Origin of the sequence: Aeromonas sp. R2-4 (assembly GCF_040908365.1) — a bacterium.
Taxonomy (GTDB): Bacteria; Pseudomonadota; Gammaproteobacteria; order Enterobacterales; family Aeromonadaceae; genus Aeromonas; species Aeromonas veronii.
Genome location: NZ_JBFODO010000018.1, coordinates 115,344 through 230,686, shown reverse-complemented (window position 1 = coordinate 230,686; position 115,343 = coordinate 115,344). Strand labels below are relative to the sequence as shown.

The following is a 115,343-nucleotide window of genomic DNA, read 5'->3' as shown; positions in this document are numbered from 1 at the left end:
TGAGCAGCAGAATCAGGTCAAAAGCGAAATCGCGGCCCTGCTGACCCAGAACTGGGTCGATGCCATTCACAGCTGCGAAAAGCTGCTGCACGAGACCGGCCAGACCCTGCGCGAGCTGCAGGATACCCTGGACGCTGCTGGCCACCGCTTGCAGGCGGGGCTGCTCAACATTCAGGAGGCGGCGCAGGGGCGCGACGATCTGTTCCACGTAGAGGAGCTCACCCACGCCTTGCAAGGGCGGCTCGACGTCATCACCAGCTGGGGTCAGCAGTGCATCGAGCTCTGGTCCCGCTACGACAGGCACGTCCACAAATTTATCCGCAACGCCATCGACATGGACAAGAACCGCGCCTTCAGCCAGCGGCTGCGCGAGTCTATCCGCAACTTCGAGCAGCACAACTGGCAGTTGCGGGTGGCCGAAGAGCCCCGTCTGCTGGAGCTGCGCGACGAAACCATCGCCATCCACGACGAGGAGGTGACCGGCGAGGTGCCCCTCGAGATGGAGTACGTCGAGATGGTGGACATCAACCAGGAGCTGGCCGAGCGCATCGAGCGCTATCTGGCCCGCTACCCCGAGCAGGGGCAGCAGCTGGACTTGGCCGATGTGCTGCGGGAATACCTGCTGGACTACCCGGCTCATGCCCACTTCGATGTGGCGCGTCTTCTGATCGACCAGGCCGTGCGCCTGGGCCATGCCAGCGGCGAGCGCGAACTGCATCGCCAACCCGCATGGAAACCCATTAACCAAGCTGGATCCAAGGTTCAGGCCTATGTCATTGATCAATACTGAGTTTCCCTTGCCGCTGCGGCTTGCAGAGGCGATTGCCAACCCCTTGTTTCCGCGCATCGACACCGCCTTGCGCTCCGGTCGCCACATCAGTGCCGACGAGTTCGAGCAGCATTCGGCGCTGGTCGAATATCACAGCGAGCTGGAGATCTTCTACGGCCGCTATCAGGTGGAGCTGATCAAGGCGCCGGAAGGCTTCTTTTACCTGCGCCCGCGTCCGAGCTCCGACATCGGCACCACAGTGCTCTCCGAGCTCGATATGCTGGTGGGCAAGGTGCTCTGCTACCTCTACCTGAGCCCGGATCGTCTGGCTTCCGAAGGGGTATTCGCCATGGCCGAGCTGCAGGAGGAGGTGCTGAGCCTCGCCGATGAGAAGCAACTGCTGCGGATGGTCAACAGCCGCTCTGGCGGTACCGATCTCGACAAGAAGAAGCTGCTCGAAAAGATCCGCACCTCCATGCGCCGTCTGCGCCGCCTTGGCATGATCACCGCCCTTGGCAACGGAGATAAATTCCGGGTCAACGAATCGGTGTTCCGTTTCGCCGCCGATGTGCGCTCCGATGAAGATCCGCGTGCCGTTCAACTGCGGATGATCCAGGAGGGTGAAGCCATCTTCCACGACGACGAAATGCCGAGCAGCGACTCGCTCTTTGATGACATCGAGGCGGATCTCGATGAAGAACAACTGGATCTGGAGGTATAACCGGTGCGAGGCAAGTTCAAATCCCTGACCATGGTCAACTGGAACGGCTTCTTTGCCCGGACCTTCGATCTTGACCAGCTGGTCACTACCCTTTCTGGCGGCAACGGCGCGGGCAAGTCCACCACCATGGCGGCCTTTATCGCAGCGCTCATCCCCGACCAGTCACTGCTCCATTTCCGCAACACCACGGAAGCAGGATCGAGCAGCGCCTCCCGTGACAAAGGGCTCTACGGCAAGCTGCAGCGCGGCCACTGCTATTCCCTGCTGGAAGTGATGAACAGCCGCGAACAGCGGATCTGGGTCGGCGTGCACCTCGAGCAGGTGGCCAACCGCGACAACAAGGTCAACATCACCCCGTTTGCGCTGGTGGATGTGCCGGATAATCTGGCACCGACCGATCTGCTGCTGGAGAAGCTCGATGGCGGCAAGGGGCGGGTGCGCGCCTTTACCGATCTGAAAGGGGCGGCCGCCGAGCTGGGGGCGCTGAAAGTCGCCAAATTCAATACGGTGACCGACTATCACAACTTCATGTTCGAGTTCGGCATCACCCCGAAGAAGCTGCGTGATCAAAAAGATCGCGGCAAGTTCTACCGCCTGATCGAGGCCTCCCTCTACGGCGGTATCTCCTCGTCCATCAGCCGTTCTCTGCGTGAATACCTGCTGCCGGAGAACTCCGGGGTGCGCAAGGCGTTTGCAGACATGGAGGCGGCCATCTATGAAAACCGCCGCACGCTGGAGGCCATCAAGGAGACCCAGGGTCAGCGGGATCTGTTCAAGAACCTGATCACCGAGACCACCCACTATGTGGCCGCTGACTATGTGCGCAATGCCGCCGAGAAGAGCCGCCTCTCCGAGCTGGCCCTCAAGGCGCGCCAGGAGCTGGCCGACAAGCGCCGTATTCTGGCCGAAGAGAAACAGCGCGCCATCTATCTGGCCGACGAGGTGGAGCAGCTCACCAACCGCGAAAAATTGCTGACCGACGAGCTGGAGTCTGCCTCCGAGCATCTGGCCAAGGTGATGGCCGCAGTCAGCTTGCAGAAGAAGATCGAGATGTACCGCGCCGATCTGGCGGATCTCTCTGACAAACTCGAGCAGCAGCAAGCGGTGGTGGAGGAGATCCACGGCCAGCTGCTGGAAGTGGAAGAGCGCAAGGAGTTGGCGCAGGCAGAAGTCGACAGCCTCAAGACCCAGCTGGCCGATTACCAGCAGGCGCTCGATATTCAGCAGACCCGCGCCATCCAGTACCGTCAGGCGGTGCAGGCCCTCGATGCTGCCCGCGAGCAGTGCGAGCTGCCGGGGCTGACCGCCGAGCAGGCGAGCGACACCCTGCACCAGTTCCGCGCAGCCGAGCAGAGTCTCACCAGCCGGGTGCTGGGGGCCGAGCAGCAATTGGCGCTGGCCAAGGCGGCGGTGGCCGAGCATGAAGCGGCGTTGGCGCTGCTGCTCAGCATCGCCCCCGAAACAGTGCGCGAGGCCGCCTGGCCCACCGCGCAGGCGCTGCTCAAGCGTCACATCGAAGACAAGGCGCGCATCGCGCAGGGGCAGGGGCTGCGTGCAGCGCTGGCTCGCCTCGAGAAAGAGAGCGAAAGCCAGAAGAGCCTCTTCAAGCTGCGTGACGAGCTGCAGCAGGCCTCTGGCCAGCTTATCGCCAGCAGCGATGAGCTGGAGATCTTCCTAGAAGCCCAGCGCACTCGTCAGGAGGAGCTCTCCGAGCAGCAGGCGGAGGTGAACCAGCGCCGCGCCAGCCTCGAGCATCAAGGCACCCAGCTGGGCCGTGATATTGCGGAGCTGACCAAGTTGGCGCCGCGCTGGCTGAAATCCTTTGAAAAACTCGAGCAGCTGCGCGAGCAGAGCGGTTTGCCGCTCGCCACCGCCGAAGAGCTTTCGGCCGGTATGCAGACTGTGCTCGACAAGGAGCGCGAGTTCGAGCAGGAGAGCAACCGCATTGCGGCGCAGAAACAGGCGCTGGAGCTGCAAATTCGCAACCTGCAACTGGGGGCAGGCGAGGCGGATCCCCGTCTTGCCCGTATCGCCGAGCAGGTGGGGGGCGTGCTGCTCTCCGATGTTTATGACGACATCTCCATCGACGATGCCCCTTACTACTCCGCGCTCTACGGCCCGGCTCGCAGCGCTCTGGTGGTGCTCGACCTTGAGGGCGCCATCGAGCGGCTGAAAAAGCTGGAAGATTGCCCGGAGGATATCTACCTGATTCAGGGCAACCCCGACTCCTTTGACGAGGATCTGGTGGAAGCGGACGAGCTGGGGGACGCCGTGCTGGTGCGCACCAGCAAGCGTCAGGTGCGTTTCTCCCGCTACCCCGAGCTGCCGCTGTTTGGTCGCGCCGCCCGGGAAAAACGGATCGAGCAGCTCGACCTTGAGCGCGAAGGTCTCATCGAGGGTTACGCCAAGGCCGCCTTCGAGCAGCAGAAGTACCACCGTCTCTACGGTCACTTCCGCGACTTTATCGGCCAGCATCTGGATATCGCCTTCCGCCCCGACCCCGAAGCCGAAGTGCAGGCCAAGCAGGCCGAACTGCGCGCGCTGCAAGGGGCCATCGGTGAGTGCGACAAGCAGCTGGCTGAAGCCAAAGCTGCGGCCGCCCAGTTGACCCGCCATATCCAGCTGGTGCAGGGGATGCTGCCGTTTGCCCACCTGTTTGCCGAAGCCGATTTGGCGGCTCGCCTCGAGGCGGCACACGCCGATGTGGAAGCGCTGAAGCAGGCCGAAGCCTTTATCGCCAAACACGGGAAATCGCTGGAAAAACTGGAAACCATGGTGCAGGTGCTGCGTCAGGATCCGCAGGATCTGGCCGCGCTGCAGGCTGCCTATGATGAGGTGAGCGACCTGCTGGCCGAGCAGAAGCGCCGTTGCTACGCTCTCGATCAGCTGGTGGCCCGCCTGCCGCACTTTGCCTATCAGGATGCGCAAGACCTGCTGGGCAAGGCGTCCGAGATGAGCGAGCGGCTCAAAGAAAAGCTCAAGGCGGCCGAGCTGGCTGCCCGCACTGCCGGCGAGCAGCACAAGCAGATTGCCCAGCGTCACACCGAGGCGTTGCAACTGCGTACCGCGCTCAACTCCAGCGTCGAGGCCAAGCGCCAGACCCTGACCGAGTTCGAGCAGGAGCTGGCGGCCATGGGGCTGACCCTCTCTGACGATATGGAAGAGAAGGCGCGCGCCCACAAGAAAGAGATTGAAGAGCTGCTGATCCGCACCCGTTCCCGTCGCACCAGCGCCGAGGCACAACTGCAGGTCACCAAGCGCGAGATCGAATCCCTCGGTGGTCGTCTCAAGCTGGAAGGCAAGGATTACTTCAGCGCCCGTAAATCCCTGGTGGGCCACAAGGCGAGCTGGTCGCGGGTGGTGCGCCTGGCGCGGGAGACCGACGTCGAGAAGCGCCTCAACAAGCGCGAGCTGGCGTATCTTGACAGCGACGAGCTGCGCTCCATGTCGGACAAGGCCCTCGGCGCCCTGCGGGTGGCGGTGGCGCACGACGAGGCCCTGCGCGATGCGCTGCGTCTCTCCGAGGGCAATCGCAGCACCGAGCAGAAAGTGGCCTTCTACGTGCAGGTCTACCGCTACCTCAAGGATCGCATCCGCAACGACATCATCCGCTCCGATGATCCGGTCGAGGCGATCGAGGAGATGGAGATCGAGCTGGCCCGTCTGGCTGACGAGCTCAAGCAGCGGGAAACCCATCTGTCGCTCTCCTCCCACGAGGTGGCGGCCAAGATCACCAACATCATCCGCCGCGAGCAGAATCGCATCCGGGTGCTCAACCAGGGTTTGCAGAACATCGCCTTCGGTCTGGTGCGCGGGGTGCGCCTCAACGTCAATATCCGCGAGGCTCACACCCGTCTGCTGACGGCGCTGGCCGACCAAACCGCCATGCACAACGATCTGTTCGCCGACAAGGAGCTCAGTTTCTCCGAGGCGATGGCCAAGCTGTTCCAGCGCCTGAACCCGCAGATCGAGCAGGGGGATCGCAGCTATCAGGTGATGGGCGATGTGCTGCTCGACTATCGCAACTATCTGGAGCTGGAGATCGAGGTTCAGCGCGGGGCCGACGGCTGGCTGCGGGCCGAGAGCGGTGCGCTCTCCACCGGTGAGGCGATCGGTACCGGTCAGGCCATCCTGCTGATGGTGCTGATCAGCTGGGAGGAGGAGTCCCGCCGTCTGCGCGGCAAGGATATCGCCCCGTGCCGTCTGTTGTTCCTCGACGAAGCGGCCCGTCTGGATGGCAAATCCATCGCCACCCTGTTCGAGCTGTGCGAGCGTCAGGATATGCAGCTGCTTATCGCGGCGCCCGAGAACATCAGCCCCGAGAAGGGCACCACCTACAAGCTCATCCGCAAGGTGCAGGGCAAGCACGAACACGTGCATGTGGTGGGCCTACGTGGCTTCGGCTTTAGCGATGATAAGCTGATTGCCTGAGAGGTCTCTGGCCCATCCCGATACGGGATGACCGGTAAATAGGTTAAAGGGAGGCATTTGCCTCCCTTTTTACATGGAAGATATGGCAAAGTAGCCGCACCGTCGCTGCGGCCTGACAATAAGGCGAGAAGTTGCTTGCGAACATGCCGCCAGTGCCACCGGCCGCATCGAAGATGCAAAAATAGCGCAGAGTGGAAAGAAGAAGAGAGGAGAGGGGAAAGGTGCAACATATCCAGAAAGGGCTGCTGTTATCTCTTTGCCTGCTGCTGGTGGCCTGTAGCAGCCGTTATGACGAGAGCCACGGCGGCAGCTGGCGCGGCTATAGCGAGACCGGTTACGCCAGCTATTATGCCGACCGTTATCACGGTAAAAAGACCGCCAGCGGCGAGCTCTATCGCAACAACCGCAATAGCGCCGCCCATATGGAATTGCCCTTTGGCTCCATGGTGCGGGTGACCAACCTCGCCAATGGCAAGAGTGTAGTGGTCAAGGTCAATGACCGCGGCGCCTTTAAAAGTGGGCGCATTATTGATCTCTCCAAATCGGCTTTTAGCACCATCGGCAATATTCGCGATGGGATTATCAAAGTAAAAATAGAGGTGCTCTAGCAGTCCACTTGTTCAGTGGCGTGAACAGAGAGTCCGTTCTGAATGGCTATATCCTGCAAGTCTGCCCTCTTACACTGCTCCGTATCCAAGAGGTACACCCAATCGAAATACTTGAATGATTGATCTTATAACGGAGCAGATGAAGATGAATGAAGAGAAACTGGTGTCCATCGCAGTGCTTAAAGCTAGAGCCGGTATGAGGGAGCAGCTGCGCCGGGAGTTGATCAAGCTTATTGAGCCTACTCGGCACGAACCGGGTAACTTGGACTATGTGCTGTTTGAATTGCGGGATGAGCCAGGCACCTTTTACATGCGTGAGGCATTCGTCAGCCAAGCCGCGTTGGATAACCATTGTCAGACTGACTATTTTCAGGCCTTTGCCGCTCAGGCTGAGTCTCTGCTTGCAGAGCCACTGCAGCTTATTTTCCTGGATGAGGTCAGCTACTCTTAATCCATTCGGGCCAGGGGGCCCGATTTTTTATTCATATCTCAAGTGCGAGATAAGATGCGTTTCAAGCAAGTTATCATGCCAGTCTTTTGCCAGCCTGCATCTACTAATCCGCTGATTTTTAATTACTCTCTCCTGTTTATATCCAAGATGTTTTCATCTTCCTGTTAACGGATAAGATATCCAAATGAGAATTTAATTTGGGCTCAAGTTCAGTGGTAGTGGTATAACCTGCTATCGCAGGAAGGCATACCAAACGATGGTGCTGACCATCAGCGCGTTGATATGAGGTGGGCAGGGAGGACGAGAATGGGTATTGAGCTTGTAGATGTACCGCAAAGTGAATTTGAGCTGGTCTTTACTGCCGTGAAACAGGGGACTTTTCCCTATGTTGAGTCGCTCTTTGGCTGGGATGACCAATTTCAACGTGAACGGCTAGCCAGCTCCTATCTGCCGCAATGGTTTTCGTGGATCTTGCATGGGGGAGAACGCATTGGTTTGTTATGTAGCAAGCCATATGAGGATGCCCAGCATGTCCATCTGCTGATCATTTTCCCTCAGTATCAGGGGCGGCAGCTTGGCGCTGCCGTGATGGAACGGCTTCATCAGGAGGCTGAGCGTGAGGGCAAATGCCGGGTCACCTTGTCCAGCTTCACAGAGAACCATAGGGCGATACGGTTTTATCAACGCCTTGGTTACAACGTGGTCGAAGAGGATCAGGCGTTTGTCTCCATGTCCCGGCCGTTGGGCTGTGACCTCGGATTGAAAAAAGTGGTTAATGGAGAGTTGTGATGGCAATTTTGAATATTTTGACGGCTCCCGACCCCAAATTGAGGCTCAAGGCCGAGCGAGTTGAGGATATTGCTGCCGTACAGGGGCTGATCGATGACATGCTGGAGACCCTGTATGCGACGGAAAACGGGATTGGTTTGGCCGCTACTCAAGTCGGGCGTAAAGAGGCCGTCGTTATTATCGACTTGTCCGAGAGCAGGGATCAGCCGCTGGTTTTGATTAATCCACAACTGATAAGCGGTACTGACAAGGTACTTGGACAAGAGGGATGTCTCTCCGTGCCGGATTATTACGCGGATGTCGAGCGTTACAGCTCGGTGGTGGTATCTGCACTGGATCGAAAAGGCAATCCGATCACCATCGAGAGCAGCGATTTTTTGGCCATTGTCATGCAGCATGAAATTGATCATCTGGATGGCAACCTGTTCATTGATTACCTGTCACCGCTCAAGCGGCAGATGGCACTCAAACGCGTTAAAAAATCTCTGAAGTCCGCCAGCTAATGTTTGCAGATAGTGGCTGGCCGTTTTAGTTATGTGGAGAGCAGGCAGAATGAAAGTGGCAAGATGGAATGTCAGGGCACTGTTTGGCCGCAATAGCAATGAGGTGCGGGGACGTTATGGGCTGAAGGCTCTGCTGTTGCTGGGAACATTGTGGGTAGCACTCCCCGTATCAGCCGACGAAGAGCAGTTGCCGGCCGAATATCGCCCCTTTGTGCAGCAGTTGGTCGATGCGGCGGAAGCCCGGGATCATCAGGCCCTTGCCAATCAAATGAAATACCCCTTCAAGCAGGAGTATCCCATTCCCGCCATTAAAAACGCGTCGGAGATGCTGACCCGTTTCGACGAGGTATTTGATGACGCCATATTAAAAAGCATCGCTACCTCCCGGGTCGGGCAGGATTGGCAGACCATGGGCTGGCGCGGCATCATGCTGGGCAGTGGCGAGGTCTGGATGGATTTTGATGGCAAGGTGATCGGTATCAATCATCAGACGGCGCTGGCAGCCAAATTGAAAGCCGAGCTTATCGCCAGGCAGAAGAGCGGTCTGCATCCCAGTGTGCGGGAGTACAAGAGCCCCGAGCTGATGTGGCAGACCGAGAAATTTACCATCCGCATCGACGAGCTGGACGATGGCCACTATCGCTACGCCTCCTGGGCCAAAGGCAAGACGCTCGCCGACAAGCCGGATCTGGTGCTGAAAAATGGCACCGTCAGGGTGGAGGGGACGGGGGGCAATCATACCTATCTCTTCACGAGCGGCCCCTATCGCTACGAGTGCGTTGTCACCGTATTGGGTGAGCGAGGCGTGCCACCAGGTGAGTTGGTGGTCTATAAAAACTACGCCGAGATAGTGCACCAACCTGTGATCAAGGTGCTGTGACAGCAAACCCACATAAAAAGAGAGCAAGGAGCGGCCAGGTGCCGCTCTTTTGCTTTCGCTAACTGACAGATGATTCGCTAGCTTTGCGGCACCCTGACCCCTTTATCGAGATAGAGGCTGCTGTAGTGGGCGCGGTGGGTGACAAACATCACCTGATGGCGGCTGCCGTCGGAGAGGATAATAAAATCGCCCGCCTGGGCAGGGCTTTGCAAGGAGACCTCCTGCTCGGGGGCGGTCAGGCGATCGACATCTTCCTTGAAGGTGAGGGTGTAAGAGTACATATGGCGCTCCACTGCTGGCTCATATCAAACACTCCGTTGAAGGTAGTTGCTGGCATGGGCGCGCGCGGCGCCCGATTGGCGCTGTTAGACCAAATATCAGCGATGAGAACGTGCGTGGCTTCAGTCGGGTTGTTCTGCTGAGGTGCGCTTGAGGCGTTTACATCAAGGCCATTGGTATCAAAACGATGGTAAAGGGGCGAAAGGGGGATGAAACAACCGCCTATTGGCGGTTTTTCTTATGCGATGGGCCCTACTTCAGGGCCTTCTTCAGCTTCTTGATCTTGCCTTCATGCTTGGCAATTTTCTCAAGACGAGCGGCGATCTTCTTCTTGATCTCTTTCTTGCTTGCTTTGGCCATCGGTGGCGCTCCTTTGCAGTGGGGACACATGAGGTGTCAGTGTGGGTCTTCCCTTTGACCTCCCAGAGTGCCACAGGGCTCCTTTGTGAACCAGCACTCTGTTGCTTTAATAGCCAGCTCGCTATAACTGCAAGGGGCTGAGCCAACGCAGCAGTTGCTGGCTTACCTGCGGGCTGCCGAGCAGGGCCATATGGCTGGTGCGATAGACAATCAGGGTATGGGCGGGCAGAAAGGCCAGCTGATGGCGCACCTCGCTGTGCTGGCCGAGGGCGCTGCGTAGCGGTACCAGTCCATCGCCAATCAGCCGGTCGGCCAGCAGGCTGCGCTTGGTAGCAGTGGTCGCGGCGATGGCATAGCAGTTGACGCCACAGGGCAAGGGGAGTGGCGCGCGTGGGTCCTGTGAGGGGACTGCGGGGTCGGGTGGGGCAACGGCATCGATCACCTTGCCGTGGCGTAAATCCTTGATGCCTGCACTGCGCAGCCGGGCCAGCCTGACGAAGGGTTCGCTGTATGCGGTGGCGGGCAGCAACTGCTCCAGCCAGTGTCCGGCGTGTTCGAGCGGCGCGCCGTGGTGTGGCGTGCCAATAAAGATCATATTGGCAAGGTGCACAGGCCAGGTGAGCCCGGCCTGGCTGGCATGGTGGCAGGCGCTGCGGGCAACCAGTCCGCCCATGCTGTAGCCAATTATCGTTATCTCTTTGAGCTCTCCCGGCCAGTGGGCGAACAGTTGCTCCAGCAACAGGGCAAGTTGCTGCCCGTTTTGTGCGATGGGCAGGCCCGAGTTGTAGCGCAGGTAAAGAGGCTGATAGCCAAGCGCGTTGGCAAGTTGCTCCCCGTGATTGACCGGCTTGCCTTGGTGCTCGGTCTGCCACTGCAGATCGTTCATGCAGAGGCCATGGATCATCAGCAGCACCCGTCCCTCGCGGGGTAGATCCTCCGGCATCGCCTGCCAATCGAGGGGCTTGCCCTGATAGCGCAGGGTCATGGGGGTGGCGAGAGCATTGTGGTGTTCGACCAGCTTGTCCCCCAACACGCCGTTGAGCGTGGCGATCAGGGCCGCACGTTTGGGCGTCTCGGGAATATGGTGGAGTGGCGGGGTCGGCGGCAGCCGGGTCAGCAACCCGTTTATGCCGCTGCCGAGGGTATTGGCCGCGCCGTGAACCCCCTTGTAGACCAGCCCGGTGATCCCGGCTGTTTTTCCCTCATCCCGTCCCTTGAACCCCATACCGCTCAGTACCGCCTGATGTACCGCTTCGGTGATCTCTACCGTGGCGGGCAGCGCCAGAGTCAGCAGGTGCGCCAGCTCGCGGATATCCGAAAGATACCAAGAAGAGGATGGCGATGGGTCTGTGGCGTCGGTCATGGCAAGCCCTTGTGAAAGCGGGTATCGCGTTGTCGTGCCGCGAAGAGAGCAGCGTATCTCTATATCAAACCAGCTTGCGCTCTTTGTGGCGGGTTTACCAGTAACGGGCCATGCATGGCGGGGTTGATAAGAACCGCTTGCGAAGCCGGTCACGGTAATGACAGGGAAAATCACCTCTACTTCGTCATATGAAGCTACATGGAGAGGTGAGGATGTCGCTGTTTGATGAGATGCGGGTACAGGATTTGTGTGCACGGTTGCTCGATAGCCAGAACGGAAAGGGCTGCTCCCTTGAGAGTCGGCATGGCCGCGAGTTGAAGGAGTTGCTGCAGGCGGTGGGCGGAGTCGAGTCAGTTGGGCGCAGTTCCCGTCATATATTGACCGACGCGGGGCGGACTTATCTGACCGGACAACTGGCACGGGCTGCGCCCCCCGAACCGGACAAGGGGGAGCTGCTGCAATGTCTGGGAGTGAGTTTGCCTGTGCGGCTCAATCAGGCCTGCTTTTATGCCCTCTGGCATGGGGACAGCAAGCATCCGCGATCAGCATCCCTTGCCGCGCCACAGCTTGCGGAATTGTCGCTCACGCAGGATGAGGTGATCCGCATCCGTACCCTCGAACCGCTCTCGCTGGTCGATCTGCAGGGTCAGCAGCACGCTATGACGGCAATGATGGCGTTGTTGGGAGAGTTGGCGTTGCCGGAGCGGACTCTGGGCGCGCTGGCGGCCATCGGCTGGCAGGGGGAGCGGGTCATTACGGTGGAGAACAAGGGGGCCTTTGTCGACTACCCGCTGCAACCCGGGCAACTGCTGCTCTTTGCCCCTGGTCGCAATACCTCCCTGGCCAAACAGCTGATCCCGCTGCTGCCTGCGGGCGTGCAGTGGGCACATTTTGGCGATCTCGATCAACGGGGTATCGATATTGCCATCGAGCTGGCGCGCGAGCTAAATCGACCGGCCATGCTCTGGCTTCCCTGTGAGCTGCAACCTTATCTGGATCACTATGCCCGTCCGGTACGCACCTTTGCGACGGACAGTGGCAAGGTGCCCTGGCGTGTGACGAAGCAGGCTGATCAGATCGATGATCGTGGCTCGTCGGCAGACGTTCCCTGGCTTGAGAAACTGATCACAGACGGGACTTGGCTGGAGCAGGAGGTATTGATTCTGGCCCCTCATTGGCGGAGCTGGTCATTGGACGCGATGGGCAATCAGGGGTGAAACGGGGAGCCCGCGCTCCCCGTCATTTCGTGGTCAGCTGTTTACTTGGCGTTGATGGGCCCCTTGGTGCCGGCATCATTATCGACCCAGCCATCTTCACCCTTGATGCGGCGATCCCCCTGAATGGTGTAGATGACCATGCCATCCTTGAACACCAGCGCGCCATCGGATTTCTTGGCATTGACCTTCTTGTCGTTGACCCACACCTGATCCTTGCCATCGATGCGGATATTGGCCACGGTGGCGCCGGTTTGGGGGAAGGTGGCGATCCAGTTGCCCGCATAGGGGCTGCCGCTGGTTGCCGCGGCCGGAGCATTGCCAACACTGGCAGCCGCGTTCTCAGCCTTGGTTTTGTTGATATCGCAGCCATTAAGCTCGCTCACCTGAGTGCAGCCCGAGCGCTCCAGCTTCTGCTCATAGCTCAGATTCAGACCGCCCTCCGCCGCAGGGGCGGCCGCGCCAAATCCCGCCTTGGCATTTTCCGCTTTGGTTTTGTGAATGTCACAGCCCTGCGCCTCGGTGACCTGGGTGCAGCCGGATCGCTCCAGCTGCTCGGCATATTTGGCACTGATGGCGTGGGCAGGGGTGATACCGAGCAGGGTCAGGGTGATGAGCAGAGCAGCATTCCTGGACATAGATAATCCCTCAAAGATGTAAGTCATGCAGGTTCATCCGCGCATTTGCGGCAGTGAACGTCGGCCTATCCTGAGCATCCGATACAGATGCGCAGCTGGCGTATTCACGTTAGCACCTTGGGCCAACCGCGCCCAGCGATGTGGCCGGAAGATAAGGTGAGAGGCGATACGGGCGGGGAGTGCAAGGGATGCGAGATGGCAGTGACATTTCTGCAGAAGAGGTCGTAACAAAAGAGCAAGGTGCTGCGGGCATTATCATAATGATAACGACAGCCCCGCTGATATCATTTCAGCCCTTGAAACGGACCTTTGATGATAATTCTCACCGATGCCGAGATATCGCCTCTGATTATTATCACTCGGCTATTTTATGGCCTGGCTGATCCGCTCACCTTTTTATTGAATAAACCGCTTAAATAGCCGCTGATTTTGTGGGTGGCATCACACACTCTCGCCATTTATTAATATCTGCCTGCATTTTATTGGTTTGGCACGGTTATTGATTGCCTCATATCGACGCTAACCGACGCGCTCACCCACAACCGGGATGCTGGTGACATCGTGAGTGAAAGGGGAGCTATCCATATCTCATCCAATGATTGGGGCGAACGATGAAAGCAGTTAACGAATTAATCAAAGAGATCAGAGCACTCAAATCCAACCTGCATGAAAAAGATTTTCTGCTGACCTGGGAGCAAACACCTCAGGAGCTGGAGCTGGTATTGAAACTGGCCGAATCCCTCAAGACCCTGCGCGCCGAAAATATCTGCACCAAATTGTTTAACAGCGGGCTCGGTATCTCGGTTTTCCGCGATAACTCCACCCGAACCCGCTTCTCTTACGCCTCTGCCCTGAATCTGCTCGGTCTGGCCCAGCAGGATCTGGACGAGGGCAAATCCCAGATCGCCCACGGTGAGACCGTCCGTGAAACCGCCAACATGATTTCCTTCTGCGCCGATGCCATCGGCATCCGTGACGACATGTTCCTCGGTGCCGGTAACGCCTATATGCGCGAAGTGGGCGCCGCACTGGATGAAGGGTTCGAGAAGGGAGTGCTGCCCCAGCGTCCGGCGCTGGTCAACCTGCAGTGCGACATTGATCACCCGACCCAGTCGATGGCTGATCTGGCCTGGTTGCAGGAGCACTTTGGCAGCCTGGAGAGCCTCAAGGGCAAAAAGATTGCCATGACCTGGGCCTACTCCCCGAGCTACGGCAAGCCGCTCTCCGTGCCCCAGGGCATCATCGGCCTGATGACCCGTTTCGGTATGGACGTGACCCTGGCCCATCCGGAAGGGTATGACCTGATCCCGGACGTGATCGAAGTGGCCAAAGAGAATGCCAAGGCCTCCGGCGGCAGCTTCCGTCAGGTCACCTCCATGGAAGAGGCGTTCAAGGATGCCGATATCGTCTATCCCAAGTCCTGGGCCCCCTACAAGGTGATGGAGCAGCGCACCGAGTTGCTGCGTGCCAATGACCACGCCGGCCTCAAGGAGCTGGAGAAACACTGCCTTGAGCAGAACGCCAAGCACAAGGATTGGCACTGCACCGAGGAGATGATGAAGCTCACCAAGGGGGGCGAGGCGCTCTATATGCACTGCCTGCCGGCTGATATTTCCGGCGTCTCCTGCAAAGAGGGCGAAGTAACCGAAGGGGTATTCGAGAAATACCGTATCGCCACTTACAAAGAGGCGAGCTGGAAGCCCTATATTATCGCCGCCATGATCATGGCCCGTAAATTCTCCGCCCCGGCAGAAACCCTGGAAAATCTGATTAAAGAGGCGCAAAAGCGGGTGAAATAAATAGCAGAAGGGCAGGGTGAATATTCATCCTGCCCACGCTGTCGAATCCATTATTTCGAGTTTTCTCCCCGTGGTATCTGAATAACGGATCTCCCGGCGAGGCAGCTCTTTGTCAGGTAACGCCTAGTGAGGTAAGCATGTCCCAATTTTCGCTGAAGATGGATATTGCCGATAACCGCTTTTTTACCGCCGAGCCATCTCCGCTGTTTTCTCGCGCCGAAGCACAAAAGGCTCGCGCTTTTCATAAAAAACTGGCCGGTTATGAGCCGACCCCATTGTGCGACCTGAAAGATCTGGCCGCCTATATCGGGGTGAAAAATATATTGGTCAAGGACGAGTCAAAGCGCTTTGGCCTCAATGCCTTCAAGATGCTGGGTGGCGTTTATGCCATCGCCAACCTGCTCTGTGAAAAGTACGGGGTGGCCATCGAGGATTTCTCCTTCGATCTCATCAAACGCACCATCAAGGAGCCGATGACCTTTGCCACCACCACAGATGGCAACCACGGTCGTGGAGTTGCCTGGGCCGCCAAGCAGGTGGGCCAGCATGCGGTGGTCTATATGCCCAAGGGCTCCGCCCAGGAGCGGGTTGACCACATCCTCAACCTCGGTGCCGAGTGCATCGTCACCGACATGAACTACGACGACACCGTGCGCCTGACCATGAAGATGGCCGAAGAGCGCGGTTGGCACATAGTGCAGGACACCGCCTGGGAGGGCTACACCAAGATCCCGACCTGGATCATGCAGGGTTACTCCACTCTGGCCGACGAAGCGGTCGAGCAGATGCAGGATATGGGCATCAAGCAGCCGACCCACGTGCTGCTGCAGGCCGGGGTCGGGGCGCTGGCGGGCGGGGTGCTCGGTTATCTGGTGGACTGCTTCGGGGCGAAAAACCTGCACAGTATCGTGGTCGAGCCGGATCAGGCCGACTGCATCTACCGCTCCGGCGTGGCGGGGGAGATGGTCAACGTGGGTGGCGATATGCGCACCATCATGGCCGGTCTCGCCTGCGGCGAACCCAACCCCCTTGGCTGGCCACTGCTCAGAAGCTGCACCACCCAGTTCATCTCCTGCCACGACAAGGTGTCGGCGCTGGGGATGAGAGTGCTCGGCAACCCTCTTGGCAATGATCCGCGCATCATCTCCGGCGAATCCGGCTCGGTCGGCACCGGCGTGTTGGCGGCGGTGCGTCACCACCCGGATCGCGAGGCGCTGATGGAACGTCTCGGGCTAAGTCGCGACTCCGTGGTGCTGATCATCAACACCGAAGGGGACACCGATGTGACCCACTACCGGGAAGTTGTGTGGGAAGGCAAACATCCTGCCTGCGATTAACCCCGGCTGTGAGTAATCCCTGCGAGAGCAGAGACACGAATTGGAGAACTGATCGCACCTCGCCAACGGGGTGCGGTAACGGGCACAGGGCGCTGCCGATGAACAGGCCGCGCACTCTCAGTTGTTATGGAGAATCACAATGAGCAAGCAAATTCCGTTTGAAATGGTGTTGGAGAAGGCCTACCAGTACAAGGCCGAGATGAGTCAGTTCCTGCGCGACATGATCGCCATCCCGAGCGAGAGCTGCGATGAAGAGCGCGTGGTGCTGCGTATCAAGCAGGAGATGGAGAAGGTTGGCTTTGACAAGGTCGAGATCGACCCCATGGGCAACGTGCTGGGCTATATCGGCCACGGCCCGCACCTGATCGCCATGGATGCCCACATCGATACCGTGGGCGTCGGCAACATGGCCAACTGGAAGTTCGACCCCTATGAGGGGATGGAAGATCACGAGATCATCGGTGGTCGTGGCGCATCTGACCAAGAAGGCGGCATGGCCTCCATGGTCTATGCGGGCAAGATCATCAAGGATCTCGGGCTGGAAGATCAGTACACCCTGCTGGTGACCGGTACCGTGCAGGAGGAGGATTGCGATGGCCTCTGCTGGCAGTACATCATCGAGCAGAGCAAGATCCGCCCCGAGTTCGTGGTCAGTACCGAGCCGACCGACTGCCAGATCTACCGTGGTCAGCGTGGCCGTATGGAGATCCGGGTGGAGGTGCAGGGGGTCAGCTGCCACGGCTCTGCGCCGGAGCGCGGTGACAACGCCATCTTCAAGATGGGCCCGATCCTCGGCGAATTGCAGGAGCTCAGCCACAACCTCGGTCATGACGACTTCCTCGGCAAGGGTACCCTGACCGTCTCCGAGATCTTCTTCACTTCGCCAAGCCGCTGCGCCGTGGCGGATAGCTGCGCCGTCTCAATCGACCGCCGCCTCACCTGGGGTGAAACCTGGCAAGGGGCGCTCGACGAGATCCGCGCCCTGCCTGCGGTGCAAGCTGCCGGTGCCGAGGTCTCCATGTACCAGTACGACCGTCCGGCCTACACCGGTCTGGTTTACCCGACCGAGTGCTACTTCCCGACCTGGAAGGTGGAGGAGGATCACATCACCGTCAAAACCCTCTCCAAGGCTTATCGCGAGCTGTTCAACAAGGAGCCGGTGGTAGACAAGTGGACCTTCTCTACCAACGGGGTCTCCATCATGGGTCGACACGGTATTCCGGTCATCGGTTTTGGCCCGGGTAAAGAGCCGGAGGCCCACGCCCCGAACGAGAAAACCTGGAAAGAGCATCTGGTCAAGTGCGCCGCTATGTACGCCGTGATCCCCATGCTCTATCTGGCCGAGCTGGACAAGTAAGGGGTCTGCCGGGTGGTGACTGCCATCGCCGCCCGGCTGTCGCAAGAGTGGCAAGTGCCCCGTCTGTGTTGAGGCGGGGTTTTGCTGTTTGAAGTGATGTTCGAGGTGGTGGGGATGAAACGGCTGATCAAAAACGGTGTGTTGGTCGATGCGCAGGGTGAATATCGTCAGGATCTGCTGATCGAAAACGGGGTGATCCGCGCCCGTGCCGCCGATATCCAGCCCGATGGCGAAACCGAGGTGATCGATGCCAGCGGCTGCTATGTGATGCCGGGTGGCATCGATGTCCACACCCACTTCAACATCGATGTCGGGATTGCCCGCAGTTGCGATGACTTTTTCAGCGGTACCCGTGCCGCCGCCTGTGGTGGCACCACCACCATCATCGACCACATGGGATTTGGCCCGGCGGGGTGCAATCTGCATCACCAGCTGGCCCGCTATCACGATTACGCCGCCGATCAGGCGGTGATCGACTACAGCTTTCACGGCGTGATCCAGCATGTGGATGACGCCATCCTTAATGAGATGGCCGCCATGGTGCAGGAGGAGGGGATCAGCAGCTTCAAGCTCTATCTCACCTACCAGTACAAGCTGGGGGACCATGACGTGCTGCGTGCCTTGGCCCGCCTCAAAGAGGTGGGGGCGCTTGCCACCGTCCATCCCGAGAATGATGCCGCCATCGCGGCGCGCCGGGCGGCCCTATTGGCCACCGGTCACCATGAGCCCTGGTATCACCCGCAAAGTCGCCCGCTGGAGTGCGAGGCGGAGGCCATCGCCCGGATGATCAACCTGGCGGGGCTCGCGGGCAATGCGCCGCTCTATATCGTCCACCTTTCAAACGGACTGGGGCTGGAGTATCTGAAACTGGCGCGCCGTCAGGGCCAACCGGTCTGGGTGGAGACCTGCCCGCAATATCTGCTTTTGGATGATTCCTGCTACTACCGGGAGAACGGAGTCGACTATCTGCTCAGCCCGCCGCTGCGCTCGCGCCGCGAGCAGGACAAGCTGTGGGTCGGCATCGCTGCGGGCGACATCGACACGGTGGCGACCGATCACTGCAACTTCTCCCATGCCCAGCGCATGACCCTGTCAGGCGGCGATTTCAGCCGCTGCCCCAACGGCTTGCCGGGCGTCGAGAACCGGATGCTGCTGCTGTTTGCCCACGGGGTGTTGGGCGGGCGCATCTCGCCATCGCGCTTCGTGGCCCTCACCAGCGCCAATTCGGCCAAGTTGTTCGGTCTCTGGCCGTGCAAGGGCAACTTGCAAGCGGGGTCTGATGCCGATCTGGTGCTGATGGATCCCTGTGGCGAGACCCAGATCCGTCACGCCGCGCTGCATGACAACGGTGACTACAGCGCCTACGAGGGGATGCATTGTCCCGGCCAGATCAGGATGACCCTCAGTCGCGGCGAGATAGTCGCTCGCGACGGCGAATTTACCGGACAACGGGGGCATGGCCGCTTTTTGGCCAGAGCGCCCTTTGATCCGGCGTTGGCGCCTGATCTGCACTCGCCTTGCCCCGCTGTTGCTGGCTGACAATCCGTTCGAAACAGACAGAGCAGCAAGGTTATGTGAACAACGAAAGGTGGGCCGGTATTGCGCCGGCTTGTCCCATCACTGGAGATAACAAGATGAAACAGAGAATCGTACTGGCCCTTGGTGGCAATGCGCTGGGCAACAACCTGCCCGAGCAGATGAAGGCGGTGCAGAGCACGGCGCACACTATCGCCGACCTGATCGCCCAGGGGCACGAGGTGGTGGTCACCCACGGCAATGGGCCGCAGGTGGGGATGATCCAGCAGGCGTTCGAAGTGGCGGCCCGCCACGAGCCAAAATCCCCCCATCTGCCGATGTCGGTCTGCGTGGCCCTGAGTCAGGGTTATATCGGCTATGACCTGCAAAATGCCCTGCGCGAAGCCCTGCTGGAACGCGGCATTCACAAGCCGGTCGCCACTCTGGTGACCCAGGTTGAGGTGGATAAAAACGATCCCGCCTTCCTTGACCCGAGCAAGCCCATCGGCGGCTTCTTCAGCAAGGAGGAGGCCGAGGCATTGATGGCCAAGGGCGAGCGGCTCAAAGAGGATGCCGGTCGCGGCTATCGCCGGGTAGTGGCCTCCCCCAAACCCGTCGACATCATCGAGAAAGAGACCGTCTCTGCCATGCTGGCCGCCGGTCAGGTGGTGATCACCGTCGGTGGCGGCGGCATTCCGGTGCTGCGGGAGGGCAATCACCTGCGCGGTGCCAGCGCGGTGATCGACAAGGATTGGGCCAGTGCCAAGCTGGCGGAACTGATCGACGCCGACATGCTGATCATCCTTACCGCAGTGGAGAAGGTGGCCATCAACTTCGGCAAGCCCGAGGTGCAGTGGCTCGATACCCTGAGCGTGGCCGATGCCAACGGCTTTATTGCACAGGGGCAGTTTGCCAAGGGATCCATGCTGCCCAAGGTGGAGGCGGCGCTCTCGTTCGCCACATCCTTGCCGGGGCGCAAATCACTCATCACCCTGCTGGAGAAGGCGGCCGAGGGGATCGCTGGCAAGACCGGGACCGTGATCAGCCTGTAATCATGCGAACTGATCCACAGGGGCATCCGGCCCCCTGATAGAGTGTGGAGCCTTGGCTCCACACTCTATTTTATTGGGATGGCGGTGACGGGTCATCACTGTCGATCATGCCTGTCGATCGTGCTCTGCAGGCCAGAGGAGCCGCGCTGTGCGAGTGGCAATGGGGCTAGTTGGAGTGGCGACCGGGTTTTGTGGCTGGCAGAAACCTGTAGAGGCCGATACCGGCGAGCAAACCAACCACCGCCAACAGCAGCCAGATGGCTGTGGCGGGGCGGCTGCCCGCATCCCCCAACATAAAACCGATGAGCAGGTTGCCAAAGAGCGCCATGCAGCCGCCAGCGCTGGCATAGAAGCCGTAGTAGCTGCCGAGCTGCTCGGGAGGGGCGTAGCGGGGAAGTTGGGCGGCAAAGAGCGGGAAGCAGAGGATGGAACCCAAGGAAAGCAGGGCCACCTGCGTCAACACGCATGCCGTCGGCCAAGGTGCCAGCAGCGGTAGAGCCAGGTAGCTCAAGCCCATCATCCCGATACCCAACCCCATGGCGAGCGGCACTCCCAGGCGCCTCTCTACCAGACGGGAGGCAGGTAGCTGGAGCAGGACGCCGATCACCGCCGAGAGGGTAAAGACGCCGCCGAGCAGGTGGGTGGCGTCCGGCAGGCTCTGGATATGGGCGGGCAGGGCGAGATAGAGTTGGTGGAACAGGATCTGGTAGCTGCCCGCCAGCAGGGTAAACACGATAAATGGGCGCTGGCGCACTATCTCTCTCCATTGGCGCAAAATGGCGCCACGCGGACTCTGGTGGCTCACCGGGCGTTTAGGCAGCACCCGGTATTGCAGCACGCCGAGCAGGGCGAACAGACTCGCCGCCAACAAGCCGGTCAGGGTATAGCTCTGCTGGGTCAGTGTCAGTCCGACCAGGGGCCCGAGCAGCATGCCCGCCTCGCTGGCGAGATTGTGCAGGGCAAAGGCGCGCTGACGCTGGCTCGGGTTGTGGCATTCGCTGGCAAGATACGCCTGGGCGCAAGGGGTGAACAGCGCCCCCGCAAAGCCGGTGAGGGCGGCGGCCAGCAGCAGGATGGGTAGGGACTCGGCCCAGCCGAGCAACACGAAGCCTAGGGAGCGCACCAGGCAGCCCCAGACGATGGCGGGGTGATAGCCGATGCGATCCCCAAGGGTGCCTCCCAAGAGAAAGAGCCCCTGCTGGCTGAAGACCCGTATCCCCATGACCAGGCCACAGGCCCAACCGGCGAGACCCAGCCCGCTACCCATGTGCTGGGCGAGGAAGGGCATCATCATGTAGAAGCCGAGGTTGAAGGCCAGCCCGTTGGTGATAAGCAGGCGGGCTGCCGGGCTCATGCCCTGCCAGTCCCGCCAGTAGGAGGCGCTGTTCATCTTCGCCACCCGCTAGCGTGTCGGGAGGGGGCCACCGGGGTTGTGCTGCGCTCTGTCATGACGCCTTTCGCACGGTTCTGAGGAAGGGGATGCCGCGCTGATCATGGCTTATCTCCACCGGCACATGGTAGAGGCGCTCGATGAGGGCCGCGTCGAGCACTCGGGCGGGGGGGCCGAAGGCCTGCAGATCGCCGCCTGCCAGCACGATCAGCTGATCGGCAAACTGGGCGGCGAGGTTGAGATCGTGCAGCACCACCAGGGTGATCCACTGCTGCTCGCGGGTCTGCTGACACAGGTGCTCCATCAGTTGCATCTGGTGGTGAAGATCCAGGGCGCTGACCGGCTCGTCCAGCATCATGATGCGGGGATCGCGCAGCAGCACCTGGGCAAACAGCACCATCTGCCGCTGGCCGCCGCTCAGGGAGTAGAGGGGGCGATCCGCCAGATGGGCGATGCCGAGCGCCTGCAGGGCGCGGCCCGCCGCCAGAATGTCCTCGTCCGCCAGACGCATGGAGAGGCTGTCGAGGCGACCGAGTATCACCACTTCGATGACGCTCAAGTCCAGCTCCAGCTGGATGTTCTGGGGCATGTAGCCAAACTGCTGGCGCCACTTGGCCTGCGTCATCTGGCGGGCACTCTGGCCCCCCAGCCGGATATCGCCGCCATCCGGGGTCAGTTCACCAAACAGGGCGCGCATCAATGAGGTTTTGCCGGTCCCGTTCGGACCGATGATCACGTGGACCTGACCCGGATGCAGGGTCAGGTTGAGCTCTCGCAGCAGGGTCTGCTGGCCGAGGGAGAGGGAGAGTCGGGATATTTCAAGCACGTTTACGCCCCCTGCCGAGGATCAACCAGATGAAGAAGGGCACGCCAATCAGAGCGGTGACAATGCCGATGGGAAAGAGGGCCCCCGGAATAATGGACTTGGAGAGCACTGAGGCCGCCGAGAGCATGCAGGCGCCGCACAGGGCCGAGAGCGGGATCAAAAAGCGCTGATCTTCCCCCACCAGCATGCGAGCGATATGGGGCGCCACCAGGCCAACGAAGCCGATGACACCGACGAAACTGGTGGCAGTGGCGGTGAGCAGGGCGACCAGTACCAGAGTCTTCATGCGCAGTCTGTCCACGTTGACCCCGAGGCTGCGGGCGCGGGCCTCCCCGAGGCGCAGGCTGGTGAGGGCCCAGGCATCCCGGTAGATGAGCAGGGTGCAGATCAGGGTGATGGCGGCGGTGATGATCAGGGAGTCCCAGGTGGTGCGCATCAGGCTGCCAAACAGCCAGAACAGGATCTGCTGGTTGAGCTCGGGGGAGGAGAGAAACTGCAGCAGGGAGAGCAGGGACTGGAACAGGAACAGCAGGGCGATGCCCGCCAGGATCAGGGTCTGGCTGCTGACATGGCGCATCATGGCCAGGCCAAATAAAAGGCTCGCGGCAAACATGCAGAGGATGAAGGCGCCAGCCGGAATGGCCACAAGGGGAGGTAGTCCGAGACCGCCGGTATAGAGCGCCAGTGCGGCACCGAGCCCCGCTGCCGCCGCGAGCCCCAGGGTGTAGGGGCTGGCCAGCGGATTGTCCAGCAGGGTCTGCATCTGAACGCCGCCAAGGCCGAGTGCCGCACCTACCACCAGCGCCATCAGGGCGATGGGCAGGCGCATGTCATGGACTATGGTGCGGGTCATGGGATCGGCCTGGGCGGGGGCGAGCAGGGCATCGACCACTTCGCCCAGTGGCAGCAGAGAGGGGCCGGTGGCGATGTCGAGCACCAGGGTAATGCACAGCACCAGGGTGAGCAGTAGGAGCCAGTGCCCGCGACGGCGCTCCCGTTGCCGCTGGCGGGCAAGGGTCTGCTGCAGGGCAGCCAAATCATTCATGATGACAATCCTGAAACGGGCGCCATGAGAGGCGCCCACAAGGGTGAAAGAGGGATGAAGAGGGCTCTGCCTAGACAGGTAAAGCCCGAACGACCGGATTCAGTTTGCGTCACCCTGCTTGATGCCCAGCATAAAGGTGCCCTGGGGGCGGATGGGCAGATAGCGCTGGTAGAAGCCCTGATAGGTGGCCAGGGGATCGAGATCCTGGAACAGATCCGGGTAGAGGGCCTTGGCCATGAACTCAATGAGCGCGGCATCCATGATGCTGCGGGTGGCGCCGTGATAGACCGCATAGAGGCGACCCTGCTGCACTGCGGGCAACTCGCTCCAGCCCGGGCGGGCGGCAAAGCCCTGCAGACGCTGGCGCACGGTCTCGGCCGACACATCCTGGCCGACCTGCATCGCCTCTGCGCTGCTCACGCTCTCGTAGCCCGCCATCAGGATGACCTCGGGTTTGCTCGCCAGCAGTTGCTCAGGATGGATGGGGCCCCAGCGCTCGACGAAGGGAGCCGCGACGTTGTCACCCCCGGCCAGCAGGGCCATCGCGCCCCACATGTCCTTGCCATAGGTGTAGCTGTATTCTGCAGGTCCCTTGTCCCCCAGCTCGATATAGACCCGGGGGAGCTGGCGCTTCGCGTTGGCAACGCGGGAAGTGATGATGTCAATCTTGGCCTTGTATTCGTCGGCCATCTGTTGGGCACGAGCTTCCTGGCCTGTCACCTTGCCCAGCAGCAAGGTGCTCGCCATGTGGCGCTCCAGGGTCTGGGCGTTGTAGTCGATGACCACCACCGGGATCCCGGCCTGTTCGAAGCGTGGCAGATCCGGGCCGAGAGCCTCATATTGCCACTGTGCCAGGATCAGCAGATCGGGCTTGACCGCCAGGGTCTTCTCGATGGAGAAGCTCTGATCCTGCACATTGCCAAGGTCAGGCACCTTGGCTAGTTGCGGCAGGCTGGCGACATAGAGCGACCAGATGGCGGGGCGGGACTTGACGAACCAGCCACGGGACATGCCCACCAGCCGATCGGCGCCGCCTTCACCGGCCACGGCCAGATAATCCTCGGGATAGAAACCGAGCACGATACGGCTGGCCGGCAGGCTGAGGGAGACCTTGCGGCCCATCACATCTTCTACTTCAACCGGGGGATTTGCCTGCGCCATCCAGCTCATCAGGGCGAGCTGACCGAGCAGCAGCAACTTTGCCAGGGGGTGACGAAACATCTTGTGAAAACCTTGAACGGATTTTGGGGTGAGAAGTATTAGCATTTGCGTTTAATGATGGCAATCGATTTTACCAGGGGTCACATAAGGGAGGTATATAGCGTGTTGGTCGTTCGAGGCCCACCTTGGCAAGGTTCTTCGCCAACGCCCCTCTTCAGGGGGCGTGCACGTTTGGGCTGTCGGCCCCCACAAGAGTAAGATGGTTTATTTCGGGGCTGGTTAGCCCGGCATGCAGGCGCACAGGCGCCAAAAAGGCAGAGTAATGAGCACAAAGATCAATATGGCGGCGTTGGGGGGACTGGTCCTGCTCACCGCTATCTGGAGTTACAGCTGGATCGTGATGAAGCAGGTGATGCTCTACGCGGGGGCCTTCGAGTTCACCGCTCTGCGCTGCTTGTGTGGTTCATTGGTGTTGTTGCTGGTGCTGGCCTTGCGTGGCCGCCGTTACCTCAAACCTACCCCGTTTCGTTATACCTTGGCCATCGCCCTGTTCCAGACCTGCGGCATGGTGGGGCTGGCCCAGTGGGCCCTTATCAGCGGCGGGGCGGGCAAGGTGGCCATTTTGAGTTACACCATGCCGTTCTGGGTGGTGATCTTCGCGGCGCTCTTTCTCGGCGAGCGGATGCGCAAGCTGCACTATCTGGCGGTCGGGGTGGCGGCCTGCGGGTTGCTGCTGGTGATCCAGCCCTGGTTGCTGCATCTTGAATCCCTCAAGAGTGCCCTCTTGGCAATCCTCTCCGGCATCTGTTGGGGGATCAGCGCCATCATCGCCAAGCGGATGTATGCCCGCCACCCTTCGGTGGATTTGATGTCCCTCACCACCTGGCAGATGATCTACGCCACCCTGGTGATGGCCGTGGTGGCGGCGCTGGTGCCGGAGCGCCCCATCGACTGGCAGCCCTATGTGATGGGGGCGCTGGCCTATAGTGCCATCTTCGCCACCGCCATCGCCTGGAGTCTCTGGCTCTTCGTGCTGAAAAAACTGCCAGCTGGGATTGCCAGCCTCAGCACTCTGGCGGTGCCGGTGACCGGCGTGCTGCTCTCCTGGTGGCTGCTCGGCGAAAATCCGGGGCCGGTGGAGGGGAGCGGCATCGCCCTTATCGTACTGGCGTTGTTGGTGATTAGCCGCAAGGGCAAGCGCTCCGTGGTATCGGTGGCGGGGGAGACCCGCATCAAGCACGGTTGAGGGGGGACTGGGCTGCCAGTGGCACAATAAACAGCACTCAAAAGAGCCTGCGACAGGGGACCAGCCCCTAGTTACAATGGCGTGGTCTGACTGTGCTTGGAGCACAGGTATCTGATTTATTGTGATTATTTCAACGAACCTAACGGCAAGGATGAGACCGTATGATGACGCTGGTGTGGTTGGCTGTAGGCCTGGTGTGTCTGGTGGTGGGGGCCGAATCTCTTGTGCGGGGCGCATCTCGCCTCGCCACCATGATGGGGATATCGCCACTGGTGGTGGGATTGACCATAGTGGCCTTTGGGACCAGTGCTCCCGAGCTGGCGGTGAGCATCCAGTCTGGCCTCGAGGGGCAGGCAGGGATAGCGGTGGGGAACGTGGTCGGCAGCAATATTTTCAACGTGCTGTTTATTTTAGGTATTTCGGCACTGATCGTACCGTTGACCGTCTCCCAGCAACTGGTACGTCTCGACGTTCCCTTGATGATAGTGGTCTCTTTTCTGGTGTTGTTGCTGGGCTACGATGGCCGTATTGCGCCACTGGAAGGGGCGCTGCTGTTTGCCGGCATCATCGCCTACACCGGGTTTCTCTTTGTCCAGAGTCGACGGGAAAACAAAGCGGTGCAGGCGGAGTACGAGCAGGAGTTTGGTACCCGTGAAGCGAGTACGGCGGGCAACTGGTTGCGCAATCTGCTCTTTATTGCCGCAGGTCTGGGTCTGCTGATCCTCGGCTCCCGCCTGCTGGTTGGCAGTGCAGTGGAGATTGCCCACTACTTCGGGGTGAGCGATCTGATCATCGGCTTGACCATAGTGGCGGCCGGTACCTCCTTGCCCGAAGTGGTGACCTCCATCGTCGCAGCCCTGCGCGGGGAGCGGGATATCGCGGTGGGGAACGTGGTGGGCAGCAATATCTTCAATATCCTCTGCGTGCTGGGGCTCACCTCCATCGTCACTCCCGGTGGGCTTGAAGTGTCGGCCACCGCCCTTCAGTTCGATATTCCGGTAATGATTGCGGTGGCGCTTGCCTGCCTGCCCATCTTCTTTACCGGTTACACCATCGCCCGCTGGGAAGGGGCGCTGTTTCTGGCCTACTACATCGGCTACACCTGCTGGCTGATCCTCCACGCTACATCCAGTCCGCTGCAAGGTCAGTTCAGCGCAGCACTAACCGGTTTTGTATTGCCGCTCACCGCCATCACTCTGGTTGTGCTGGCGGTGCGGGCCTGGCGATTGCAACGAACCCGGTCGTGATGCAGGTTCCCCTGATGTAAAGGAGCTGCATCAACCGACAGGCGGAAAAAAGCCCCACCATCATGGTGGGGCTTTTGCTTGGTGCTGAACTTGGTGCTGAAGAGGGACGCGAAGAGCCGTTATCGGCGCTGGGCTAGATGCATCATGGCTTCCAGCACGGCGCCGCCGATGGCGCGTGCCTTGTCTGATACCGTAGTGGCGTCGGCCCGCTCGCCTCTGGGGTCGATGTCACCGATCTTGAAGCCGACGGTGACCTCGATGCCATCGCTGAGCAGACCCCGCACCATGCCGGAGAGCGGCGCGATAATGGGGGCGTCCCCCACGTGGGCGATCACATCCCCCTCCTGCACCAGATCGCCGAGTTTGATCAGGCTTTTCATCACCCCGGCGACAGGGGCGCGCACCACCCGGCGGGCGGAGTGCCCCTCGATCACCCCGGGAATGCCGGTATTGGGCTGGGCGGGGCCCTGATAGATGACCCGGCCCAGATGATGACCGCGGTTGGTCTCGATCACCGCATCGCAGTCGCGCCCCGCCTCAAACCCCGGGCCAAGGGCCACCGTAATGGGTGCCATCTCCTTGTGGGTGCCGAGATTCTGCTTGGCGAGGATGGCATCCACCAGATAGCGGGGCTTGAGCTCGGCGAGGGTGGCGCAGTCGGGGTCGACCAGTAGCGGAATGACGCCCCGATCCAGCTGCTCGAACGCCTGTTCGACGCTCTCGACCCGCTTGGCACGCACTCCCTCGACCCTTGTTTCGCCGTCGAACATCCCCTGAGCGAAGGCGACGGTGCGGCGGATCACCGTGGGCTTGTCGAGATCCAGCATCACCACCTTGAAGCCGGCATTGTGCAGGCGCAGCGCCACCCCGGTGGCGATATCGCCGGAGCCGCGCATCACCACCAGCTGATCCCGCTTGAGGCGCACATCATCCTGCATTAGCCCACCCGATTTGCCGTTTTTCACCTGCAACAACTCGGCGAGAATGCTGATGGCGATCTCCTCGGGGGTCTCGGCGCCGATGTTGTAGCCGATGGGGGCGTGCAGCTGCTGCAGTTGCTCCTGGCTCACGCCTTGCTGGCGCAGCGCCTGGGTGAAGGTCTGCACCTTGCGCTTGCTGGCGAGCAGCCCCAGATAGGCGAGGGGACGGCTGATGAGCCGATCCAGCGCCTCCTTGTCCTGATGGTTGGTGGCGATGATGACGAAGTTGGCGGGCTCGATGGCCAGCGTCTCAATCACCGCGCTGATGGTATCGGCCTGTTTGAGGTGAGTGCCGGTTGGGAAGTGATCGGGGTTGAGGCTCCCCTCGAAGCAATCCCCTACATGGACATCAAAGCCGAGCGGCGCCGCGGCATGGGCCACAGCCCGGTTGACGTGACCGGCACCAATGAGCACCAGCCGAGGGCGCAGGCCATAGACATCGATATAGACCGACATGGCGCCACCACAGTCCGACCCGACCGCATGTTCGCCGTTGCGGGCCATCCGGCCGTGGAAGATGCGGGGCTTGCGCTCGGCAATGGCCGCCACGGCCTCTTCGATCACCAGCCGCTCGATCATGCCGCCGCCGATGGTACCGAGGATCTGGCCATCGGCCATCACCAGCATCTGGGCCTGATGGCGCGGGGTGGAGCCCCGGCTCTCGATGATCTGGGCCATGGCAAACGGAGTGTTCTCCTGTTCCAGTCGGGCTGCGTGTGCAAACAGATTCATAAGGTACCTCTTCTTATCCTTAAACCATCATGGGCGAGGCGGCGGTGCCTCATCCTGAGCGAAGTAACCGAGTGCGAGGCGAATGGGTTGTGGTTCGCGAACCGCCCCCTGCCAGATGGCGTGGAGCTCGGGGTGGCGGCTATGCAGCTTTATCAATTCAGCCAGCCACGACGCCTCATTTTGATAATCCCCATTGATAAACCAGATCCGGCGCGCCCTGGCCGGGGTGCCTTTGAACAGCCCCTCGGGGTGGGAGAGCAGCTGGTGAAACAGGGCCCAGTCGAGGGGGTCACCGGCCTCTATCCCGCACAGGGCCTGAAGCTCTGCCCAGCGGTGGATCTGCTGCGGGTCGGCCTTGGCCCCCACCATGACGCCGCCCGTCAGGGCGATCACCCAATCACTGTGCTGAGGAATGCAAGGTTCGTGCAAAGCGGGCACTTTCAATAACTTGTGATGGGCGCCATCCGCTTCGACCAGGATGAGATCGAAGCGCTGCTGTCCTTTAAGCAGGTCGATTTGGCGCAGATCCGGCCCTGCAACCTTGCCGGTGCGCTCGTCGAGATGGCTGAACAGGGCAACCAGGGTCGGGCCATCCGGCAGGGCCTGACAGCGGGTAAGTTGACGAACGGGATCCGTCTCGATAATCAATTCCCGATAGTGTGACGGGGCTGGCAGAAACATCCGGGTGGTGGTGGTAATTAGCACCCTTTTACCCTGCTTATAAAAATATTCCGCCAGCCAGAACAGGGTGCTGGTTTTTCCGCCGGCACCACAAAGGCTAATTAGCGTGGTATGGTTGTCACTATTTTCAAGCAGTGGATTTAAAAGCGAACCAATATCCGGAAACGCGTGAATAACAGAGTGTGGCAAGGACATGGCAATGACCGAAATAAATAGCGAGGTGAATGAAAAGGTGCAGGCTCGGGGGCGTGAACAGTGTGACTGTATAATTACCGCAGCAGGTTTGTCATCCCGCATGGGGGCATGGAAAATGATGCTACCTTATGGCTCGGGGACAATTCTTGATGCAAGTCTCAAAAATGCCCTGGCCTTCTGCTCCCGGATTATTTTGGTCGTGGGTCATCGCGGGGCCGAACTCGCTGCCTGTTATGGGAATCGCCCCGACATTCTCATCGTCCATAACCCTGACTATGAGTTGGGGCTGGGCAGTTCCATCCGCTGCGCTCTGGCGGCCAGCGATGCTGACTACCTCTTTATCAGCCACGGGGACCTGCCCTGTATCCCGTGCGAGGTCTATCAGCAGTTGTGGCAGGCGCGGGGAGAGCTCGCCCTGTTCCCGAGCTTTGAGGGGGAGGCGGGCCACCCGGTCTTGCTGCCAAAATCCCTCGCAAGGGCGCTGGCTGCTGCGCCGGCACAGGGCTCGGTGCGCCGCTGGTTGCACGGGCATCAGCACCGTATGGTGCCAGTTGACAGCCCCGCCATCCTGTTTGATGTGGATACCCCGGAGCGCTATCAGGCGCTGCTGGGTGGCATTCTTGAAAATGAGAGCGAGCCCACGAAATAACCCAGTTTAAAAAGATAACGGGGAGATAAATTGCGTATCAAAGTGATATTTCTCGCACTTGATCTGATAGGGCGAGTTCTTTTTGAACTGCTCATCAAGTAAATTCCAGAGTAATTGATAACTACTCGCAATACCCATAATGGTGGCATCGTAAATTCTCTCCATTAATTGGAGCTGTCTCACGCTTTTACCGTAAAAAATAGTTTTGTAACTGTAGTGGCCTGATTGTTGCTCTTCTCCTTGCCAAGGGGGAACACCCGTGCGGGATACCCCATTTATTCATGCTGCCAATGGGCAGAATAGCTGCAAGGAGATAGCCATGGGCGATATTATGCGACCCGTTCCGTTCAAGAACCTGCTGACCCGTATTTTCGCGGAATATAAAGAGAGTCAGAGCATTTTTGGTATTCCCGCCGCGCAATTCTATCGCAAGCAGGACGAGCGCAAGATCAAGGTGTTCGGTGAAACCTGCGAAACCCCCATTGGCCCGGCAGCCGGCCCCCATACCCAATTGGCCCAAAACATCGTCACCTCCTGGCTGACTGGCGGACGCTTTATCGAGCTCAAGACGGTGCAGATCCTGGACCGTCTCGAACTGGAAAAGCCCTGCATCGACGCCGAAGACGAGTGCTTCAACACCGAGTGGTCTACCGAGTTCACCTTGCCCAAGGCGTTTGACGAGTATCTGAAGGCCTGGTTTGCCCTCTATCTGCTGGAGGAGGTGTTCGACCCGCGTCTTGAGGGGGAGGCCAAGTCCTTTATCTTCAACATGAGCGTGGGTTACAACCTCGATGGCATCAAACAGCCACCGATGCAGCAGTTCATCCACAGCCTGATGGATGCAAGCCAAAGTCCGAAATTTGCCGAGTACCAGCAGGTGCTGCGCGAGCTGGTGGCCGACGAGCAGTTTATCGCCGAGCTGGGACTGGGGACGCGGCGCGATCGCCTACAACAGCTGGTGGAGCGCATCCCGGCCGAGCTGGTGCACGGCGTCACCCTCTCCACCATGCACGGTTGCCCGCCGAACGAAATTGAGGCCATCTGCCGCTACATGCTGGAAGAGAAGGGGCTCAACACCTTCGTCAAACTCAACCCGACCCTGCTGGGCTATCCGCGGGTGCGCGAGATCCTCGATACCTGCGGCTTTGATTACATTGGGCTGAGCGAAGAGTCGTTCGATCACGACCTCAAGCTGGATCAGGCCAAGGCGATGCTGACCCGTCTGATGGCGCTGGGAGCCGAGAAGGGGCTCACCTTCGGGGTCAAGCTCACCAACACTCTCGGCACCATCAACCGCAAAGGGGCGCTGCCGGGGGATGAGATGTATATGTCCGGCCGGGCGCTGTTCCCCCTCTCCATCAACGTGGCGGCCGTGCTGTCCCGTGCCTTCGATGGCAAGCTGCCCATCTCCTATTCGGGCGGCGCCAGCAAGTTCAACATCGCCGAGATCTTCGAGACCGGTATCCGTCCCATCACCATGGCCACCGACCTGCTGAAACCGGGCGGCTACCTGCGTCAGATCGAGTGCCTCAAAGAGATCGACGCCTCTGACAGCTGGGGCATGAGTCAGGTGGATGTGGCCAAGCTGGAAGCGCTTGCCACCAAGGCGCTCACCATGGATTACACCCAGAAGGAGTGGAAGTCCGACGATCATATCGAAGTGGGTGGCGGCCTGCCGCTGACCGACTGCTACGTGGCGCCCTGCGTCACCGCCTGCGCCGTGCATCAGGATATCCCCGAGTACATTCGTCTGATGGGCGAGGGAGAGTATGTGGCAGCCCTTGAGCTGATTTATCAGCGCAACGCCTTGCCCGCCATCACCGGCCATATCTGCGATCACCAGTGCCAGTACAACTGTACCCGTCTCGATTACGACAGCGCGCTCAATATCCGTGAGCTGAAAAAAGTGGCGCTGGAGCGCGGCTGGGAAGGGTACAAGGCCCGCTGGCACAAACCGGCAGGCAGTGGTGACAAGCACCCGGTCGCGGTGATTGGCGCCGGCCCGGCTGGTCTCTCCGCCGGTTACTTCCTGGCCCGCGCCGGTCATCCGGTCACCGTGTTCGAGCGCGAAGCGGATGCCGGTGGTGTGGTTAAACACATCATCCCCGAGTTCCGCATTCCGGCCGAACTTATCCAGCATGACATCGACTTTGTTGCCGCCCACGGGGTCAAGTTCGAGTTTGGCTGCGATCCGGCGCTCACCGTCGACAAGCTGCATGCCCGGGGCTTTAGCTATGTTTTCGTCGGCATCGGCGCCGACAAGAATGGCGGCATGCGCCTCGAGGGGGGTCACGAGCGGATTTACAAATCCTTCCACTTCCTGCGCAGCTTCAATCAGGGCAAACCGCTGCCGCTGGGCCGCCATGTAGCGGTGATCGGTGCCGGCAACACCGCCATGGACTGTGCCCGCGCTGCCCTCAAGGTGCCCGGTGTCAGCGATGTGACCGTGATCTACCGCCGCAGCGAAAAAGAGATGCCTGCCTATCGCGAGGAGTATCTGGAAGCGGTGGAGGATGGGGTGCGTTTCTGCTTCCTCACCAATCCGGAGCGTTTTGACAAAGATGGCAAGCTCACCGTGCGGATGATGGCGCTGGGGGATCCTGACGAGCAGGGCCGCCGCCGTCCGGTGCCCACCGAGCAGACCGAAGTGATGCAGATGGATGCCCTGATCACCGCCATTGGCGAGCAGCCTGATTGCGAAGTATTGAAAGCGATGGGCATTCCTCTTGGCAGCGATGGCTGGCCCGAGGTGGATGGCCAGACCGGCGAAACCAGCCGTCGCAACGTCTTCCTCATCGGTGACGTGCAGAGCGGCCCGTCCTCCATCGTCGGTGCCATCGGTGGTGCCCGCCGCGCCGCGGATCTGGTGCTCTCTCGCGAGCATATCGCCAGCCAGCAGAGTGAAGTGACCATCCAGCCGTCGGGCAAGGATGAGATCTACCGCCGCAAGGGGAGCATCGCCGTCACCATGGTTGACAAGAGCGAGCGCGATGCCTTCGTGGCGCAAGAGGCGCACCGTTGCCTCGAGTGCAACTACCTCTGCAGCAAGTGCGTGGATGTCTGCCCCAACCGGGCCAACGTCGCCATTGCGGTGCCGGGCTTCAAAGACCAGTTCCAGACCCTGCACCTGGATGCCTACTGCAACGAATGTGGCAACTGCGCCCAGTTCTGCCCGTGGCAGGGCAAGCCCTATCAGGACAAGGTCACCATCTTCAGCCTGCCCGAGGACTTCGACAACAGCCGCAACCCCGGTTTCTATCTGGCTGACGGTGGCGAACTGCGGGTGCGTCAGGATGGCGAGACCTATCGCCTGACCATAGACGCCCAGAGCCGGATCAAGGATGCGCCAGCGGCCCTTGGCGACATGTGCCGCATCATCAGCCATGTCCACGCTCATCACCACTACCTGCTGGGGGCCGTCGAGGCCTGAGCGAACCACGAATAAGCGAAGGAGCAAACCATGTTTATTCTGAAAAACGTCACCGCCGTCCAGCTGGAGCCGACCCGGGTACTGGAAGGGGTGGATATCGCCATCGAAGGCACCCTTATCAAAGCGGTAGGGCCCAATCTGCGGGCCCTCTACCCGGAGGCCAACTATCGGGAGATGGGGGGCAAGCTGGTGATGCCGGGCATCGTCTGTGCCCACAACCACTTCTACTCCGGCCTGTCGCGGGGGATCATGGCCAATATCGCCCCTTGCCCGGACTTTATCTCCACCCTGAAAAACCTCTGGTGGCGGCTCGATCGGGCGCTCGATGAGGAGTCCCTCTACTACAGCGGCCTCATCTGCTCGCTGGAAGCGATCAAGAGCGGCTGCAGCGCGGTGATCGACCACCACGCTTCGCCCAACTTCATCAAGGGCTCCCTGAATGTGTTGCGCAAAGGGTTTATGGAGGCGGGCCTGCGCGGCATGACCTGCTTCGAGACCACGGATCGCAATAGCGGCCTCGCCGAACTGCAGGCCGGGGTGGAGGAGAACATCCTGTTCGCCCAACAGATCGATGCGGCCAAGGCCAAGGGGAGCGAACCCTATCTGGTGGAGGCTCATATCGGCGCCCACGCCCCCTTCACCGTGCCCGACGAGGGGCTGGCCATGCTGCGCGAAGCGGTGCAGGTCACCGGTCGTGGTCTGCATATCCATGTGGCGGAAGATCGCTACGACATGGCCCACGGCCACCACCACTATGGCAAGGAGCCCATTGCCCGGCTGGACGAGTTTGGCCTGATCGACAGCAAGACCCTGATCGCCCACGGCATTTACCTGAGCCCGGCTGACATCGAGCTAATCAACAGTCGCGATGCCTTCCTGGTGCACAACGCCCGATCCAACATGAACAACCACGTGGGCTACAACATGCACCTGCCGGAGTATCGCAATCTGGCGCTTGGCACCGATGGTATCGGCTCCGACATGCTCGAAGAGCTCAAGTTCGCCTACTTCAAGCATAAGGATGCCGGTGGCGCCCTGTGGCCCGACAGCTTTGCCCGCTTCCTGTGGAACGGCAACACCCTGCTGGAGCGCAACTTCGGCGCCAAATTTGGCCGCCTGGAGCCGGGATACAAGGCCGACCTCACCATTTGCGACTACGACGCACCGACCCCGCTGGCGCCGCGCAACCTCGGTGGCCATCTCGCCTTCGGCATGGGATCGAACAGCGTCAACAGCGTGATGGTGGAGGGGCGCATGGTTTATCAGGACCGCGAGTTCCCGTTCGATGTCGCGCCCATTTACGAGCAGGCCAGCGAGGTGGCGAGCCGCCTGTGGCAACGGATGGATCAGCTGGCCTAAGGCCACCTTCCACAGTTTTGGACCGGATTGCCCGCCCTGTGGATCTCCCCGGCGGCGGGCAGCAAGAGTAAGGACGACACATGATTGAGCAATTCTTCCGACCCGAGCAACTGGGTCAGGCTTTGGAACTCAAGGCCAGCTTCGGCAACGACGCCGTCTACATGGGGGGCGGCAGCAAGCTTAACGCCGCCCCGACCCGCACCGACAAGAAGGTCGCCATCTCGCTGGACAAGCTCGGACTTGGCCAGATTGAGCAGCAGCACGGTCAACTCCACATCGGCGCCACCGTCACCCTGCAAGCACTCAAAGATGACCCCCGTACCCCGGCCGCCCTGTGCGAGGCGCTGGGGTTTGTCTACTCCCGCCATCTGCGCAATCAGGCCACCATTGGCGGCGAAATTGCCTGCCAGCAGCAGGACTCCCCGCTGTTGCCGGTACTGTTGGTGCTCGAAGCCGTGGTAGTGCTGGAGAACAACCAGTTGCAACCCATCGATGCCTATCTGGCGGGCCAGCGCAAGGAGCTGGTGTTGGGGGTGGTGCTGCCGGAGCCCGCGCTGCGCTGCGCCACTCGCCGCATCAGCCGTAACGCCGACGGTCTGGCGGTAATGACCGCCGCTGTGGCCCTCGATGCCCTTGGCGAGATGCGGGTCGCCGTTGCTGGCGTTACGCCGCAGCCGATGCGCTTGCGTGATGTGGAGCGCCGCGATCTGCACGATGCCGCGCTGGAGGCGGCCGTGAGCGAGCTGGTTGCACCGCGCGAGGATCTCGGCGGCAGCGTGACCTACAAGCGCTATATCAGCGGGGTAGTGGTGGCGGATCTGCTGGTCGAGTGCCAGCAGCAGGAGGTACAGGCATGATGGAACTCAACTTTACCCTGAACGGTGCCCTGCGCACCGTCATCTGCAAGGCCGGTGACAATGCCCAGCGGGTGCTGTTCAACCAGTGCCGGATGCACTCGGTGCGCAACAGCGACGACGGCTTCGGCTTCGCCGGCTCCGACGCCATTCTCTTCAATGGCAAGGTGATCAACGCCTCCCTGCTGATCGCCGCCCAGCTGGATGGATCAGAGGTGCGCACCGCCGAGTCGCTCGGCAGCTGGAACCAGCTCAGTCTGGTGCAGCAGGCGATGGTGGATGTGGGTGTGGTGCAGTCCGGCTACAACGATCCGGCCGCCGCGCTCATCGTCACCGACCTGCTTGATCGCCATCCCAAGCCCACCCGTGATCAAATCGACGATGCCCTCTCGGGCCTTTTTCACCGCGATGGCGGTTATCAGCAGTTCTATCAGGCCATCGAGCTCGCTTGCTCACGGATGAAGGATCCCGATTACCTGTGCCAGATCGCCCCCGAGTTTCGCGACGATTTGCGCCATATCGGTAAGAGCTGCCCAAAAGTGGACGCCGCCAAGATGGTGCAGGCCAAGCCCTGTTATGTGGAGGATCGGGTTACTGAAGATGCGTTGATCATCAAGATGCTGCGCAGCCCCCATCCCCATGCGGTGATCACCAAACTCGATGTGAGCCGCGCCGAGGCGCTGCCGGGCGTCGTGCATGTCATCACCCACCTCAACTGCCCGGATGTGTTTTACACCCCGGGTGGTCAGAGTGCTCCCGAGCCGTCCCCCCTCGATCGCCGTATGTTCAGCCGCAAGGTGCGCCACGTAGGTGACAGGGTCGCCGCCGTGGTGGCCGAGAGTGAAGCTGTCGCTCTGGCGGCGCTCAAACTCATCGAGGTCGAGTATCAAGTGCTGCCAGCGGTCATGAATATCGATGAGGCGATGGCTCCCAACGCACCGCTGGTACACGACGAGCCCATTGTCTACATGGCCGGTGCGCCTGCGGATCTCGAGCAGCAGAACGCCTGCTCGGTGCGTCGCGGCGACGAGCACATGATCATCAACTTCCCCATCGGCTCCCGCCCGCACGAGAACCTGGCCGCCAGCGTCCATGGCCAGATCGGTGATGTGGCCAAAGGCTTTGCCGAGGCGGACGAGATAGTCGAACGCACCTACGAATCGACCCAGGCCCAGCAGTGCCCGACCGAGCCGCACATCTGCTTCACCTATATGGATGGTGATCGTCTGGTCATTCACGCTTCCACCCAGGTGCCGTGGCACGTGCGCCGTCAGGTGGCGCGCATCGTCGGCATGAAGCAGCACCAAGTGCATGTGATCAAGGAGCGGGTAGGGGGCGGCTTTGGCTCCAAGCAGGACATCCTGCTGGAAGAGGTGTGCGCCTGGGCGACCAAGGTGACCGGCCGTCCCGTTACCTTCCGCTACACCCGTGAAGAGGAGTTCATCAGCAACACCTCCCGCCACGTGGCCAAGGTGAAGGTGAAAGTGGGGGCCAAGAAGGATGGCACCATCACCGCCATTGAGATGGATTTTCGCGCCAACACCGGTCCTTACGGCAACCACTCATTGACGGTGCCAAGCAACGGCCCGGCGCTCTCCCTGCCGCTCTATCCGTGCGACAACGTGCGCTTTACCGTCAACACCTACTACAGCAACATCTGCCCGACCGGCGCGTATCAGGGTTATGGCGCGCCCAAGGGCAACTTCGCGCTGACCATGGCCATTGCCGAACTTGCCGAGAAACTGGGCATCGATCAGCTCGACATGGTGGAGCACAACCGGGTGCATGAAGGGGACATCCTCAAGGTGCTGGGTGCCATCGGCGAGGGCAAGATGCCCACCTCGGTGCCCCATGCGGCCAGCTGCGCCCTCGAACCCATCCTCAAACAGGGTCGCGAACTTATCCAGTGGGATAGCCCCAAACCCGCCGATGGGGATTGGCGCATCGGTCGTGGCGTCGCCATCATCATGCAAAAATCGGGGATCCCGGATATCGATCAGGCCAACTGCATGGTCAAGCTGGAGTCTGACGGCACCTTTATCGTCCACTCCGGTGGCGCCGATATCGGCACCGGCCTCGATACCGTGGTGGCCAAGCTGACCGCTGAAGTGCTGCATTGCCCGCTCGGGGATGTGCATGTCATCTCCGGCGACACCGACCACGCCCTGTTCGACAAGGGGGCTTATGCCTCGTCAGGTACCTGCTTCTCCGGCAACGCGGCCAAGAAGGCGGCCGAGAACCTCAAGGAGAAGATCCTGTTCCATGGTGCCGCCATGCTGGGCGAGCCGGTAACCGATGTTGAGCTGGCGTTCCCGGGCGTGGTGCGCGGCAAGCTGGGGGAGGTGAGCCTTGCCAAGCTGGCCCACAAGGCCGAGACCGGTACCGGCTTCGGCATTCTGGTGGGCACCGCCAGTTACATCACCTCTGAGCTTGCCTTCCCGTACGGGGCCAACTTCGCCGAGGTGGCGGTCAACGTCAGAACCGGCGAGATCCGGCTCGACAAGTTCTACGCCCTGCTCGACTGCGGCACCCCCATCAACCCAGAACTGGCGCTCGGCCAGATCTACGGGGCGACCATGCGGGCCATCGGCCACTCATTGACCGAGGAGATCTGTTACGACGGCAAGGGCATTCCGCTCACCCGGGATCTGAAGAGCTATGGTGCACCCAAGATTGGCGACATTCCGCGCGACTTCCGGGCCTTCCTGGTACCGAGTGATGACAAGGTTGGCCCCTACGGCGCCAAGTCCATCTCGGAGATCGGGGTGAACGGGGCCGCGCCCGCCATTGCCACCGCCATCCACGATGCCTGCGGTGTCTGGCTGCGCAAGTGGCACTTCACGCCGGAGCAGATCCTGCGCGAACTGGGCAAGCTGGAGCAAAAAGTGTCGGCATAACAAAAGAAAAGGTGAGGGGCGGGCGCCAGCTCGCCCCCAGCGCCTGACGGCGGAATGAGTACTCCGCCTACATTCTGTGTGATGGGACAAACACGATGTCTAAAACAACACGCAAGCACTCGGATCTCATTTACGAGCTGGAAGACAAACCCCCGTTTTATCAAACCCTGATGGGCGCAGTGACCCATCTGCTGGCGATTTTTGTCCCCATGGTAACCCCGGCGCTGATCGTCGGCGGCGCCCTGGGTCTCTCCACCGAGACCACCGCCTATCTGGTCTCCATGGCGATGATCGCCTCCGGTATCGGCACCTGGCTGCAGGTGAACCGTTATGGCCCCATCGGTTCTGGGCTGCTCTCCATTCAGTCGGTCAACTTCTCCTTCGTGACCGTGATGATCGCGCTCGGCGGCGCCATGAAAAAAGATGGCATCCATGAGGAGCTGATCGTCTCGACCCTGCTCGGGGTCTCCTTCGTCGGCGCCTTTTTGGTGATGGGCTCCTCCTTTGTGCTGCCCTACCTCAAGCGGGTGATCACCCCGACCGTGAGCGGGGTAGTGGTGCTGATGATTGGCCTGAGCCTTATCAAGGTAGGGATCATCGACTTTGGCGGCGGCTTCTCCGCCATGAGCAGCGGCACCTTTGGCAAATACGAGCACATCGGACTGGGGCTGCTGGTGCTCTGTGTCATCGTCGCCTTCAACTGCAGCCGAAGCCCGCTGCTGCGGATGAGCGGCATCGCCATCGGTCTGATGGTGGGCTATGCGGTGGCCCTGATGCTCGGTATGGTGGATTTCTCCGCCCTTGAGGACCTGCCGCTTATTACGGTGCCGATCCCGTTCAAGTACGGTTTCTCCTTCGACTTTCACGCCTTTATGTTGGCGGGCACCATCTATCTGTTGAGCGTGCTGGAGGCGGTGGGGGACATCACCGCCACCGCCATGGTTTCCCACCGGGATATTCAGGGCCCCGAGTTTCAAAAACGGCTCTCCGGCGGCGTGCTGGCGGACGGGTTGGTCTCGGTCATTGCCTCGGCCCTCGGTTCCCTGCCGCTCACCACCTTTGCCCAGAACAACGGTGTGATCCAGATGACCGGGGTGGCGTCACGCCACGTGGGCAAGTTTATCGCCGTCATTCTGGTGCTGCTGGGGCTCTTCCCGGTTGTGGGGCGCTTCTTTACCACCATACCGTCACCTGTGATGGGGGGCGCCATGGTCATCATGTTCTCGATGATCGCCATCGCCGGTGGTCGCATCATCATCAGCCACGGTTTCGATCGGCGGGAGACCCTGATTGTCGCCACCTCGCTGGGTCTTGGGCTCGGGGTTTCCTATGACCCGAACGTCTTCAAGGTGCTGCCGGCGGGTATCTACATGCTGGTGGAGAACCCCATCTGCGCCGGCGGCATCACCGCCATCATCATGAATCTGGTGTTGCCGCAAAGCCGCAAGCGCAAGGCGGCCGTCAGGGATGCCGAGGCGGTGGAGGTGATCCAGCTGAGTGACAAGCCGGATGTGATCTTTACCGCCCGCAGCGCAGGCCTGTCATCGGCCAGCAAGGGGGAGGGTTCACCAGAGCCAGTGCCCGGGCAGGCGGTGGCGCCACAAGTGGAACGGATCTGACGGTTAAACCGGCAAAAAACGTCAACAGAACAAGAAAAACAGGGAAACGGTTATGAAAAACGACAACTCTATCAAAGCGGTACGCGGCAGCTTCTTCGATATCACCCGGGTGGTGGATCAGCCCGAGGAGATTGAGTCCAACGCCCGTCTTATCGAGGATGGCCTGCTGATCATTCGCAACGGCTGCATCGACTGGTTTGGTGAGTGGGAGGAGGGGAAGGCGCGTATTCCGGCCGAAGTGCGGGTGCGCGATTATCGCGGCAAGATGATAGTGCCCGGCTTTGTCGATACCCACATTCACTATCCCCAGAGCGAGATGGTGGGAGCCTATGGCGAGCAACTGCTGGAGTGGCTCAACCGCCACACCTTCCCCGCCGAGCGGCGCTACAACGATCTCGAATATGCCCGCGAGATGTCTACCTTCTTTATCAAGCAGTTGCTGCGCAACGGCACCACCACGGCGCTGGTGTTCGGCACCGTTCACCCCGAGTCGGTAGACGCCCTGTTCGAGGCGGCCAGCCGTATCAATATGCGGATGATCGCCGGCAAAGTGATGATGGATCGCAATGCACCCGATTATCTACTCGATACCGCCGAGAGCAGCTATGTGCAGAGCAAGCAGCTTATCGAGCGCTGGCACGGCAATGGTCGCCTGCTCTATGCCATCACACCACGATTTGCACCCACCTCGACACCCGAGCAGCTGGCGATGGCGCGGCGACTGCGCGAAGAGTTTCCCACCACCTATCTGCACACCCATCTGTGCGAGAACAAGGACGAGATCGCCTGGGTCAAATCCCTCTTCCCGGCGCACAAGGGCTATCTCGATGTCTATCACCAGCATGGGCTGACCGGCCACAACTGCGTCTTTGCCCACTGCGTCCATCTGGAAGAGCAGGAGTGGGATTGCTTGAAGGAGACCGGCTCCACCATCGCGTTTTGTCCCACCTCCAACCTCTATCTCGGCAGCGGCCTGTTCAAGCTGCACAAGGCGTGGCGCAAGCAGGTGAAGGTGGGGATGGGCACCGACATCGGCGCCGGCACCACCTTCAACATGCTGCAGACCCTCAACGAGGCCTACAAGGTGATGCAACTGCAGGGGGAGCGGCTCTCGGCCTATCAGGCCTTCTATCTGGCCACTCTGGGCGGCGCCCATTCGCTGGGGCTTGACGAGAAGATCGGCAGCTTTGCGGTGGGCAAGGAGGCGGACTTCGTGGTGCTCGACCCGGTCGCCACCCCGCTGCAGCAGCTGCGTTATGACAACTCCACCACCCTGCGGGACAAGCTCTTTGTGCTGTTGACCCTGGGGGATGACAGATCCATCTACCGCACCTACGTGGATGGCCAACTGGTGCATGAACGGGGGTAGGGCTTGTAGTGGGCTGCCGCGGCGCAGCCCCAACGAATACGGCGGCTGGCGTGCCCCAAAGGGGCGCTAGTCTTGCCGCACGACAGGGGATCTCCCCGCATAGAACGTGAAATGGCCCGGTTTTGTTTGACCAGCAAGGCAAACGTTTGAGTCAAGGCTGCCTGCCCTGGTCTGTCTGTCGCATCTTCTGCCACCATCGCCTGTTTCTCATCAGACTGGCGCTCGGCAGACCCGCAGATCCTGTCGCCATTTCGTCATGGAACATTCAGGCGCGTGTGAAGGAGTTGGGTATGACCCAAGCAAACAGCAGGACAAACAGCGTGGAACAGCTGGCCAATGATGACGCCAGCCAGAGCGCACCAAAGCAACAGCCGCTAACGGCTCTTGATCGCTACTTTATGATCAGCGAGCGGGGCAGCAACGTCAGACAGGAGGTACTGGCGGGCCTCACCACCTTCCTTGCCATGGTCTACTCGGTGATCGTGGTGCCGAGCATGCTCGGCAAGGCGGGCTTTCCCCCCGGCGCCGTGTTTGTCGCCACCTGTCTGGTGGCGGGGTTCGGTTCGCTCTTGATGGGGCTCTGGGCCAAGTTGCCGATGGCCATCGGCTGCGCTATTTCCCTCACGGCGTTTACTGCATTCAGTCTGGTGCTGGGGCAGCAGATCCCCATTCCGGTGGCGTTGGGGGCCGTCTTCCTGATGGGGGTGCTGTTTACCGCCATCTCGGTGACCGGAGTGCGTAGCTGGATCCTCGACAACCTGCCGATGGGAATTGCCCACGGTACCGGCATCGGGATCGGTCTCTTCCTGCTGCTTATCGCCGCCAACGGAGTGGGGCTGGTGATCAAGAACCCGCTGGAGGGGCTGCCGGTGGCGCTGGGGGCTTTTACCTCGATGCCGGTCATTATGTCCCTGATCGGCCTTGCGGTGATCTTCGGGCTGGAGAAGCTGAGAGTACCGGGGGGGATCTTGCTGGTGATTATCGCCATCTCCATCTTCGGCCTGATTTTCGATCCGGCGGTGAAGTATCAGGGACTGTTCGCCCTGCCGAGCCTCTCGGACGATCAGGGCAAGTCCCTCATTTTCAGTCTGGATATCATGGGCGCCCTCTCGCCGCTGGTGCTGCCCAGCGTGCTGGCGCTGGTGATGACAGCGGTATTCGATGCCACCGGCACCATCCGCGCCGTGGCGGGGCAGGCCAACCTGCTCGATAAGGATGGTCATATCATCAACAGCGGCAAGGCGCTCAGTGCCGACTCGGTCAGCAGCATCTTCTCCAGTCTGGTGGGGGCGGCCCCGGCTGCCGTCTATATCGAATCGGCGGCGGGCACGGCGGCGGGGGGCAAAACCGGCCTCACCGCGACTGTGGTGGGCGGCCTGTTCCTGCTGATGCTGTTCCTCTCGCCGCTCTCCTATCTGGTGCCGGCCTATGCCACCGCACCGGCCCTGATGTATGTGGGGCTCTTGATGCTGAGCAACGTCACCAAGCTCGATTTCGATGACTTTGTCGGGGCCATGTCCGGGCTGGTGTGCGCGGTCTTTATCGTGCTCACCTGCAATATTGTCACCGGTATCATGCTCGGCTTCAGCTCGCTGGTGATCGGCCGCATCTGCTCGAAGGAGTGGCACAAGCTCAACGTCGGCACCGTGGTCATCGCCCTGGCGCTGGTGCTCTTTTATGCTGGGGGGTGGGCTATTTAGGGATAACCCGCCCGTTTGGGGTCGCTCTGGCGGCCCCATTTTTATGCCTGTTATTTTTAGCCCGCCCATGCAGGCATTATGCCTAGGCTGTCTCCGCAGTTGGGGGGCATCGCGATACCATTTTGATAAATCCTCCTACCAGATTGATAGGCTCCCACCTTTGCTCTCCTCGCTTTGCCGCTTTTTTCACCGCTGATGTGCCCCGTTTGCTCAGGGGCTGCCCTTGGCTTGTCGCTTCGGGCCAACAAAAGCGGGCTAGATGGGATCCCCTTCACACTTCTCCCCATTGTCCTGACGATGGCGGGAAACAGGCGCATATCTTGCTGTTTTTTATGCCGGTTCCAGATTTTTCCATTCGAAAAAGGACTTGCATATGTCCATAGGATTACCGCTCAAGCGGGTGGATGCCGAGGCCAAGGTGACCGGCAGCGCCCGCTATACCGATGACAACATCATGCTCGGGATGCGCCACGCCAAGTACGTGCGAAGCAATATTGCCCACGGCAAGGTGCTCGCCATCGATGCGACCGAAGCGCTGGCCCTGCACGGGGTCGAAGCCGTATTTACCCATGAAGATGTCCCCACCACCTGTTTTCGCACCGCTGGTCACGCCTGGTCTCTCGATGAGGCGAAACGGGATGTGAAAGACCGGCGTCTGCTCACCGACCATGTACGCCACTTTGGTGATGGGGTCGCCATAGTCGTGGCCCGCGATCCACTGGTCGCCGAAAAAGCGGCTGCGCTGGTCAAGGTGACCTACGAACCGCTGCCGGTGATGACGGATGCCGAAAGTGCCCTGGCCGACGGAGCCTATCCCATCCACCCGAGCGGTAATCTGCTGCGCCAAAGTCAGCTTCGCACCAATGACCCGGAGCAGGCCATCGCGGCGGCCGATCTGCAGTTTCAGGGGCACTACCGGACGCCGGTGGTGCAGCACTGCCATCTGGAGACGGTGACCTGCTACGCCTACATGGATCAACCGGACCACATCATCGTCGTCAGCAGTACCCAGATCCCCCAGATAGTGCGCAGCCGGGTGGCCAAATCCCTCGGTCTGCCTTGGTCGAGCGTGCGGGTGATCAAGCCCTATATGGGCGGCGGTTTTGGCAACAAGCAGGATGTGCTGGAAGAGCCGATGGCGGCGTTTTTGAGCTACAAGCTTGGCGGCGTGCCGGTCAAGGTGACTCTGAGCCGGGAGGAGTGCTTTTTTGCCTCCCGCACCCGCCACGGCTTTGCCATCGATGGCAAGATGGGCCTCAACCGCGATGGCATCCTCAAGGGCTATCAGCTCGACGTGCTCTCCAACACCGGCGGCTATGCCTCCCATGGCCACTCCATCGCCAGCGCCGGTGGCAACAAGATCAGCTACCTCTATCCGCGCAGCGCCTTTGGCTATGACGCCAAAACCTTCTACAGCAACCTGCCCACCGCCGGTGCCATGCGCGGTTACGGCGCGCCGCAGGTGATATTTGCCCTTGAATGCATGCTGGATGACGCCTGCGCCGAACTGGGGCTGGATCCGCTTGATGTGCGCATCGCCAACGTGGCGAGGGAAGGGGACGTCAATCAGGTCAACCAGAAGACCATCTACAGCGCCGGGTTGCCGGACTGCCTGCTGCGTGGCCGCGAGATGTTCGAGTGGGATCGACTCAAGGCCGAGTGTCTGGGGCAGGATCCTGCCAGCCGGGTGCGGCGTGGCATCGGGGTAGCGTGCTTTAGCTACGGCTCCAACACCTATCCGGTGGGGGTCGAAATTGCCGGCGCCCGCATGCTGCTCAATCAGGATGGCACCGTCAATCTGCAGATCGGTGCCACCGAGATAGGGCAGGGGTCGGACACCGTCTTTGCCCAGATGGCGGCCCAGACGTTAGGCATTCCGTTTGAGCAGATCCGGGTCATCTCGACTCAGGATACCGACATCACCGCCTATGATCCGGGCTCGTTCGCCTCGCGCCAGAGTTATGTGGCGGCCCCTGCCATCCATCAGGCGGCGCTGCAGTTGCGGGCCCGCATCCTCTCGCTGGCGGCCCAGCTCTGCCATCAGGATGTAGGGTCGCTGACCCTGATCGACGGCTACGTGGTGCTGGCCGGTGCGCCGGAGAAGGTGCTGATCAGCGTCGCCGAGGTGTCGGTCAACGCCTATTACCATCTCACTATCGGCGGCCAGATCACCTCCGAGGTCTCCCACAAGACCACCACCAACCCGCCGAGTTTCGGCTGTACCTTTGTCGATCTCAGCGTCGATATCGATCTCTGCAAGGTGACCATCAATCGCATCATCAACCTGCACGATGCGGGCAAGATCCTCAACCCGCAGTTGGCTGAGGGGCAGGTGCATGGCGGCATGGGGATGGGGATCGGCTGGTCCCTGTTCGAGGAGATGATCATCGACGCCAAGACTGGCGTGGTACGCAACCCCAACCTGCTCGACTACAAGTTCCCCACCATGCTGGATTTGCCGGAGCTTGAATGCGACTTCGTGCAGACCTACGAGCCCCAGTCGGTCTATGGCCACAAATCCCTGGGGGAACCGCCCATCATCTCGCCGGGCCCCGCCATCCGTAACGCCATTCGCATGGCGACCGGGGTGGCCATCAACGAGCTGCCCATCACCCCCAAAACCCTGTTCCGGGAGTTTGTCGCGGCGGGTTTGATTGGCGAGGGATCAGGGGAGGAGCAACACCATGTTTGATATTGCCCGTTACTACAAGGCGCACAGTGTGGCCGAGGCGGTCGCCCTGCGTCAGGCTGACCCCGAGGCGCGCCTCTTGGCCGGTGGCACCGATGTGATGATCCAGCTCCATCACCTCAACGCTGCCTATCGTCATATCGTCGATATTCACGACTTGCCCGAACTCAAAGGGGTGTGCGAGTTGCCTGATGGGTCGATCCGCATCGGCTCCGGCACCACCTTTACCGAGATCATCGAGAACGAACTGGTGCAGCGCCGCCTGCCGATGCTGGCGGAAGCGGCCGCCACCATCGCCGGCCCGCAGATCCGCAACATCGCCACCTATGGCGGCAACATCTGTAACGGCGCCACCAGTGCTGACTCGGCGGCGCCCACAGTGGCACTGGAAGCAGAGCTGCAAATCGCCGGGCCCAATGGCACGCGCCGTATCCCCATCGCCGGTTTTCACACCGGTCCTGGCAAGGTGGCGCTGCAACCGGCGGAAATTCTGGTGGCATTTCACTTTGCGCCGGATTCTCACCCTCATGTGGGCTCCCACTACTTCAAATACGCCATGCGCGATGCCATGGATATCGCCACCATCGGCTGCGCCGCCTACTGTCAGATTGAGGATGGTCACTTCAAGAGTCTGCGGCTGGCCTACGGGGTGGCGGCCCCGACCCCGGTGCGTACCCCGCACGCAGAAGCGGCAGCCGAAGGGCAACCCCTGACTCGCGCCACACTGGCCGCCATTGCCGAGGCTGTGGTGGCCGATGTGGCGCCGCGATCCTCCTGGCGGGCGGAGAAGGAGTTTCGCCTGCACCTTATCAAAACCCTGGCGCAGCGGGTGGTTGCCTGCGCAGTCGAACGTGCCGGAGGCAAGATCCTATGATGCAACCGCAAAGCTGTCCCGCAGTGGAGATCCAGTGCGAGATCAACGGCAAGCCTTACTCCTATGCAGTGCCGCCCACCATGTCGCTGCTCCACTTTTTGCGCGGGCAGGGGCTTATCAGCGTGAAAGAGGGGTGCAGTGTCGGTGAGTGCGGCGCCTGTACCGTGCGGGTGGATGGCACCGCTATCGACAGCTGCCTCTATCTGGCGGTCTGGGCCGATGGCAAATCCATTCGTACCGTGGAGGGGGAACGCAAAGGTAACGAGCTCTCTGATGTGCAGCAGGCCTTTATCGACGAGGGGGCGGTGCAGTGCGGTTTTTGCACGCCTGGTCTTGTGATGGCGAGCGCCGCCCTGCTCGACAAGACCGAACGCCGTCCGCTGACCGATGCGGAGATCCGCCGCGGGCTGTCGGGCAACCTCTGCCGCTGTACCGGTTATCAGAACGTGGTACGGGCGGTGAAGAAGTGTTGCAAAGGGTGATAGTTCGGGTGCCGTGAGTGGTGCGTGCCGTTATTTGAAAAAAGGAAATCAAGCCGCCCAAAAACACAGGCCCGCCTCGAAAGAGGCGGGCCTGCTGCTGAGTGGGGTCAGGAGAAATCACACTTTTGGCTGGTCGATCACCAATTTGCCATCTTTGACCGGAATGGTGGCGCCCGGGACTTGCTTCATGCGGATCACCCCCTCCTGACCTGCGAGGCGATAGGTCACGTCATAACCTATGGTGTTGACGCTCGTATCCTGCACGGTCTTGCAGCGCTGCTCGGTGGTGGTGTAGGTATCGCCCGCCTGCATATTGCCCTGCACCTGATTACCGGCATAGCCACCCGCGACGGCCCCTGCAGCAGTGGCCACCTTCTTGCCGCTGCCGCCGCCAAACTGGTGGCCAACCACGCCACCCAGCGCCGCGCCAACCACTGTGCCGAGGATCTTGTGCTCATCCTGTACCGGCTTGCGGTGGGTCACGGTGACGTTGCGACACTCCTGTCGGGGAGTCTTGATGGTCTCGGTGATCGGCTTGCTGGCGATCACCTCGGCAAAGGTGGGCTGGGGTGTAAAGAGGGAGCCGCTGGCCGCCGCCGAGAGTGCCAGGGCCGAGGCGATGCCAATACCGATACCTGCCATCATGGATCTGTTCATCTTGTTGTTCTCCTGCATACCCATACGGGCTGTTCCAATCTGGCGCCATCTTGTCATAACCGGTTGGCCGGACAAGGCGAGGGGGATGGGCCTGCGACAGGCGCTGGCAAGGTCAAAAAATAGCCACCATGAAAAAGAGTCGGGCTTTGGCGACAACGGACTAAAAGTGACCAGTTTCCGTCGCATGGCGGGCTTTGCCAGTGTGATAAGGCGCAATTCGAGTCGCAATTTGCAAGGCGGGCGGTGAGCAGAATGCCAGAGTGGCAAAGTGCTGACGGGGGCAGGTCAAGGGAGGCCTTGAGCAAGGGCTCTGTTCGTTGAGATGGCCACGCAAGTGGTTGATAAATGGCTCCAGCCCCATCGGATGTTGGCCGATAAGAGATCACGGCAAGCATTTTGCTTTGATTGGGTGAAGCAGAGGGTGAACGGGTCGGCAGACAACGGCGTAAGACCTGATATGAAGATGTTCACCCGAGATCACCGGATCAACGAGGGGGAGATATGTCAATGTTACCCAGCTGGATCACCCCGGCCATCCAGGCCAACATCATCACGGTGCAGCAGGCCGAACGTCTGCTCTCATCCCTCTACCGGCCCCTGGCCGAGCAGGGAGAGGAGCTTCCCGCCGATATCGCCGACATCAGCCTTAAACTCTACTGCTTCCGCCAGCAGGGGCGGGTGCGCCACTAACGATGATTGAGGTAAAGCCTTCGCCATTGGCGGGGGCTGGCTTGCCCGAACTCGCACCGAATACCTTTTCCGCTCTTCCTCTAAGACGTTTTGCTAATACCTGCCGCCACAGGCTCACTGTTAGGCTGTCATCCCCATAAGAGACCAGTGACGGGCAGGATGCCTATGTCGCTGTCTGATCTCTGAATCATCCCGAAACTGCCCGTTTTGTGCCACCTGTGAGGAAGGAATCCGATGACAGTGCAGAACATCTATGAGCGCGACCTTGCCAAAACCGCCGCCAATTTCGAGGCCCTGACCCCCATCAGCTTTCTGGGGCGGGCGGAGCGGGTCTATCCCGACTATCCGGCGCTGATCCACGGCCCGCTGCGCCAGAGCTGGGGCGAGACTGCCCGCCGTTGCCGCCAGCTGGCCTCGGCCCTGCGGCTTCGCGGTATTGGGGAGGGGGATACCGTCTCCATCGTTGCGCCCAATATCCCGGCGATGTTTGAAGCCCACTTCGGGGTGCCCATGAGCGGCGCTGTGCTCAACACCATCAATACCCGGCTCGATGCCGAGTCGATGGCTTTTATCTTCCAGCATGCCCAGAGCAAGGTGGTGCTGGTGGACAGGGAGTTTGGCGCCGTGGTGCGCAAGGCGCTGGGTCTGCTGGAGCGCCAACCGCTGGTCATCGCCATCGACGACCCCCTCTACCGGGGAGGGGCGCTTGTCAGTGAACTGACCTATGAGGCTTTTATTGCCACTGGTAATGGCGATGAACCCGGCTGGTTGCCAGAGGATGAGTGGCAGGCCATCTCCCTTAACTACACCTCCGGCACCACCGGCAACCCCAAGGGGGTGGTCTATCACCATCGCGGCGCCCACCTCAACGCCATCAACAACGTACTCTCCTGGGAGCTGCCCAAACATCCCGTCTACCTCTGGACCTTGCCGATGTTTCACTGCAACGGCTGGTGTTTCCCCTGGACGCTGGCGGCCACCGCCGGGGTGAGCGTCTGCCTGCGGCATGTGCAGGCGGCCGCCATTTATGAGGCGCTGCATGAGCACAAGGTGAGCCACTTCTGCGCGGCGCCCATCGTGCTCAATATGCTCAACAATGCCGATCCGGCGCTCAAGCGGGGGCTGGATCACCCCATCAAGGTGATGACCGCTGGCGCTGCGCCCCCCGCCACCGTGATCGCCGGGATGGAGGCGATGGGGATCGCCGTGACCCACGTCTATGGCCTCACCGAAACCTATGGCCCCTGCGTGTTGTGCGAACCGCAAAGAAGCTGGCAAGGTCAGGATGCCACGGCGCTCTCCCGCCTCAAGGCGCGCCAGGGTGTTGCGTCGCCTCTGCAGGGGGATATGCGGGTTATCAATCCGGTCACTGGCGAGCCGGTGGCCAAAGATGGCAAAACCATGGGGGAGATAGTGCTGCGGGGCAATGTGGTGATGAAAGGCTATCTGAAAAATCCGGCGGCCAGCGCCGAGGCGATGGCGGAGGGGTGGTTTCGCAGTGGCGATCTGGCGGTGTGGCACCCGGATGGTTATGTGGAGATCAAGGACAGATCCAAGGATATCATCATCTCGGGCGGGGAGAATATCTCCAGTCTGGAGGTGGAAGATGTGCTCTATCGCCATCCCGATGTGGACGAAGCGGCAGTGATCGCCATGCCCGATGAGAAGTGGGGGGAGGTGCCCTGCGCCTTCGTCAAACTGAAAGAGGGGCGAGAGACCACCCAGGCGGAGCTGATCGCCTTTTGCCGGGAGCAGATGGCCCACTTCAAGGCCCCCAAACGCATCATCTTCACCCCGCTGCCGAAAACCTCGACAGGCAAGGTGCAAAAATTCGTGCTGCGCAAACAGCTGGGGTAGCGGCCTGTTCGTAAGGAGCCAGCACAGACTTTCATAGGAGGGAGATACGAGGGAGCTGGAGGGCTGCGGGCCCTCCCGTTGTATGGCTAGGGAGCCTTGCAGGCGACGCAGTTGCGGCCGCTCTGTTTAGCCTGATAGAGCATCTGATCGGCGCGGGCGTAGAGGCTCTCCATCAGCTCCCCTTCGCCATTTTCCACCAGTCCGGCGCTGATGGTGATGACCAGTTTATCCCCATCTGGCAGGGGCAGCGGGCTGTGCATCACCTGCAGGCGCAGTCGCTCGGCCAGTGATACGGCGGCCGAGAGGGTGGTGTTGGGCAGCAAGATGGCAAATTCGTCACCGCCGATGCGGGCCAGCACATCTTCGCTGCGCAGCACCGATTGCATCACCCTGCCCAGATGCATCAGCGCGCTATCTCCAAGGGGATGACCGAAGCGATCGTTGATGCACTTGAACTGATCCACATCCAGCACCATCAGCACCGAGGTGAGGTGGTGGCGCATGTCCAGACTGAGGTTCTTCTCGCACAACTCGAAAAAGAAACGGCGGTTGTAGAGACCGGTGAGGCCATCGCGCACCGACTGTTGGTGCAGCTGCTCCTTGAGCTGGTGCAGTTCGGTAATGTCGGAGGAGATACCGATCAGGGTGGGAGTGCCATCCCCCAGCAGAAAGGGCACCTTGACCGACCAGTAGTAGTGCTGATTGCCTTCGGGATCGGTCAGCATCTCTTCCCCGGCTTGCAGCTCGCCGGTTTCGAACACCCGGTTGTCCAGCCGCCACAGCTGGCAGGCGCTGGCAGCCGGGATCACCTCATCATCGCGTCGGTTGATGATCTGCTCGGCAGGAAGGCCCAGCAGATCGGCGACCTTTTGGTTGACGTAGAGAAAGCGGTGCAGGCTGTCCTTCATATAGATATGGGCATCCACGTTGGCGAGGATGATTTCCAGCAGCTGATGCTGCTCGGCCATGCGGGCCTCAATCAGCTTGTGTTCGGTGATATCGGTGGAGATGCCGCACAGGCCGATCAGGTTGCCATCCTTGTCATGGATGGGCTTTTTAACGGTCCAGTAGCAGCGCTTTTCCCCAGTGGATTTGAGGTAGTTGATCTCCTCCTGGGCGATGGCGAGTTGCTGCTCCAGTACCAACCGGTCGTTGCGTTGAATGGTGTCGGAGAATTCGAGATCAAAAAAGGCCCGATCATCCTGCCCCTGCAACTCGGCGAGGGTGCAGCCAAAGAGATCCAGCACCGCCTGATTGGCATAGGTGTAACGGCCCGCCAGATCCTTGGTAAACATGTAGGCGTCCGTCTCGTTGAAGATGGCTTTGAGGTGATCCAGCTCATGCTGTAACTGGATAGAGAAGGGTTCATCCTTCATGGGGTTAACCATCCTTGGTCAATGGAGTCGTTGTATACCGCGCTAATATATGTACCAACGGTTTAAATTAAGCACTGAACAGGCCATATTTCGTGTTTATTTCCGCAAGTTCTGCGCCATGTCACACGATTGTCATCGTTGGTGTGGTCAAAGGAAATCAACTGAGTCCGTGGCTATGCAGATAACCGTCCCACCTATATCGGCCCGGCATCGTGGGCCAGCAGCAGAGCAATTGCCCGGCAGTCAAATACGCCAGCCCGAGCGGCAGAAAGGGCAACAAACAGGTCTTTAATCAAACTATTTTCACTGTGCCCCTGATATCATCCTCAGCAACGCAATATGGAGAGATTCGAGATGGCAGTGGCACCGTTTAATTGGGATGACGCAGTTCAGTGGGACGGGCCGGGGGCCATTGCGGGCGGCGAAGAGCTGGCGGGTGATCGGCTGGATCGTGCCCGCTATGCCGAGTTTCTCACCAACTATCTGGTGGCAGAGGGCAAGCAGCGCAACTATGTGCTCAACCTCAATGCCGAGTGGGGGGCAGGGAAAACCTGGTTTATCAAGCGCTGGTATATGGAGCTTAAAACGCACTATCCCACCGTCTATGTCGATGCCTGACAGCAGGACTTTTCCGATGATCCCTTGCTTACGGTGATTTCATCGATCATTGAACAACTGAAAGCAGAAGCGGGTAGCCCTCAGCTTTCCCCCTATTTGTCGACCAAGCTGGCTTCATTACTGAAAGCAACTGCGCCGATAGTGACCAAGGCTCTGTTTAAAAAAGTCTCTGGCATCAATATCGATGAAGTCCAGGAGGTCATTACAGCTGATGACGCGGGCAAACTGGTTGAATCACTTTTTCAAGATACTCGTAAAAAGACAGAAGCAGTACAGTTGCTCAAACACGAAATACAGCAGTGGGTCGAGGCCATTATTGGCAAGAAAAAGAAACAGGCACCCGCATTTATCCTGATTGATGAGTTGGATCGCTGTCGCCCCTCCTATGCTGTGGAGATGCTGGAGACTATCAAGCATATCTTTGATATTAAAGGCGTGGTTTTTGTACTGGCAACAGATACCGAGCAGTTGCAGCATGCTATTAAGGTTATTTATGGGGCTGGTTTTGATGCGCAAAATTATCTTGGGCGTTTCTTTCAACGAAAGTTCACACTGAATGCCATTTCAAAACGCGATTTCATTACTACAAAGCTAGAAAATCGTATCCCTCTGACATCAAGCATTAAAATGTGGCCAGACATTATGGCACCGAATGTGATTATAAATGTGATAACAGCCATCTGTGATTATTTTTCTATGAGTCTGAGGCAAGTAGAACAACTTGTAGATAGATTTGTTGCGCTTATGAACATTAATTCACACGATGATGGGCAAATAGGTAGGCTGGATTTCATCTTTCTTGTTTATCTTTTTGCTTTGCATGAAAAAGACTATTCTTATTATAGATTGATTTCAGAGGGCAGAGTAGAAAGGCGTGGAGTTGGTGAACAGCATATAAATTCATTTGATGTGGCCTTGAGAAAACGGCAAGATAAAACCATACAGATTTCTTTATCACCAAGTCTAGTTTTAGGTAAACCTATAAATGATATATGGAAGGATGGTGAATACAATGTTTCACTTATTTCATTGTTATACCATTCATATGAAATGATGATATTGCATGCCCATCATGCTAAATACAAATTAAATAATGACTCCGAATTGAAAAATGCAATATCTTTACATGTAAGTATTAATCCACTTAGTCACGTCGAAGCAGCTTTACTGGCTAGGCCTGAATTATCTCAGCTCGAACATCGTTTCGAGATATATAGAAATTTTGTGGAGGTGTCTGTTCATTTTGATTAAATAAAGCCGGGGTAACCCGGCTTTATTACCAGTTTATTTATTATGCCGCTCATAAAGCCGCTGTACCACATCCTGTAATCCCAGCCCTTCATTTTGTAGCAGCACGGTCAGGTGGTAGAGCAGATCGGCGGATTCGTTGATAAGCTCCTCCCGATCCTTGGCCATGGCGGCCAGCGCCACTTCTACGCCTTCTTCACCCACTTTCTGGGCGATACGCTTGGTCCCTTTGCCGTAGAGGCTGGCGGTGTAGCTGGTGGCCGGATCGGCCCCTTTGCGGGCTGCCAGCACCTGTTCCAGCTCTGCCAAAAAACCGAGGGGCGGCAGCGGGTGACCATGGAAGCAGGAGGTTGTCCCTTTGTGGCAGGTGGGACCGACGGGGTTGGCGGCAATCAGCAGGGAGTCCTGATCGCAGTCGGTGCTGATAGCCACGAGCTTGAGCACATTGCCCGAGCTTTCACCCTTGGTCCACAGTCGCTGTTTGCTGCGGCTAAAGAAGGTGACCTGACCGGTGGTCTGGGTCTTCTCCAGCGCTTCACGGGTCATAAAGCCCTGCATCAGCACCTCGCCGCTGGCGGCGTGCTGGACGATGGCAGGGATCATGCCATCGCACTTTTCCCAATCGAGCTGATCGGCAAGGGGGCGCGCGCTGGCGGTTGTTTGTGTGTTATCTGAGAAGTTATTCACGGATGGCGACTCCTTCGGTTTTCAGCCAGCGTTTCAATTCGGGAATGGGGATAAGGCCCTTGTGGAACACTGAGGCGGCCAGCGCCCCGTCCACATCGGCGAGGGTAAAGGCATCGCGAAAGTGTGTCATGGCACCGGCGCCGCCGGAGGCAATCAGCGGCACCTTGCAGACGCTGCGCACCAGTTTGAGCTGGTCGAGATCATAACCCTGACGCATGCCGTCCTGATTCATCACGTTCAGCACGATTTCGCCTGCGCCGCGTTTTTGTACCTCCTGCACCCAGTCGAGGGTGTGCCAGGCGGTGGTGCGGGTGCGGCTCTCGTCACCGGTAAACTGTTTGACCTGATAGTGGCCCGTGTCGGCGTCGAAGTAGGAGTCAATGCCCACCACCACGCACTGCACGCCAAAGCGCTCGGCCAGTCGGCTGATAAGGGTCGGGTCGGCCAGCGCAGGAGAGTTGATGGAGACCTTGTCGGCGCCAAATTCGAGGATCTGGCGAGCATCCTCCACGCTTTTGATGCCACCGGCGACGCAGAAGGGGATATCGATCACCTCCGCTACCCGGCTCACCCAGCTCTTGTCCACCACCCGAGCATCGCTGGAGGCGGTGATGTCATAGAACACCAGCTCGTCAGCACCCTCTTCGGCGTAGCGGCGCGCCAGCTCGACAATGCCGCCCATCACCTCGTGGTTGCGAAATTGCACCCCCTTGACCACCACGCCATCTTTCACGTCGAGGCAGGGGATAATGCGTCTTGCCAGCATCAGTTGCCTCCTGTGGTATCGGCAGCGGGAGCTTGCCAGCAGGCGATGGCGTCACCCACCGAGAATTTTCCCTCCAGCAGGGCGCGGCCAAGGATGATCCCCTTGACGCCGGAGCCCTTGAGCGCCTCGATATCCGCGATGCCGCCAATGCCGCCGGAGGCTTGAAAGGCGACGCTCGAGTAGCGGGCGCAGAGATCCCGATAGAGCTCGACGTTGGTGCCAGCCAGGGTGCCGTCACGGCTGATGTCGGTGCAGAGCACATGCTTGAGCCCGGCGGGGAGGAAGCGCTCGATCAGTGCCTCGATGGTCACACCGCTGTTCTCCTGCCAGCCTGCCACAGCGATATGGCGATTGCCCTGCTCATCGATATTGACGTCCAGCGCCAGCACGATCTGCTCGGGGCCATATTTCTCCATCCAGCTCGCTACCAGATCAGGGGATTTGACTGCGGTGGAGCCAATCACCACCCGGCTGGCACCGGCGGCCAGCAGATCTGCCACATCCTGCTCCGTGCGCACGCCTCCGCCGACCTGAACCGGCGCTTCGGTGGCCGACAGCAGTTGGGTCAGCAGTGGGAGCTGACGCGCCTTGGCATCCTTGGCACCGTCCAGATCCACCAGATGGAGCTGCACCGCCCCCTGGGAGACATATTCATCGAAGCGGGCTTGCGGGCTGCTGCTGTATTCGGTCTTCTGCTCGTAGTCCCCCTGATAGAGGCGAACTACCTGACCGTTGATAAGGTCAATTGCGGGAATGATCATTCATAGCTCCAGAAAATTTTGCAGCAAACGGGCACCGGCTGCGCCTGAGCGCTCCGGGTGGAATTGGGCGCCAAAGAAGTTGTCACGGGCCACAATCGCGGTAAAAGGGTTGCCGTAGTCACACGTCGCCAGCGTCGCTTCGGTTACCTCCAGCGCATAGGAGTGCACGAAGTAGAAGTAGCTGCCGCTCGGGATCCCCTTGAGCAGAGGATGGGTCTCGTCGTGCTCAATCTGGTTCCAGCCCATATGGGGCAGGCGCATGCTTGACTGGTGTAAGGTGCCGACCTCCATCAGCCGGATCTTGCCCGGCACTATGCCAAGGCAGCCGATAAGCCGCTCTGACGAGTCATCCGTACCCATGCTCTCTTCGGAGGCCTCCGCCAGCATCTGCATGCCAAGGCAAAAGCCCAGCAGCGGCTGCTTGGCGGCGCGAATAAGGGGCACCAGCCCGCGCTCGTTGAGGTTTTTCATGGCGGCTACCGCGGTGCCGACGCCGGGCAGGATCAGCTTGTCCGCCTGCTCGATATCGGCGGCCTGGCTTGAGACCAGCGGCTGCACGCCGAGGCGCTCGAACGCCATCCTGACCGAGGCCAGATTGGCACAACCGGTATCGATAATGACCAGCTTCTGCTTGCTCACATCCATCACAGCACTCCCTTGCTGGAGGGAAGCTCGCTCCCTTCCACCCGAATGGCCTGACGCAGGGTGCGGCCAAAGCCTTTGAACAGCGCCTCCACTTGATGGTGGGTGTTGCCGCTGCCCACCTTCATCTGCAGGGTGATGGCCATGGCATCCGACAGCGAGCGGAAGAAATGGGGCACCATCTCGGTGGCCATCTCGCCCACGTTGTCGCGACCAAAGCCGCTCGGGCAGTCAAATACGAAGTAGGGGCGACCGCTGAGATCCAGCGCTGTGCTCACCTCCTGCTCGGTCAGCGGGCGCGCATCGATCACCGCCTGCACCTCGTCCATCGCCAGCACAAAGCCGAAGCGGCCGATACCGCGCTTGTTGCCAAGGGCTTGACGCAGCGCCTGACCCAGCGCCAGCCCCACATCTTCCACCGTGTGGTGATCGTCGATATGCAGATCGCCGCTGACGTTCAGCTTGAGCTGGAAACCGGCGTGGGTGGCGATCTGATCCAGCATGTGATCAAAAAAGCCGATGCCGGTGGCGATCTGGTTGCCGCCACTCTTGTCCAAATCTAGGGCCACCTTAATACGGGTCTCTTTGGTGTAGCGCTCCACCGAGGCTACGCGCCCCTTGGACAACAGCTGATCACGGATGGCGAGCCAGTCGTGATCCTGCGGGTGGTAGCGGATCCCGCCAATGCCCATGTTCTCGGCCAGCTGCAGATCGGTCTGGCGATCGCCAATCACGAAGGAGTTGGCAAAGTCGATGCGACCGGAGGCGAGATAATCCTTTACCAGCCCAAGGTGAGGCTTGCGGCAGCTGCAGCCGTCGGTGGGGAAGTGTGGACAGATCAGCACCTGTTCCCACTTCACCCCTTGCGATTCAAACAGGTGCATCATCAGGTCGTGGGGTGGCTGGAAGTTCTCCAGCGGCAGGCTGGCGGTGCCCAGCCCATCCTGATTGGTCACCATCACCAGCACGTAGCCAGCGGCCTGCAACTCGCGCAGCACCGGAATGACCATGGGCTCGAAGCGCAGCTTGGCAAGGCTATCCACCTGCTTGTCGGTCACAGGCTCTTCAATCAGGGTGCCGTCGCGGTCGATAAACAAAAACGGGGTCTTCATCGCTACATCCTTGTCTTACAAAGTGGGAGAGGGCAGGTCACGCAGTACCGCCAGCACGGCATCCATCTCGCCCTGATAGCCGATGGTGACGCGAATGCTGTTATCAAGGCCGGGTTTGGTCGAGAAATCCCGCAGTATGATGCCGGCGGCCTTCATGGCAGCAAAGACGGCGGCGCCATCCACAAAGCGCACCAGCACGAAGTTGCCCTTGTCCTCGAATACTTCCTTCACGCAGGCAAGCTTGGCCAGCTCTGCCTTGAAGGTGGCTTTTTGCTTGTTGAGCTCTATCACTCGCTCCTGCATCAGCTCCAGCCCCATGGGGGAGAGGGCCTGCGTCGCGATCTGGGCGATGGGCTCGGGGATGGGATAGGGGGCGATCACCTTGGCCAGCATGGCGATCACCTCGGGGCTTGCCAGCGTAAAGCCGCAGCGGATCCCCGCCAGGGCAAAAGCTTTGGAGAGGGTGCGGGTCACCACCAGATTGGGGAAGCGGGCCAGCAGGTCCACCACGGACGCTTCCGGGCAGAACTCGATATAGGCCTCGTCCACCACCACGATGGCGCGATCCCTAGCTTTCTCCAGCAAAGCGATAAGGCCGTCGCGACCCACCAAATCCCCGGTGGGGTTGTTGGGGGAGCAGAGAAACACCAGTTTCACGTCGGACAGGCGATCGGCAATGGCGGGCCAGTCCGGTTGGCGGCTGGCGGTAAGCGGCTGCTCGACGATGCCGACGCCACAGGTCTCGGCGCTGATGGCGTACATGCCGTAGGTGGGCGGGCAGATGAGGATCTGATCTTCACCCGCTTCGCAGAAGGTGCGGATCAAGAGCTCGATGGCCTCGTCGGCGCCGCGGCTCACCAGCACTTGATCGGGATTGACCCCGGCATAGGCGGCATAGCCGTTCACCACCTCGGCCGGTTGGCACTCGGGGTAGCGGTTGAGGCGGCTCCCCTCGATGGTGAAGGGATAGGCCAGCGGTGCTTCGTTGGCATTGAGCCAGACGTGGCCCTTGCCGCCGATGCGGCGGGCAGATTGATAAGGGGTGAGGGCCCGCACCACGCGGCGCGCCAGATTGGCAATACTCATAACAAATCCTTCTGCTGTGCTGTTTGTTGGGGCGCGGCGGCTAGGGCGTTCAATCTCAGCGTCACGGCGTTCTTGTGGCCATCGAGCCCCTCGGCCTGGGCGATACGCTCGACGATAGGGCCAAGGCCCTGAATACCGCGCTCACTCAGCTCCTGCACCGTGTAGCGGCGCTGATAATCGGCGAGGCCAAGGCTGGAGCAGGTGCGGGCATAGCCGTAGGTAGGCAGAGTGTGGTTGGTGCCGCTGGCGTAATCGCCGACCGACTCGGGGGTCCATGCTCCGAGAAAGATGGAACCGGCGTTCTCGAGTTTATCCAGCAGATCGCGCGGGGCGCGGGTCTGCACAATCAGGTGCTCCGGCGCGTAGGCGTTGGAGATGGCGCACGCCTCGGCCAGATCGTCACAGAGGATCACCAGACTGCTGCCGAGCGCCTGCGCGGCGATATCCCGGCGGCTCAACTTGGCCAGCTGGCTCTTGATTTCCCCTGCGATGGCATCGGCCAGCAGGGGGGAGGTGGTCACCAGCACCACCTGACTGTCGGGGCCGTGCTCGGCCTGGGAGAGCAGATCCGCCGCCACGAAGGCCGGGTTGGCGCTCTCGTCGGCGATCACTAGCACCTCGGAGGGGCCGGCTGGCATGTCGATGGCGGCGCCGCGCCAGTCGCGGGAAACCTGCCCCTTGGCTTCGGTCACATAGGCGTTACCCGGGCCGAAGATCTTGTCCACCTTGGGGATGCTCTCGGTGCCGTAAGCCATCGCCGCGATGGCCTGGGCGCCGCCAATGGCGAACACCTTCTCGACCCCGCAAGCGCGGGCGGCAAACAGGATCTCGTCGCTGGCGGGGGACGGGGTGCAGAGCACTACTTCACGGCAACCGGCGATAGCCGCCGGAATAGCCAGCATCATCACGGTGGAGGGGAGCGGCGCGCTGCCCCCCGGCACATAGAGGCCGACTCGACTGATGGGTTGGGTGCGCAGCTCGCACACCACCCCGGGTTGGGTTTCCACTCTTACCACCGGCTGCACTTGCGCGGCGTGGAAGGTGCGAATATTGGCAATGGCCGCTTCGATGGCGCTTTTGATCTCGTCATCCAGTTGTGCGCAGGCAGCTTCAATCTCGGACTCGCTGACGCGCAACTGCTCACGGGGGGCGCGCTCGAAGCGCAGGCTCAGCTCACGCAGGGCCTCGTCACCCCGGCTGCGTACCGCTGCAATGATATCCCGCACCACGGCACCGATATCGGCCTCGTCATTGAGGGCGGGGCGGGTCAGCACGTCGGCCTGCTGGGCAGGGGAGAGGGTCTTCCAGATCAGGGTCTGCATGATGTCCCTTCCTTATTCCATCATCTTTTCGATGGGCAGCACCAGAATGGAGCTGGCACCAAGGGCCTTGAGCTGCTCCATGGTCTCCCAGAACAGGGTCTCGCTGGAGACGACGTGCAGGGCCACCTGATTGGTGTCACCGGCCAGCTGCATGATGGTGGGACGTTCGGCACCCGGTAGCAGGTCGGTGATGGCATCGAGCTTGTCTTTGGGCGCGTGCAGCATGATGTACTTGCTCTCGCGGGCCTGCTGCATCCCCTGAATGCGGGGCAGCAGTTTGTCGATGAGCTTCTGCTTGGCATCGGACAAGGGGTTGGGGGCCTGTACCAGCACCGCTTTGGAGCGGTAGATCACCTCCACCTCTTTGAGGCCATTGGCTTCCAGGGTCGCGCCGGTGGAAACCAGATCGCAGATGGCATCGGCCAGACCCGCACGGGGTGCCACTTCCACCGAGCCGCCCAGCATCACGCTCTTGAAGCCGAGCCCTTTTTCGTCAAAGAAGCGCTTGAGCAGCCCGGGGTAGGAGGTGGCGATGCGCTTGCCGGCAAGGCTCTCTGGCCCTGTGTAGGTCACATCTTCCGGCACCGCCAGCGAGAGGCGGCAGCCACCAAAGTCCAGTTGCTTGAGGGTTTTGACCTCGAAGGGTAGTCCCTGTGAGGCACGAATAAGCTGCACCTCTTCCAGCACGTTCTCGCCGATGATGCCAAGGTCGACCACCCCTTCCATCACCAGACCCGGGATGTCGTCATCACGCACCCGCAGGATATCGATGGGCATGTTCTCGACATGGGCGATAAGGCGCTGCTCGCGCAGGTTGATCTTGAGGCCACAGCTCTTGAACAGGGCTTGGGAGTCCTGGCTCAGACGACCGGACTTTTGCATGGCGATACGCAGACGTTGTGTTTCCATTGCTCGATTTCCTTCTAGTCAAAAACGAAAAAACCCTCGGAAGTGGGTGCTTCCGAGGGTTTATGAATCTTGCGGTCCTTTTGGAAGTCACCAGTTAAGTGTCTTCCAGCAGTCAACCTCCTGAAAGACTAGTCGGGATGATGATGGTGGTGATGAGTCTTCAGGGTGGCGAACTTCATGTAATCAATCCTTTACAAAATAAGATGTCGTAATTGACGCCTGATTTAAACTACCTGCCTTGACAGAAAATGCAACCCGAAATTGTGATTTGATCGATTAAAGTGGCGAAAACGGTTTTCTGGTCGATAACTAGACAATAACCCCTGCAGGAGTCGCCATCATGCCCAGCCAGGACCTGTTGTTCCCCATTTTGCCCCGGGCGCCTGCCGCGCCCGGCAGCGAAGAGATCAAGCGGGAAGTGAACCAGATCAGCAAAAAGCACCAGCTGCGCAAGACCAGCACTGACAACAGTGACTCCCAGCAGCGCCAGCAGGCGTATAGCACGCCCGCCAAGCGTGATCAGCCCAAGGCGGAGGAGGACGATCACAAGCCGGACCCCGAGCATCAGATCGATCTGTTCGTCTAGGCAGATTATCTGTCCCGCTTTTGCCGCGCTTTTGGCATAATGGCCGCTTTTGCTGCGGGACGCCCTTTTGACCATCCAGACCCTGTTCAAGCCAGATGGCCCTCTGGCCAGCCATATCGACGGTTTCAAAGCCCGCGCTCCCCAACTGGAGATGGCCGAAGCGGTCGCGCGCGCCATCAAGAGTGGTGGCCGTCTGCTGGTTGAGGCAGGAACCGGTACCGGCAAAACCTACGCCTATCTGGTGCCAGCGCTGGAATCCGGCAAGCGGGTGGTGATCAGCACCGGCTCCAAGAACCTGCAGGAGCAGCTCTTCTATCGGGATCTCCCGACCATCACCGGCGCGCTCTCCTACACCCCGCCGGTGGCCTTGCTCAAGGGACGCAGCAACTATCTCTGCATCGAGCGGATGAACCGGCTCTTGAGCGAATCCCATCTGCAAAAGCCTGAAATCCTGAACGATCTGGTGAAGGTCAAATCCTGGTCCACTGCTACCGATAACGGCGATGTGGGGGATATTCCGGGATTGCAGGAGAACGCCGAGATCCTCGCCCACGTCACCAGCACCAACGACAACTGCCTCGGTCGCGACTGCCCCTATTACGACGACTGCCATCTGGTGGTGGCCCGTCGCCGCGCCATGGACGCCCAGGTGGTGGTGATCAACCACCACCTCTTCTTCGCCGATATGGCGGTGAAAGACACCGGATTTGGCGAGTTGGTGCCGGAGGCGCAAGTCTATGTCTTTGACGAGGCACACCAGCTGCCGGAGATCGCCACCAACTACTTCGGCAAGTCGGTAGGCAGCCGAACAATTCAGGATCTGGCGCAGGATATCCAGCTGGCCTATCGGGCAGAGGCGCACGACATGGCCCAGCTCGGCAAGGCGGCGGACCGGCTCGCTATCGCCAGTCAGGATCTGCGTCTGGCCTTCGGGGTGGATGGCGGTCGTGGTAATACCCGCGACATGCTGCGCCAGCCGCTCTGGGGGCAGGCTTTGGCTCGTCTTAACGATGCCATCGGGCTTTGCTACGAGGTGCTGAAACTCGCTCTTGGCCGTGGCGAGCAGCTGGATCACGCCTTCGAGCGCATCAGTGAACTGCGCACCCGCTTGGGTGAAGTGCTGGCGGTCAACCAGACCGGTTTCTCCTACTGGTACGACTGCTCACGGCTTCATTTCACCCTCAATCTCACGCCGCTGTCGGTGGCCGAGCGATTCAGTGCCGAGGTGCAAAGACCGGAAGTGGCCTGGGTCTTCACCTCCGCCACCCTGACGGTGGATATGCGGTTTGATCACTTCAAGGCCGAGCTGGGGCTGGCAGGCAGCGCCGAGCTGATCCTCGACAGTCCGTTCGACTATGGCGAGCAGGCGCGGCTCTGTGTGCCCCGTTATCTACCGGAGCCCAACGCCTTTGGCCGTGGCGAGCAGTTGGCCAATCTGATGATCCCCCTCATCAACAAGACGCCGGGGGGCTGTTTCTTCCTCTGCACCAGCCATCAGGTGATGCGTCAGGTGGCCGAGGTGCTGCGCCGGGAGATTGGTCGCACCGTCTTGTTGCAGGGGGAGGACAACAAGCAGCGGTTGCTCAAGGAGTTTGTCGAGAATGGCCGCGCTGTGCTGGTGGCGACCAGCAGTTTCTGGGAGGGGATCGACGTACGAGGGGCGGCGTTGTCGTGTGTTATCATCGACAAGCTGCCGTTTGCCAGCCCCGATGATCCGCTGCTCAAGGCGCGGGTGGATGATTGTAAGCTCAAGGGGGGGGATCCCTTCGCCGAGCTGCAGTTGCCCAAGGCGGTGATTGCCCTCAAACAGGGGGTGGGGCGGCTTATTCGTGATCGCAGTGATCACGGGGTGCTGGTGATCTGTGATCCACGAATGGTCAACAAGCCTTACGGCGCCACCTTTATCAAGAGTCTGCCCGCCATCCCCCGTACCCGGGAGTTGGGAACGTTGGGGAGCTTTTTCGATCGCACTGAACGCGGTGAATAAGTGTGCCGCCAGCTAACAGATTTGAACAACGGGTGAGCATATCTCGCTTGCCGGTTATGTAATTGACTGATTTTATAGAGATTGGAAAGCATGAACGAGTTGAAGATCCTGGCCGTTGATACCGCCACTGAAGCCTGCTCCGCCGCCCTGCTGGTGGGTGACAAGCTGTTCTCCCGCTGGGAGGAGGCGCCACGGGATCACACCCGAAAAATCCTGCCCATGGTTCAGGCTGTGTTAGAGGATGCCGGGATAAGTTTGAGTGACCTCGATGCCATCGCGTTCGGCCGCGGCCCGGGCTCCTTTACCGGCGTGCGGATCGGCATCAGTGTGGCGCAAGGTCTGGCATTTGGTGCGGGTGTGCCGCTGATTGGCATCTCGACCCTGGCCGCCATGGCGCAAGGCGCCTATCGACTGGATGGCGCCCAGCAGGTGCTGACCGCCATCGATGCGCGGATGAACGAAGTCTATTTCGGCCGCTATGAGCTGATTGATAGCCGCATGCAGCTGGTGGGGGACGAGGTGGTGAGCGAGCCCGCGGCACTGGTTGACGTCCGTGGCAAGCTGGCGGGTCGGGTGACCTGTGTCGGCACCGGTTTTGAAACCTATGGCGAGACCCTGAGTGGTCTGGCCGATGAGCTGGCGGAGAGTCAGGTGCGCTTCCCGGCGGCAGAGGACATGCTGCCGCTGGCCCGCGCCGCCTGGCTGGCGGGGGAGGCTGTGCCTGTGGAGCAGGCGACGCCGGTTTATTTGCGTGACAAGGTGACCTGGAAAAAACTGCCGGGTCGCGAATAAGGGCAGGAGCACTGACAGCATGTCGCTCTTGCCGCTCATCAGCTGCAACACAAGCGGATGGCCCGACGGGCCACGCCGGCAACAGGAGAGTGACATGATGCGTAATAGCAGAAGCGACATGATGAAACGCACTATGGTGGTCGGGGCGCTGGCTCTGCTGCTCGGGGCCTGCAGCTCGGTCCCCAAGGAGCTGGCCTATGAGCCAGAAAACCAGCTGGTGGCCTATCAGCCCGCCCTTGGCGGAATGGAGGGCAAACCGGCCCGCTGGAGCGGCGTTATCTCGGCGGTGCACAACAAGGCGGATCAGAGTGTTATTGAAGTGGTCTATCTGCCGCTCAAGTCCAACGGTGTGCCGGAGCAGACCGAGCAGAGCCCGGGCCGTTTTCTGGCCATCATGAAGGGTTTTGTCGATCCGACCCTCTACGCCAAGGGGCGCAGTCTGACGGTGCTTGGTACCATAGGCCAACCGGTTGATAGCCAGATTGGCGAGCACAAGTACCGCTTCTCTGTGCTCAATGTGACGGGCAGCAAGCTGTGGCCGCCGGTCAAGGAGGTGGAGGTGCGCTATATGGACCCCTACTTCTACGACCCCTTCTATGATCCCTTCTGGCCGAGACGGCCGCTGCGTCGCTAAGGCTTGCCATGATCAAGAGCATCAAAAGCACTCTGCACGAACGTCTGCTCACCCTGGCAGATGGGCGGCGGGTAGCCCTGTTGGAGAACCAATCCGCTGAGCATGATCAACAGGGTAAACCCCTGTTGATAGCCTTGCATGGCTGGCTCGACAATAGCGCCAGCTTCTTGCCGCTGGCGCCGCATCTGGGGGATTTTCACCTCATCTGTGTCGATCTGCCGGGACATGGTCACTCCGATCACAAAACCACCCCTTATGTCTTTGTCGACTGGCTGGACGATCTCTACCAGATCGTGCAGGCGGCAGGGTGGTCGCGCTTCACTTTGCTCGGTCACTCCCTCGGGGCGTTGATCGCCTCCGCCTATGCCGGGGTGTTCCCCGAACAGGTGGAGCGGTTGATCATGCTGGAGGGGCTGGGGCCGCTGAGCCAGCCCGATGAGGAGGTACCTGCCCAGCTGCGACGTGCAATTTTAAACCGCAGCCGCACCCGAGAGCGCAGTGCCAACGGCTTTGCCTCCATCGATGAGGCTGTCGCCGCCCGTTGCAAAGTGGCGGATATCACGCCGCAGGCGGCGCATCTTATCTGTGAACGGCAGCTTGAGATGAGGGCAGGGCGCTGGCACTGGCGCAGCGATCCTCGTTTGCGGGATCTGTCGCCCCTGAGAATGAGCGAAGGACAAGCTCGGGCACTGATGGCGGCTATCCGTTGTCCTGTGCTGTTGATTCAGGGGGAGCAGGGCTTTGCTGCACTTGAAGCCCAATGGCAGGCCCGTCAGGATGCCTTCCAGCAGATCGAGCGGGTCATATTGGGTGGAAACCATCATTTTCATATGGAAAATTCGGTTGATACGGCCGTTTGTATCGTAAAGTTTTGTCAAGTTCGGTAGAATCGCCAGCTTTCAATAATTCCAGGTTTGTTTTCTCCCTCACATTTTTCTGTTGTTAATTTGCTGTTAATTGATGTTGCGCTGTGTAAATATGTGCGGCATTAGAGCATCAGCTTAAAACAACCGATTAAAATGGATGTGAACCGGGACGGAGGCAACACAGTGAGCGCACAGGTGCTAGTTATGCAGGAGAAGTTTGTGGAAAAAGTCTGGCTGAAACGTTATCCGGAAGGGGTCCCCGCCGAGATCAATCCAGACCAATACAGCTCCCTGGTCGAGATGTTCGAATCCTCGGTGACCCAGTTTGCCGATCAGCCCGCCTTCGTCAACATGGGCCAAACCATCACCTACCGCCGGCTGGAAGAGCAGTCCCGCGCCTTTGCTGCCTACCTGCAAAACGAGCTGAAGCTGGAGAAAGGGGATCGGGTTGCGGTGATGATGCCTAACCTGCTGCAATACCCCATCGCCGTGTTCGGCATCCTGCGCGCCGGCATGATCGTGGTCAACGTCAACCCGCTCTATACCCCGCGCGAGCTGGAGCATCAGCTCAAGGACTCCGGTGCCAAAGCCATCGTCATCGTCTCCAACTTCGCCCATACCCTGGAAAAGGTGGTCTACGACACCCCGATCAAGCACGTTATCCTGACCCGGATGGGGGACAACCTGGGGCTGGCCAAGGGCACCCTGGTCAACTTCGTGGTCAAGTACGTCAAGAAGCTGGTGCCGAAATACAATCTGCCCCACGCCACCACCATGCGTCAGGCCCTTTCCAAGGGGCGTTTCCTGCAGTACATCAAGCCGGAGATCACCAACGACGATCTCGCCTTCCTGCAGTACACCGGTGGCACCACCGGCCTCTCCAAAGGGGCCATGCTGACTCATCGCAACATGATTGCCAACGTCGAGCAATGCCTCGGCGTCTACGGCCCCATGCTGGAGCGTGGCAAGGAGTTCGTGGTCACCGCTCTGCCGCTCTACCACGTCTTTGCCCTGACCGTGAACTGCCTGCTGTTTATGCGTATCGGCGGTTACAACCTGCTGATCAGCAACCCGCGCGACATCCCGGGGTTTGTCAAAGAGATCAAGAAGTACCCCTTCACCTGCATTACCGGGGTCAACACCCTGTTCAATGCGCTGGTCAACAACGAAGAGTTTCAGGGGATCGCCTTTGACAAGCTCAAGCTCACCATCGGCGGCGGCATGGCAGTGCAGCGTGCGGTTGCGGAGAAGTGGAAGACACTGACCGACACTCCGCTGCTGGAAGGCTATGGTCTGACCGAGTGTTCGCCGCTGGTGAGCGTCTGTCCCTACGACCTCACTGATTACAACGGCTCTATCGGTTTGCCGGTCTGCTCTACCGAGATCCGTCTGGTAGATGACAACGGTCAGGTGATCCACACCCTCGGCACCCCGGGCGAGATGCAGGTGCGCGGCCCGCAGGTGATGGTGGGCTACTGGCAGCGTCCCGAGGCGACCGCCGAAGTGATGCAGGATGGCTGGCTCTGTACCGGTGATATCGCGGTGTGCGACGAACAGGGCTTCTTCAAGATCGTTGACCGCAAGAAGGACATGATCCTGGTCTCCGGTTTCAACGTCTATCCGAACGAGATCGAAGATGTCGTTGCCTTGCACCCGAAAGTGCTGGAAGTGGCCGCCGTCGGTGTGCCGCACAAGGTCTCCGGCGAGCTGGTGAAGATCTTTGTGGTCAAGAAAGATGCAAAATTGCAGGAGGACGAGATTATTGCCCACTGCCGCAAACATCTGACTGCCTATAAGGTGCCGAAACTGGTAGAATTTCGTGACGAACTTCCCAAGACCAATGTGGGCAAGATCCTGCGCCGCGTACTGCGCGACGAGGAGATTGCCAAGCAATAACCGGACTGCGGCTGCAGAAGCCTCTGCAAACCAGCGCCGTCGTTATGCAAAACCGTGGGTCATCCCACGGTTTTTTCTTTTTGGCCCTGATCAACCGCGCAGGCACAGATGCACTATCAACTTATCACTCAGCAAGCCGAACTTGAGCAGTATCTCGCTTCTCTGGCCGACGTTCCCCTGGCTATCGATACTGAATTCGTTCGCACCCGTACCTACTACCCCCAGCTTGGCCTGTTCCAAATCTATGACGGCGAGCATCTGGCGCTGCTGGATCCGCTGACGCTGGATCTCTCCGCCCTCTGGCAGCGACTGGGCAGGGAAGGGCAAATTGCCATCCTGCACGCCTCTGGCGAAGATCTGGAGCTTATCCAGCATCAGGCGGGCCACCTGCCCAACCAGATGCACGACACCCAGCTGGCTACCGCCTTTCTCGGTTACGGCGTCTCGGTCGGCTTTGGGGCGTTGGTGAATGAATTCCTCGGGGTCGAGCTGGAAAAAGATCAGGCGCGCACCGACTGGCTGGCCCGCCCGCTTACACCGCGTCAGCTCGAATACGCGGCGGCGGATGTCTTCTACCTGATGCCGCTCTACGAGAAGGTGATGGCCAAACTGCGAGAAAGCGGCAAGTTTGCCTGGTTCGATCAGGAGTGTCAGAACCACTCCGCCCGCAAGACCCAGGGTAGCGATCCCCGTCAGGCCTATCTTGACATCGTCAACGCCTGGCAACTGGGGCGCCGCGAGCTCGCCATCCTGCGCGAGCTTGCCGCCTGGCGCCAGCAAGAGGCGGTGCGCCGGGATCTGGCCCTCAACTTCGTGGTCAAAGAGCTGCACCTGTTCAAGGTGGCAGAGCGTCGTCCTGCCTCCCTGCGGGATCTCAACGAGCTCGGCCTATCGCCCATCGAGATCAAGATCCACGGCAAGCGGATGCTCGATATCGTCGCCAGGGCGCAGCAGAGCGATCCTGACAGCTGGCCAGAGCCCATTCGCCGGCTGGTGGACTTCCCCCAGTACAAGGCCGAGCTCAAGCGCATCAAGGCCATGGTGGAAGAGAAGGCCAAGGCGAGCAATATTCCGCCCGAGCTGATTGCCAGCAAGAAGATCATTCACCAGTACTTCACCTGGAGCTGGCGGATGAACGACGAAGAGCGGGCGCGCAGCGACAAGCCGATGCTGCTGCAAGGGTGGCGTCATGAGCTGGTTGGTCACCTGCTGGCACAATAAGCCACCAGACGGTTGCACCTATAAATAAATCCTCACCCTCGGGTGGGGATTTTTATTGGGCGAAAGAGACAAACAGGCATGCTGAACTGGAGAACGCAGAGGGGACATGGCTGGCCGGATGGCAGGAATCGAGAATGAAAAAGAGAGCAGAGAAGAAAAGGCAGCGGAACACCGCTGCCTTTTTTGATCACCAGATAGGCTGGGTCAGATAGGGGTTGCTCGCCTTCTCGCGGCCGAAGGTGGAGCTGGGGCCGTGGCCCGGGATAAAGACGACTTCGTCGCCCAGCGGCAGCAGGGTCTCGGTGATCGACTTGATCAGGGTAGCGTGATCGCCACGGGGGAAGTCGGTGCGGCCTATGCTGCCGGCAAACAGCACATCACCAACCCAGGCGAGCTGCTCGCCTTGGGAGAGCAGCACGATATGGCCCGGGGTGTGGCCGGGGCAGAAGTAGACATCCAGCTCGCACTGGCCAAGCTGCACCTTGTCACCCTGCTCAAGCCAGCGATCCGGTGTGAACGCGGGGGTATGGGCGAAGCCGAACATCTGGCTCTGCTGGGGCAGCATGTCGAGCCAGAAGGCGTCCTCCTTGTGGGGACCGGTGATGGCGACGCCGGTTTTTTCCCGCAGCTCGGCGGCGGCACCCACATGATCCAGATGACCGTGGGTCAGCAGGATGTGGGTCAGGGTCAGGCCGCGCTTAGCGATGGCGGCCAGCAGTTTGTCCGCTTCGCCGCCCGGGTCGATCAGGGCCGCCTGATGGGTCTCGTCACACCAGATGAGGGAGCAGTTCTGGGCGAACTGGGTGACCGGGATCACCTCGAATTTCAACATAGAGTTCCTCTCTTGGGATGGGTCAGCCGCGCAGCGCGCTGGCATGCTGCTCGGCGAAATAGTCGAGACAGGCCTGCTTGTCACCGCGAAACACGATGCGCTCCTGCTTGTTGCCAAGCTGATAGAGATACATGGGGTCGTAGTAGCGGGTCAGCAGCAACGTGATCCAGGCCAGATGCTGCGCGGTATCGCCGCTCTTTTCCTGCTCGGTGAGGGCGGTCTGCATCAGGGTATCCAGCTCGCGGTGGGCCTGATCGCCAAGACGGCGCTTGAGGCGGGCCAGCGCATCGGTGAGGTAGGCAGCAAACAGTGGCCAACCGGCTTCCTGGCCATACATGGCTTGATAGCGCAGCCAGAGATCGTGCACGTAATCTTCGCGGATCTGCTCGGCCCGATCGATTTGCGGAACATCCACCACCACCAGCGGTGCCTGACTCATGGCCTCATGGAGGGAGAGGGGCAGGCAGCAGCGGCCAATCAGGCGGCTCTCGTCCTCGACCACGAAGGCATGCTCGCCACGATGGCGGCGCTTGAGCAGCTCGATGGCGAGGTTGTTTTCAAAATTGATGTTGCTGGGCTGGCCGCCGGGCAGCTGACCAAACGACGAGCCCCTGTGATGGGCATGCCCCTCCAAATCCACCGCCTGGGTCACCTGATCGAGCATGTGGGTCTTGCCGGAGCCGGTCATGCCGGTCAGCACGCTCCAGTGACACTCGGCAGAGGCCTTGTCCTGGGTGTCGATCAGAAAACGGCGCAGCTCCTTGTAGCCACCGGCGACGCGGGGGCGAGTCACCCCCGCATCAGCCAGCCACTGTTGTACGGTTTGCGAGCGCAGGCCGCCGCGAAAGCAGTAGAGCACGGCATCGGGCTGCTGGCGCAACTGCGCCAGCCAGTCTCCGATTCGCTCGGCACGTACTGCTCCCCCCACCAGCTTGTGTCCAAGCTCAATGGCGGTGGCCTGACCCTGCTTCTTGAAGCAGGTCCCCACCTGGGCGCGCTCATCGTCTGTCATCAAGGGCAGATTGGTCGAGCAGGGGAAGGCCCCCTCCTTGAACTCGATGGGGGCGCGCACATCAATCAACGGCACATCGTCCAAAAAGAGTTGGGCGTAGTCCGTGGCCAGTGGCAATTCACTCATTGGACAATCTCGATAAAGCGGGCGCCCTCAAGGGGCTTGATCTGGCCGATGGGCGAGAGCGCAAGGCCAGCTTCGCGCGCGATGGCGAGCAGCTCGGCTTCGCTCTCTTTACCCACGGCGACCAGCAGGCCGCCGCTGGTTTGCGGGTCGCACATGATGTTGCGGGTGCGATCGTCCATGGCATCCAGCTTGTGGCCGTAGGAGTCGTGGTTGCGCAGGGTACCGCCCGGTACGCAGCCCTCGGCGAGGTAGTAATCCACCTCATCCAGCAGCGGCAGCGCCTTGAAGTCAAGGCGGGCACTGACGCCAGATCCTTCACACATCTCCAGCAGATGGCCCGCCAGACCAAAACCGGTCACGTCGGTCATGGCGTGCACACCCGGCAGCTCGGCAAAGCGCTGGCCAATCTTGTTGAGGGTGCACATGGCGTTGGGGGCCAGCTGCTCGTGTTCCGGCTTCAGCTTGCCCTTCTTCTGGGCGGTGGTGAGGATACCGATACCAAGGGGCTTGGTCAGATAGAGGGTGTCACCCACCTTGGCGGTGTCGTTCTGCTTAATGGCGTCCAGGGGCACGATACCGGTGACCGCGAGGCCGAAGATGGGCTCGGGGGCATCGATACTGTGACCACCGGCCAGTGAAATACCCGCTTCGTGGCACACCTGACGGCCGCCGTCGATCACCTGCTGGGCCACTTCCGGCGCCAGGGTATTGATGGGCCAGCCGAGGATGGCGATGGCAACGATAGGCTTGCCGCCCATGGCGTAGATATCGCTGATGGCGTTGGTGGCGGCGATGCGGCCAAAGGTGAAGGGGTCATCGACGATGGGCATGAAGAAGTCGGTGGTGGAGACAATGCCCTGACCGTTGCCGATATCGACCACGGCCGCGTCATCCTTGCTGCTGTTGCCAACGATCAGGGTCGGGTCGTTGAAGCCCGGGATCTGGCTCTTGAGAATAGTGTCGAGCACCTTGGGAGAGATTTTGCAGCCACAGCCAGCGCCGTGGCTGTATTGGGTCAGACGAATGGAAGACATACTTACCCCTTTTATTTGCAAACAGAGCAGAGGCTCTGTGGAGCCGTCTTGGTCAATGGGCGGCCTTGTAGAGAGGAAGACAAGAAGCCGCAAATATGGGTGGCCTCGGTGCCAACAGGGGCAGCGATGACTGGCAGTTATGAAAGACCGCCAAGCCGGACGGGGAAGAAAAGGGCGACAAGGTGCGCCAGCGCAGCCCCGCCAAGGGCCACAGGACGTAGCATTATGCCACATTTGCCCCTTGGGGTTCGAACAGGAATTCACATAAACAGCAGGGAATTGCCCGCACTTGCCTGTCATCGCTCTGGATCCGGCGCTGGCTGATTGATTGCAGTACAGATGCAGCAAAGATAACGTCAAAGAGACCAACAGCACGCAACTGCCTATTTACAACAGGAGAGCTTAGTGACCACCACATTTTTGGTTAACCACCCCATCACCACGGCACAGTTTGCGGCGTTGTTGGCGCAGACCTCGCTGGGGGCGAGACGGCCGCTGGAGCATCCAGCTACCCTGCAGGGCATGCTGGATCACGCCAATTTGCTGATCACCGCCTGGCAGGGCGAGACCCTGGTCGGTGTGGCCCGTTCAGTGACCGATTTTCATTTTTGTTGCTACCTCTCGGATCTGGCGGTGGCCGAGTCGGTGCAGGGGCTGGGGATTGGCAAAGCCCTTATTCGCGAGACATTCTTGCAATTGCAGCCCGGCTGCAAGCTGATCCTGCTGGCCGCGCCGCAGGCGGTTGCATACTACCCCAAGCTTGGATTTAGCCAGCACCCGAGTGCCTGGGTGATGAGCAATCTGGATGAACTGGTGCCGGATGAGTTGGCATAAAACCGTCAACTCATCCAGACAGGGCGAGATTAATTTATCCGGCCCGCTCCAGCGCCGGTTGCCGTGACTTGCCCCAGCGGCGCAGGCGCCGTTGCAGTGGCCGCTCCAGCAGGTTGTAACTCAACGCCGAGAGGCCGACCAGCACCGCCAGCATCAGCAAGGTTGCCACTACCCCCAGCAGCGGGTTGGTCTGGCCATACCACCACTCGGTGAGCCCCGGTGCCAGATAGTGGATAAGTTCGCAACCGGTGAGCAGCACCAGCGCATGGAGCAGGTAGATGGAGTAGGAGAGATCTCCCAGCCAGTTGGTGAAGCGGTTATCCAAAAGGTGCAGCAGCGGGCTCTGGCGCTCCCCCTGGGCGGCTGAAATCCAGATCAGCAGCACGTAGGCGCTGATCAGCAGCAGTGTCAGCTGCGGCGTCATGGCGAACTGCATCAGCGCGAAGGGCAGCACAAAGGCGATCAAGAGCGGCAGATCATGCTTCATCATGGGCGAGCCTTGCGCGGCCTTCACCCTCGGCAGCAGCCAGAGGCCAAGCACAAATTCACTCACCCCGCGTCCCACCGCCAGCGCCCCACTGGTGACATCCAGCGTGCCGCGACTGTGTACGATAAAGGCCAGCACCGTCAGTGCCAGCAGGGGGACGAGATGGCTCCAGCGACTACGGGTGACCGCCAGCGGAATAAGCAGCGGGAACAGCAGGTAGCTGATCCACTCCACGCTGAGCGACCAGGCGGCGAAGTTCCAGGTCAGCCCGTGATCGGTCATCACCTGCAGCAGCAGGAAGGCGCTCGGCAGCGCCTCGGCCGGGGTGAAGGGGGAGCCGAAGGGGGGCATCCCTTCCCACTCCCACATCTTGAACAAGGGGCCGGCGTAGAAGCCCACCCCGAGCTGCGCCTTGTAAAGCTCCCAGCCGACCAGCAGCAGCAGGGTCACCAGATAGAGGGGGTAGACACGGGTCAGCCGCAGCCAGAGAAAACGGCCATAGCTCACGGTGCGGGGCGTGCGGGTGAAGGCCTCGCCATAGACATGGGCCAGCACCACGCCGCTCAAAATAAAGAACAGGTCGACCCAGAGGTAGCCATTCTCGATGAGCTGGGTGTGGCCTGCGATCGACTCCATCCACTGGGGAAAGAGCAGCAAGCGGGCATGGAACAGCACCACCATCAGGGCAGCGATGCCCCGCAGCGGCGTTAACAGCGGCAATGATTGATTCATAACGGGATCCTTTGTGATGTTCAGCTTGGCCTGACATCGGTTTTTGTTGTTGTACCGTCCATCACTCCTGATGGGACGGTTGCCCCGGCTTGGCTGCCGCAGGCGGGATCACACTACGGAAAAGAGAGTCATACGGGTGTGATTTAAATCATAAATGTGCAGTTATTGTGCAAAGAAATTTAAACAGATAAAGACGTGGGACGCAGGCAGGGAAAGAGGAGGAGAGAGAACACCCATAAAGCAGAGAGGGTGGTCAACGGGGCGAGCGTCAGGCTTAGGCCTATAGGACGCGATGTAAAACAATCAGGCCCGCAAGGGGCCTGATTGATCACAAGGGGAGGGTGGTTGCCGATCAGCGGGCGCGTACCACCAGACCCTTGAGGTAGAAGCCTTCCGGATAGGCGGTACCGATGGGGTGATCAGACGCCTGGGAGAGCAGCTCCAGGATCTGGGCATCGCGACCGGCATCGAGCGCCGCATCGGCAACGATCTTCTGGAACAGGCTCTGCTCCATCAGGCCGGAGCAGGAGTAGGTCAAGAGCACGCCACCCGGTGCCAGCAGCTGGAACGCCAGCATGTTGATGTCCTTGTAGCCACGGCAGGCACCCAGCAGCTGCGCCTTGCTCTCGGCAAATTTAGGCGGATCCAGCACGATGACGTCGAACTTCTCGCCCTTTTCGCGGTATTCACGCAGCAGCTTGAACACGTCGTGACGGACGAACTGGGTGTTGCTGGTATCCAGCCCGTTCAGCTCGGCGTTCTGGCGGGCGATATCCAGCGCATTCTGGGAGAGATCGACGTTGACCACTTCCTTGGCGCCGCCCTTGAGGGCATAGACGCCAAATCCACCGGTGTAGCAGAAGCAGTTGAGCACCCGCTTGCCTTCGGTGTACTTGGCTGCAGCCTGACGGTTGTCCCGTTGATCCAGATAGAAGCCGGTTTTGTGGCCGTTGCGAATGTCTACCAGGATCTTGACGCCGCCATTTTCCTCAATGACCACCGGCTCGTTCGGGGTCTCGCCATAGATAACGCCGGTGCGCTCTTTCAGCCCTTCCTTCTTGCGCACTGCCACATCGGAGCGCTCATAGATGCTGCACTCGGGGTAGAGGGTACGCAGTGCTTGCGTTATCAGCTCGCGCTGGAACTCGGCACCGGCAGAGAGGATCTGGCACACCAGAAAATCGGCATAACGGTCGATTGTCAGACCCGGCAGACCGTCTGATTCGGCGGCGCAGAGGCGATAGCCGGTGAGACCCTGACGCTTGATCAGCGGATCGCGAGACTCTTGAGCATATTTGAGGCGACGGATAAAGAAGTCGAGATCGACGGTCTCATCCTTGTCGAAGGTCCAGACTCGGGCTCGGATCTGGGAGCTGCCTGACCAGGCGCCACGGGCGAGCCACTTGCCATCGTTGGCATAGATCTCGACGGTATCGCCGTCAATGGGGTTGCCCTGAACCCGCTCAATCCCCTTGGAGAAGATCCAGGGGTGGCGACGCAGCAGGGATTTTTCGCGGCCTTTGACGAGATAGATGGAAGCGCTCATGGATGTTTGCCGATGGTAGAAAGAAAAGGGGCCACATTCTATGTGGCCCGCAGGTAAAACTCAAACAACCCTGTGTAATGGATGGGGTTGCCCTGATCTGACACCTCATACGGTCAGAGCTTAATCCCCTTGAGCGCCTGGGTCAGCTCGCTGGCGGTGGCTTTCAGCCCTTGTGTGCCGGCTACCGAGGCGCTGGCGGATTCTTCCACCTGCGCCGCTTCATGGCGTACCTGATCCAGATTGTGGGTGATCTCGGCGGCGACCGAGCTTTGCTCTTCGCTCGAGGTCGCGATCTGGGTGCTCATCTCCAGCACCGCATCGCTGTGGTTGCTCAGTTTTTCGATATCGAGCCCCACTTCGCTGATGAGCTGCTGGCTGCTGGCGGCGCGCCCCACGGTTTTCTCCATGATCTCGTTTAGCGCGCCGGTACCGGTCTGCAGCTCTTCGATCATCTGCTGGATCTCCACCGTCGCCTGCTGGGTACGGCTGGCGAGGGTACGCACCTCATCAGCTACCACCGCAAAACCGCGACCCTGCTCACCGGCACGGGCCGCTTCGATGGCGGCGTTGAGGGCCAACAAGTTGGTCTGCTGGGAGATGGCGTTGATGACGTTGACCACCTCGTTGATCCGGTTGGCGTTGTGGGTTAGCCGCTCGACCGCGCCGGAGGCGTTGCCAATCTCGTCGGCCAGAGTACGGATTGCCTCTATGGTGCGGGCTACCCGGTTGGCGCCATTGGCTGCCTCTTCGCTCGACTGGCGGGTTTGTTGCAGGGTGTCGTTGGCATTGCGCGCCACTTCGCGAATGGCGGCTGACATCTGCTCCATGGCGGTGGCCAGTGAATCCATGTGCTGGCGCTGTGAACGCGCCATGGTCTCGCCTTCGCGGGCATGGTCACGAAACTCGTCGGCGGCCATGGTCAGCGCTTCGGCAGACTCCTCCACCAGTTTGACGATCTGGTGCTGGCGGTCGGTAAATCGGTCGATGCTGCCTGCCAGGGTGGAGAACTCATCCCGCACCGGGAAGAAGTTGAGTCGGAAGGTGAGATCGCCGTCCGCCACGGTTTGCAGCGCCTTGTTGGTGGAGTAGAGCGCACCAGAGACAAAGGTCATCATGTAGTGGATCACCAGTGCCATCAGGGCAGCCAGCGCCCCAACCATGGTGAGCGTGGTGCCCTGATCATCCCACATTGAGGAGGTGCTGGTGTCGAGCTCACCAGTGACGTAGCCAGCCTGACCCGCTGGTGCGGTGAAGCGGTAGCGATCGCCCTGCTGTTCGAGCCCGCTCACCCCTTGTGGCTGGATGCGCAGATCTGCTGGCAGAGTGAGCGTTGGCTGCTGGCTGACCAGTTGCGCCGTGGTCTCGACCCGCTGCTGCAACTGCTCAACCTTGAGTTTTATCTCCTGCTCGTGGCTGTTTGCCAGCAGATACCAGCTGAGAAAGGCGATGATCAGCAAGGGAAGCCAGAAGGCGATGTGGAATTTTTCACTGATGGTGAGGTGAATGAGATAGCGGTCAACCCACCGGAATTTAACTTCTTTCATAATGGAGCTGCATCCTGCAGAGATAGAGTGTCGGGCACATTATCGTCTCGGGAATTTTTTTCTTAAGCAGAAGGTGTGAGAAATGGGAGAGCAATCGTTTGTCATTCGGGTGTGGGGGCAGGTGCAGGGGGTGGGATTTCGCTATTTCACCCGTGAGCGGGCGCTGCAACTGGGTTTGCGGGGCCATGCCTACAACCTGGAGGATGGCTCGGTGGAGATCCTCATCAGCGGCCCCGCACAGGGGGTGCAGATGATGCTGGGGTGGCTGGAACATGGCCCGCGCACCGCCCGGGTGACCCGGATGGAGTATGAAGAGGCGCTGCCGCCCACCGGCCAGGGCTTTCACACCAACTGAAGGGGCGGGGACGAGATGGACGCTGACAAGGAAAGTCTGTTGCTGACTCAGGCAACAAGCTGGGTCGCCCGTTATCAGGAGGCGGCGCGAGCGGTGCGCGAAGAGGCCAGCGAACCGGCCGTGCATGGCTACCGTATCGCGGCGCGCCGCTTGCTGGCGCTGCTCGCCCTGTGGCGGCCACTCACCTATCATCCCGAGCTGGAGCGGCGTCTGCTGCGCTCGGTCGGGCGGCTTTCGGCGCTGCGGGATGCTCAGGTCTACGCCGAGCGTTTTGGCAAGCCGCCTGCCAGCACGGGAAATACTCACAAATCTGCCTGTCGCGTACCCCTGTTGTCGAGGCGACTGGCCCGCTGGCTCGCGGCGGTGGTGCAGGTGCAGGATGCGCGGGCATTGGCGTTCCTCTATCAGCAGCATCTGGCCCTGCGCCTTGATGAGGCTCAGAGCGCTCTCGATGAACCTATTCCCTGCGTTGGGAAATCTGCCAGCTCCCGTCAGCAACAGTTGCGCCGCTGGCATCGGCTGCGCCTCGAGATCAAGCAGGCCCGTTATGGCGTGGAACTGTTGCTGGATCTGGGGAGTGGGGAGCCCGGCTGGTTGAGCACCCTGACTCACTGGCAGGAGCGACTCGGCCAGTTGCAGGATTGGCGTCAATGGCGGCGGAGGTTGCGAGCAGAGCAGGAGGGCACCTACAAGCAGACGAAATTGCGGCAGCAGTTGAAGAGGAAGATCACCACCCGTTTGCGTCAACTGGACTGCCAGCAGGCGGAGCTGGTAGCGCTCAAACTGGCTATGCAGGCAGACCACAACATGAATGACATGCCAAGTCGGGTGATCAGCTATCCAGAACAAAATGTATCGTCCGCCAAGTCAAGCGGTGGATAGCCCCAAGGCCGCAATCTGCGGACGTCATCCGCGACCAGCATCTACAAAAACTCTCCAAGCCACAAATGCGAAACAAAAAAAGAGAGGCCGTTTGGCCTCTCTTCTCTATCTGGCTGTGGTCGCAGTCAGCGATACGCTTACTTGACGCGCATACCCGGCTGGGCGCCTTCCTGCGGCTCCAGGATCCAGAGATCCTTGCCGCCCGGGCCTGCGGCCAGCACCATGCCTTCGGACATGCCGAAACGCATCTTGCGCGGCGCCAGGTTGGCCACCATCACGGTCAGCTTGCCTTCCAGATCTTCCGGGTTGTAGGCGGACTTGATACCGGCAAACACCTGACGGGTCTCGCCGCCGATATCCAGTTGCAGCTTGAGCAGCTTCTCGGCTTCCGGTACCGCTTCGGCCTTCTTGATCAGCGCGACGCGCAGGTCAATCTTGGCAAAATCGTCATAGGTGATGGTTTCGCTGATGGGGTCATCAGCCAGCGGGCCGGTCACTTTCGGTGCCTGCTCCTTGGCCAGGTCTTCCTTGGATGCTTCGATCATGGCTTCAATCTTCGCCGGCTCGATGCGGGAGAAGAGGGCCTTGAACGGCGCAACGGTGTGATTGACCAGCGGCATCTCGATGCCATCCCAGCTGAGGGTTTCGGCCAGGAAGGTTTCGGCACGTTCGGCCAGCAGCGGCATGACGGGCTTGAGGTAGGCCATTAGCACGCGGAACAGGTTGATGCCGACCGAGCAAACCGCTTGCAACTCGGCGTCAGCCCCTTCCTGCTTGGCGATAACCCAGGGAGCCTTGTCGTCCACGTAGCGGTTGGCCTTGTCGGCCAGCGCCATGATCTCGCGGATGGCGCGGCTGAACTCGCGGCTCTCATAGGCTTCGGCAATGGCGGTACGGGCATTGGCGAATTCGGCGTAGAGCTCGGGCTCGGCGCAGGTTGCCGCCAGCTTGCCGCCAAAGCGCTTGGCAATAAAGCCGGCGTTGCGGGAGGCGAGGTTGACCAGCTTGTTGACCACGTCGGCGTTGACGCGCTGCACGAAATCTTCGAGGTTCAGGTCCAGATCATCGATGCGGCTGTTGAGCTTGGCAGCGTAGTAGTAACGCAGGCACTCCGGATCCAGGTGGTTCAGGTAGGTGGATGCCTTGATAAAGGTGCCCTTGGACTTGGACATCTTGGCGCCGTTGACGGTCACATAACCGTGCACGTTGACCTTGGTCGGCTTGCGGAAGTTGGCACCTTCCAGCATGGACGGCCAGAACAGGCAGTGGAAGTAGGCAATATCTTTACCGATGAAGTGGTAGAGCTCGGCGTCGGAGTCCGCTTTCCAGTAGCTGTCAAAGTCGATGTCGCCACGCTTGTTGCACAGGTTCTTGAAGGAAGCCATGTAGCCGATGGGGGCATCGAGCCAGACGTAGAAGTACTTGCCCGGGGCGCCGGGAATTTCGAAACCGAAGTAGGGGGCGTCACGGGTGATGTCCCACTGCTGCAGGCCGCTCTCGAACCACTCCTGCATCTTGTTGGCCATCTCTTCCTGAATGGCGCCAGAGCCGCGCACCCACTCTGAGAGCCATTTTTCAAACTGCGGCAGGTCGAAGAAGAAGTGCTCGGAGTCCTTCATTACCGGAGTTGCGCCGGAGACGGCAGATTTCGGATCGATCAGCTCTGTCGGGCTGTAGGTGGCGCCGCAGCTGTCACAGTTGTCGCCATACTGCTCCGGAGACTTGCACTTGGGGCAGGTACCCTTGACGAAACGGTCCGGCAGGAACATGGATTTTTCCGGGTCGAACAGCTGGGAGATGGTGCGGCTCTTGATAAAGCCACCATTTTTCAGGCGGCCGTAGATCAACTCCGCCAGCTCGCGGTTTTCTTCGCTGTGGGTGGAGTGATAGTTGTCAAAGCTGATGTTGAACCCGGCGAAGTCGGCCTGGTGCTCCTTGGAGACAGCGGCAATCATCTCTTCCGGGGTGATCCCCATCTGCTGTGCCTTGAGCATGATCGGGGTGCCGTGGGCATCATCGGCACAGATGAAGTGCACCTGATGACCGCGCATTCGCTGATAACGAACCCAGATATCGGCCTGGATATGTTCCAGCATGTGGCCAAGATGGATGGAGCCATTGGCATAGGGGAGGGCGCAGGTTACCAGCATTTTACGAGGATCAGTTGCCATATTACGTTCTTGATGTGCTTGTTGGGATGATAGAGTGCCGTGCATGTTACCCGAATTGGGGGTAGCCTGCCTAGGGTTGTGGCTATGCCAACCTTGGCAGCACCTGCTGTTACGATGGTAGGCAAGCCACTGATTTGTGTGCGGTAACCGTTCACCTCAAGATAATGACAAGATAATGAGGAGTTAATGGTGATTGATTCAGTAAAACAGATCCTCGCCGAATTTAAGCCAGCAGGCTGGCACAAGGATCTGGTGGATGCCGGATTCGTTCGCGAGATCATCAATCAGGGTCAGGGGCTCACTATCCAGCTGGTCTTGCCGTTTGCCGGTCTCTCGCTGCTCGATCAGCTCAAAGAGAACTACGATGCCAGGCTGCGTAGTGCCACCGGCGCTGCCCGTATCGACTGGGCACTGGAGATTGACGTCGCCAGCATGCCGCGGGCGCAGGGCCTCAATGCCGTGCAGGGCATTCGCAACATCATCGTGGTTGCCTCCGGCAAGGGGGGGGTGGGCAAATCCACCACCGCGGTCAATCTGGCGCTGGCGCTGCAAAAAGAGGGGGCGCGGGTCGCCATTCTCGATGCCGATATCTATGGCCCTTCCATTCCCACCATGATGGGCACCCTCAAAGAGCGCCCGGTCAGCCATGACGGCAAGCTGATGGAGCCGGTGATGGCCTGCGGCCTCAAGAGCAACAGTATCGGCTATCTGGTCTCCGAGCAGGATGCCACCATCTGGCGTGGCCCGATGGCGAGCAAGGCGCTGGCGCAGATCCTTCATGAGACCCGCTGGGGCGAGGTGGATTATCTGGTGGTCGACATGCCGCCGGGCACTGGCGATATCCAGCTCACCATGGCCCAGCAGGTGCCGACTTCGGCGGCGGTGATTGTCACCACCCCGCAAGATGTGGCGCTGGCCGATGCCCGCAAGGGGATCGCCATGTTCAACAAGGTCAATGTGCCGGTGCTCGGTATTATCGAGAACATGAGCTACCACGTCTGCAGCGCCTGTGGTCATCATGAGCCGCTGTTTGGTACCGGTGGCGGCCAGAAGATGGCAGAGCAGTATCAAGTGGCGCTGCTTGGCCAGTTGCCGCTGCACATCGACATCCGCCAACACATGGATGATGGCTGCCCGACGGTGTTCGGCGCACCGGAAGGGAGCCTGGCTCAGGCCTATTTGAAGCTGGCGCGCAGGGTAGGGGCTGAACTCTTTTTCAGCGCAAAACCGATTGCGACCCCCCTCTATGCCATGGCGCTGGATGAATAATCGGCGGTCGGTCACTTGAAAGGGAATTGAGGGTGGGCATGACCCACCCTTTTTTATATAATGGATCGGTTTAAACCATCCCCACTGCTCTTCTCTTTTAGGTATTTGTCATGTCTGATACTCAACATTCGTGTGTGATCATCGGTATTGCGGGCGCATCTGCGTCTGGCAAAAGTCTTATAGCCCAGACCATTTATGAAGAGCTGGTGGCCGAACTGGGCGCAGGTCAGATTGGTGTGATCACCGAAGATTGCTACTACCGTGATCAGACCCACCTGACCATGGAAGAGCGGGTCAAGACCAACTATGACCACCCTAACGCGCTGGATCACGACTTGCTGGTACAGCACCTGAGCCAGCTGGTTAAAGGTGACGCGGTTGCCATTCCCCAGTACTCCTACACCGAACACACCCGGATGAACGAAGTGACCCCGTTTGCGCCGCGCCGGGTGATCATTCTGGAAGGGATCCTGCTGCTGACCGACAGCCGTCTGCGGGACCTGATGGATGCCTCCATCTTTATGGATACCCCGCTCGACATCTGCCTGCTGCGCCGTCTGGTGCGTGACGTGCAGGAGCGTGGCCGTACCATGGACTCCGTGCTCAAGCAGTACCAGAAGACGGTACGTCCGATGTTCCTGCAGTTTATCGAGCCGTCCAAACAGTATGCCGATGTGATCGTGCCCCGTGGTGGCAAGAACCGCATCGCCATCGACATGCTCAAGGCGCGTATCCGCCACATGTTGATTGGTTAAGATGAAACAAGCCGGGTGATGCCCGGCTTTTTTAAAAGCACAATTTGTCAGGAGAGTCGCCCAATGCGTCTGTGTGATACCGATATTGAACGCCATCTGGATGAAGGCAAGATCGTCATTGAGCCACGGCCCGGGGTAGAGCGGATCAGTGGTGTCAGTGTCGATGTGCTGCTGGGTAACGAGTTTCGGGTGTTTCGCGATCATACCGCGCCCTATATCGACCTGAGCGGCCCGAGCAGCGAGATGGCCGATGCCATCGATCGGGTGATGAGTGACGAGATCCACATCCCCGATGGCGAAGCCTTCTACCTTCACCCGGGTCAGCTGGCGCTGGCGGTGACCTATGAATCTGTCACCCTGCCTGCCGATATCGTCGGCTGGCTGGATGGCCGCTCTTCACTGGCACGCCTGGGTTTGATGGTGCACGTGACCGCGCACCGGATCGATCCGGGTTGGTCCGGTCGCATCGTGCTGGAGTTCTACAACGGCGGCAAACTGCCGCTGGCACTGCGCCCGAAGATGAAAATTGGCGCCTTGAACTTCGAGATGCTCTCCGGCGTCGCGGCCCGTCCCTACAACAAGCGGGAAAATGCCAAGTACAAGAGCCAGCAGGGCGCTGTTGCCAGCCGCATCAATCAGGACTGATAACTGGCAACACGGCAACGATTCAAGGGAGCACAAGGTGCTCCCTTTTTGCATCTGGAATCAAACGGATATGGGGCTGATGGTGCTGGTCGGATGAGATTGGCGGGGCAGGGACGTTTTATCACCACTTTCGCCCGTTTTTCTGTCATAAAAACGTCATAAAAATGAAATTATTGGCTTAATTGTCAGCTATTTTTGCCCTTTCCCGCAATCATTGATGGCTTTAATTAATCGATGGCAAGCCGCATGAAGACTGGCTCTAGGATATTTTTTTCCAAAAAGCTCTTTTTTTTTATGGCTGAAATATTTCAATGGTGGCTATGGTGTTGGCCGCCATCTGGCATAATCCGCCGCAACTCATAAACAGGCTTTTTTTTATGTTTGAAATGTTTAGTGGTTTGGGTTTGTGGTGGTCAATCGGTTTGGTATTGGCCGTTTTTTTTGTGCTTGCCTATGAATTTATCAACGGCTTTCACGATACCGCCAACGCGGTAGCAACGGTTATCTATACCAAGGCGATGCCAGCTCACCTGGCGGTCGTTGCATCGGGGATCTTCAACTTTTTTGGCGTCATGTTCGGCGGTCTGGGTGTGGCCTATGCCATTGTCCATCTGCTGCCCATCGACCTGCTGCTTGGGATGGACTCCACCCAAGGGTTGATCATGGTCTTCTCCTTGCTGTTTTCCGCCATCGTGTGGAACCTGGGCACCTGGTTCTTCGGGATCCCGGCTTCCAGTTCACATACCTTGATCGGTTCCATTCTGGGGGTAGGCGGCGCCTATGCCTGGATCACCCATAAACCGGTGACAGAAGGGATCAACGTGGGCAAAGCGATCGACATCATGCTGTCCCTCATCATCTCTCCCACCATCGGCTTCATCATCGCGGCGCTGCTGCTGCTGGCGATGAAGCGTATCTGGACCAGCAACAAGATCCACAAAACACCGGAAGAGCGTCAGCTGGTGGATGGCAAGAAGCACCCGCCATTCTGGGCGCGTCTGACCCTGGTGGCCTCGGCCATGGGCGTCAGCTTCGTGCACGGCTCCAACGATGGCCAGAAGGGCATCGGTCTGGTGATGCTGGTGCTGATCTGTATGGCGCCAGCCTATTTCGCACTGGACATGAACAGCCGCGCCTATGATCTGGACCGGACCCAGGATGCCAACCAGCGCATCATGGAGATCTACCAGCGCAACCAGTCCGCCCTCTCTGGCGTCATCAACTTCTCTGCACCGGCAACGGCTCAGGAGGAGCTGATGACTCACTGCTCCGCCGATGGCGTGCTGCAGGCGATGGCCACCCTGGATGTCCGTCTGGGTGCCGTGCGTACTTATGATCAGATGAGCCTGACCGACCGCCGCGAAGTGCGTCGTCTGCTGCTCTGTATCGATGACACCGCCCGCAAGGCTGCCAAGCTGCCGCTGCCAGCCAAGGAGCTGACCGATCTGGCCAAATGGCGCAAAGATCTGACCGCGACCGCTGAATACGCACCGACATGGGTGATCGTCTCCATCGCACTGGCGCTGGGTTGCGGCACCATGGTGGGCTGGCGTCGTATCGTTCATACCGTGGGCGAGAAGATCGGCACCACCGGCATGACCTACAGCCAGGGCATTGCAGCCCAGATCACTGCTGCAACCTCCATCGGGGTCGCCAGTCTGACCGGTATGCCGGTGTCCACCACCCATATTCTCTCTTCTGCGGTGGCGGGTACCATGATTGCCAACAAATCCGGCCTGCAGAGCCAGACCATCAAGACCATCCTGATGGCCTGGGTATTGACTCTGCCGCTGACCATGCTGCTCTCCGGCGGCCTGTTCATCGTTAGCCACCATCTGTTTGGTGGATAATATCGCTATTTTTCTAAGGGCCTGTGGGCCCTTTTTTCATATCTGTGATTGGCTTTGATATGCCAACAAACAAAGTGTTGTATTGAAATTATCAATAGGTGTGATACTGAACATTGACGCTTTGAATGAACTTTCTCAGAAATATCCAAAGCGCAAACACAGGAGAAACCAGGGCGTTTTCCTGTAGTAACACTCCCTTCAAAATCCCGTTCATCCGCTCCGCCAACGCATTCTGGTAACAGTCATCCCCATCCGTCATCGAGCATTTCACTCCGTACCGTTCATGTAATGACTGATACAGCCCCGAGCAATACTGCACGCCGCGGTCCGAGTGATGGATAAGCTCCCCGCCGCCACACCGTTGCTTCAGCGCTTTCTTGAACGCCATCGCAACCGACTCCGCGTGCATCCCTTCGTGCACGTGATGGCCCACTATCTTGCGTGAGTACGCATCCGTCACCAGGCTCAGGTACAGCGGCCCGCTCCTGGCTGGCAGATAGGTGATATCTGCGACCCAGACCTGCTCCGGGGCCACCGGTGTGACCTGCTCTGGCCCCGCCTTGAGCAAGTTGGGATGGCGGTAGAAAAGGTGAAAACTGTGGGTGGTCTTGTGATACGCCCGCTTAGGCTGCACCAGCAGGCGGTGCTCGGCCAATATCTGAAACAGCCTGTCCCGCCCGACCTTGAGCCCGCCATCATCCTGACCCTGCAGCAGATAATGCAGCTTGCGGGTGCCCACCCGAGGTTGTCGCAGTCGAACCTGACGCACGAAGCGCACCACCTGCAATCCCTGTGCATGGCGCTCGTCGGCGACCCGATTGCGCTTGTAGTAAGCCTGCCGGCTTATCCCCAGAAACAGGCAAGCCCTGACAATGCTCAGCCTCTCGACTTGCCGCTGCGAGAGGACTTGCCGGGTCGCTTTTTTACGATGGAGACGCCGTAGTCATTCTTCAGTACATCGACGACGGCCTCAAAGAACTGCGCCTTCTGACTCATCAGCGCCAGCTGCTGATCGAGTTCCTTGATGCGCGGTTGTCGGGGTCAGGCATGGTGATGCTCCTGCCGGCACGCACAGAAGCCCCCTGGCTCCAATCTTGCCGACCATGTTTACGCAACCATACCAGAACGGTGGAGTGGCCCTGAATGCCATAACGCACCTGAGCCTGTTTGTAGGTGAGCTCGCCTTTTTCAATCTGCTCGACCAGTGCCAGTTTAAAAGTCAGCGAGTAATCGCGCTGTGTCCGTTTCACACCTTGTCCCATCGGGTTCTCCATTTATTGGGGGGGAAAGGTGTAAACCATATTCAGGACGGGACAAGAGAAATAAAAAAGCCACACCGGTTGGTGTGGCTTTTGTTTAGGGGATCAACCCGGGTTGCTTAGGGGCGACCGGCCGGGCAGGTGGCCACGTTGACGGCGGCTGTGCTGCCACCATGACGACCTGATGTGCTCACTTCGTTGCGTACCAGCGGCGGGTAGTTAACCGGCTCACGAGCAGGCAGGGCAGGGGCTTCGGCAGGAGTTGCCATCGGGGCGGATGCTTTGCGGGCACGAGCCAGCAGGCCAGCACCGTGAGCTACCTGTTTGGTCACGACCGGAGTCTCTTCCACTGCAACGGTAGCGACAGGTGCCGGGGCTTCGACAACCGCAGTTGGCATCTCGACGGCAACCGCTACAGCTTCCACAGCAGGAGTGCTGACAGCAGTGGCCTCTTCAACAACCGGAGCAGCTTCAACGACTTCAGCGGCAGCAACGTTGACAGCCGGAGCGGTGACAACGGCAACTTCCGGCTCTGCAGCAACCACGCCTTCTGCGACAGCTGCAACAACCGGACTAGCGATCATATCGGCTTGAGTTGCGTCGACCTGGGCAGCAGCCTGCTCGGCAGCTTCTTCAGCAACGGCTTCGACAACCACATGCTCGGTCAGTGCCGCAGAGGCTTGCAGGGCAGCTGCTACGGCTTCAGCGCTCGGGATGGTGACAACAGGCACTACCGGCTCTTCAACCTGCGCTTTGGCAATATCGGCCTGGGCGGCGGTAGTCAGAGTAGGCTCGGCTTGTTGCTCTTCATCACGCTGGCTACGTGCTTCTTCATTAATACGCTTGCGACGTTGGCCTTCGATGCGCTGGCTGCGCGGAGTACGGCGTGAACGGCGCTGGCCTTCACTCTGCTCTTCCTGCTCGTTGCCCACGGTAGCATCGATCACGTCAGCTTGCGTTGGTACTTCGTCAACCGGCAGGGCAGGGGTGTCAGCAGCGGCGACATCGACGCGGATCTGCTTGCGCAGTTGGCGACGTTCGCGGCGCTCGGCCACTTTCTGCTCTTTTTCCTGACGTGGCTGGGCGGCAGTTGCATCGACGGTATCTACCGCGTCAACAACGACTTCGGCGCGCGGCTCACGGGGCGCACGAGGTTCACGGGCCGGACGTGGTGCACGTTCCTGGCGCGGTTCGCGAGGCTCGCGTTCCTGACGGGGTTCACGTTCCATGCGCACTTCGCCACGAGCTTCACGCTCCTGACGAGGCTCGCGCTCTTTGCGGGGACGGCGATTGCGGTTTTCACCGGCTTCGCGGTTGCCACCTTCACGCTTCTCGCCAGCTTCCGCATTGTTGCGGTTGCCACGATTGTCGTCACGACGAGGACGCTGACCACGGCCACGGCCTTCTTCGCGCTGGTGACGTTGACCTTCATCCTTGCGTGCTTCACGGGCTGCTGGTTTCTCGGCGGGCGCTTTCACGTCGGCAGGGGCTGCATCGCTGCTGAACAGGCCGGTAATGCCTTTGATCAGCTTGCTGAAGAAGCCGACTTCGGCAGGGGCCGCAACAACGGGAGCCGCCGGCTGTTGCGGTGCAACAGGGGCCGGTTGTGCCGGTTGGGCAAAGCCTTGCAGCAGCGGTTGCTCACGCTCGATCACCTGAGCTTGCTTCGGTTGGTAGACCGGCTTGGCAATCTCGGTTTTCAGCTCGTAGCTGGCCGCTTCCGGGATCTCGTTCTGACGAATGCGGGTTACTTCGTAGTGCGGGGTTTCCAGATGCTGGTTCGGAATGATGTAAACACGCACATCATTGCGCTGTTCCAGACTGGCGATGGCGGCGCGCTTCTCGTTAAGCAGATAGGCGGCAACATCCACCGGCACCTGGCCGTGAACCTGCTCGGTGTTGTCCTTCATGGCCTCTTCTTCGATGAGACGCAGGATGGACAGGGCGAGGGATTCGTTGTCACGGATCACGCCCTGACCCTGGCAACGAGGGCAGATATGGCTGCTGGATTCGTTGAGGGAGGGGCGCAGACGCTGGCGAGACATCTCCAGCAGACCGAAACGGGAGATCCGCCCCAGCTGGATGCGGGCACGATCCTGATGCACCGCTTCACGCAGACGGTTTTCCACTTCGCGCTGATGGCGAACCGGGGTCATGTCGATGAAGTCGATTACGATCAGGCCACCCAGGTCGCGCAGACGCAATTGACGGGCAATTTCGTCGGCCGCTTCCAGGTTGGTTTGCAGCGCAGTCTCTTCGATATCGCCGCCCTTGGTGGCGCGGGAGGAGTTGATATCGATGGAGGTCAGTGCTTCGGTCGGATCGATAACGATGCTGCCGCCGGAGGGGAGGCGCACTTCACGCTGGAAGGCAGATTCTATCTGGCTCTCAATCTGGAAGTGGTTGAACAGGGCTACTTCACCCTTGTACAGCTTCACACGGTTGAGGAAATCGGGACGTACCAGCTCGATATGAGCCTTGGCACGTTCGAAAATCACCGGATTGTCGATCAGAATTTCGCCCACATCGCGACGCAGATAGTCACGGATGGCACGCACGATGACGTTGCTTTCCTGGTGGATCAACACCGGCGCAGCGCGCTCCTGGGAGGCCTTGTGGATAGAGTCCCAGTGGTTGAGCAGGACGTTCAGATCCCACTCCAGCTCTTCCGGAGACTTGCCCACACCGGCGGTACGCACGATCAGGCCCATGCCTTCCGGCACGGTCAACCCACTCAGGGCTTCTTTCAGTTCAGTCCGCTCATCACCCTCGATGCGGCGGGAGATACCACCGGCACGGGGGTTGTTGGGCATCAGTACCAGGTAGCTACCTGCCAGGCTGATAAAGGTGGTGAGGGCTGCACCCTTGGTGCCACGCTCTTCCTTGTCGATCTGGACGATAACTTCCTGACCTTCGCGGACCACTTCTTTGATGTTGGGACGACCCTGATAGGAGTAACCGGAGGGGAAGTAATTGCGGGCGATCTCCTTCAACGGCAGGAAACCGTGGCGCTCGGCGCCGTAGTCGACAAAAGCAGCTTCAAGGCTGGGTTCTACGCGGGTGATCTTACCCTTGTAAATGTTCGCTTTCTTCTGCTCGTGTCCCGGACTTTCAATATCCAAATCGTAGAGCTGTTGTCCGTCAACCAGCGCTACGCGCAACTCCTCTTCTTGAGTTGCGTTGATAAGCATTCTTTTCATTGAGTTCTCATTATTGTGTCATTTTGATTTCCTCCATCTGGGTCCTGCCAGCGCCGGCCTCGGGTCTTCAGCATACTGGGGCAACCTCCCGGTTGGGGTATGCATGAGGCGCAAACTAAGGGCGTTCTGGTCATCACTTCTCGAGAAGGAATGAATAAGGATGCCGAAATGGAGACAAATAAACGGTGATGTTTGTGTTCTCCATGCGTTGTACCTCGCACCCGGGAACCGTCATGTTCTTGTATACACGGTGTTTCGGGATTGGGTGGCATACTTTTTGGCCACTTAGTACAAGGCTTGAACACAATGACAAAACCTTGTTTATTATCCCATTTAAACCTCTTTTATAGCAAGGCGCCATTTTTCAACAAACCATGCAGCCAAGGGGCGCTGGCAGTGTTAAAATCCGCGCCATGACACAGATACAACAACAAGTGCAGCTGCTCACCATCGAAGCTGAGCATGACGGGCAGCGCATCGACAATTTTCTCAAGACTCAGCTAAAGGGCGTCCCCAAGAGCCTGATCTATCGCATCCTTCGCAAAGGTGAAGTGCGAGTAAACAAAAAGCGCATCAAACCGGAGTACAAACTCTGCGCAGGTGACGAGGTGCGGGTGCCCCCCGTGCGCGTTGCCGAGAAGAATGAGCTGCCTTCGGCAAACCTCGGGGTTATCCAGCGTCTGGAGAGCCAGATCCTGTTCGAAGACGATGCCATGATCGTGCTGAACAAGCCCTCCGGCATGGCAGTACACGGTGGCAGCGGCCTGAGCTTTGGCGTGATTGAAGGGCTGCGAGCCCTGCGGCCGGAAGCCCGTTTCCTCGAATTGGTTCATCGACTGGATCGCGACACCTCTGGTGTATTGCTGGTTGCCAAGAAGCGCAGCGCCCTGCGCAGCCTGCATGAGCAGTTGCGCGTCAAGACCATGCGCAAACAGTATCTGGCGCTGGTGCGTGGCAAGTGGCAGGCTCACGTCAAGGTGGTTAATGCGCCGCTGCGCAAAAACGACCTGCAGTCTGGCGAACGGGTGGTGCGGGTCAGTGCCGATGGCAAGCCCTCCGAAACCCGGTTCCGTATCGTGCGTCAATTTGCCGAAGCGACCCTGGTCGAGTGCAGCCCCATTACTGGTCGTACCCACCAGATCCGCGTGCACACCCTGCATGCCGGTCACCCGATCGCCTGTGACGATAAGTACGGTGAAGCGGCGTTTGACGAGAAAATGCGCAGCCAAGGGCTGAAACGGCTCTTTTTGCATGCCTGGAAGCTCAGCTTCACCCATCCGGCCGATGATCGCGAAATGCAGGTAGAAGCGCCGCTGGCACCTGAACTCGACAACTTCCTCAACGGCTTGCCACGCTGATGCAGGATATCCGGCTCGCCATTTTCGATTGGGACGGTACCCTGATGGATTCGGTGGGCCGGATTGTGGCCTGTGTGCAGGGGGCCGCCAGAGATTGTGAGCTGGCGGTACCTGCACCAGCCCAGATCCGGCAGATCATCGGATTGAGCCTCGATGTCGCCATGTCCCGCCTGTTCCCTTTGCGTAGCGACAGTGGCACCGCCATTGATGAGCGCCAGATTGCCATGCTCATCGATCGCTATCGTCATCACTATCTGCACGACACCACCCCCAGCCCGCTGTTTTCTGGGGCAGGGGAGCTGCTGCATGACTGGCAGTCACGGGGGCTACACCCGTTGTTTGTGACCAGTCGTGGGGCCGATGAGGCTCGCTCCAAGCCTGATCCGCTGATGCTTGAGCAGATCCTGGACGAGCTGGGGCTGTCACCCCGGCAGGCCGTCATGATCGGCGACTCTGTTCACGATATGGCGATGGCCGAGGCAATTGCCATGCCGCGCATTGGCGTTACTTGGGGTGTAGATAGTCGGGATGCCCTCAGTCGTCACTGACCTGTGGCGGTGGTGGACTCCATGACGGCTCTTCGCGGGCTGTTATAGACGCCTCTCTTTAAGAGACATCGATCTGATTGATAACAGAAGCCCGGTCTATTGACCGGGTTTTTTATATGCTCGTTCTAGCTTATCTATTGGTCCGCAATCAGGGCAGGGCAATACCGTGGCGCTCCAGCAGTTCGATCAGGCCGATCAGCGGCAGACCGATCAAGGCGTTAGGGTCGCGCCCCTCCAGCCCCTTGAACAGCACGATCCCCATCCCTTCGCATTTGAAACTGCCCGCACAATCGAGGGGCAGTTCAGCCTCTACATAGCGGCGAATGGCGGATTCGTCGAGATCGCGAAAGTGGACCGTAAACGGTTCAATCAATTGATGAATCTCATTGGTTGCAGCGTTAAGTACGCACAGCCCGGTGTAAAAGGTGACGCTGCGACCTTGAGCCGCCATCAGCTGGGCGATGGCATTGTCGATGGTGCCCGGTTTGCCGAGGATGCGTCCATCGCAGACACACACCTGATCAGAACCGATGATCAAGCCGTGATCACGATGTTGGGCGATGGCATCAGCCTTGACACGGGCCAGTCTGGCCACCAGCGCCTCGGCGGATTCGCCAGCCAGCGGGCGTTCATCCACATCGGGGGCGGCACATTCAAAGGGGAGGCCGAGCTTCTCCAGCAGGGCTTTGCGATAGCGAGAAGTTGAGGCGAGGATCAGATTCTGTGGCATAATCAGGTACCGATGAAAGCGAGTACCGGCATTCTAGGGACTTGTGACGTTAAAATCATCGGCGGTAAGGACTTTTTCCTTTGACTATCAGTTGTTGGACCTATATTATTCGCGCCCTATGCAAAAGGTGAAGTTGCCCGTTAAGGTTGATCCAGTCCGTAGTGCCTTGAAGCTGCTCGATTACATCGGGATAGTGGAAAAGTCGCAGATGCCCAGGCTGGAGGAATCAACCGCTGGCTTGCAGAGTGATATCGAGGTATCACTGCACTTTGGCAAAGATGTCCAGAAGTTGACCGTTATGAAAGGCACTGCCCATGCCAAGGTTGACCTGGTTTGCCAACGTTGCGGAGAGACATTCGAACACCTCTGTGAAGCTGAATTTATCTACACTCCGCTGTTCGAAAGAACAAACGAGGAAGAACTGCCGGAAGCTTATGAGCCCATTGAGTTGGACGAAAACGGCGAGATAGATCTTCATCAAATCCTGGAGGATGAACTCATCCTCTCGTTGCCTCAAGTTGCAATGCATTCTCTGGATGCATGCCCGAGAGGAAACATGGAGATGACCTGGGGTGAAATCGAACCTGCTGATGAGCGGCCGAATCCCTTTGCAGTTCTTGAAGAGCTTAAACGTAAGTGAATTTAGGAGTTAGCCTACAATGGCCGTACAACAGAACCGTAAAACCCGTGCCAAGCGTGGCATGCGTCGTTCCCACGATGCGCTGACCACCGCTGCCCTGACTGTTGATCAGACCAGTGGCGAAATTCATCGTCGTCACCACGTGACTGCCGATGGTTTCTACCGCGGTAAAAAGGTAATCGCTTAAGGATTGCCTTTGTCTACGCAAACTGTCGCGCTAGACATCATGGGGGGAGATATTGGCCCCTCGGAAACAGTGCCTGCCGCCGTGCAGGCACTGTCTCTTTTACCCCAGCTAAAACTGATCCTGGTCGGCGACCAGCACCTGACCTCCTCTCTGCTACAGCGACATGGCTTGCTGAATCATCCCCGAGTCCGTTTGGTACATGCATCCCAAGTGGTTGGCATGGGCGATAAACCGATCGTGGCGCTGCGTACTCTGAAAGACTCCTCCATGCGGGTGGTACTCAATCTGGTGAAAGCCGGTGAGGCCGATGCTTGCGTCAGTGCTGGCAATACCGGTGCGTTGATGGCGATGGCCAAGTGCGTGCTCAAATCCCTGCCCGGGGTAGACAGACCTGCCCTTATCAAGGCGCTGCCGACATTGAGTGGCAAACGTACCGTGATGCTGGATCTAGGCGCCAACGTCAGTTGCGATGCGGATACCCTGTTGCAGTTTGCCGTGATGGGCTCCGTCGTGGCCGAAAAGGTAGAAGGCATTGCGTCACCTCGTGTTGCCTTGCTCAACATCGGCGAGGAGGAGATCAAGGGCAACGATCTGGTGCGCCACAGCGCCGAATTGTTGCGTCAGTGCCACGCGCTCAATTATGTCGGGTTTGTAGAAGGGGATCGCATCTTCAGCGGCGACAGCGACGTGATCGTCTGCGACGGTTTTGTCGGCAATGTCGCCCTCAAGACGGCAGAAGGGGTGGTGCGGATGATGGCCCAGCTGGCCGGATATCCCCGCAAGAAACGCACTTTTCTTGGCCGGATCGCCGGATTTATGTTCAAACGGCGTTTTTCTTACCTGAACCCCGACCAGTATAACGGAGCAAGTCTGTTAGGATTGCGCGGCATTGTGGTAAAAAGTCATGGGCGGGCCGAACGGCGCGCCCTGTGTAATGCGATCCTGCTGGCCGCACAAGAGGCCAAACATCAACTTCCACTGCAAATAGCAGATCGCCTTGAAGCTGTCTTCTCTGACAGGGATCTATAAGAACTCTATGCATAGCAAAATTCTGGGTACTGGCAGCTACCTGCCGAGTTCAGTGCGTACCAACGCCGATCTCGAGCAGATGGTTGAGACCAGTGATGAGTGGATCGTGGAACGCACCGGTATCCGTGAGCGCCGTATTGCCGGGGCTGACGAAACCGTTGCCACCCTCTCTTACCAGGCCGCTCTGCGCGCCCTGGATGCAGCCGGTTTGACCGCTGCCGATCTCGATATGATAGTGCTGGCCACCACCAGTGCTGAAAATGCCTTCCCGGCTGCCGCCTGCGAGCTGCAGGGGCTGCTCGGCGTACCGGGCATTCCTGCCTTTGACGTGGCAGCGGCCTGTGCCGGTTTCACCTACGCACTCTCCATTGCCGATCAGTTCGTCAAATCCGGCGCAGCCCGCCATGTGCTGGTCGTCGGGGCCGATGTGCTCTCCCGCATGTGCGATCCGCAAGATCGCGGCACCATCATCCTGTTTGGTGATGGGGCAGGGGCTGTGATTGTCGGTGCCAGCGAGACGCCGGGCATCCTCTCTACCCATCTCCATGCCGATGGCCGTTATGGCGAGCTGCTCAAGCTGCCGCACCCTCGTCGCGGCATGCCGGGTGCCGAGCTCGAAGCCTACATGTACATGAAGGGCAACGATGTCTTCAAGGTCGCGGTCACCCGTCTGAGCGAGATCGTCACCGAAACGTTGGCCGCTGCTGGCATCGAGCCGAGCGAGCTGGATTGGCTGGTGCCACATCAGGCCAACTTCCGCATCATCAGCGCCACTGCCAAGAAACTGGGTATGAGCCTCGATAAAGTGGTACTGACCCTCGACAAGCACGGCAATACCTCTGCCGCTTCCGTTCCGGTTGCCTTCGACGAAGGGGTACGAGATGGCCGGATCAAACCGGGTCAGCTGGTACTGCTGGAGGCCTTCGGCGGCGGTTTTGCCTGGGGCTCGGCGCTGGTTCGCCTCTGATCTTCGGCGGGATGGTGCGCCCATCATCCCGTCACCGATTTCATTTTTGTCTTATCTAAAAGGAATCAATGATGACCCAATTTGCCATTGCCTTCCCGGGACAAGGTTCCCAGTCCGTAGGCATGCTGGCCGAGCTGGCCGAACAACATGCCGTGATCAAGGAGACCTTCGCCGAGGCGAGTCAGGTGCTGGGTTATGACCTGTTTGCCCTGGTGATGGATGGTCCGGTTGAAGATCTGAATAAAACCTGGCGCACCCAGCCTGCGCTGCTGACTGCCTCTGTCGCTCTGTGGCGCCTGTGGCAACAGCAGGGTGGGGCAACTCCTGCCATGATGGCGGGTCACAGCCTGGGTGAGTACTCCGCGCTGGTTTGCAGCGGCGCACTCGATTTTGCCGATGCGGTCAAACTGGTCGAGTTGCGTGGTCTGGCCATGCAGGAAGCGGTACCGGAAGGGACCGGTGCCATGGCGGCTATCATCGGTCTGGATAACGAATCCATCGCCGCCAACTGCGAAAAAGCGGCACAAGGGCAGGTGGTCTCTCCGGTCAACTTCAACTCCCCGGGCCAGGTGGTTATCGCCGGTCACAAAGAGGCCGTTGAGCGCGCCAACGTGCTGATGAAAGAGTCGGGCGCCAAGCGTGCGCTGCCGCTGCCGGTCTCCGTGCCGTCTCACTGCGCGCTGATGAAACCTGCCGCAGAAAAACTGGCAGCTGCGCTGGACGGGATCGAGATCAAGGTTCCAACCATCGCGGTCATCAATAATGTCGACGTATCCTGTGAACAGGATCCGGCCGCCATCAAGCAAGCGCTGGTACGTCAGCTGTTCAGCCCGGTTCGTTGGACCGAGACTGTCGAGCGGATGGCCAATGAGGGGGTTACCCTCGAGATCGAGATGGGACCGGGCAAAGTGTTGACCGGGCTCGCCAAGCGCATCGACAAGCGCGTGGAAGGTATTCACGCTAACGATGCCGCCTCTTTCGAGCAGGCGCTGGCCCAGATCAAGTAAACAGGAGCAAGTGATGAGCTTTACCGATAAGGTTGTGTTGGTGACCGGTGCCAGTCGTGGCATCGGCCGTGCGATTGCCGAAACATTCGTGGCCCGTGGCGCGAAAGTGGTCGGTACGGCGACCAGCGAGAGTGGTGCCGAGGCGATCAGCGCCTATCTGGGCGACAATGGTTGCGGCATGGCACTCAACGTGACCAGCCAGGAATCCATCGAAGCCGTCTTCGCCGCCATCAAGGCGCGCTTTGGCGACATCGACATCCTGATCAACAACGCGGGTATCACCCGTGACAACCTGTTGATGCGGATGAAAGATGACGAGTGGAACGAGATCATCGATACCAATCTGACCTCGCTTTACCGTCTGAGCAAACCGGTGTTGCGTGCCATGATGAAGAAACGTCACGGTCGCATCATCAGCATTGGCTCCGTGGTGGGAACCATGGGCAATGCCGGTCAGGTCAACTATGCTGCCGCCAAGGCCGGTCTGGTTGGTTTTACCAAATCGTTGGCGCGGGAAGTGGCATCCCGTGGTATCACAGTGAACGCGGTTGCACCCGGTTTCATCGAAACCGACATGACCCGTGCCCTGAATGACGATCAACGTGCCGGCATCATGAGTCAGGTGCCTGCCGCCCGTTTGGGTGATCCAAAAGAAATTGCCGCAGCTGTGGTATTCTTGGCTTCTGATGAAGCAGCCTATATCACCGGCGAAACCCTGCATGTTAATGGCGGGATGTACATGGTGTAATCAATTTGTCGTGAGATCTGTTCAAATTTGCGATAGTACGCCGAAGTTTGGCACATTTCGTGGTTTGACCAGCGGCAAGCTACTTGCAAACTCACGTCAATTGAATAAACTACCCCAACCAGACGCAAATAGCGTATTTTTAAAGGAAAATTCAGGTCATGAGCAACATCGAAGAACGCGTAAAGAAAATCATCATCGAACAACTGGGTGTTAAAGAGGAAGACGTTAAGAACGCTGCCTCCTTCGTCGACGACCTGGGCGCTGACTCTTTGGATACCGTTGAACTGGTAATGGCGCTGGAAGAAGAATTCGATACCGAAATTCCTGATGAAGAAGCCGAGAAGATCACCACTGTTCAAGCGGCTATCGACTACATCACCGCTAATCAGGAATAAGTTCCTGTTCTGAAAGAAGCGGCCCAAGGGCCGCTTCTTTTGTATTTGTTCCTTTTCAAAACACCTCTCGGAGACTACCTCAGTGTCAAAACGCAGAGTCGTGGTGACCGGCTTGGGGATGCTTTCCCCGGTGGGTAACACTGCCGAATCCAGCTGGCAAGCACTGCTCAACGGGCAGAGCGGTATTTCCCTTATCGAACACTTTGATGCCAGCGAGTTTGCAACCCGCTTCGCAGGTCTGGTCAAGGATTTCGATCCCGAGCAGTACGGTATCAACCGTAAAGACGCTCGCAAGATGGATCTCTTCATTCAATACGGCATCGCGGCCGGTATGCAGGCGCTGGATGATTCCGGCCTGACCATCAATGAAGAGAATGCCGAACGTGTCGGCGTGGCGATTGGCTCCGGTATCGGCGGTCTGGGTCTGATTGAACAGAACCACGAAAGCTTGGTCAATGGCGGCCCGCGCAAGATCAGTCCCTTCTTCGTTCCGTCCACCATCATAAATATGGTGTCCGGTCATCTCTCCATCATGAAAGGTCTACAAGGGCCGAACATCGCCGTGACTACCGCCTGTACCACAGGTACCCATGCCATCGGTATGGCTGGCCGGATGATCGCTTACGGTGATGCCGATGTGATGGTCGCCGGCGGTGCCGAGAAAGCCTCCACCGCAATGGGGATGGGTGGCTTCGCTGCCGCCAAGGCACTCTCCAACCGCAACGACGAGCCGCAAAAAGCGAGCCGTCCGTGGGATAAAGATCGCGATGGTTTCGTGCTGGGTGACGGTGCCGGTGTACTGGTGCTGGAAGAGTACGAACACGCCAAGGCCCGTGGCGCCAAGATCTACGCCGAGCTGGTAGGTTTTGGCATGAGCGGTGACGCGTACCACATGACTGCGCCTCCTGCAGATGGCAACGGTGGTGCTCGCGCCATGAAAAATGCCATCAAGGATGCTGGCATTGCCCCCGAGCAGATTGGTTACATCAACGCGCACGGTACCTCCACCCCGTTGGGTGATGTGGCTGAACTGCGTGGCATGAAGTCGGTGTTTGGTGAGCACGCCAAATCCCTGATGGTGAGCTCCACCAAGTCCATGACCGGTCACCTGTTGGGCGCCGCCGGTGCCATCGAGGCGATCATCACTGTGTTGGCCCTGCGTGATCAGGTGGCTCCGCCCACCATCAACCTGGACAACCCGGATGATGAGTGCGATCTGGATCTGGTACCCCATGTGGCCAAGCCTGGCAGCTTCGAGTACGCCCTTTCCAACTCATTTGGTTTTGGCGGCACCAATGGCTCACTGATCTTCAAACGCGTATAATTTGCCGCAGGGCAAAGACACAGGCCCGATACTGCCGGTATCGGGCCTTTTTTATCGGAGGGATCCCTTTGCTTATCAATGGAATGAAGCTTGATACCATCTCGGCCTATGATCGGGGGCTGGCTTATGGTGACGGTCATTTCACCACCATGGCGGTCAGGGAGGGTCGCGTGTTGCAGTGGCCTGCGCATCTGGCACGGTTGCAGCTGGCCAACAACCGGCTGGGATTGGTTGAACCGGACTGGGATCTCTTGACCCGGGAGGTTGAAGAGATGGTGGCCGACCAGCCACAATGCGTGGCCAAGGTGATCCTGACCCGCGGCGAGGGGGGGCGGGGCTATGATGGCAGCGGATGTCAGCACACAACCCGGATTGTCACTCTGGCGCCATTTCCCACTCACTATGGCCAGTGGCAACAGGAGGGGATCGAGATGGTGGTGTGCCGCCAGCGGATCGGTGATGCCCCTATGCTGGCCGGGCTTAAAACCTTGAATCGTCTGGAGCAGGTATTGCTGAAAAGCGAACTTGTCAGCCGAAATGCAGTCGAAGGGATAGTGCTTAACAGTCGCGGTTTTCTGATTGAAGGGGTCAGTGCCAATCTGTTTTGGCGTCGGGGCAAGACGGTGTTTACGCCCGATCTCGCCCGCGGTGGTGTCGATGGCATCATGCGCCGCCAGGTGATGGCGATGTTGAAACAGATGAGTATTGAGTTGCGTGTGGTAGAGGCTCCGCTGGAGTCACTATGGCAGGCGGAAGAGGTGTGGCTCACCAATACCCTGATGGGGGTCGTGCCGGTCAATGGCATCGAGGATATTCACTATCCCCCAGCGGTATTGAGTCGCCGTTTACAGGAGCGTTTGGTCATTGAAGTTTAATCGGCTTTACACCCTGCTCGCGGGGGCGGCACTGACGGTTGCCGCTGCCGGGGGCTATGTACATTACAAATGGCAACAGGTAGAAACGCTCACCAACAAGGGGCCGACCCGGCTCTTTACGGTGGAGAAGGGCGCCCATGCGGCGCGCCTCATCGCCGAACTGGGGGAGGGGGAAGCCAGCCCCTGGGCGGTGCGGCTCTGGCTGCGCAGCCATCCCGAACTGGTGGCCATCAAATCGGGCACCTATGAAATCAAGGAAGGGGCCCCTCTCAAGGAGACCCTCTCCCTGTTCGCATCGGGCAAGGAGTTTCACTTCAGCCTCACCTTCGTCGAAGGTTCCCGTTTCGAGGATTGGCAGAAGCAGCTCTCCAGCGCCCCATACCTTGAGCGATTGACCGTCGAGCAATCCGAAGCCGACCTGGCGCAGGAGCTCGGCATCGAGAATGGCAAGCTGGAGGGGTGGTTCCTGCCGGAAACGTACGCTTATACCACCCATGCCAGCGATCTCTCGATCCTGCGTCGCGCCCATCAGGATATGGAGACTTTCTTGCAGCAGAGCTGGGAGAAACGTCAGGCCAACCTGCCTTACAAAACGCCCTATGAGGCGTTGATCATGGCTTCCATCATCGAGAAAGAGACCGGCCAGCCGGACGAGCGGGCGCAGATCGCCTCGGTGTTTGTCAATCGACTGCGTCTGGGCATGAAGTTGCAAACCGATCCCACCGTCATTTACGGGGTGAAGGATCGCTACGATGGCAACATTCGCCGCAGCGATCTGACCGACAAGAATCCCTACAACACCTATGTGATCGATGGTCTGCCGCCCACGCCTATTGCCATGCCGGGCAAGGCCTCCATCGAAGCTGCGCTTAACCCCAAGTCGACCGACTATCTCTACTTTGTCGCTAAGGGGGGCGGTGCCCACTATTTCTCCAAGACCCTCGATGAACACAATCGGGCGGTTCGCGAATACATATTGAAGAAACCCTAATGTCTAAATTTATTGTGATCGAAGGATTGGAAGGGGCAGGGAAGAGCTCGGCCGTGCGTTATGTGACCGACTATCTGCAGCGCCACGGCATCAACCGGATCGAGTGCACCCGCGAGCCGGGTGGTACGCCGCTGGCCGAGCGGATGCGGGCCATCGTCAAAGAGGTGCACGACGAGCGCCTCACCATCGAGGCGGAACTGCTGCTGATGTACGCCTCCCGGGTACAACTGGTGGAGACCCGCATCAAGCCGGCACTGGCCAACGGTGTCTGGGTGGTGGGAGATCGCCACGATCTCTCCTCCCAGGCCTATCAGGGTGGCGGCCGTTGTATCGATGCCCAGCTTATCGGAGCCATCAAGCAGGCGGTGCTCGGCAACTTCAAGCCGGATCTCACCCTCTATCTCGATATCGATCCCGCCCTTGGCTTGCAGCGCGCGCGCCATCGCGGCGAGCTGGATCGCATCGAACTGGAGCAGCTCAGCTTCTTCGAGCGTACCCGGGCGCGCTATCTCGAACTGGCCGCCAAGGATGACTCCATTGTGGTGATCGATGCGGCGCAAACGCCGGAACAGGTCAAAACGTCCATTGAGCTTGCATTGGATCACTATCTGTCGAACGAGCCGCTATGTATCCCTGGCTGATCCCCGACTGGCATGCTCTGAGCCAGACGGCCCAGTCCGGTCGTCTCGGCCACGCCTGGTTGTTGCTGGGCGATCCCGGTCTTGGCAAGGAGCAACTGGCCGAGCGGCTGGCACGTTTGCACCTTTGCCAGCAACCGGATCGCGGAGAGCCGTGCGGCCACTGCCACTCCTGCCAGTTGTTTGACAAGGGCAACCACCCGGATCTCGGCACCATCACTCGCGACAGCAAGACCATCGGGGTCGAGGCCATTCGCGAGATCTGCACCCGGCTACAGGGCTCTGCCCAGCTCGGCCGTGGCAAGGTGGTGATCATTCCAGATGCGGAGCGGATGACTGAATCGGCGGCCAACGCCCTGCTGAAAACCCTGGAAGAGCCGGCCGGCGACAGCTTGCTGTTGCTGATCGCTTCCCAGGTTTCCCGGTTGCTTCCCACCATTCTCAGTCGCTGTCACAAACATGTCTGTCAATTGCCTGCGGAAGGGGAAACAGTACGCTGGTTGGCCGAGCAGGGTCATCAGGCCACTCTGGCTCAGGTGCGGATCTGTCAGGGGGCACCGCTGCGGGTACTCGACTATATCGAGCAGCAACAGGACAGTACTCGCCGTGAACTGCTGGAACAGTTTGTCGCCCTGAGTCAAAGTCCGGTCAAGGCGACGGCACTGTGCAGCCAGCTTGGTCAGGAGACGCAGGTCAGGTTGCACTGGTTGCAGCTCTTCTTGTGCGATGCCCTGAAAACCCAGGCCGGATGTGGTCACCATCAGCTGGCAATGCCTGATCTGGCCATCTTGAGTCAACGGTTGGCGGTGCAGCACTCCAGCGAAAAACTGCTGGAGGCAGAACAAGATCTGGTAGCCCTGAAAGCGGCATGCCAGCCGGGCCAGCTCTCCAATCCCACCATCCATCTGATGAACTGGCTCAGTCGCTGGTTATAAGTACCGACAAGCAGAAAGGTTTTATATGTTACTCGTTGATTCCCACTGTCATCTCGATCGCCTGAGCTATGGCAGCAAGCAGACCAGCATGGCTGATGTACTGGCCAAGGCCGCGAAACTTGACGTGGGATATTTTCTCTGTGTCAGTGTGACTCAGGCACAGTTCCCGACCATGCTCGAGGCGATCGCCCCCTATCCCCAGGTGTTTGCCTCTTGCGGGGTACACCCGCTCAATCAGGAACCCGGTGTGGATGCAGCCTTGTTGCTGACTCAGGCTGCGGACGAAAGAGTGATCGCCATCGGTGAGACCGGTCTCGATTACTTTTACTCGCCCGAGAACAAGGAAGTTCAGCAAGCCTCTTTCCGCGAACATATCCGGGTCGCTCGCGCGCTGAACAAGCCGCTGATCATCCATACCCGCGATGCTCAACAAGATACCTTGCAGATCATGCGTGAAGAGGGCGCGGATCAGGTCGGCGGTGTGCTGCACTGCTTCACTGAATCCCTCGAGATGGCGCAAGCTGCGATGGCGATGGGGTTCTATATCTCCATCTCCGGGATCGCCACCTTCAAAAATGCGTCTGCCCTGCAAGAGGTGGTCAAGGCACTTCCCCTCGACAGATTGCTGGTCGAAACCGACTCGCCCTATCTTGCCCCCGTGCCGCATCGGGGGAGGGAGAACGAACCCTCCTTTGTGCGAGACGTTGCGCAGTTTATTGCCGATCTGCGTCAGATTCCGCTTAATGAATTGGCAGAAGCCACCAGCCGGAATTTCTTTGAACTATTCAAACTGGCGAAAAAATAATCCCCAAGCCCCGTTATTTGGGGCTTTTATATTTCAAATACCAAGTTGATTACCCACCTGAATATCAACACCGAGCTGCGTTATCTCTCACTTCTTCCTGCCAATTTTACTTTTTCGTTTCTGCTAAACTGGATTAAATGATATTCCTATGTTTCCTTTATTCAGCGTGGTCAAAGGGTATTAAAACAAGATGTTCTAAGTATCGATAATATTCATTATCGATACTTGATGTATAGGAAGGATCCTGTAAGATCCTCTCAAACTTCATATGAATCATAGAGTTCCGTGGCATACCCATCCTTGTCCAATCAAGCTCATCAGTCACTGCAGACTGTTTTCGATGCACAGCTAAATAGTCGGGCACGCCGCTTTTTGCGCAGTGCAAAAGCGGATTCCACACTCAATGCCTATCAGGCGGATACCCGTATTTTTGTCTTCTGGTGTCAATTGCACGGGCTGGATCCACTGCAAACCACCCATCACGACATCATGAATTTTCTCGCTGATCAGGCCGACGGCGTATTGGCCGACTGGGTATGGCTGGATAAAGAGGAGGGGAAGGGAGAGCTGCGTAATGGCGAGCCTCGAAAACCGGCAACTCTGGTGAGACGGCTTGCCGGGATCCGTTATGCCTTCAAGCAGAAAGGCATTCATCCCATGCCCACCGAACATCCCGAAATCAAGGAGATGATGCGCGGTATTGTCAGGTTGGGGGATAACCGTAAACACAAAACCGGCGCCCTGACGCTGCAACCATTGACCCAGGTGCTGGATGGCATCGACACCGGTGATCTGGCTGGTTTGCGTGATCACACCCTGCTGCTCTTGATGTTCAGTGGCGCCTTGCGCCGCTCGGAAGCAGCCCGAATTGAGGTGAGCGATCTCGATTTTGTGGGGCAGGGGATCCGCCTTCGCCTCAAACCGAGCAAACATCAGCTGCATGAAACCGAGATCGCCCTGATCCCGGGCAAGCATTACTGTCCCGTCTCGGCACTACAAAAGTGGCTACACAAAAGCGGGATCAGCGAGGGGCCACTATTTCGGCGCATGAATCGTTGGGGTCAACTGATGGCCGAACCGCTCGGCCCTCAGGGCATCAATCTGATGATCAAGCGCCGAACCGGCCAAACCATTGACGATCTCTACGTCAGTGGCCACAGCCTGCGTCGCGGGTTCATCACCTCGGCGGTGACTGCCGGAAAGCCGATGAACAAGATCATAGAAGTGACGCGCCACAAGGATATGCGAACCCTGCAGGAGTACTTCGATGACGCCCACAAATTCTCCGATCATGCCCTTGATGGCTTGCTTTGACACAACTGCGTCACTTCATTTTTTATGTTAAATGATATCTTGTTGATCTGATGATATATTTGCCGTGCAGCCAGCAGCCCAAAGGGAAAGGGCCATCTTCCTATGGATAATGGCATGTGATGAGAGATAACAAATCCGGAAATGAAACATCGCAAGGACATATGAGCCAAGAAATGACAGTGCGTGAAGAGCAAGAGGCTGTGCCCCAAAACAATGCCGAGCGGCAGCGCCAACATGTAAAACGCAAGCAGGAGACCCATACCCGGCTGCAATGCTGGATCAGCAATCGCCACGCCGAACGATTGGCCGCACTGGGTCTTCATCTCGAAGACAGTCAGGCATCACTCATCGAGCAGGCGATCGATCTGCTCTACCAACATGAGCTGGGTAGAGAACCTCCGTTTGAAAACAGAGTCGCCACACAGGTCGAAGAGACCGTAGAATAGATACAAGAGTGAAGTAACAGCGATACGTGAAGAGATAAAAAAAGCCAGGTACGAATTCCTTGTACCTGGCATAGGGGAATTGGCTCCTTGCAGAGCCGTGCGCTAACTGGTGTTCGGATTGCCTTAAGCTTAGACAAGGCTCAAGGCTTTTCAAGATCCGAAGAAAAGTTCAACCAGAGTGTGGGTATTTCAGACTCGTTCAAGTGCCTATGCACCGAACGGCCCACTACGCATTGAACAGATTGTTGTCACGCACCAGCTCGCGGGGGAGGGCATTCTTGACCCGACTCCCCACCCATTTCCCCATGCCCAGGGTATGCCCCTGATAGCGGACGATTACCTCGCCAGTGCCCGCATCCTGTTCTGGCCAAACATCCCGCCCCATCATGAATTCCCGCGCATTGGCGCTATCCAGCTCGACCACGCCCTTGCTCGCTTTATCGCCATAGGCCAATGCCCACTCATGAGTGAGGCGATAACCTTTCTTGAAGGTTTCGGCCAACTTGATGCCGATGCGATCAAAACGCAACTTGCCCTGCACCTGATCAAACATCTGGGGGAAGAGCCAGACCTCGTCATTGCGGCCAAACAGCTGACCCTGCGGTGCCACCCCAAAGTTGGCTTCGATCTCGCGCAACATGGGTTCCGCCTCTTTGGCAGGAAGCGGCGCAAAAGGGAATTTACCCAGCTTGCCCGGCTTGAACATGGTGTTGGGCACCGAGTGATGCTTGCGCAATCTAGCGACGAAAAAGCCTTCACTGTCGAAGATCTGGGGCCAAACGTGCAGGTATCCCTCGGATGTACAGGCCTGCTCTGCATGGGGGAACAGGTCTGCCAACGAGTCAAAACTCAAGGCATCGCCAAACTTGTTCAGCAGGGATTGGCAGACCGCCTGATTCTCCTGCTCACTCAAGGTACAGGTGGAGTAGACCAGCACACCACCCGGTTTCAGGGCATGGAAGGCGCTCTCCAGCAACCCTTGTTGCACCGCCGCAATCTCGTCGATGCTCTCGATACTCCAGTTGCGCAGCGCATCTTCATCCTTGCGCACCGTACCTTCACCGGAGCAGGGGGCATCGAGCAGGATGGCATCGAAGGTCTCCGGCAACCACTGGCCAAATACCTTGGCATCAAAATGGGTCATACCTACATTGGTCACGCCGCAGCGCTGGATATTGGCGCTAAGCACTTTCAACCGGCTGCTGGAAAACTCGTTGGCAACCAACATCCCCTGATTGTTCATCAAGGCGGCTATCTGGGTGGTCTTGGAGCCGGGGGCCGCCGCCGCATCCAGCAACATGCCATCCGCTTTGATCTTGTCACTGGCAAAGAGTGCCGTCACCGGCAGCATGGAGCTCGCTTCCTGAATGTAGAAGAGCCCGCTCAAGTGCTCGGCGGTGTTGCCAAGGGGGACAGTTTCATCGCTGCGGGTCAGCCAGAAGCCGGTATCACACCAGGGCACAGGGTCGAGCTGCCAACCCAGTGGCTCCATCAGGGCGACGAAATCCGAGACGGCTATCTTCAAGGTGTTGACCCGAATGCTGCGGCGCAGCGGACGTCGACAACTGGCCACAAAGTCTTCCATCGAGAGATGGGCCGGCATAATGGCCGCAATGTGGCGTAAAAAGTAATCGGGAAGGAAGGTGTTGTCGTGCACTGTGCCGTCTCGTTGACCGAAAAAGAGGGGCGATATCCTACCACAAGGCTAAGAATATTCTGAATCTGAACCCTATCAACAGGCACCGGAATATAAAAAAGCCCGGCACTGTGCCGGGCTTGGATGAGATACAAAGGGAAGGGATCAAGGCTGGATGCGCGGGCTCCACTCCAGCCACTCTTTCTCGGCCTTGCCGTAGAGCGGATAGCTGTGTCCCGCCTTGACGGTTGGCCCCATCTCTTTCTCCGGCGTATTGAAGGCGATGCCGCCGGCCAGCAGGCTCTGCACCGTCTCCACTTCGATAGTGCCGCCGGTCAGGCCGATATCCGCCTTGACCCCGGAGACATTCCAGAAACGGGAGTTGGCCCGCACCAGATGGGCATACTCCTGATCCACGTTGACATCGATCACCACCTCGCTGCCATCCCGAGCCAGCGCCACCTTGGTGACACTGCCCACCACCATCTTGCGAAACAGCAGCGGGCTGCCGACGCTCAGGCCATTGACGGAGGGGCTCTTGAGGGTCAGGGCCAGACCCACAGGGCCGACCTGACTCAAGGGGAAGCGATCTTTGCCAGCGCCTTTACCGGGTTGTGCCTCTACAAACGCCCCCTTGATCAGGGTATCGAGGTGCGCAACCCCGCCTAATCCCAGCTTGGCCTGCACCAGAGTAAAGCGGGCGCCGGACTGCAGGAAACGCTCGGCATAGTGGCCATCGAGCTCCGCCTTGAAGATCACCTGACCCAGAGACGGCTCCAGCTCGATCTCTTCAATTTTGCCGATATCGACCCCACGATAGCGGATCGGACTGCCAATCCCGAGCCCCGGATTGCTCTCTGCAACCAGTGACAGCTGGCGCACCTTGGCCTTGGCTTGCTCCCTGGAATCGAACAGTTGATGACTGCTGCGGCCATTGGCCAACCGATCAAACTCGATGGCACCGCGCAGCAAGGTACCGAGGTTGCCCACCTTGACCTGCACCCCATCGACCCGCACCTTGGTGTCGATGGCCGGTTTTTTCCAGAATTGGGGTTGCTGGGCGAGGAGGGGAGCATAGACCCCATCAATCTCGAGTTCGATCTCGACCCCCTCTTTGGCGGCGCGTAGCTGTTTGACCTTGCCCGCTTCCAGCCCCAGATAGAGCACAGGCGAGCCAATCCCAATGCCGTCGGCCTGATCTGCCTTGAGCAACCAGCGCTGCGGCTTGGCATCACGGGTACCGAGCAGTGCCAACTCCTGACTCGGGTAGAGACGGTTAATCCGCTCGCCACTGCTGGCTTGTACCAGCTTGATCCCGCCCCCCAACCAGGCACTGGCCGGACTGGTTTCTACTTTGATGCCGCTCAGATCGGCATCGATCTGCAACGGGGCGGCGCGATAGAAGCGGGCACGGTTGAGCAGGTGACCATAGTTCGGCGCCATCACCAGCTCAACGCTGGCATTGCCGCGCGCATCCAGGGTGAGCTGGCTGATACGGCCCACCTGCAATCCCTTGTACCAGACAGGTGCATCCTGATTGAGCCCCGCCAGATCGTCAGCCTGCAGCGTCACCTTGGTGCCGCTCTGGGGCGCGCGATCGGTCAGGGTCATCTTCTGTACCGGTTTGCCCGCTACATAGTCGAGGCGAATGGCCGGGCCGGAGAGCAGGCGATCTGCATGCTGCACGCCGGTCGCGGAGAGGGAGACACTCTCCCACACCAGTTGGCTCTTGTCGGTAATGCGATAGGCCTGCTCCGGATTGATCAGCGCTGTGACCACACGGCCTTGGTCGGTGAGGCGAATGGGGTCGATACGACCAATCTCGATCCCCTCATAGAGGATGGGCATCCCCTCCTTGACCGGAAGATCGACAGCCGCAATGTCGATACGCTCGCCGCGCGCCGCTTCCGCCAGCCCTTTATAGAGGACGAAAGTCTGTCCCTTCTCAGGCTCCGGTGAATCTTTGGGTGAGTCAAAGGCAATGCCGCCGCTCAGGATGGAGGTGAGGCTGCCAGCCTCCACGCTCACCCCAGCCAGACTGAAGGAGCCCTTGATGCCACTGATGTTCCAGAAGCGGGTATCGGCTTTGACCAGATGCTCGAAACGCGGCTCGATCACCAGATCCAGAATGACGTTCTGGTTGTCCTGGCCCAGACGGGTATTGATGACGCTGCCCACCTCGATACCGCGGAAATAGAGCTTGGCGCCAATCCCAACCGAACCCAGCGAATCGGCGGTCAGGTGCAGCATCCGCCCCTGAGCCTGATAGCCGGGAGGAGGGCCCTCCAGGGCATCGAAGGTCTCCTCCAGCGGATTGCTTTCACGCCCCGGTTGCAGGTTGATGTAGTTGCCGGAGACCAGGGTATCGAGGCCGGAGATTTCGGTGAGCGACGCCTTGGGGCTCACCAGCCAGAAGTCGGATCCCTTGCGGATCAGCGGCCTGGCACGGCTGTCAATCTTGGCCATTACCGCAATCTTGCGGCCATCTTCAGCCAGCTCCAGCTCTTGCACCACGCCGATGGCCACCCCCTGATAACGAACCTGGGTTTTACCCGGCAAGATGCCGTTGCCCTGGGCGAAGTTGATCTGGATAAGCTGGCCACGGCTCAATACCTGCTGATAGAGAAAGCCACCCGCCAGCAGCAGGGCTATCAGGGGTAACAGCCAGACCGGCGATAACCAGCGACGCTTTTCAATGACGGGTTCAGCCCCGATCATAGTGACTCCTTATTGGCTGGATTAAACAGCACATCAGACAAAAACAGAGAAATCATCAACGGGCCGCCTTGTCCCATAGTAAACGGGTATCAAGCATGCGAGCCGACATCATGGTCAGCACCACCACACCGGCAAAGGCGGTGGCCCCCGGGCCTGCGCGGACACTCAGCAGCACACCCCGATCGACCAGTGCCACCATCAGCGAAATCACGAACAAGTCCAGCATCGACCAGCGACCGATAAAATCGATCACCCGATACATCACCAGCTGGCGCTTGCGCCGAACCGGCTTGGCCCGCTGCAATTGCCAGCAGATCCAGCCCAGCCCCAATATTTTGCCCACCGGCACCAGTATGCTGGCGGTGAGAACTATGGTGGCAATCCCGCTCATTTTGCTGCGATAGAGCATCATGATACCGCTGAAGATGGTATCTGACTGCAGCAACCCCTTGTTGTAGAAATGGGTTATGGGCAACAGATTGGCAGGCAACAACATGAAGGTGGCGAGCGCCAGCAAGCCCCATGACCAGGCGAGGGAGCGGGGAATGCGCACCTGTAATTTGCTGCTGCAACGGGGGCAGACTGCCCCGGCTTGATAACGCACCAGCAGACCGCAGGTATGGCAGCGGCAGAGCCCCATCTCACGGGCGCTGGTCATGTTCCGGCTCCTTTAACGGGATCCGCGCCCAGTAGGGGGCGGGGTCAAACAGGATCAGCAGGGTCATGTTGAGCAGCATCAGAATACCGAGGCTGAGCAAGCCGCCACCGAGGCGCACATCGGCGATGTCGATCAGTTTGAACAGGGCAACCAGCAGGCTGACGATATAGACCTCCAGCATGGCCCAGTGGCGAAACACCTCGACCAGCTTCAAAGTGACGGGAAGAATGTGCCAACGTTTGGCCAGACCCGAAGCCAGCACAAAGATCCCCGCCAATAATCCCACCGGCGCCAACACAGCGCACCAGAGCACCAGGCTGGCTACCCACCATTCACCTTCGCCAAACAGTACCAGGATACCGCGCAGCAGGTCGGCGTCGGTGTTGACCCCTGCCAGCCGCAGATAGATCAGCGGTTCAAAAAAGGCGGAGGGCAGCAGCAGAAATCCGGTGATGGTCAGGGCCATCAACTGGGAGGGACGAAAGGCATAACGGCCATAGAGATGCTGGTGACAACGCGGGCAGTGGGCATGGCGACGCAGCGGCAGTGCTTTGCGCTGGATCAGCAAGTCGCACGCCGGACAGACAATCACGGAACCGGGCTCCATCATACAATTCAACCTGTTGAAGGAATTGGTGAAATTTACCCTAAAACCGGTTTCCTGTCTTGCCTGCGGCCAGAATGTTACGAAAGTATAATTGACGTTAACGTAAACGTGATATTAGATAGCCAGACTAGACAGGTGAAAGGAGTCATGATGTCCAGTTTGTCCCCCTCGGCAGGCCTGCGCTTTCGCACCGCCCTTGCCAATGAACATCCCCTGCAGATCGTCGGCACCATCAACGCCTATATGGCGCTGATGGCCGAACGCAGCGGCTTTCAAGCTCTTTATCTCTCCGGCGCTGGAGTGGCCAATGCCTCCTACGGCTTGCCGGATCTCGGTATGACCTCCCTCAACGATGTGCTGATCGATGCTGAGCGGATCACTGCTGCTACCCGTGTGCCGCTACTGGTCGATATCGATACCGGCTGGGGCGGGGCATTCAATATCGCCCGCACCATCCGCGCGTTCGAGCGGGCCGGTGTTGCCGCCGTCCATATGGAAGATCAGATTGCCCAGAAGCGCTGCGGTCATCGTCCCAACAAGGCGGTGGTCACGCTTGAGGAGATGTGCGATCGCATCAAGGCAGCGGTGGATGCCCGCGAGAATAGCGAGTTCGTCATCATGGCCCGCACCGATGCACTGGCGGTGGAGGGGATGGAGTCGGCTCTTGAGCGCACCGCTGCCTATGTGGCCGCCGGTGCCGACATGATCTTCGCCGAGGCGGTGACCGAGCTGGCCCAGTACGACCAGTTCAAGCTGGCGGCCAAAGTGCCGATCCTCGCCAACATGACCGAGTTCGGCAAAACCGCGCTGTTTGACAAAGAGCAACTGGCTGCCCACGGGGTCGATATGGTGCTCTACCCCTTGAGTGCCAACCGGGCTGCCAATCAGGCCGCCCTCAACGTCTATCAACATATTCGCCAGGATGGTCATCAAAGGGCCGTCCTGGAGACCATGCAGACCCGGGAGTCGCTCTACGACTTCCTCGGATATCACCACTACGAGCAGACACTGGATCGTCTGTTTACAGCCAAGGAATAGGAGGCAGCTTATGGGACAGCAAAAACCGTTGGGCGGGGCAGGTCTGCGCGGTCAAAGCGCAGGGGAGACCAGTATCTGCACCGTGGGCAAGAGTGGCACCGGTCTTACCTATCGCGGTTACGACATCAAGGAGCTGGCCGACAGCGCCCAGTTCGAGGAGGTCGCCTATCTGCTGCTCAAGGGGGAATTGCCCGGTGAGCAGCAGCTTGACGCCTACAAGCGCGAACTGCGTCGCCTGCGCACCTTGCCCCTGCCGCTGCTGGAAGTGCTGGAGCGGATTCCCGCCGATGCCCATCCCATGGATGTGCTGCGCACCGGCTGCTCCATGCTTGGCGATCTGGAGCCGGAAGATGGTTTCGAACATGAGCATGAAGTGGCGGATCGGCTGCTGGCCGCCTTCCCGGGCATTCTGATCTACTGGTACAAGTTCAGTCACGAGGGCGTTCGCATCGCCCTAGATACCGATGAAGAGTGTATCGGTGGCCATTTCCTCGCGCTGCTGCACCAGAAAGCGCCGAGCGAGCTGGAGCGTCGGGTGATGCATGTCTCCCTCATCCTCTACGCCGAGCATGAGTTCAACGCCTCCACCTTTGCGGCGCGGGTTTGCGCCTCGACGCTCTCTGACATGTTCTCCTGTATCACCGCCGCCATCGGCACCTTGCGTGGCCCGCTCCACGGCGGTGCCAACGAGGCGGCCATGGCGATGATTGAAGATTGGCAAGACGAGGCGCAGGCAAGGCGCGAACTGCTGGCCAAGCTGGCGGCCAAGGAGAAGATCATGGGCTTTGGCCACGCCATCTACCGCACTTCTGATCCGCGCAACGTCATCATCAAGGAGTGGTCGGCCAAGCTTGCCGAGGCGGTGGGTGATGATCGCCTCTATCGCGTTTCCTGCGAGGCGGAGAAGGTGATGTGGGAAGAGAAAGAGCTCTTTCCCAACGCCGACTTCTTCCACGCCAGCGCCTATCACTACATGGGGATCCCGACCAAGCTGTTCACGCCTATCTTCGTCTGCTCGCGGGTCACCGGCTGGTGCGCCCACGTGATGGAGCAGCGCGAGCACAACCGGATCATCCGTCCGAGCGCCGATTATGTCGGCCCGGCCCCCCGTCACTTTGTCTCCCTACAACAACGATAAGGAAATCACGATGTCCGCCAACGTCGACGTCAACCACAGACCCGAGCCCGATCAGGTACTGGTAGATATTGCCGATTATGTCTGCAACCACCCCATTACCAGCTCTGCGGCTCTCGACACCGCCCGCTACTGCCTGATGGATACGCTCGGCTGTGGCCTGCTTGCCCTGCGCTTCCCCGAGTGCACCAAACACCTTGGCCCCATAGTCCCCGGTACACTGGTACCCCATGGTGCCCGGGTGCCCGGTACCCAGCTTTGCCTCGATCCGGTCAAGGCGGCCTGGGATATCGGCGCCATCATCCGCTGGCTCGATTACAACGACACCTGGCTGGCCGCCGAGTGGGGTCACCCATCCGACAATCTGGGCGGTATTCTCGCCACCGCCGACTGGCTCTCCCGTACTCGCGTGGCCGAGGGCAAGGCGCCGCTCACCATGGCAGATGTGCTGGTGGCCATGGTCAAAGCCCACGAAATTCAGGGTGTGCTGGCGCTGGAGAACTCCTTCAACCGGGTGGGTCTCGATCACGTGGTGTTGGTCAAGGTCGCCAGCACCGCCGTGGTGACTCATATGCTGGGTGGCACCCGTGATCAGGTGATCGATGCGATCTCCCAGGCCTGGGTCGATGGCCAGAGCCTGAGGACCTACCGTCATGCCCCCAATGCGGGTTCCCGCAAGAGCTGGGCGGCGGGGGATGCCACCTCCCGCGCAGTACGCCTCGCCCTTATCACCATGAGCGGCGAGATGGGCTACCCCGGCGTACTGAGCGCGCCCAAGTGGGGTTTCTACGATGCGCTGTTCAAGGGCAATCAGTTCGCCCTGCATCAGGGATACGGCAGCTATGTGATGGAGAACGTGCTGTTCAAGATCTCCTATCCCGCCGAGTTCCACGCCCAGACTGCTGTGGAGTGCGCCATGAAGCTGCATGGGCAGGTGAAGGGACGGCTGGAGGAGATCGACCGTATCGAGCTCACCACCCATGAGTCGGCCATTCGTATCATCAGCAAGGTCGGTGCCCTCAACAACCCGGCCGATCGGGATCACTGCCTGCAGTACATGGTGGCGGTGCCTCTCATCTTCGGTCGCCTGATCGCCGAGGATTATGAGGACGATGTTGCCGCCGATCCCCGCATCGACGCGCTGCGTAGCAAGATGGTGGTGCAGGAGGACAAGCGTTACAGCCGCGAGTATCTGGAGGCAGACAAGCGTTCCATCGCAAACGCCATCCAGATCTTCTTCAAGGACGGCACTCACACCGCCAAGGTGGAAGTGGAGTATCCGGTCGGCCATCGCCGCCGCCGGGAGGAGGGGATCCCGCTGCTGGTGGAGAAATTCCAGCGCAATCTGGCCACCCGCTTCCCGGCCAAACGGGTCAGCGACATCCTTGCCCTCTGTCAGGATGGGCCACGCCTTGCAGCCACCCCGGTGCACGCCTTTATGGATCTGCTGGTGATCTGATCGCTCTTGCATTGGCCAACATATCGGCAAACAGTGATAAACGAAAAGCGGGCTCATCGGCCCGCTTTGTTATTCTGGCGGCTTATCCCTCGATAAGCCTTACCCCAGCGCACTGCTGTCGCCGTTAAAGAGCGCCGTCATGATGGCCGTCTCACGACTGGCGATGGTCTCGAGAAACTCGTTGGCACGCCCCATCTGATGACACACCTGATAGCCGCGCTCGACAAAGGAGAAGAGCTCGCCAAGCCCCGCTAGATGGGCGGGCCCTGACACCAGCTTGAGGGTTGCCCCCAGCAGTGGCTTTCTCGCCAATCTGTCCAACGTCATGCCAAGCTCGCTCACCAGCGCAATCTGATGTTCCCGGCGCGCCTGTTCACCCACGGCACGATAGGCGATGGTGTAATGATCCGGTGTGATGGGATCAATGCCATCAATGCGTCGCAGCGCCACCACCATCAGGTAGTCCAGCTCTTCGGAGAGAGCGTCGAGCTCGATCGCCTGCGCCAGCACCTTGAGGCCGGACTCCGGCAACAGCCGCTCGGCAGTCGGCATCACCCGCATCACATCCGCATCGCGGCGGGCGCAATCCCCCGGGCCATAGAGGTCGGTCAGGAAAAACTCGGCGGCAGGGCCGTAGCGGTCACTCTCCAGCAGATCACGATGGGTCCGCCCCAACCGGTCGGCCTGCCACTGGCGTAGCCGATCCCGATCCTGCAGATCCTCCGGGTGAGCACGCATCTGCTCGCGCAAGGCTGCAACCCGCTTGAGCTGGCGGTAGAGCCGACCCAGGGTGCTATCGTCGTCGTGGGCATGTTCTTGATGCGTCATCTACAGCTCTCTGGCCTTGGGCCCATTGATGGGGATTCGGTGATACGAAGATACAAGTGAATGAAAAACAAGTAGCTTTTGCTGACCGTTCCGTGACAAGTGTAGCGCGCACGGGGGAGGGAATAAATGCCATGCCTCGCTGATGGCCTTCATCCCTCTCGACTCTGTTAAGTGAGTCCCATTTATGTGAAGCATCCTTTCATTTGTTGTGAACATGTGTTTAATATCAATAACTAACTTATGACCCAGAGTAACGACCATGTTCTTCAACTCGCTCGCTGGCAGCAGCGCACTCTCTATCATTCAGATCAGCCGTCAGCATCCGCTGGGATTGGCCGCCGCCCGGCTCGCGGCAGAAGCCATCGCTGCGGACATGAGCGAGAGCTATCAACTCGATTGCGAATGGGCTGATGAAGAGGAGACCGAGCTTCGTTTTCGCGGCTCAGGGGTACATGGCACTCTCACCCTGGACGAAGATACCCTGGAACTGGAAGTGCATCTTGGTTTGATGCTGTTGCCAGTACGCAGCGTACTGGAGCAAGAGATCCTCGATTATGTCGACAATCGCTTACCTTGCCCCAAACGTGTTT

97 protein-coding genes, 2 pseudogenes and 1 other annotated feature (2 of these 100 cut by a window edge) are annotated in these 115,343 nt (G+C 59.4%); of the genes and pseudogenes, 65 read left to right on the top strand and 34 right to left on the bottom strand.

The window, feature by feature from the left end; all coding sequences use genetic code 11:
- From mukF to AB5Z05_RS09420, 8 genes are all read left to right on the top strand, one after another.
- Positions 1-790 carry the 3' portion of a chromosome partition protein MukF gene (gene mukF / locus AB5Z05_RS09455; RefSeq protein WP_120414339.1) on the top strand. 530 nt of this gene lie to the left of the window's left edge, so only the last 790 of its 1,320 coding nucleotides appear in the window; its start codon lies beyond the left edge, outside the window; the stop codon is at positions 788-790.
- Positions 771-1,490 carry a chromosome partition protein MukE gene (gene mukE / locus AB5Z05_RS09450; RefSeq protein ID WP_005345759.1) on the top strand — a complete coding sequence of 240 codons (720 nt, stop codon included), beginning with the start codon at positions 771-773 and terminating at the stop codon, positions 1,488-1,490. Before mukF ends, mukE begins: the two co-directional genes overlap by 20 nt.
- A 3-nt stretch (positions 1,491-1,493) precedes the next feature.
- The gene (gene mukB / locus AB5Z05_RS09445) at positions 1,494-5,921 is read left to right on the top strand and encodes a chromosome partition protein MukB (protein ID WP_368151226.1); all 4,428 of its coding nucleotides are present in this window, start codon (positions 1,494-1,496) and stop codon (positions 5,919-5,921) included.
- Between the two features lie 221 nt (positions 5,922-6,142).
- Positions 6,143-6,529 carry a septal ring lytic transglycosylase RlpA family protein gene (locus tag AB5Z05_RS09440; RefSeq protein WP_164461751.1) on the top strand — a complete coding sequence of 129 codons (387 nt, stop codon included), beginning with the start codon at positions 6,143-6,145 and terminating at the stop codon, positions 6,527-6,529.
- Positions 6,530-6,668: 139 nt separating this feature from the next.
- A complete protein-coding gene (locus AB5Z05_RS09435) occupies positions 6,669-6,980 on the top strand; it encodes a putative quinol monooxygenase (protein ID WP_123174164.1) in 312 nt (103 codons plus the stop codon).
- Positions 6,981-7,286: 306 nt separating this feature from the next.
- A complete protein-coding gene (locus tag AB5Z05_RS09430) occupies positions 7,287-7,769 on the top strand; it encodes a GNAT family N-acetyltransferase (protein ID WP_368151224.1) in 483 nt (160 codons plus the stop codon).
- Entirely contained in the window at positions 7,769-8,272 is a 504-nt protein-coding gene (def, locus tag AB5Z05_RS09425) for a peptide deformylase (protein ID WP_236353117.1), read from the top strand. Before AB5Z05_RS09430 ends, def begins: the two co-directional genes overlap by 1 nt.
- Positions 8,273-8,321: 49 nt before the next feature.
- Positions 8,322-9,152 (top strand): hypothetical protein, encoded by an 831-nt coding sequence (locus AB5Z05_RS09420; RefSeq protein WP_368151221.1) that lies wholly within the window; start codon positions 8,322-8,324, stop codon positions 9,150-9,152.
- 77 nt (positions 9,153-9,229) lie between these two features.
- Here the strand turns inward: AB5Z05_RS09420 and AB5Z05_RS09415 are convergent, their stop codons facing one another.
- Entirely contained in the window at positions 9,230-9,433 is a 204-nt protein-coding gene (locus tag AB5Z05_RS09415) for a hypothetical protein (RefSeq protein ID WP_368151219.1), read from the bottom strand.
- 479 nt (positions 9,434-9,912) lie between these two features.
- Complete coding sequence (locus AB5Z05_RS09410) at positions 9,913-11,154, bottom strand: esterase/lipase family protein (RefSeq protein WP_368151217.1); 1,242 nt, start codon at positions 11,152-11,154, stop codon at positions 9,913-9,915.
- A gap of 212 nt (positions 11,155-11,366) precedes the next feature.
- On the opposite strand from AB5Z05_RS09410, the gene AB5Z05_RS09405 reads away from it, so the two are divergent.
- Complete coding sequence (locus AB5Z05_RS09405) at positions 11,367-12,371, top strand: Wadjet anti-phage system protein JetD domain-containing protein (protein WP_368151215.1); 1,005 nt, start codon at positions 11,367-11,369, stop codon at positions 12,369-12,371.
- Between the two features lie 41 nt (positions 12,372-12,412).
- Here AB5Z05_RS09405 and AB5Z05_RS09400 read toward each other — a convergent pair whose 3' ends face one another.
- On the bottom strand, positions 12,413-13,006 hold the full coding sequence (locus tag AB5Z05_RS09400; RefSeq protein ID WP_368151213.1) for a hypothetical protein: 594 nt from the start codon (positions 13,004-13,006) through the stop codon (positions 12,413-12,415).
- 611 nt (positions 13,007-13,617) lie between these two features.
- Between AB5Z05_RS09400 and ygeW the strand changes: the two genes are divergently transcribed.
- The 5 genes from ygeW to arcC all read left to right on the top strand — a co-directional run bounded on the left by ygeW (position 13,618) and on the right by arcC (position 20,066).
- Positions 13,618-14,805, top strand: coding sequence for a knotted carbamoyltransferase YgeW (ygeW, locus tag AB5Z05_RS09395; RefSeq protein ID WP_005336811.1), 1,188 nt, complete (start codon positions 13,618-13,620; stop codon positions 14,803-14,805).
- A 137-nt stretch (positions 14,806-14,942) separates the two neighbouring features.
- Complete coding sequence (gene dpaL / locus AB5Z05_RS09390) at positions 14,943-16,142, top strand: diaminopropionate ammonia-lyase (RefSeq protein WP_139741921.1); 1,200 nt, start codon at positions 14,943-14,945, stop codon at positions 16,140-16,142.
- A 139-nt stretch (positions 16,143-16,281) separates the two neighbouring features.
- The gene (locus AB5Z05_RS09385) at positions 16,282-17,499 is read left to right on the top strand and encodes a YgeY family selenium metabolism-linked hydrolase (protein ID WP_069528193.1); all 1,218 of its coding nucleotides are present in this window, start codon (positions 16,282-16,284) and stop codon (positions 17,497-17,499) included.
- A gap of 114 nt (positions 17,500-17,613) precedes the next feature.
- Positions 17,614-19,038, top strand: coding sequence for a dihydropyrimidinase (gene hydA, locus AB5Z05_RS09380; protein WP_368151351.1), 1,425 nt, complete (start codon positions 17,614-17,616; stop codon positions 19,036-19,038).
- A 95-nt stretch (positions 19,039-19,133) separates the two neighbouring features.
- Positions 19,134-20,066: a carbamate kinase gene (gene arcC / locus AB5Z05_RS09375; protein WP_368151210.1), complete on the top strand. Its 933-nt coding sequence runs from the start codon at positions 19,134-19,136 to the stop codon at positions 20,064-20,066.
- Between the two features lie 166 nt (positions 20,067-20,232).
- Here arcC and AB5Z05_RS09370 read toward each other — a convergent pair whose 3' ends face one another.
- From AB5Z05_RS09370 to AB5Z05_RS09355, 4 genes are all read right to left on the bottom strand, one after another.
- Positions 20,233-21,456, bottom strand: a complete 1,224-nt coding sequence (locus AB5Z05_RS09370; protein WP_201950878.1) for an MFS transporter — start codon at positions 21,454-21,456, stop codon at positions 20,233-20,235.
- Positions 21,457-21,511: 55 nt separating this feature from the next.
- Entirely contained in the window at positions 21,512-22,282 is a 771-nt protein-coding gene (locus tag AB5Z05_RS09365) for an ABC transporter ATP-binding protein (protein ID WP_201950879.1), read from the bottom strand.
- Positions 22,275-23,327: a FecCD family ABC transporter permease gene (locus AB5Z05_RS09360; protein WP_368151208.1), complete on the bottom strand. Its 1,053-nt coding sequence runs from the start codon at positions 23,325-23,327 to the stop codon at positions 22,275-22,277. Before AB5Z05_RS09360 ends, AB5Z05_RS09365 begins: the two co-directional genes overlap by 8 nt.
- Before the next feature lie 99 nt (positions 23,328-23,426).
- Positions 23,427-24,548, bottom strand: coding sequence for an ABC transporter substrate-binding protein (locus AB5Z05_RS09355; protein WP_236294555.1), 1,122 nt, complete (start codon positions 24,546-24,548; stop codon positions 23,427-23,429).
- A 262-nt stretch (positions 24,549-24,810) separates the two neighbouring features.
- Between AB5Z05_RS09355 and AB5Z05_RS09350 the strand changes: the two genes are divergently transcribed.
- Positions 24,811-25,734, top strand: a complete 924-nt coding sequence (locus AB5Z05_RS09350) for a DMT family transporter (RefSeq protein ID WP_213387101.1) — start codon at positions 24,811-24,813, stop codon at positions 25,732-25,734.
- 161 nt (positions 25,735-25,895) lie between these two features.
- Entirely contained in the window at positions 25,896-26,981 is a 1,086-nt protein-coding gene (locus tag AB5Z05_RS09345; protein ID WP_005360785.1) for a calcium/sodium antiporter, read from the top strand.
- 119 nt (positions 26,982-27,100) lie between these two features.
- On the opposite strand, the gene yqeB is transcribed toward AB5Z05_RS09345, so the two are convergent.
- Both yqeB and yqeC read right to left on the bottom strand, forming a co-directional pair.
- The gene (yqeB, locus tag AB5Z05_RS09340; RefSeq protein WP_368151205.1) at positions 27,101-28,693 is read right to left on the bottom strand and encodes a selenium-dependent molybdenum cofactor biosynthesis protein YqeB; all 1,593 of its coding nucleotides are present in this window, start codon (positions 28,691-28,693) and stop codon (positions 27,101-27,103) included.
- Between the two features lie 27 nt (positions 28,694-28,720).
- Complete coding sequence (gene yqeC / locus AB5Z05_RS09335; RefSeq protein WP_368151203.1) at positions 28,721-29,569, bottom strand: selenium cofactor biosynthesis protein YqeC; 849 nt, start codon at positions 29,567-29,569, stop codon at positions 28,721-28,723.
- Here yqeC and mocA point away from each other — a divergent pair.
- The 11 genes from mocA (at position 29,568) to xdhC (ending at position 47,491) form a co-directional block, all read left to right on the top strand.
- Positions 29,568-30,218: a molybdenum cofactor cytidylyltransferase gene (gene mocA / locus AB5Z05_RS09330; RefSeq protein ID WP_368151201.1), complete on the top strand. Its 651-nt coding sequence runs from the start codon at positions 29,568-29,570 to the stop codon at positions 30,216-30,218. The genes yqeC and mocA overlap by 2 nt on opposite strands.
- Before the next feature lie 319 nt (positions 30,219-30,537).
- Entirely contained in the window at positions 30,538-33,648 is a 3,111-nt protein-coding gene (gene ygfK / locus AB5Z05_RS09325; protein WP_368151199.1) for a putative selenate reductase subunit YgfK, read from the top strand.
- 30 nt (positions 33,649-33,678) lie between these two features.
- Complete coding sequence (ssnA, locus tag AB5Z05_RS09320) at positions 33,679-35,007, top strand: putative aminohydrolase SsnA (protein WP_159163671.1); 1,329 nt, start codon at positions 33,679-33,681, stop codon at positions 35,005-35,007.
- 80 nt (positions 35,008-35,087) lie between these two features.
- Positions 35,088-35,864, top strand: coding sequence for a molybdopterin-dependent oxidoreductase FAD-binding subunit (gene ygfM / locus AB5Z05_RS09315; RefSeq protein ID WP_368151197.1), 777 nt, complete (start codon positions 35,088-35,090; stop codon positions 35,862-35,864).
- A complete protein-coding gene (locus tag AB5Z05_RS09310; RefSeq protein ID WP_368151195.1) occupies positions 35,861-38,758 on the top strand; it encodes a molybdopterin-dependent oxidoreductase Mo/Fe-S-binding subunit in 2,898 nt (965 codons plus the stop codon). Before ygfM ends, AB5Z05_RS09310 begins: the two co-directional genes overlap by 4 nt.
- Positions 38,759-38,853: 95 nt before the next feature.
- Positions 38,854-40,377 carry a nucleobase:cation symporter-2 family protein gene (locus AB5Z05_RS09305; protein ID WP_106843656.1) on the top strand — a complete coding sequence of 508 codons (1,524 nt, stop codon included), beginning with the start codon at positions 38,854-38,856 and terminating at the stop codon, positions 40,375-40,377.
- Between the two features lie 52 nt (positions 40,378-40,429).
- Positions 40,430-41,746: a guanine deaminase gene (gene guaD, locus AB5Z05_RS09300; protein ID WP_368151193.1), complete on the top strand. Its 1,317-nt coding sequence runs from the start codon at positions 40,430-40,432 to the stop codon at positions 41,744-41,746.
- A gap of 398 nt (positions 41,747-42,144) precedes the next feature.
- Entirely contained in the window at positions 42,145-43,446 is a 1,302-nt protein-coding gene (locus tag AB5Z05_RS09295; RefSeq protein WP_180343373.1) for an NCS2 family permease, read from the top strand.
- A gap of 373 nt (positions 43,447-43,819) precedes the next feature.
- On the top strand, positions 43,820-46,138 hold the full coding sequence (gene xdhA, locus AB5Z05_RS09290; protein WP_368151191.1) for a xanthine dehydrogenase molybdenum-binding subunit XdhA: 2,319 nt from the start codon (positions 43,820-43,822) through the stop codon (positions 46,136-46,138).
- The gene (xdhB, locus tag AB5Z05_RS09285) at positions 46,131-47,009 is read left to right on the top strand and encodes a xanthine dehydrogenase FAD-binding subunit XdhB (RefSeq protein WP_368151190.1); all 879 of its coding nucleotides are present in this window, start codon (positions 46,131-46,133) and stop codon (positions 47,007-47,009) included. The genes xdhA and xdhB overlap by 8 nt, the downstream gene beginning before the upstream one ends.
- Positions 47,006-47,491, top strand: coding sequence for a xanthine dehydrogenase iron sulfur-binding subunit XdhC (gene xdhC / locus AB5Z05_RS09280; protein ID WP_005336775.1), 486 nt, complete (start codon positions 47,006-47,008; stop codon positions 47,489-47,491). The genes xdhB and xdhC overlap by 4 nt, the downstream gene beginning before the upstream one ends.
- 117 nt (positions 47,492-47,608) lie before the next feature.
- Here xdhC and AB5Z05_RS09275 read toward each other — a convergent pair whose 3' ends face one another.
- Positions 47,609-48,148 (bottom strand): glycine zipper 2TM domain-containing protein, encoded by a 540-nt coding sequence (locus AB5Z05_RS09275; protein WP_058058824.1) that lies wholly within the window; start codon positions 48,146-48,148, stop codon positions 47,609-47,611.
- Positions 48,149-48,649: 501 nt separating this feature from the next.
- On the opposite strand from AB5Z05_RS09275, the gene AB5Z05_RS09270 reads away from it, so the two are divergent.
- Positions 48,650-48,838: a hypothetical protein gene (locus AB5Z05_RS09270; protein WP_005345660.1), complete on the top strand. Its 189-nt coding sequence runs from the start codon at positions 48,650-48,652 to the stop codon at positions 48,836-48,838.
- A gap of 234 nt (positions 48,839-49,072) precedes the next feature.
- The gene (locus AB5Z05_RS09265; protein ID WP_368151187.1) at positions 49,073-50,695 is read left to right on the top strand and encodes an acyl-CoA synthetase; all 1,623 of its coding nucleotides are present in this window, start codon (positions 49,073-49,075) and stop codon (positions 50,693-50,695) included.
- Positions 50,696-50,781: 86 nt separating this feature from the next.
- Here AB5Z05_RS09265 and AB5Z05_RS09260 read toward each other — a convergent pair whose 3' ends face one another.
- Positions 50,782-52,071 (bottom strand): sensor domain-containing diguanylate cyclase, encoded by a 1,290-nt coding sequence (locus tag AB5Z05_RS09260; protein WP_139709375.1) that lies wholly within the window; start codon positions 52,069-52,071, stop codon positions 50,782-50,784.
- A gap of 339 nt (positions 52,072-52,410) precedes the next feature.
- On the opposite strand from AB5Z05_RS09260, the pseudogene AB5Z05_RS09255 reads away from it, so the two are divergent.
- A pseudogene (locus tag AB5Z05_RS09255) lies at positions 52,411-53,940 on the top strand (P-loop NTPase fold protein).
- Positions 53,941-53,973: 33 nt separating this feature from the next.
- On the opposite strand, the gene hisIE reads toward AB5Z05_RS09255, so the two are convergent.
- Genes hisIE through hisG form a run of 8 tightly spaced genes read right to left on the bottom strand, consistent with a single transcriptional unit; the run spans position 53,974 to position 61,222 of the window.
- Entirely contained in the window at positions 53,974-54,624 is a 651-nt protein-coding gene (gene hisIE / locus AB5Z05_RS09250) for a bifunctional phosphoribosyl-AMP cyclohydrolase/phosphoribosyl-ATP diphosphatase HisIE (RefSeq protein ID WP_368151185.1), read from the bottom strand.
- The gene (gene hisF, locus AB5Z05_RS09245) at positions 54,617-55,390 is read right to left on the bottom strand and encodes an imidazole glycerol phosphate synthase subunit HisF (RefSeq protein WP_043820204.1); all 774 of its coding nucleotides are present in this window, start codon (positions 55,388-55,390) and stop codon (positions 54,617-54,619) included. The genes hisIE and hisF overlap by 8 nt, the downstream gene beginning before the upstream one ends.
- Positions 55,390-56,151 carry a 1-(5-phosphoribosyl)-5-[(5-phosphoribosylamino)methylideneamino]imidazole-4-carboxamide isomerase gene (gene hisA / locus AB5Z05_RS09240; protein ID WP_368151183.1) on the bottom strand — a complete coding sequence of 254 codons (762 nt, stop codon included), beginning with the start codon at positions 56,149-56,151 and terminating at the stop codon, positions 55,390-55,392. The genes hisF and hisA overlap by 1 nt, the downstream gene beginning before the upstream one ends.
- Positions 56,152-56,796 carry an imidazole glycerol phosphate synthase subunit HisH gene (hisH, locus tag AB5Z05_RS09235; protein ID WP_368151181.1) on the bottom strand — a complete coding sequence of 215 codons (645 nt, stop codon included), beginning with the start codon at positions 56,794-56,796 and terminating at the stop codon, positions 56,152-56,154.
- On the bottom strand, positions 56,796-57,905 hold the full coding sequence (gene hisB / locus AB5Z05_RS09230) for a bifunctional histidinol-phosphatase/imidazoleglycerol-phosphate dehydratase HisB (RefSeq protein WP_368151179.1): 1,110 nt from the start codon (positions 57,903-57,905) through the stop codon (positions 56,796-56,798). The genes hisH and hisB overlap by 1 nt, the downstream gene beginning before the upstream one ends.
- Positions 57,906-57,920: 15 nt before the next feature.
- Positions 57,921-58,991 carry a histidinol-phosphate transaminase gene (gene hisC, locus AB5Z05_RS09225; RefSeq protein ID WP_368151177.1) on the bottom strand — a complete coding sequence of 357 codons (1,071 nt, stop codon included), beginning with the start codon at positions 58,989-58,991 and terminating at the stop codon, positions 57,921-57,923.
- Entirely contained in the window at positions 58,988-60,313 is a 1,326-nt protein-coding gene (hisD, locus tag AB5Z05_RS09220) for a histidinol dehydrogenase (RefSeq protein ID WP_368151175.1), read from the bottom strand. The genes hisC and hisD overlap by 4 nt, the downstream gene beginning before the upstream one ends.
- Positions 60,314-60,325: 12 nt before the next feature.
- Positions 60,326-61,222, bottom strand: coding sequence for an ATP phosphoribosyltransferase (gene hisG, locus AB5Z05_RS09215; protein WP_071910208.1), 897 nt, complete (start codon positions 61,220-61,222; stop codon positions 60,326-60,328).
- 28 nt (positions 61,223-61,250) lie between these two features.
- Positions 61,251-61,375: a sequence feature (His leader region), on the bottom strand.
- 187 nt (positions 61,376-61,562) lie between these two features.
- On the opposite strand from hisG, the gene AB5Z05_RS09210 reads away from it, so the two are divergent.
- The 7 genes from AB5Z05_RS09210 (at position 61,563) to rnd (ending at position 69,204) form a co-directional block, all read left to right on the top strand.
- Positions 61,563-61,808: a hypothetical protein gene (locus AB5Z05_RS09210; RefSeq protein WP_005352171.1), complete on the top strand. Its 246-nt coding sequence runs from the start codon at positions 61,563-61,565 to the stop codon at positions 61,806-61,808.
- 67 nt (positions 61,809-61,875) lie between these two features.
- Positions 61,876-63,795 carry an ATP-dependent DNA helicase gene (locus AB5Z05_RS09205; protein WP_005345619.1) on the top strand — a complete coding sequence of 640 codons (1,920 nt, stop codon included), beginning with the start codon at positions 61,876-61,878 and terminating at the stop codon, positions 63,793-63,795.
- Positions 63,796-63,885: 90 nt separating this feature from the next.
- Positions 63,886-64,587 (top strand): tRNA (adenosine(37)-N6)-threonylcarbamoyltransferase complex dimerization subunit type 1 TsaB, encoded by a 702-nt coding sequence (gene tsaB, locus AB5Z05_RS09200; RefSeq protein ID WP_180343769.1) that lies wholly within the window; start codon positions 63,886-63,888, stop codon positions 64,585-64,587.
- Between the two features lie 118 nt (positions 64,588-64,705).
- A complete protein-coding gene (locus AB5Z05_RS09195) occupies positions 64,706-65,221 on the top strand; it encodes a Slp family lipoprotein (RefSeq protein ID WP_019446435.1) in 516 nt (171 codons plus the stop codon).
- Positions 65,222-65,229: 8 nt separating this feature from the next.
- The gene (locus AB5Z05_RS09190; protein ID WP_139478575.1) at positions 65,230-66,108 is read left to right on the top strand and encodes an alpha/beta fold hydrolase; all 879 of its coding nucleotides are present in this window, start codon (positions 65,230-65,232) and stop codon (positions 66,106-66,108) included.
- Positions 66,109-66,306: 198 nt separating this feature from the next.
- A complete protein-coding gene (gene fadD / locus AB5Z05_RS09185; protein ID WP_100654806.1) occupies positions 66,307-67,983 on the top strand; it encodes a long-chain-fatty-acid--CoA ligase FadD in 1,677 nt (558 codons plus the stop codon).
- Positions 67,984-68,091: 108 nt separating this feature from the next.
- A complete protein-coding gene (gene rnd / locus AB5Z05_RS09180; RefSeq protein WP_368151172.1) occupies positions 68,092-69,204 on the top strand; it encodes a ribonuclease D in 1,113 nt (370 codons plus the stop codon).
- A gap of 187 nt (positions 69,205-69,391) precedes the next feature.
- Here rnd and AB5Z05_RS09175 read toward each other — a convergent pair whose 3' ends face one another.
- Genes AB5Z05_RS09175 through selD form a run of 3 tightly spaced genes read right to left on the bottom strand, consistent with a single transcriptional unit; the run spans position 69,392 to position 72,208 of the window.
- The gene (locus AB5Z05_RS09175; protein WP_368151170.1) at positions 69,392-70,036 is read right to left on the bottom strand and encodes an MBL fold metallo-hydrolase; all 645 of its coding nucleotides are present in this window, start codon (positions 70,034-70,036) and stop codon (positions 69,392-69,394) included.
- Between the two features lie 22 nt (positions 70,037-70,058).
- Entirely contained in the window at positions 70,059-71,174 is a 1,116-nt protein-coding gene (gene mnmH / locus AB5Z05_RS09170; protein WP_368151168.1) for a tRNA 2-selenouridine(34) synthase MnmH, read from the bottom strand.
- Complete coding sequence (gene selD, locus AB5Z05_RS09165) at positions 71,171-72,208, bottom strand: selenide, water dikinase SelD (protein ID WP_151285983.1); 1,038 nt, start codon at positions 72,206-72,208, stop codon at positions 71,171-71,173. The genes mnmH and selD overlap by 4 nt, the downstream gene beginning before the upstream one ends.
- Before the next feature lie 405 nt (positions 72,209-72,613).
- On the opposite strand from selD, the gene AB5Z05_RS09160 reads away from it, so the two are divergent.
- Positions 72,614-73,042, top strand: coding sequence for a GNAT family N-acetyltransferase (locus tag AB5Z05_RS09160; RefSeq protein ID WP_368151166.1), 429 nt, complete (start codon positions 72,614-72,616; stop codon positions 73,040-73,042).
- A gap of 34 nt (positions 73,043-73,076) precedes the next feature.
- Here AB5Z05_RS09160 and AB5Z05_RS09155 read toward each other — a convergent pair whose 3' ends face one another.
- The 3 genes from AB5Z05_RS09155 to AB5Z05_RS09145 form a co-directional block, all read right to left on the bottom strand.
- Complete coding sequence (locus AB5Z05_RS09155; protein WP_368151164.1) at positions 73,077-74,261, bottom strand: acyltransferase family protein; 1,185 nt, start codon at positions 74,259-74,261, stop codon at positions 73,077-73,079.
- Positions 74,262-74,613: 352 nt separating this feature from the next.
- A complete protein-coding gene (locus AB5Z05_RS09150; protein WP_005336736.1) occupies positions 74,614-75,807 on the bottom strand; it encodes a class I SAM-dependent methyltransferase in 1,194 nt (397 codons plus the stop codon).
- Positions 75,808-75,920: 113 nt separating this feature from the next.
- Positions 75,921-77,351, bottom strand: a complete 1,431-nt coding sequence (locus tag AB5Z05_RS09145) for a methyl-accepting chemotaxis protein (protein WP_368151162.1) — start codon at positions 77,349-77,351, stop codon at positions 75,921-75,923.
- An 82-nt stretch (positions 77,352-77,433) separates the two neighbouring features.
- Here AB5Z05_RS09145 and AB5Z05_RS09140 point away from each other — a divergent pair, with 82 nt between their 5' ends.
- Both AB5Z05_RS09140 and AB5Z05_RS09135 read left to right on the top strand, forming a co-directional pair.
- Positions 77,434-77,706 (top strand): acylphosphatase, encoded by a 273-nt coding sequence (locus AB5Z05_RS09140; RefSeq protein WP_005345583.1) that lies wholly within the window; start codon positions 77,434-77,436, stop codon positions 77,704-77,706.
- Between the two features lie 15 nt (positions 77,707-77,721).
- Positions 77,722-78,588, top strand: coding sequence for a CHAD domain-containing protein (locus tag AB5Z05_RS09135; protein WP_088868927.1), 867 nt, complete (start codon positions 77,722-77,724; stop codon positions 78,586-78,588).
- A gap of 137 nt (positions 78,589-78,725) precedes the next feature.
- Here AB5Z05_RS09135 and metG read toward each other — a convergent pair whose 3' ends face one another.
- Positions 78,726-80,759: a methionine--tRNA ligase gene (gene metG, locus AB5Z05_RS09130; protein ID WP_368151160.1), complete on the bottom strand. Its 2,034-nt coding sequence runs from the start codon at positions 80,757-80,759 to the stop codon at positions 78,726-78,728.
- A 186-nt stretch (positions 80,760-80,945) separates the two neighbouring features.
- Between metG and apbC the strand changes: the two genes are divergently transcribed.
- The 4 genes from apbC to AB5Z05_RS09110 all read left to right on the top strand — a co-directional run bounded on the left by apbC (position 80,946) and on the right by AB5Z05_RS09110 (position 85,278).
- A complete protein-coding gene (gene apbC / locus AB5Z05_RS09125; RefSeq protein ID WP_368151159.1) occupies positions 80,946-82,028 on the top strand; it encodes an iron-sulfur cluster carrier protein ApbC in 1,083 nt (360 codons plus the stop codon).
- Between the two features lie 110 nt (positions 82,029-82,138).
- Positions 82,139-82,783 (top strand): uridine kinase, encoded by a 645-nt coding sequence (gene udk / locus AB5Z05_RS09120; protein WP_005352133.1) that lies wholly within the window; start codon positions 82,139-82,141, stop codon positions 82,781-82,783.
- Positions 82,784-82,846: 63 nt separating this feature from the next.
- Positions 82,847-83,428, top strand: coding sequence for a dCTP deaminase (gene dcd / locus AB5Z05_RS09115; RefSeq protein ID WP_005336719.1), 582 nt, complete (start codon positions 82,847-82,849; stop codon positions 83,426-83,428).
- 377 nt (positions 83,429-83,805) lie between these two features.
- The gene (locus tag AB5Z05_RS09110; RefSeq protein WP_113739567.1) at positions 83,806-85,278 is read left to right on the top strand and encodes an inorganic phosphate transporter; all 1,473 of its coding nucleotides are present in this window, start codon (positions 83,806-83,808) and stop codon (positions 85,276-85,278) included.
- A 196-nt stretch (positions 85,279-85,474) separates the two neighbouring features.
- Here the strand turns inward: AB5Z05_RS09110 and AB5Z05_RS09105 are convergent.
- Positions 85,475-86,540: pseudogene (locus AB5Z05_RS09105) on the bottom strand (IS3 family transposase); the annotation flags it as partial.
- A 116-nt stretch (positions 86,541-86,656) separates the two neighbouring features.
- Entirely contained in the window at positions 86,657-89,737 is a 3,081-nt protein-coding gene (gene rne / locus AB5Z05_RS09100) for a ribonuclease E (protein ID WP_368151156.1), read from the bottom strand.
- A gap of 413 nt (positions 89,738-90,150) precedes the next feature.
- On the opposite strand from rne, the gene rluC reads away from it, so the two are divergent.
- On the top strand, positions 90,151-91,095 hold the full coding sequence (gene rluC, locus AB5Z05_RS09095) for a 23S rRNA pseudouridine(955/2504/2580) synthase RluC (protein WP_368151154.1): 945 nt from the start codon (positions 90,151-90,153) through the stop codon (positions 91,093-91,095).
- A complete protein-coding gene (locus AB5Z05_RS09090; protein WP_368151152.1) occupies positions 91,095-91,643 on the top strand; it encodes an HAD-IA family hydrolase in 549 nt (182 codons plus the stop codon). Before rluC ends, AB5Z05_RS09090 begins: the two co-directional genes overlap by 1 nt.
- Positions 91,644-91,791: 148 nt before the next feature.
- Here AB5Z05_RS09090 and AB5Z05_RS09085 read toward each other — a convergent pair whose 3' ends face one another.
- Positions 91,792-92,373, bottom strand: a complete 582-nt coding sequence (locus tag AB5Z05_RS09085) for a nucleoside triphosphate pyrophosphatase (RefSeq protein WP_368151151.1) — start codon at positions 92,371-92,373, stop codon at positions 91,792-91,794.
- Between the two features lie 118 nt (positions 92,374-92,491).
- Between AB5Z05_RS09085 and yceD the strand changes: the two genes are divergently transcribed.
- The 15 genes from yceD to AB5Z05_RS09010 all read left to right on the top strand — a co-directional run bounded on the left by yceD (position 92,492) and on the right by AB5Z05_RS09010 (position 104,674).
- Entirely contained in the window at positions 92,492-93,013 is a 522-nt protein-coding gene (gene yceD / locus AB5Z05_RS09080) for a 23S rRNA accumulation protein YceD (RefSeq protein WP_005345553.1), read from the top strand.
- Between the two features lie 19 nt (positions 93,014-93,032).
- Complete coding sequence (gene rpmF, locus AB5Z05_RS09075; protein ID WP_005300935.1) at positions 93,033-93,200, top strand: 50S ribosomal protein L32; 168 nt, start codon at positions 93,033-93,035, stop codon at positions 93,198-93,200.
- A 9-nt stretch (positions 93,201-93,209) separates the two neighbouring features.
- Positions 93,210-94,229, top strand: a complete 1,020-nt coding sequence (plsX, locus tag AB5Z05_RS09070) for a phosphate acyltransferase PlsX (protein WP_368151148.1) — start codon at positions 93,210-93,212, stop codon at positions 94,227-94,229.
- Positions 94,230-94,236: 7 nt separating this feature from the next.
- The gene (locus AB5Z05_RS09065; RefSeq protein ID WP_040065495.1) at positions 94,237-95,196 is read left to right on the top strand and encodes a beta-ketoacyl-ACP synthase III; all 960 of its coding nucleotides are present in this window, start codon (positions 94,237-94,239) and stop codon (positions 95,194-95,196) included.
- A gap of 71 nt (positions 95,197-95,267) precedes the next feature.
- Positions 95,268-96,203 (top strand): ACP S-malonyltransferase, encoded by a 936-nt coding sequence (gene fabD, locus AB5Z05_RS09060; RefSeq protein ID WP_005333161.1) that lies wholly within the window; start codon positions 95,268-95,270, stop codon positions 96,201-96,203.
- 13 nt (positions 96,204-96,216) lie between these two features.
- Positions 96,217-96,951 (top strand): 3-oxoacyl-ACP reductase FabG, encoded by a 735-nt coding sequence (gene fabG, locus AB5Z05_RS09055; protein ID WP_005351850.1) that lies wholly within the window; start codon positions 96,217-96,219, stop codon positions 96,949-96,951.
- Between the two features lie 158 nt (positions 96,952-97,109).
- A complete protein-coding gene (gene acpP / locus AB5Z05_RS09050; RefSeq protein ID WP_005300909.1) occupies positions 97,110-97,346 on the top strand; it encodes an acyl carrier protein in 237 nt (78 codons plus the stop codon).
- 82 nt (positions 97,347-97,428) lie between these two features.
- Entirely contained in the window at positions 97,429-98,670 is a 1,242-nt protein-coding gene (gene fabF, locus AB5Z05_RS09045) for a beta-ketoacyl-ACP synthase II (protein WP_005360452.1), read from the top strand.
- 68 nt (positions 98,671-98,738) lie between these two features.
- The gene (gene pabC, locus AB5Z05_RS09040; RefSeq protein ID WP_236280480.1) at positions 98,739-99,545 is read left to right on the top strand and encodes an aminodeoxychorismate lyase; all 807 of its coding nucleotides are present in this window, start codon (positions 98,739-98,741) and stop codon (positions 99,543-99,545) included.
- A complete protein-coding gene (gene mltG / locus AB5Z05_RS09035; RefSeq protein WP_042083043.1) occupies positions 99,535-100,536 on the top strand; it encodes an endolytic transglycosylase MltG in 1,002 nt (333 codons plus the stop codon). Before pabC ends, mltG begins: the two co-directional genes overlap by 11 nt.
- The gene (gene tmk / locus AB5Z05_RS09030) at positions 100,536-101,177 is read left to right on the top strand and encodes a dTMP kinase (RefSeq protein ID WP_368151144.1); all 642 of its coding nucleotides are present in this window, start codon (positions 100,536-100,538) and stop codon (positions 101,175-101,177) included. The genes mltG and tmk overlap by 1 nt, the downstream gene beginning before the upstream one ends.
- Complete coding sequence (gene holB, locus AB5Z05_RS09025; protein ID WP_368151142.1) at positions 101,162-102,109, top strand: DNA polymerase III subunit delta'; 948 nt, start codon at positions 101,162-101,164, stop codon at positions 102,107-102,109. The genes tmk and holB overlap by 16 nt, the downstream gene beginning before the upstream one ends.
- 25 nt (positions 102,110-102,134) lie before the next feature.
- Complete coding sequence (locus AB5Z05_RS09020; RefSeq protein ID WP_368151141.1) at positions 102,135-102,914, top strand: TatD family hydrolase; 780 nt, start codon at positions 102,135-102,137, stop codon at positions 102,912-102,914.
- Between the two features lie 372 nt (positions 102,915-103,286).
- A complete protein-coding gene (locus AB5Z05_RS09015) occupies positions 103,287-104,228 on the top strand; it encodes a tyrosine-type recombinase/integrase (RefSeq protein WP_368151139.1) in 942 nt (313 codons plus the stop codon).
- 161 nt (positions 104,229-104,389) lie between these two features.
- The gene (locus AB5Z05_RS09010) at positions 104,390-104,674 is read left to right on the top strand and encodes a RepB family protein (protein WP_100653771.1); all 285 of its coding nucleotides are present in this window, start codon (positions 104,390-104,392) and stop codon (positions 104,672-104,674) included.
- Between the two features lie 226 nt (positions 104,675-104,900).
- Here AB5Z05_RS09010 and rsmF read toward each other — a convergent pair whose 3' ends face one another.
- From rsmF to AB5Z05_RS08990, 4 genes are all read right to left on the bottom strand, one after another.
- Entirely contained in the window at positions 104,901-106,331 is a 1,431-nt protein-coding gene (gene rsmF / locus AB5Z05_RS09005) for a 16S rRNA (cytosine(1407)-C(5))-methyltransferase RsmF (protein WP_368151137.1), read from the bottom strand.
- A gap of 144 nt (positions 106,332-106,475) precedes the next feature.
- Positions 106,476-109,028: an MlaD family protein gene (locus AB5Z05_RS09000; RefSeq protein ID WP_368151135.1), complete on the bottom strand. Its 2,553-nt coding sequence runs from the start codon at positions 109,026-109,028 to the stop codon at positions 106,476-106,478.
- A 55-nt stretch (positions 109,029-109,083) separates the two neighbouring features.
- Positions 109,084-109,686, bottom strand: coding sequence for a paraquat-inducible protein A (locus AB5Z05_RS08995; protein ID WP_005333132.1), 603 nt, complete (start codon positions 109,684-109,686; stop codon positions 109,084-109,086).
- Complete coding sequence (locus AB5Z05_RS08990) at positions 109,670-110,296, bottom strand: paraquat-inducible protein A (protein ID WP_005345516.1); 627 nt, start codon at positions 110,294-110,296, stop codon at positions 109,670-109,672. Before AB5Z05_RS08990 ends, AB5Z05_RS08995 begins: the two co-directional genes overlap by 17 nt.
- A 147-nt stretch (positions 110,297-110,443) precedes the next feature.
- On the opposite strand from AB5Z05_RS08990, the gene prpB reads away from it, so the two are divergent.
- From prpB to AB5Z05_RS08975, 3 genes are read left to right on the top strand one after another with little or no spacing between them, the layout of a single operon-like run.
- Positions 110,444-111,331 carry a methylisocitrate lyase gene (gene prpB / locus AB5Z05_RS08985; protein WP_368151348.1) on the top strand — a complete coding sequence of 296 codons (888 nt, stop codon included), beginning with the start codon at positions 110,444-110,446 and terminating at the stop codon, positions 111,329-111,331.
- A 10-nt stretch (positions 111,332-111,341) separates the two neighbouring features.
- Entirely contained in the window at positions 111,342-112,469 is a 1,128-nt protein-coding gene (gene prpC / locus AB5Z05_RS08980) for a 2-methylcitrate synthase (protein ID WP_042055047.1), read from the top strand.
- Between the two features lie 10 nt (positions 112,470-112,479).
- On the top strand, positions 112,480-113,925 hold the full coding sequence (locus tag AB5Z05_RS08975) for a bifunctional 2-methylcitrate dehydratase/aconitate hydratase (RefSeq protein ID WP_368151133.1): 1,446 nt from the start codon (positions 112,480-112,482) through the stop codon (positions 113,923-113,925).
- Positions 113,926-114,024: 99 nt separating this feature from the next.
- Here AB5Z05_RS08975 and AB5Z05_RS08970 read toward each other — a convergent pair whose 3' ends face one another.
- Entirely contained in the window at positions 114,025-114,753 is a 729-nt protein-coding gene (locus tag AB5Z05_RS08970) for a hypothetical protein (RefSeq protein ID WP_157160780.1), read from the bottom strand.
- Positions 114,754-115,012: 259 nt separating this feature from the next.
- Here AB5Z05_RS08970 and AB5Z05_RS08965 point away from each other — a divergent pair, with 259 nt between their 5' ends.
- Positions 115,013-115,343, top strand: the 5' portion of a protein-coding gene (locus AB5Z05_RS08965; protein WP_005333124.1) for a polyhydroxyalkanoic acid system family protein. The gene runs 2 nt beyond the window's last position; only the first 331 of its 333 coding nucleotides appear in the window; it begins with the start codon at positions 115,013-115,015; the stop codon is cut by the window's right edge — 1 of its three bases falls inside, at position 115,343.

Excerpts from the sequence above, each read along its gene's own strand:
- mukE (WP_005345759.1), top strand. The coding sequence starts at position 771 with ATGTCATTGATCAATACTGAGTTTCCCTTGCCGCTGCGGCTTGCAGAG.
- AB5Z05_RS09435 (WP_123174164.1), top strand. The coding sequence starts at position 6,669 with ATGAAGATGAATGAAGAGAAACTGGTGTCCATCGCAGTGCTTAAAGCT.
- AB5Z05_RS09430 (WP_368151224.1), top strand. The coding sequence starts at position 7,287 with ATGGGTATTGAGCTTGTAGATGTACCGCAAAGTGAATTTGAGCTGGTC.
- def (WP_236353117.1), top strand. The coding sequence starts at position 7,769 with ATGGCAATTTTGAATATTTTGACGGCTCCCGACCCCAAATTGAGGCTC.
- AB5Z05_RS09420 (WP_368151221.1), top strand. The coding sequence starts at position 8,322 with ATGAAAGTGGCAAGATGGAATGTCAGGGCACTGTTTGGCCGCAATAGC.
- AB5Z05_RS09415 (WP_368151219.1), bottom strand. The coding sequence starts at position 9,433 with ATGTACTCTTACACCCTCACCTTCAAGGAAGATGTCGATCGCCTGACC.
- AB5Z05_RS09410 (WP_368151217.1), bottom strand. The coding sequence starts at position 11,154 with ATGACCGACGCCACAGACCCATCGCCATCCTCTTCTTGGTATCTTTCG.
- AB5Z05_RS09405 (WP_368151215.1), top strand. The coding sequence starts at position 11,367 with ATGTCGCTGTTTGATGAGATGCGGGTACAGGATTTGTGTGCACGGTTG.
- AB5Z05_RS09400 (WP_368151213.1), bottom strand. The coding sequence starts at position 13,006 with ATGTCCAGGAATGCTGCTCTGCTCATCACCCTGACCCTGCTCGGTATC.
- ygeW (WP_005336811.1), top strand. The coding sequence starts at position 13,618 with ATGAAAGCAGTTAACGAATTAATCAAAGAGATCAGAGCACTCAAATCC.
- dpaL (WP_139741921.1), top strand. The coding sequence starts at position 14,943 with ATGTCCCAATTTTCGCTGAAGATGGATATTGCCGATAACCGCTTTTTT.
- AB5Z05_RS09385 (WP_069528193.1), top strand. The coding sequence starts at position 16,282 with ATGAGCAAGCAAATTCCGTTTGAAATGGTGTTGGAGAAGGCCTACCAG.
- hydA (WP_368151351.1), top strand. The coding sequence starts at position 17,614 with ATGAAACGGCTGATCAAAAACGGTGTGTTGGTCGATGCGCAGGGTGAA.
- arcC (WP_368151210.1), top strand. The coding sequence starts at position 19,134 with ATGAAACAGAGAATCGTACTGGCCCTTGGTGGCAATGCGCTGGGCAAC.
- AB5Z05_RS09370 (WP_201950878.1), bottom strand. The coding sequence starts at position 21,456 with ATGAACAGCGCCTCCTACTGGCGGGACTGGCAGGGCATGAGCCCGGCA.
- AB5Z05_RS09360 (WP_368151208.1), bottom strand. The coding sequence starts at position 23,327 with ATGAATGATTTGGCTGCCCTGCAGCAGACCCTTGCCCGCCAGCGGCAA.
- AB5Z05_RS09355 (WP_236294555.1), bottom strand. The coding sequence starts at position 24,548 with ATGTTTCGTCACCCCCTGGCAAAGTTGCTGCTGCTCGGTCAGCTCGCC.
- AB5Z05_RS09350 (WP_213387101.1), top strand. The coding sequence starts at position 24,811 with ATGAGCACAAAGATCAATATGGCGGCGTTGGGGGGACTGGTCCTGCTC.
- AB5Z05_RS09345 (WP_005360785.1), top strand. The coding sequence starts at position 25,896 with ATGATGACGCTGGTGTGGTTGGCTGTAGGCCTGGTGTGTCTGGTGGTG.
- yqeB (WP_368151205.1), bottom strand. The coding sequence starts at position 28,693 with ATGAATCTGTTTGCACACGCAGCCCGACTGGAACAGGAGAACACTCCG.
- mocA (WP_368151201.1), top strand. The coding sequence starts at position 29,568 with ATGGCAATGACCGAAATAAATAGCGAGGTGAATGAAAAGGTGCAGGCT.
- yqeC (WP_368151203.1), bottom strand. The coding sequence starts at position 29,569 with ATGTCCTTGCCACACTCTGTTATTCACGCGTTTCCGGATATTGGTTCG.
- ygfK (WP_368151199.1), top strand. The coding sequence starts at position 30,538 with ATGGGCGATATTATGCGACCCGTTCCGTTCAAGAACCTGCTGACCCGT.
- ssnA (WP_159163671.1), top strand. The coding sequence starts at position 33,679 with ATGTTTATTCTGAAAAACGTCACCGCCGTCCAGCTGGAGCCGACCCGG.
- ygfM (WP_368151197.1), top strand. The coding sequence starts at position 35,088 with ATGATTGAGCAATTCTTCCGACCCGAGCAACTGGGTCAGGCTTTGGAA.
- AB5Z05_RS09310 (WP_368151195.1), top strand. The coding sequence starts at position 35,861 with ATGATGGAACTCAACTTTACCCTGAACGGTGCCCTGCGCACCGTCATC.
- AB5Z05_RS09305 (WP_106843656.1), top strand. The coding sequence starts at position 38,854 with ATGTCTAAAACAACACGCAAGCACTCGGATCTCATTTACGAGCTGGAA.
- guaD (WP_368151193.1), top strand. The coding sequence starts at position 40,430 with ATGAAAAACGACAACTCTATCAAAGCGGTACGCGGCAGCTTCTTCGAT.
- AB5Z05_RS09295 (WP_180343373.1), top strand. The coding sequence starts at position 42,145 with ATGATCAGCGAGCGGGGCAGCAACGTCAGACAGGAGGTACTGGCGGGC.
- xdhA (WP_368151191.1), top strand. The coding sequence starts at position 43,820 with ATGTCCATAGGATTACCGCTCAAGCGGGTGGATGCCGAGGCCAAGGTG.
- xdhB (WP_368151190.1), top strand. The coding sequence starts at position 46,131 with ATGTTTGATATTGCCCGTTACTACAAGGCGCACAGTGTGGCCGAGGCG.
- xdhC (WP_005336775.1), top strand. The coding sequence starts at position 47,006 with ATGATGCAACCGCAAAGCTGTCCCGCAGTGGAGATCCAGTGCGAGATC.
- AB5Z05_RS09275 (WP_058058824.1), bottom strand. The coding sequence starts at position 48,148 with ATGAACAGATCCATGATGGCAGGTATCGGTATTGGCATCGCCTCGGCC.
- AB5Z05_RS09270 (WP_005345660.1), top strand. The coding sequence starts at position 48,650 with ATGTCAATGTTACCCAGCTGGATCACCCCGGCCATCCAGGCCAACATC.
- AB5Z05_RS09265 (WP_368151187.1), top strand. The coding sequence starts at position 49,073 with ATGACAGTGCAGAACATCTATGAGCGCGACCTTGCCAAAACCGCCGCC.
- AB5Z05_RS09260 (WP_139709375.1), bottom strand. The coding sequence starts at position 52,071 with ATGAAGGATGAACCCTTCTCTATCCAGTTACAGCATGAGCTGGATCAC.
- hisF (WP_043820204.1), bottom strand. The coding sequence starts at position 55,390 with ATGCTGGCAAGACGCATTATCCCCTGCCTCGACGTGAAAGATGGCGTG.
- hisA (WP_368151183.1), bottom strand. The coding sequence starts at position 56,151 with ATGATCATTCCCGCAATTGACCTTATCAACGGTCAGGTAGTTCGCCTC.
- hisH (WP_368151181.1), bottom strand. The coding sequence starts at position 56,796 with ATGGATGTGAGCAAGCAGAAGCTGGTCATTATCGATACCGGTTGTGCC.
- hisB (WP_368151179.1), bottom strand. The coding sequence starts at position 57,905 with ATGAAGACCCCGTTTTTGTTTATCGACCGCGACGGCACCCTGATTGAA.
- hisC (WP_368151177.1), bottom strand. The coding sequence starts at position 58,991 with ATGAGTATTGCCAATCTGGCGCGCCGCGTGGTGCGGGCCCTCACCCCT.
- hisD (WP_368151175.1), bottom strand. The coding sequence starts at position 60,313 with ATGCAGACCCTGATCTGGAAGACCCTCTCCCCTGCCCAGCAGGCCGAC.
- hisG (WP_071910208.1), bottom strand. The coding sequence starts at position 61,222 with ATGGAAACACAACGTCTGCGTATCGCCATGCAAAAGTCCGGTCGTCTG.
- AB5Z05_RS09210 (WP_005352171.1), top strand. The coding sequence starts at position 61,563 with ATGCCCAGCCAGGACCTGTTGTTCCCCATTTTGCCCCGGGCGCCTGCC.
- tsaB (WP_180343769.1), top strand. The coding sequence starts at position 63,886 with ATGAACGAGTTGAAGATCCTGGCCGTTGATACCGCCACTGAAGCCTGC.
- AB5Z05_RS09195 (WP_019446435.1), top strand. The coding sequence starts at position 64,706 with ATGATGAAACGCACTATGGTGGTCGGGGCGCTGGCTCTGCTGCTCGGG.
- AB5Z05_RS09190 (WP_139478575.1), top strand. The coding sequence starts at position 65,230 with ATGATCAAGAGCATCAAAAGCACTCTGCACGAACGTCTGCTCACCCTG.
- rnd (WP_368151172.1), top strand. The coding sequence starts at position 68,092 with ATGCACTATCAACTTATCACTCAGCAAGCCGAACTTGAGCAGTATCTC.
- AB5Z05_RS09175 (WP_368151170.1), bottom strand. The coding sequence starts at position 70,036 with ATGTTGAAATTCGAGGTGATCCCGGTCACCCAGTTCGCCCAGAACTGC.
- mnmH (WP_368151168.1), bottom strand. The coding sequence starts at position 71,174 with ATGAGTGAATTGCCACTGGCCACGGACTACGCCCAACTCTTTTTGGAC.
- selD (WP_151285983.1), bottom strand. The coding sequence starts at position 72,208 with ATGTCTTCCATTCGTCTGACCCAATACAGCCACGGCGCTGGCTGTGGC.
- AB5Z05_RS09155 (WP_368151164.1), bottom strand. The coding sequence starts at position 74,261 with ATGAATCAATCATTGCCGCTGTTAACGCCGCTGCGGGGCATCGCTGCC.
- AB5Z05_RS09150 (WP_005336736.1), bottom strand. The coding sequence starts at position 75,807 with ATGAGCGCTTCCATCTATCTCGTCAAAGGCCGCGAAAAATCCCTGCTG.
- AB5Z05_RS09145 (WP_368151162.1), bottom strand. The coding sequence starts at position 77,351 with ATGAAAGAAGTTAAATTCCGGTGGGTTGACCGCTATCTCATTCACCTC.
- AB5Z05_RS09140 (WP_005345583.1), top strand. The coding sequence starts at position 77,434 with ATGGGAGAGCAATCGTTTGTCATTCGGGTGTGGGGGCAGGTGCAGGGG.
- AB5Z05_RS09135 (WP_088868927.1), top strand. The coding sequence starts at position 77,722 with ATGGACGCTGACAAGGAAAGTCTGTTGCTGACTCAGGCAACAAGCTGG.
- metG (WP_368151160.1), bottom strand. The coding sequence starts at position 80,759 with ATGGCAACTGATCCTCGTAAAATGCTGGTAACCTGCGCCCTCCCCTAT.
- apbC (WP_368151159.1), top strand. The coding sequence starts at position 80,946 with ATGGTGATTGATTCAGTAAAACAGATCCTCGCCGAATTTAAGCCAGCA.
- udk (WP_005352133.1), top strand. The coding sequence starts at position 82,139 with ATGTCTGATACTCAACATTCGTGTGTGATCATCGGTATTGCGGGCGCA.
- dcd (WP_005336719.1), top strand. The coding sequence starts at position 82,847 with ATGCGTCTGTGTGATACCGATATTGAACGCCATCTGGATGAAGGCAAG.
- AB5Z05_RS09110 (WP_113739567.1), top strand. The coding sequence starts at position 83,806 with ATGTTTGAAATGTTTAGTGGTTTGGGTTTGTGGTGGTCAATCGGTTTG.
- rne (WP_368151156.1), bottom strand. The coding sequence starts at position 89,737 with ATGAAAAGAATGCTTATCAACGCAACTCAAGAAGAGGAGTTGCGCGTA.
- rluC (WP_368151154.1), top strand. The coding sequence starts at position 90,151 with ATGACACAGATACAACAACAAGTGCAGCTGCTCACCATCGAAGCTGAG.
- AB5Z05_RS09090 (WP_368151152.1), top strand. The coding sequence starts at position 91,095 with ATGCAGGATATCCGGCTCGCCATTTTCGATTGGGACGGTACCCTGATG.
- AB5Z05_RS09085 (WP_368151151.1), bottom strand. The coding sequence starts at position 92,373 with ATGCCACAGAATCTGATCCTCGCCTCAACTTCTCGCTATCGCAAAGCC.
- yceD (WP_005345553.1), top strand. The coding sequence starts at position 92,492 with ATGCAAAAGGTGAAGTTGCCCGTTAAGGTTGATCCAGTCCGTAGTGCC.
- rpmF (WP_005300935.1), top strand. The coding sequence starts at position 93,033 with ATGGCCGTACAACAGAACCGTAAAACCCGTGCCAAGCGTGGCATGCGT.
- AB5Z05_RS09065 (WP_040065495.1), top strand. The coding sequence starts at position 94,237 with ATGCATAGCAAAATTCTGGGTACTGGCAGCTACCTGCCGAGTTCAGTG.
- fabD (WP_005333161.1), top strand. The coding sequence starts at position 95,268 with ATGACCCAATTTGCCATTGCCTTCCCGGGACAAGGTTCCCAGTCCGTA.
- fabG (WP_005351850.1), top strand. The coding sequence starts at position 96,217 with ATGAGCTTTACCGATAAGGTTGTGTTGGTGACCGGTGCCAGTCGTGGC.
- acpP (WP_005300909.1), top strand. The coding sequence starts at position 97,110 with ATGAGCAACATCGAAGAACGCGTAAAGAAAATCATCATCGAACAACTG.
- tmk (WP_368151144.1), top strand. The coding sequence starts at position 100,536 with ATGTCTAAATTTATTGTGATCGAAGGATTGGAAGGGGCAGGGAAGAGC.
- holB (WP_368151142.1), top strand. The coding sequence starts at position 101,162 with ATGTATCCCTGGCTGATCCCCGACTGGCATGCTCTGAGCCAGACGGCC.
- AB5Z05_RS09020 (WP_368151141.1), top strand. The coding sequence starts at position 102,135 with ATGTTACTCGTTGATTCCCACTGTCATCTCGATCGCCTGAGCTATGGC.
- AB5Z05_RS09010 (WP_100653771.1), top strand. The coding sequence starts at position 104,390 with ATGAGCCAAGAAATGACAGTGCGTGAAGAGCAAGAGGCTGTGCCCCAA.
- AB5Z05_RS09000 (WP_368151135.1), bottom strand. The coding sequence starts at position 109,028 with ATGATCGGGGCTGAACCCGTCATTGAAAAGCGTCGCTGGTTATCGCCG.
- AB5Z05_RS08995 (WP_005333132.1), bottom strand. The coding sequence starts at position 109,686 with ATGACCAGCGCCCGTGAGATGGGGCTCTGCCGCTGCCATACCTGCGGT.
- AB5Z05_RS08990 (WP_005345516.1), bottom strand. The coding sequence starts at position 110,296 with ATGATGGAGCCCGGTTCCGTGATTGTCTGTCCGGCGTGCGACTTGCTG.
- prpB (WP_368151348.1), top strand. The coding sequence starts at position 110,444 with ATGTCCAGTTTGTCCCCCTCGGCAGGCCTGCGCTTTCGCACCGCCCTT.
- prpC (WP_042055047.1), top strand. The coding sequence starts at position 111,342 with ATGGGACAGCAAAAACCGTTGGGCGGGGCAGGTCTGCGCGGTCAAAGC.
- AB5Z05_RS08975 (WP_368151133.1), top strand. The coding sequence starts at position 112,480 with ATGTCCGCCAACGTCGACGTCAACCACAGACCCGAGCCCGATCAGGTA.
- AB5Z05_RS08970 (WP_157160780.1), bottom strand. The coding sequence starts at position 114,753 with ATGACGCATCAAGAACATGCCCACGACGACGATAGCACCCTGGGTCGG.